A 115343-nucleotide genomic window follows, 5' to 3' on the forward strand; every position below is an offset into this window, starting at 1 on the left:
ATCTTGAATTGAATCAAGACGCCCTACACATTTGGTTTGTCTTACTTTGTTCAGTTTTCAAAGGTCTACTTGAATTGCCGTAGCAACTTTTATATCATATCAGAGTGATGTTCGAATGTCAACTCTTTTTTAAAAAAGTTTTTTTGATTTCGTTTGAGAAATCTTTCAGCAACTCATTTATAATATCGCATCGCTTGTTATTTGTCAAGAACTTTTTTGAAGTTTTTCTTGATGAAGTCAAGCTTCATAAGCAGTTCTTTTTAAACAACTTAGTTATCTTATCATGCCATAATGGACATGTCAACAACTTATTTAACGACTAATCAACAAAATTTTAATTGCTCTTGTTGAACAAATAATAATATACCAACTTAAAATTCTAAAGTCAATAATAAAAATACTGTTTTAACAACATTTATAACAAGTTCGATCATTATTTAATTCTGCTTTAAAATCATTCGTTTTTTACACTATTTTCACTTAATTTCATATTATATCTGAAATAATTGTTCAGTTTTTTTCTATTATGTTTGATTTACAGTGATTTCTTCTAAATTTTTTGTTAACAAAGTGTTGCTTTTATCTATTTCTGCTTTTTTTTGCTAGAATAATGGTAAACACACTTATTCTGGAGGATTCATTATATGAAAATTTTAATTGCAGATGACGACAAAGAAATTGTAGAGTTATTAAGTATCTATGTACACAATGAAGGTTACGAGGCAGTAAAAGCTTATGACGGAAAAGAGGCACTATCAAAAATTAGAACTATTCCCGATATTGAATTGCTTATTTTAGATATCATGATGCCCGAAATGGATGGTATGCAAGTTGTAAAAGAATTACGAAAAGAATCTCAAATTCCAATTATTATGTTAACAGCAAAAACAACTGATATGGATAAAATCAAAGGGTTAGTTGCTGGTGCAGATGACTACGTAACCAAACCATTTAATCCATTGGAAGTTATGGCGCGTGTAAAATCTTTATTACGTCGTACAAAAATGCAAATAACTGCTGAACAACCGGATGTATTAGAAGTAAATTCATTAATAATCAACAAAGACTCCCATGAAGTAAAAACAATTGACGGGAAAGAAATCCAATTAACTGCTTTAGAATTTGGCATTTTATATCTTTTAGCTAGTCACCCAAATCGTGTCTTTAGTGCGGATGAAATTTTTGAACGTGTTTGGAAACAAGAAAGTATTGTCTCAGCAAAAACAGTTATGGTTCACGTGAGCCATTTACGAGATAAGATTGAAGAAGCTACAGGTGGAGAAAAAGTAATTCAAACTGTTTGGGGGGTTGGATATAAAATTGACGCAAGATAAGAGCGTGGGAAAAGAGAAACGACGGCGTATCATTTTAACTTCCAAAGAAATCAGTGAACTTTTAGCAGAAGGAATTATCACAGTTATTCTTTTACTTCTATTAAATGTCGCTATTTTAGTAGTAATTAGTTCTGTCATCAACAGCTCTCCTTCTCTCACAAATGCAATTTGGGACTCAAAAAATATTTTTGCCCAGCGACTTGGCTCTGATCTTTTTTGGAATGGTAGGAATTTTATTATTCCGCTTTTCTTACTATTAGATGTAGCAGTTTTATATTGGCGCTTAATTCGGCGCTATCGACAAATGCAATTACGTCACATTATCAGTGAGCTACATTTCATTGCTAATGGTAATTATGATCATCGAATCCCTTTTGAACTTAGTGGTGATCTTAGTAGAGTTGTTACTAGTATCAATGGCTTAGTAGATAGTACGGTTGCTGCTATTGAGGATGAGCGAAAAATTGAAAAATCAAAAGACGAACTGATTACAAATGTGAGCCATGACATTCGTACACCCTTAACATCCATTATTGGTTACTTAGGTCTGATTGAAGATGGACAATATCATTCTCAAGAAGATCTTTTGAAGTACACACATACTGCTTATGTAAAGGCAAAACAAATGAAATCCTTAGTTGAAGACCTTTTTGAATATACAAAAGTGCGACAGCCAGCAGTGCCTGTTAACTTTTCAGCATTTGATTTGATTCAATTAATCGAGCAGCTTGCTGCTGACTTTGAGTTAGAAGCTGCAAAAAAAAATATTCAAATACTTGTTCAATCTAAAGAGTCTTCTCTGATTATGGATGGGGATACAGAAAAATTGGTCCGCGTCTTTAATAATTTAATTACAAATGCCCTGAAGTACGGTAAAGGAGCTACAAATATTATCATTGAAGTCGAACGTGTCGGAACAGAAGTTGTAGCAGTCGTTAAAAATAATGGGGCAATGATTCCAAAACAATCTCTTGATAATTTATTTGATCGTTTTTATCGTGTGGAAGAATCTCGATCACAAGCAACTGGCGGAACAGGACTTGGGCTAGCAATTGCTCAAAGTATTGTTGCATTACACGGTGGGTACATTTATGCAAAATCAGATCAAAGTTGGACTTCATTTATTATGCACCTACCTTTGAAAAAAAATAGTAAACTTCCTCAAGATGAAAAATAATCAGTTGACGAATATCTCATTTTTCGATATTCTTAAGTCAATTAGTGAATACTAAACACAGAACCCAGTACACTTTATTTTTTAACAGAGAGCTGATGGTCGCTGCAAATCAGCAAAAAATAATTTGGAAGTTCCAGTTCTATGATGTGTGCTTTTTGAAATAAGAAAAGCCGGTTAACAGCCGTTATCTGTAAACAAGAGCAGCAATTAAAGCTGAACTCGGGTGGTACCGCGAATACAAAACTATTTCGTCCCAAGATTTTTGGGAAGGAATAGTTTTTTTTATTTATAAAGGAGGAATTAATTAATGTTAGATGTAAAAATGATGCGTCAGAACTTTGACTCAGTCCAAGAAAAATTAATGACACGTGGCGTAAAAAAAGAAACTTTGGCTGAATTTATGGAATTAGATGAAAGTCGTCGTAATTTGCTTGTAAAAAGTGAAGAATTAAAAAAATATCGAAATGATGTTTCTGCAGAAATTGCACAACTAAAACGTAATAAAGAAGATGCTTCTGCAAAAATTTCAGAAATGAAAGAAGTTGGTGGCAACATCAAAGCCTTAGATACAGAAATTGCTGATGTTGATGAAAAACTTACTCAGATTGCTACTACTTTACCAAACTTGCCTAATGACTCAGTACCAATTGGAAAAGATGAAGACGATAACGTAGAAGTTCGTCGTTGGAGCAATCCCCGAAACTTTTCTTTTGAACCTAAACCACACTGGGAAATCGCAGAAAATCTTGATATTTTAGATTTTGAACGTGGCGCAAAAGTTTCAGGAAGCCGTTTTGTTTATTATAAAGGATTAGGTGCACGCCTAGAACGCGCCGTGTATAATTTTATGCTTGATCAACATATTTATGAACATGGTTATACTGAAATGATTACTCCTTACATTGTTAACAGTCGTGCAATGTTCGGGACAGGTCAATTTCCAAAATTTAAAGAAGATGTGTTCCAATTAGAAAATACCGATTTAACATTGATTCCTACTGCAGAGGTTCCTTTAACCAACTATTATAATGACGAAATTTTAGATGGAAAAGATTTACCAATTCGCTTTACCGCTCTTAGCCCTGCTTTCCGTTCAGAAGCTGGTAGTGCTGGTAGAGATACTCGTGGTCTGATTCGTTTGCACCAATTTAACAAAGTTGAAATGGTTAAATTTTCTGATGCTGAACATTCTTATGAAGAACTAGAAAAAATGACTAATGATGCTGAAGATATTTTGCAAAAATTAAACTTACCTTATCGTGTCGTTGCTTTGTCAACAGGTGACATGGGCTTCTCTGCTGCTAAAACGTATGATTTAGAGGTTTGGATTCCCGCGCAAGATACTTTCCGTGAAATTAGTTCATGTTCAAACTGTGAAGATTTCCAAGCACGTCGAGCAATGATTCGCTACCGTGATGAAGATGGAAAAATTCATTACACTCATACATTGAATGGATCTGGTTTAGCTGTTGGCCGTACAGTTGCAGCTATCTTAGAAAACTACCAAAATGAAGATGGCTCAGTAACTATTCCTGAAGCTTTAGTGCCATATATGGGTAATTTAAGAGTAATCAACTAAATTTACTTTCTAAAACAAAAAACTTCCACCAAAATCAATTATGATTTTGGTGGAAGTTTTTCTTTTATTTATGATTCAACTGAGTAGTTTGGTGCTTCTTTAGTGATTTGAACATCATGTGGATGTGATTCTTTTAGTCCACTGCCACTCATTTGGATGAATTGTGCATCATCTCGTAGTTGTTGTAAGTTTGCAGCTCCGACATAGCCCATTCCAGATTTTAATCCACCAATCATTTGGAAGATAATATCTGCTACGCTTCCTTTATAAGCTACACGTCCTTCAATACCTTCGGGAACTAATTTATTTGCTTCATTGATACTTCCTTGGAAATAACGATCTTTTGATCCTTTTTCCATCGCACCTAATGAGCCCATTCCACGATATGTTTTGAAACGACGACCTTGGAAAATTTCGAATTCACCTGGTGATTCATCTGTTCCGGCTAGCATACTACCTAACATAACTGCATGTCCTCCAGCAGCTAGTGCTTTAACAATGTCACCTGAATATTTGATTCCGCCATCGGCAATAATTGTTTTACCATACTGACGCGCAACAGAAGCTGCATCATAAATTGCTGTCAATTGAGGAACACCGACACCTGCAACAACACGGGTTGTACAAATCGAACCAGGTCCAATACCAACTTTAACAACATCAACACCAACATCATAAAGTGCTTTCGTTGCTTCAGCAGTTGCTACATTTCCAGCAATCAGTGTTGCTGCTGGGAAAGTTTCACGAATTTCTTTAATCTTGCGAATTACACCTGCACTGTGTCCATGAGCTGTATCAATAATGATTGCATCTACACCAGCAGTTAACAATGCATCAGCACGTTCAAAAGTATCGCTTGTTACGCCTACAGCAGCAGCAACTAATAAACGACCATGTTCATCTTTCGCAGCATTAGGAAATTCGATGACTTTTTCAATATCTTTGATAGTAATCAAGCCACTTAAACGACCATCTTCATCGACGATTGGTAATTTCTCAATTTTGTGTTTTTGTAAAATTTTCTCTGCATCTTTTAGAGAAGTTCCTTCTGGGGCAACAACTAAGTTATCCTTTGTCATCACATCGTCAATCGGAATATGATAATCTGTTACGAAACGCATATCACGGTTAGTAATGATTCCTACTAATTTTCTATTTTCCAAAGTTTCAACAATTGGAACACCACTAATTCGATATTTACTCATTAATTCTTCAGCATCAGCAACTAGATGTTGTGGTGTTAAAAAGAATGGGTCAATGATGACGCCACTTTCTGAACGTTTTACTTTGCGAACTTCTTCTGCTTGTTGGTCAATTGTCATGTTCTTATGAATAACACCTAGACCACCCTGACGAGCCATCGCAATTGCCATCTTACTATCAGTTACTGTATCCATGCTTGCGCTCATAATTGGAATATTTAACTTAATGTTTTTTGCTAGTTGTATGCTCATATCCACTTCGTTTGGTAACACGTGACTTTCTGCTGGTATCAATAAGACATCATCAAAAGTAAAACCTTTTTTCGTGAACTTTGTTTCCCAGTTGGACATTGTTAGTACCACTCCTCTAATTTAGTTTATCTATTAAAATAAGCGATTTTATCCTTTAAGTCAATAACTAAGAAGCAACTGCTGCTTTATTTCTCATAAAACAAAGATTTTATTTTGATTATTCTCATTGTTACGAAAGAAAATATAAAAAAAACAACGCACGAATAATTTCGTACGTTGCTTGCTAATTATCTTCTTGGAACAGATAGACTGCCCACGATTTCATATTTTTTCTTCAAGTAGTAACGTAGTGCTAATGCTGCTGCACCAATCACAATTACTACAATTGGATTTAACACTGGGTTAAGAACTGGTGGAAGTAACGTTGTCGCTGAGAATGCGATTACCCACACAAGTGTTGAACCACCTAAAATCAATAATGTTTTTAACATTCCTGGTTTCTTGCTTCTATCTGCACCTGGATATTCATACTGATAAATATATTTATACATCATATAAAATACCCAACCACCGATAGCTGATCCAAACAGAAGTGTTGAGATTCCATAAGCTGGAGCTGTTTCACGTGAAAAGAAACCTGTAATTGCAATCATGATACTCAATAAACCTAATAACAATAATGTATTATCTAACCACATCAAAACTGGTGTAGAAGATTTTTTAGGTGCTACTGGCTTACTAATAATTGATTCTGTTCGCTCAGAAACTGTTCCAAAAAGCTGACGTGCAGTTTTGCCGCCTTTTTGTTCTTTCACCAAGACAGGTAACATATCATGAAGCGCATTAACTTTCTCTGCCTCAGATAAGTTTGCTGCTTCTAAAGATTTTTTCAAATCAAAAATATACTGTTGGTTTCGCTTCGTTAATTGTGTTTCTAAATTATTATTTTCTTTCACCATTTCACGTAATTGCTCTGGTTCCATGATCTAGTAGTCCTCCTTAGCCGTTAGTTTGCTTAACGGTCGTCACAAAAAATATTTTAACATATTTTTAGCAAACTATGATAGCCCTTTTATACATTAAAACGGAACAACATAACGTCTCCATCTTGTACAATGTACTCTTTACCTTCTAAACGAACACGTCCAGCTTCTTTAGCTGCATGCATATTTCCATATTTATTCAAATCATCGAATGAAACTGTTTCTGCACGAATAAAGCCACGTTCAAAGTCCGTATGGATAATTCCAGCTGCTTGTGGTGCCTTGATTCCTTTTCTGAAAGTCCAAGCACGCACTTCTTGCTCACCTGCTGTGAAATAAGTTGCTAATCCAAGTAATCCGTAGGCTGCACGAATCAATTGATCTAAACCAGATTCTTCAATTCCTAAAGCTTCTAAAAATTCTGCTTTGTCTTCTTCATCTAGTTCAGCAATTTCTTCTTCTGCTCGGGCACAAACTACGATAACTTCAGCATTTTCTTCTGCTGCAAAATTGCGCACTTCTTGAACATAATGATTTGATTCTGCATCAGCAACATCATCTTCTGATACGTTCGCCACATATAAAATAGGTTTAGTTGTCAGTAAAAATAGACTCTTAACGATTTTTTGTTCTTCTTCCGTAAATTCGATTGAACGGGCAGAACGGCCTTCTTCTAAAACTGGTTTGATTTTATCCAACACAGCTAACTCTGCCACAGCTTCTTTGTCTTTTGTTTTTGCTACTTTAGCCACACGTGTATAACGTTTAGTAATTGATTCCAAATCAGCTAAAACCAACTCTAAGTTGATTGTATCAATGTCGCCTAAAGGATCTACACGACCTTCAACATGGGTGATGTTATCGTCATCAAAACAACGAACAACATGACAAATTGCATCTACTTGGCGAATATGGCTTAAAAATTTATTTCCTAATCCTTCACCTTTACTTGCGCCCTTAACGATACCGGCAATATCAGTAAATTCAAATGTCGTTGGTACAGTTTTTTTCGGTTGTACAAGTTCTGTTAAGCGTTGTAAACGCCAGTCTGGTACTTCAACCATTCCAATGTTTGGATCAATTGTTGCAAAAGGATAGTTCGCTGCTTCCGCTCCAGCTTTTGTAATTGCATTAAATAAAGTTGATTTTCCTACGTTGGGCAAGCCAACGATTCCAGCAGTCAATGCCATAAATTAATTCACTCTTTCTTTGCCTTTTTTTCAAGTATTTTTTTTAGTTTTTTTTCAAAATCGCGACGTGTCATCATCACGATATGGCCACAGTTCACACATTTAATTTTGATGTCTGCTCCCATACGAATGATTTCCCAACGATTTGTTTGACAAGCATGAGGTTTTTTCATTTCAACAATATCGCCTAAATCATACATAAAATAGCCTCCTGTTTCTACTCTTCATCAAATTGAATGTTAAGAATATCAAGAATTCTTGTTAAATCGTTTTGTGAAAGATACTCAATTTCAATTTTTCCTTTGCCATCTTTTTCTTGAATCGCAACACTCGTACCAAATTTATCCATCAAACGATCTTCGCTTTCACGAATGTAATAAGGTTTTTCTTTTGCCAAACGTGGGATTTTTTTCTTTTCTTTCCCATCATTTTGATTTAATTCAGACACTGTTTGTTCTAATTGACGAACAGTTAAGTTTTCAGATACTACACGATTAGCTAATTTCAAAATAAGATCTTTATTTTTTAGACCTAATAAGGTTCTAGCTTGTCCCATTGATAAACGGTGATCTTGAACCATTTCCTTCACTAGATCTGGTAAAGACAACAATCGTAAGTAGTTCGCAATGTAAGGACGACTTTTCCCTAAACGGCTGGCTACTTCTGCTTGTGTCAAATTCAAATTTTTCATCAGCATTTCGTAAGCTTCTGCTTCTTCTAAAGGATTTAAATCTTCTCGTTGCAAGTTTTCTAAAACAGCAACCTGCATCATTGCTTCTTCATTGAATTCTCGTACAATTGCTGGAATTGTTTCTTTTTCAGCTAATTTTGAAGCACGAAAACGTCGCTCACCAGCGATAATTTCATACCCTTTTACCGTAGATCTTCTAACAATAATTGGTTGAAACACACCCGATTGTTCAATTGAATTAGCTAGCTCCTGTAGAGATACTTCTTCAAACGTTTTTCGTGGTTGATAAGGATTAGGACGTAGCTCGTTCAAAGGTAATTGAATAACTGCTTCGTCTTTTACATCAACACTTTCTAAATTTTCTAAATCTTGAAATAGCGCGTTGATTCCTCGACCTAGGCCTTTATTTTTCTTCACGATCAACCACTTCCTTTGCCAATGCTTGATAAACTTCTGCTCCTCGAGAACGTGGATCGTAGTCAATAATTGGTAGACCATGACTTGGTGCTTCTGATAAACGAACATTTCTTGGAATAATCGTATCATAGACTTTTTCACGGAAATACTTACGAACTTCTTCAACAACTTCTGTCCCAAGGTTCGTTCTTGCATCATACATCGTTAATAAAACGCCAGCAATTTCTAAGTCGGGGTTAAAATGTTTTTGTACTAAACGAACGGTATTAAGTAATTGGCTTAAGCCTTCTAAAGCATAATACTCACACTGGACAGGTATTAAAATTGCATCACTAGCAGTAAACGAATTGATTGTTAAGTGGCCTAAAGAAGGCGGGCAATCAATCAAAATATAATCATATTGATTCTTTACTTCTGCTAAAGAACCTTTTAATCGAGATTCTCTAGCCATCATAGAAGTTAATTCAATTTCTGCTCCAGCTAATTGGAGAGTAGCAGGCACGATATTTAAATTTTCATGTTCTGTTACAATCGTTGCTTCTGCAATTGGCAATTCATTCACCAATACATCGTAAATATCTTGCTTAACATCCGGTTTTCGGACACCCACACCGCTAGTAGCATTTCCTTGCGCATCCATATCAACTAAGAGTACTTTTTTTCCTAGGCTAGCAAGACAAGCACCTAGATTAACTGTAGTTGTCGTTTTACCAACTCCACCTTTTTGGTTTGCAACAGATATAATTTGTGCCATCTCTTCTCCTCCTACTTAATGGGTTGCTTATTAGGCAATCCAGGTTTTCTTGGATATTTTTTTGGTGTGACTTTTTTCTTTTCTATAGTAAGAATATGACGTTGATCCGAAATTTTTGGCAGATCAACTGCTGTCTCCTTGATAAATTTACCACCCAAGATAGCAATTGCATGTTTTGCTTCAGTCAATTCTTCTTCACTTTTAGCAGCTTTTAATGCATAAAAATGACCACCTAACTTGACTAGTGGCATACATAATTCTGCCAATACGTTTAATCTAGCAACAGCCCTTGCAGTAACTAAGTCAAAAGATTCACGAAATTCTATGTTTTGCCCAAATGTTTCTGCGCGATCATGGTATAAAGAAGCACTAATACCTAATAAGTTAGTTAATTCTGTTAAGAAAGTAATTCGTTTATTTAATGAGTCAACAATTGTAATTTGTAGCTCTGGAAAAACAATTTTTAATGGAATACTTGGAAAGCCTGCGCCTGATCCAACATCACACAAAGAAAGCTTCTCGGTAAAGTCAACTTCAAAAGCCAGTGTCAGCGAATCATAAAAATGTTTCAAATACACTTCATTTTCATCTGTAATAGCTGTTAAATTCATTTTTTCATTCCACTCAACTAGTGTTTTAAAATACGTGGCAAATTGCTCCATCTGATGATCAGATAAATGAATTTGTTTTTCTGCTAATGCTTGGCGAAATTCTTCTGGTGTCATAATTAGTCCTTTCATTGTGAAACAGAAATTGTTTCACAGAATCTTCTCCTACTTTAACGCAATTTTCTTTTTCTTGCAATGCTTCCTTGGACAATCTTAAAAAAATTCGCACTAAAAAACGAACAAAAAAGAACTCGAGCAAGTATATAAATTATTACAGCTCAAGTTCTCTTTTTATTTTAAAAATTTATTGGGCAGATGCGTTAACTTTCGCAATCTTCCCTTGTTCGATATACACCATCAGAATACTCAAATCGGCAGGATTTACACCACTAATTCGACTCGCTTGCGCAATCGTTTCAGGTTGAATTTTTTGCAATTTTTGTTTTGCTTCTGTAGCTAAACCATTGATTGCTGCGTAGTCGATATTTTCTGGAATTTTTTTAGCTTCCATACGTTTTAATTTTTCAACTTTTTCCATGGCTTTTTTGATGTAACCTTCATATTTAATTTGAATTTCAACTTGTTCAATTTCTTTATGTGTCAGTGCATCATTTTCTGGAATAAATTTTAACAAATCTGCGTAAGAAATCTCTGGACGTTTCAAGAAATCACTTGCCAAGACACCATCTTTTAATGGTGCTGCTTCAATGCTACTCAAGAAAGCTTGGACTTCCTCTGTTGGCTTAATTCGAATGCTCATTAATCGTTTGATTTCTTGCTCAACCGCTACTTTCTTCGATAGGTAAGAATCATATTGTTCTTCTTTTACTAATCCAATTTGATGACCCATTTCAGTCAAACGTAAATCTGCATTGTCATGTCGTAAAATCAAACGATACTCGGCACGAGAAGTAAGTAAACGATAAGGTTCATTTGTTCCTTTTGTCACCAAATCATCAATCATCACACCAATATAGCCATCACTACGTTTAATTACGAAAGGATCTTTTTCTTGGACTTTTAATGATGCATTGATTCCAGCAATCAGACCTTGACCTGCCGCTTCCTCATACCCACTTGTTCCGTTTGTTTGACCAGCTGTATACAAGTTTTCAATTACTTTTGTTTCAAGTGTTGGACGTAATTGATGTGGCTCAATGACATCATACTCAATGGCATATCCCGTACGCATCATTTCCACTTTTTCCAAACCAGCAATTGAATGCAATACATCTACTTGAACATCTTCTGGTAACGATGTGGATAGCCCTTGGACGTATACTTCTTCTGTATTTAATCCTTCTGGCTCTAAAAACAATTGGTGACGTGGTTTATCAGCAAAGCGAACAATTTTATCTTCAATTGAAGGGCAGTAACGTGCGCCCACACCTTCAACAATTCCAGTAAACATCGGTGCACGATGTAAATTGTCACGAATAATTTGATGCGTTGATTCACCAGTGTAAGTTAACCAACAAGGCTCTTGATCAATTTTATATGCACTATCAGGTGTGCTAAAACTAAAATGATTAGGTTTTTCATCACCAGGTTGTTCTTCTGTGACTGAATAATCAATTGTACTTGATTTTACACGTGGTGGTGTTCCTGTTTTAAATCGTTCAATCTTAAACCCTAATTCCTTTAGATTATTGGCTAAACCTACTGATGGCTGTGAGTTATTTGGACCTGATGAATATTTTAATTCACCAATAATAATTTCACCACGAAGAGCTGTTCCAGCTGTGATAACAACAGCTTTCGCGCTATAACGTGCGCCTGTAGAGGTAACGACGCCACGACAAACACCATCTTCAACAATTATTTCTTCAACAATTCCTTGTCGTAGCGTCAAATTAGGTTCTTTTTCAATGGTATGTTTCATTTCTGAGGCATAGGCATGCTTGTCAGCTTGTGCGCGCAAAGCACGAACTGCAGGTCCTTTTCCGGTATTCAACATTCTCATTTGAATGTACGTTTTGTCAATATTTTTTCCCATTTCTCCGCCTAAAGCATCAATCTCACGAACAACCACTCCTTTAGCTGGTCCGCCTACTGATGGATTACAAGGCATAAATGCAACCATATCCAAATTAATTGTTAATAGCAATGTTTTCGATCCTAGTCTAGCCGAGGCTAACGCTGCTTCAGATCCAGCATGCCCTGCTCCAACAACGATGACATCATACGACTCTGCTTGATATTGATTCAAAAGATGTTCCTCCTCTATTTTCCTAAACAAAATTGACTAAATAACTGTGTTATCAATTCATCTTGGACACTATCTCCAACTACTTCTCCAAGATAGTCCCAACAACGTGTCATATCGATTTGAACTAAATCAACAGGCATACCAGCCTCTATTCCTGTGACCACTTCATCTAATGAAATAGCTGCTTTTTCTAATAATGCGATATGTCGCGTATTTGAAACATAAGTTGCATCTTTCTCGCCTGTTTTCCCACCGAAAAACAGTTCAGTAATAGCAAGTTCTAATTGATCCAAACCATCATTGTTTGTGACTGAAACTGGAAAAACAGGTTCATGATTAATAAATGTTGCTAGTTTATCTAGTTCAATTTTTGCGGGTAGATCAGTTTTATTTAAAAGAATGATTCTCTTTAATCCACTGGTTGCTTCTAATAATTGTTCATCTTCTGCTGTTAGAGCTTCACTTTGATTTAAAACTAATAAAATCAAATCAGATTCAGACAAAGCTTTTCTACTTCTTTCTACACCAATTCGTTCTACAACATCATCCGTCTCACGAATTCCAGCTGTATCAATCAATTTCAAAGGTACTCCCCGAACATTGACATATTCTTCAATCACATCACGTGTCGTTCCGGCAATATCAGTTACAATTGCTTTTTCTTCTCGCAATAAATGATTTAGCAAACTTGATTTCCCTACGTTAGGGCGTCCAATAATTGCTGTGCTTAGCCCTTCTCGTAAAACTTTTCCTTGTTTTGAAGTTGCCAATAGCTCTTCAATTTTTTGATGAACCATTTGCGCTTTTTCAAGTAATAATTTAGTTGTCATTTCTTCAACATCATCATATTCTGGATAATCAATATTGACTTCAACTTGTGCTAACGTTTCTAAAATTTCTTGGCGCAATGCACGAATTAATGAAGAAAGATTTCCATCTAATTGATTAATTGCTAGGTCCATTGCCTTATCTGTTTTTGCACGAATTAAATCCATGACAGCTTCTGCTTGTGACAAATCCACCCGTCCATTTAAAAATGCACGCTTTGTAAATTCTCCTGGCTCCGCTAGACGCGCACCCTCTCTAAGTAAAAGCTGAAGTACCTGATTGACTACAACAATCCCACCATGACAATTAATTTCAACCACATCTTCACGAGTAAAAGTTTTCGGTGCTAACATTACTGAGACCATCACTTCATCCACTAGATGATTATCTTTTGGATCAGCTATATGACCATAATGAATCGTGTGGCTAGGTACTTCGAGTAAAGTTTTTGTTCCACTACGATAAACTTTATTGGCAATTTGAACTGCATGGTCACCACTCAAGCGTACAATACTAATTGCACCTTCACCTGGTGGCGTTGAGATTGCTGCGATTGTGTCAAACTCCAAAGTAATTTCAGCCATTTTTTCACTTCTCCTTTAATTTTACGCACAAAAAAAGCGCCCACTCCACCCTTTACGTAAAAAGGTGAACTTAGCACTTTGACTGCTTGTTCTTGATTAAATTCTTGTCATAGACTATCACATTTCTAAAAATGAATCAAGTTCTTTTGATTGACTAGTCTCTAACCTTATTTTTAAGCAAAAAAGTACAAAGCAAATGCCTTGTACTTCTTTTTATCAAAGTTAGACTACTACGATCGTATACTTCGATAAGAATGATTTCTAGTAAAATATACTTGGTTTAAAAAATTTTGTCAATCTGATTTTATTTCTTCACACCATTTAGCCATAAAAAAATTATTTTAGTGTTCTTTTTTTTATTATCTTCTATATATAGAAACAAAAAAGGAAATGTCACAAGTCAACTGACTTCTGACATTTCCTTTTTGATTTTTATTTCACTTTAATAGAATCTTTTTGCTGGCTCAACAACTAAATATCGATAAGGTTCTTCACCTTCAGAGTGTGTTTTTACTCCGTCATTTTTACTTAGTGCTGCATGAATTTGTTTTCGCTCAAAAGCCGGCATTGGTTCTAAAAATACTGGCTGACCTGTACGAATGACTTTATCAGCTGTTCGCTCAGCTAAACGCTGAATAATTTCTTGGCGCTTTTCACGGTAGTTTCCTACATTAACAACAATTGATAATTTGTTTGTAGCCACCCGATGGATAAATACTTGTGCTAAATACTGCAAAGCATTCAGTGTCTTCCCATGTTTACCAATTAGAATTCCTTGTTTTTGTGTTTCTAAGTGAAAAACAACTAAGCTTGCTTCTCTCTCCATTTTTACCAGAGCAGGCGCGTCCAAATGTTTAGAAATTTCAGTAAGATAAAGTGCCAATTCCGTTAAAGCTGCTTCATCATCCAAGTCACTTAATTCTTGTTCTACTGAACTTTCTTCTGACTCTACTTCAAATTCATCAATCACTGTGATTTCTACAGGAGTTTCTTCTAGAACGTCTTCAACTGTTTCTTCCACTACTTCTGAAATAGTTTCACTAACAGAGGGCTCAATAGACACTTGAGCATCTTTACGGCCCATTCCAAGGAAACCTTTTTTTCCTTCGTCAAGTATCTCAAGTTCAACTTGATCTTTAGTCAAACCTAATTGATTCAAACCATTTTGAATAGCTTCATCTACTGTTGCAGCTTTATAAATCGGCATTAGCATTACCTCCCTTATTTTTTACGTTTTTTCTTAGGACTTGTGGCTTTTTTCAACGCTTTTTCTTTTTCACGAATCTTCATTGCTACTTCTTCACGTTCTTTACGGATCTTAAACGGATTATTAATCAACAATGTCTGAACAACTTGAAAGGCATTTGAAACTACCCAGTATAATGAAAGACCACTTGCTAAGTTAACACCCATAACTAAAATCATCACTGGCATAGCAAAACTCATAATTTTTGTTGTTGGGTTTGACTCAATTTGACTCATACTAGATAAGTAAGTACTTGCAAAAGTAAAAATTGCAGCTAAAATTGGCAAAATAAATGTTGGATCTGCTTCACCTAAATTAAGCCAAAGAAAATGTCCCTGTTTTAATTCTGGTACACGAGAAATTGATTGCCATAATGCCATCAAGATTGGCATTTGTACCAACAAAGGAAGACATCCAGCGTATGGATTTACACCATTTTCAGCGTAAAGCCGTTGTTGTTCTTCTCTCAATTTGCTTTGAGTCTCAGGATCTTTAGAAGAATATTTCTGTTGTAGCTCTTTTAATTTCGGTTGAACTTCTTGTGTTTTGCGCATACTTTTTGTTTGAAAATGCATTAATGGTAATAAAATTACCCGAATCACTAATGTAAATAGGATAATCCCGATTCCAGCATTCCCAAATGATAAGCCTTTAATCGCTTGAGCAAAATTATAAACAATGTATCGATCCCAAATTCCTGTACTTTGTGCACTCACTTCTCCAGTTCCACAACCAGACAAGATGACAACTAAACTAATTATGCCAGCCATCAAAAGTAAACGTTTGTATTTCTTCACGTACTCGTTACCTCTCTATCGATTATTTTTGCAAGCTTTAAGACATGGACTAAATTTGAGCGAATCTCATCGTAAGTCAGTCCTTTAACACTTGGTCTTGCAATTACAATAAAGTCTAATTCTGGATCGATTTCATCTTTAAAAGAATAAATCGCTGCACGAATCTTTCTTTTTACATCATTGCGGGAGACTGCATTTCCAACTTTTTTACCTACTGAAAGTCCTACTCTAAAATGAGGTTGGTCTTTTTTATCTAATCGGTAAACAACAAACTTACGGTTAGCAAAGGAAGCCCCTGTTTTAAAGACGGCTTGAAACTCTCGTTCTTTTTTTACTCGATACGCTTTTTTCATTAGTTTTCTTTCCTTTTCTATCTCTCACTTACGTGAACCATCATACCATATTTACTGTTATCAGTTCATCATTTCCCTAAAAAAGGGCATAAAAAAAACCACTGAAACCCCAGTGGCCTAAGCTGAAAGAACTTTTCTTCCTTTACGACGACGGCTTGCTAAAACACGACGTCCATTTTTAGTACTCATACGTTTACGGAATCCGTGAACTTTTTGACGTTTACGTTTATTTGGTTGGTATGTTCTTTTCATGTATTCCACCTCCAAAATTTCTTATCTAATTATAAACACAGACATACTTTGATAGTATACCGACTAGAATGCTGTTTTGTCAATATAAAATAATATTAACTCTCTTAAAACTTATCCACAACATTATTTTTTGCCGTGTGATTTTTTTGTGGAAAAAGTTATCAACAACAATTATCCACAATTTTTTTAGCCCATTTTTTACACAGAATAAACACATGTAAAAAAAGAAATCCACAGACTCTCTCTTTTCTGTGAATTGTTTATTCAATCGCTTATAAATATTAACTTTTTTATCCACAAGTGCTTGTTAAAAACTTTTTTATTAGCTGACTTATCCACCTGTTGATTACTCCTGTGGATAAACTTTTTCCTCTCTTGTGATTTTCTCTTTTTTTCTGACGTGGATTTTGTGGATAATACAAATAAATTTATTTTTTTCTTTTCTTTCTGTGGAAAACTATCTGAAAAAATGCTAAATTAGTACTAGTTATTCACTTTTTAATGAAGGAGGAAGCCTTATGGTATCCCTCGATGCTTTATGGAACGAATTAAAAACTACTTATCAAAGAGATTTATCTCCTGCGAGTTACAATACTTGGATTGAAACTGCAACACCTCGTTCATTAGACAATCATCAATTTGTCTTAGAGGTTCCAAGTAAGATTCACAAAGAATATTGGGAAAAAAATCTAGCTACAAAAATTGTTGAAGTTGGCTATATGCTGACTGAAGATGAAATTATTCCACGTTTTGTCACTGGGGATGAGCTTGAACAAGAAGAAATCATTACTGAAAAAATGGAGAAGCCCACCATGGCTGCGCCAATCAAAAAAGCCATGTTAAATCCTAAATATACTTTTGATACATTTGTCATTGGTAAAGGAAATCAAATGGCACATGCTGCAGCATTAGTTGTAGCAGAAGATCCTGGATCAATTTACAATCCACTTTTCTTTTATGGTGGTGTTGGTTTAGGGAAGACTCACTTGATGCATGCGATTGGTCACCAAATGCTGTTAAGCCAGCCAAATGCAAAAGTAAAATACGTAAGCAGTGAAACTTTTGCGAATGATTTTATCAATTCGATCCAAAATAAAACTGCCGAAGAATTTCGTCAAGAATACCGAAATGTTGATTTACTATTAGTAGATGACATTCAATTTTTTGCAGAAAAAGAGGCTACTCAGGAGGAATTTTTTCATACATTTAATGCACTTTACAACGAGGGCAAGCAGATTGTCTTAACAAGTGATCGTTTGCCCAATGAAATTCCAAAACTGCAAGAACGACTAGTTTCGCGCTTTGCTTGGGGACTTTCTGTCGATATTACACCTCCAGATCTTGAAACTAGAACAGCTATTTTACGTAAAAAAGCTGCTGCCGAACAATTAGAAATTCCAGATGACACTTTAAGTTATATCGCAGGCCAAATTGATTCAAATATTCGGGAACTTGAAGGTGCTTTGGTTCGAGTTCAAGCCTTCGCTGCAATTAATAGTGCAGATATTTCAACTAGCTTGGCCGCTGATGCTTTAAAAACGTTAAAATCTGGAAAAGGTCATTCTCAATTGACTATTTTACAAATCCAAGAAGAAGTTGCTAAGTATTATCATGTCCAGCTGAAAGATCTAAAAGGAAAGAAACGTGTCAAGTCTATCGTTGTCCCACGTCAAATTGCGATGTATCTTGCACGTGAACTCACAGATAGCTCATTACCAAAAATCGGTGCTGAATTTGGTGGGAAAGATCATACAACTGTCATCCATGCACATGAAAAAATCCAACATTTAATGGATTCCAGCATGAGCATGCAAAATGAAGTTTCAGAAATCAAAAATTTCTTACTTAATTAGCTTGTGGATAAAGATAAAAGTTTTACTTTTTTTATCCACAGTTTGTCCACAGCGATTTTTTCTACGGACTATTATGTTTTTAATAGTTTTCCACAAAATTAACATGCCCTATTACTTTTATTATTTTAATTAACTAATAATAAATTAACTACGCAAAAGGAGATTCATCATGAAAGTTACTTTAAATCGAGCTAGCTTTATGCAAGAGCTACAAACTGTTCAAAGAGCTATTTCAAGTAAGACGACCATCCCAATTTTAACTGGGGTCAAAATTACGTTAACTGATGAAGGTTTAACGTTAACAGGGAGCAATGCAGATATCTCAATTGAAACACTTTTATCTGTTGAAAATGAAAAGGCTCAAATGCAAATTGAATCTACAGGTTCAATTGTTTTACAAGCACGCTTTTTTAGCGAGATTATTCGTCGTTTACCGGAAGAAAACTTTACTTTAGAAGTTTTAGAAAACAAGCAGGTAGCAATTACTTCTGGTAAAGCCAACTTTACTGTTAATGGATTAGATGCAGATAATTACCCACATTTACCAGTTATCGAAAGCCACAACCAAATGAAATTACCTGTTCATGTATTAAATAAATTGATCAATGAAACAGTTTTTGCTGTTTCTCAACATGAAAGTCGCCCAATTTTAACTGGAGTACATTTAATTTTATCGGATGAATCATTATTAGCAGTTGCTACAGATTCACATCGCTTGAGCCAACGTGTTATTCCAGTAGATCAAACAGCTGACCATTTTGATATTGTTATTCCTGGTAAAAGTTTGACTGAACTTTCTCGCTCGTTAACCAATGAAGAAGAAATTGTTGAAATTAGTATCATGGAAAACCAAGTGCTTTTTAAAACTGAAACAATGTTCTTCTATTCTCGTTTACTAGAAGGAAATTATCCTGATACTAATCGTTTAATTCCATCAAGCTTTAATACGGAAGTTGAATTCTCAGTACCAAGCTTATTAGCTGCGATTGAACGTGCTTCATTGTTGTCTCACGAAGGCCGCAATAACATTGTTCGTTTATCAATTAATTCAGATTCAGTTGTGTTATACGGAAACTCGCCTGAAATTGGTAAAGTAGAAGAAAGCTTAAATTATACGGCTAGCAGTGGAGATCCATTAGAAATTTCATTTAATCCAGACTACATGAAAGCTGCTCTACGTGCATTTGGAGATATGAGTATCAAAGTTAAATTCATTTCAGCTATCCGTCCGTTCACATTAGAACCTGCTGAAGAAGGTGTTCAATTTATTCAGTTGATCACGCCGGTTCGGACAAATTAATCTTTTTTTCATCCTTTTGAAAAATACTTTGAAAAAAATCAAAAAAATAAATTTTGAAACAGAAGGCCCTAAAATCAATTTTAAGGCTTTCTGTTTCTTTTTATTCAAAAGACCTTTTTAGAATCAAATCTTCTTATATTTGAAAATATGTAGGAAAATTTGTTTTATTCCTCAAAAAAAGGTATAATAATGCTATGTTTAATAATGAAAATGAGGGATGGATATTGAAACAACAAGTCATTTTAGAAACAGAATTTATGACGTTGGGCCAAATGTTGAAAGAAACTACTGTTATTGGCAGTGGTGGCCAAGCAAAATGGTATTTAGCTGAAAATACTGTTTTAGTTGACGGTGAACCAGAAAACCGTCGAGGAAGAAAACTTTATCCCGGAATGATGATTGAAGTTCCAGATGTAGGAACTTTTTTTATGGTAAAAAAAGGAAAAGTGAATAATGAGGCTGAATAAGCTACACCTTAAAAATTATAGAAACTATGATGAATTGACTATGGATTTTTCCAAGAATTTGATTATTTTTTTAGGTGAAAATGCTCAAGGAAAGACGAATTTGTTAGAAAGTATTTATGTACTTGCTATGACACGAAGTCATCGTACAACTAGTGAACAAGAACTAATTGGCTGGGAACAAGAACAAGCACTTGTTCAAGGTGAAATTAGTAAAGGTTCTTCTAAACTTCCTTTAGAGATTTTATTATCTAAAAAAGGGCGTAAAACCAAGATTAATCATATTGAGCAAAAAAAATTAAGTAGTTATGTTGGGCAACTAAATGTCATTTTATTTGCACCAGAAGATTTATCATTAGTAAAAGGTAGTCCTCAAGTACGTCGAAAATTTTTAGATATGGAATTAGGTCAAATTAATCCTATTTATCTATATAATTTGGTTCAATATCAGTCAATTTTGAAACAACGAAATCAATATTTAAAGCAATTAAGCGAAAAAAAGCAGTCAGATTTGCTTTATCTAGATATTTTATCGGAACAATTAGCAGATTTTGGAAGTAAAGTGTTGAAAGCTAGAAGCCAGTTTATTAAAAAGTTAGAGTTTTGGGCTAATTCACTACATCAACAAATCACGCATCAAAAAGAGCACCTTAAAATTGAATATGTGACGACGCTTAATTCTTTGAAGAGCCAATCGCAAGAGCAAATTCAAAAACAATTTTTAGAAGAATTAGCAAAAAATCAAAAAAAGGATCTATTTCGAGGTACGACAACTGTAGGACCACATCGAGATGACCTTCATTTTTTTATCAATGAAAAAAATGTTCAAGTTTATGGGTCACAAGGACAACAGAGAACTACTGCTTTAAGTGTTAAATTGGCAGAAATCGATTTGATTAAAGAGGAAACAGGTGAGTATCCAATTTTGCTATTGGATGATGTGATGAGTGAACTAGATGATAATCGCCAATTACATTTGTTGGAGACAATCGAAGGGAAAGTCCAAACCTTTTTAACAACGACAACGCTTGATCATGTAAAAAATAAAATGACCGTTGAACCAGAAATATTTTATGTTCAACAGGGAAAAATAAAAGGAGACGAAACTGAATGACGGAAGAAAAAAGTTTAGTGGATCGCGCTAAAGAATATGATGCCAGTCAGATTCAAGTATTAGAAGGACTGGAAGCCGTTCGTAAACGTCCAGGGATGTACATTGGAACAACAAGTTCTGAGGGATTGCACCACTTAGTATGGGAAATCGTTGATAATTCAATCGATGAAGTATTAGCTGGGTTTGCTACTTCTATCCACGTTATTATTGAAAAAGATAATAGTATAACAGTAGTTGATGATGGTCGTGGTATTCCTGTTGATATCCAAGCTAAAACGGGACGTCCAGCTGTGGAAACAGTTTTTACTATCTTGCATGCCGGAGGTAAATTTGGCGGTGGTGGATATAAAGTATCAGGTGGTCTTCATGGTGTAGGATCTTCTGTTGTAAATGCGTTGTCTACGCTATTAGATGTAAAAGTTTATAAAGACGGAAATGTTTATTATCAAGAATACCGTCGAGGTGCTGTTGTCGATGATTTGAAAATTATTGATACAACCGATCGTCACGGAACAACAGTCCATTTTATTCCTGATCCAGAAATCTTCACTGAAACAACTGTTTTTGACTTTAATAAATTAGCAACGCGTATTAGAGAACTAGCTTTCTTAAACCGCGGAATGCATATTTCAATTGAAGATAAGCGTGAAGAAGAACCAGTTATTAAAGAATATCATTATGACGGCGGGATTAAGAGCTACGTTGAATTTTTAAATAGCAGTAAAAATGTTTTGTTCCCAGAACCAGTTTATTTGGAAGGTGAACAGCAAGATATAACAGTCGAAGTATCAATGCAGTATACAGATGGTTATCATTCAAACATTATGAGTTTTGCCAATAATATTCATACATATGAAGGTGGAACACATGAATCTGGATTTAAAACAGCACTGACACGCGTTGTTAATGACTATGCAAGAAAACAAAAATTGATGAAAGAAAATGACGACAATCTAACTGGAGAAGATGTTCGTGAAGGGTTAACAGCTGTTATTTCAATTAAACATCCAGATCCACAATTTGAAGGTCAAACGAAAACAAAATTAGGAAATTCTGAAGTTCGTACTGTAACTGATCGATTGTTCAGCGAACATTTCATGAAATTTTTACTTGAAAATCCAAGTGTTGGACGACAAATCGTTGATAAGGGATTACTTGCATCTAAAGCACGTTTAGCTGCTAAACGCGCACGTGAAGTTACTCGACGTAAAGGCGCACTAGAAATTAGTAATTTGCCAGGAAAATTAGCTGACTGTTCAAGTAATGATCCTGAAAAATGCGAACTATTTATCGTCGAAGGAGATTCTGCCGGAGGATCAGCAAAACAAGGACGTGATCGTCAATTTCAAGCTATTTTACCAATTCGTGGGAAAATTTTAAACGTTGAAAAAGCAAGTATGGATAAAATTTTAGCCAACGAAGAAATTCGTTCACTGTTTACAGCAATGGGAACAGGATTTGGAGCAGATTTTGACGTAGCAAAAGCACGTTATCATAAATTAGTTATTATGACCGATGCCGATGTTGATGGTGCTCATATCAGAACACTGCTATTAACATTGTTTTATCGTTACATGCGTCCAATCGTGGAGGCCGGCTATGTTTATATTGCACAGCCACCTTTGTATGGAGTAAAACAAGGAAAGAAAATCACTTATGTTCAACCAGGTAAAAACGCAGAAGAGGACTTGAAAAATGTTATTGCTTCCTTACCTGCATCGCCTAAACCAAACGTTCAGCGTTATAAAGGTCTAGGGGAAATGGATGATCATCAATTATGGGAAACAACCATGGATCCTGCTAATCGAATGATGGCTCGCGTAACTGTAGACGATGCAATTGCTGCAGACCAAATTTTTGAAATGCTGATGGGAGATCGCGTAGAACCTCGTCGTGCGTTCATTGAAGAAAATGCACATTACGTTAAAAACTTAGATATTTAATCATGAAGGAGGAAAAGAATTGTGAGTGAAAAATTTAGTGAAAACATCCATGATGTCAATCTAACCAATGAAATGAAAGACTCCTTCATCGATTATGCAATGAGTGTTATCGTAGCTCGTGCATTACCTGATGTTCGAGATGGATTGAAGCCAGTTCATCGTCGTATCTTGTACGGAATGAATGAATTAGGTGTTACACCAGATAAACCACATAAAAAATCAGCCAGAATTGTTGGGGATGTTATGGGTAAATACCATCCCCACGGTGATAGTGCTATTTATGAATCCATGGTTCGGATGGCTCAGCCATTCAGCTATCGCTATATGCTAGTTGACGGTCACGGAAACTTTGGCTCTGTGGACGGTGACGGAGCTGCCGCAATGCGTTACACGGAAGCCCGAATGAGTAAGATTGCTATGGAAATGCTAAGAGACATTAACAAAAATACAGTTGATTTCCAAAGTAACTATGATGATACGGAAAAGGAACCAGAAGTTCTTCCTGCTCGGTTCCCCAATCTTTTGGTCAATGGGACAACTGGTATTGCGGTAGGTATGGCAACGAACATCCCTCCACATAATTTATCAGAAGTTGTAGCGGCAATTGATTTGTTGATAGAAAATCCGGAAGTTACAACAAATGAGTTAATGGAAGTGTTACCTGGACCAGACTTCCCAACTGGCGGTCTAGTTATGGGTAAATCTGGAATACGCCGTGCCTATGAAACGGGTAAAGGATCAATTACTGTTCGAGCAAAAGTTGAAATCACTGAAATGCCGAATGGCAAAGAAAGAATTTTAGTCACAGAATTACCATACATGGTAAATAAAGCAAAACTAATTGAACGAATTTCTGAACTTCATCGTGATAAACGAATTGAAGGAATTACTGATTTACGGGATGAATCTTCTCGTGAAGGAATGCGTATTGTTATTGATATACGCCGTGATGCTAGTGCTTCTGTTATTTTAAATAACTTATATAAAATGACTTCATTGCAAAACTCGTTTGGATTTAATATGTTAGCAATTGAAAAAGGTGTTCCTAAAGTTTTAAGCTTGAAAGAAATTCTTGAAAACTATGTTGAACATCAGCGTGAAGTAATCACACGTCGTACAATTTTTGATAAAGAAAAAGCTGAAGCACGGGCACATATTTTAGAAGGTTTACGCATTGCGTTAGATCACATTGATGAAATTATTGCTATTATTCGTGGATCAAAATCTGATGATATTGCAAAAGCAACAATGATTGAACGATTTGCTTTGTCAGATCGTCAAGCACAAGCAATTTTAGATATGCGCCTTCGTAGACTAACTGGTTTAGAACGTGAAAAAATTGAAAATGAATATCAAGAATTATTAAAATTGATTGCAGATTTAACTGATATTTTGGCAAGACCTGAACGAATTACTGAAATTATCAAAACAGAACTTGCTGAGTTAAATCAACGGTTTGGTGATAAACGTCGGACAGAACTTTTAGTTGGTGAAGTCTTAAGCTTAGAAGATGAAGATTTAATCGAAGAAGAAGAAATCGTTATTACTTTGACAAATAATGGTTATATCAAACGTGTTGCTAATAATGAATTTAGAGCACAAAGACGTGGCGGACGTGGTGTACAAGGCATGGGTGTTCATAACGATGATTTTGTAAAAAATCTTGTTTCCTGTTCAACACACGACACATTATTATTCTTCACGAACAACGGAAAAGTATATCGTGCAAAAGGATATGAAATCCCAGAATATGGTAGAACTGCCAAGGGAATCCCCGTCATTAATTTACTTGGAATTGATTCTAGTGAAAAAATCCAAGCAATTATTGCTGTAACAGGGAAAGCAGAAGAAGGGCATTATCTATTCTTTACTACTCGTCTAGGAACTGTAAAACGGACAGCAGTGACCGCCTTTTCTAACATTAGAAGTAATGGCTTGATTGCCATTGGCTTAAAAGATGGTGATGAGTTAGTCAATGTCTTGTTAACAAATGGCGAATCGAATATTATCATTGGAACGCACAATGGTTACTCAGTTACATTCAAAGAAGAAGCTATCCGTGATATGGGGAGAACTGCTTCTGGTGTAAGGGGAATTCGTTTAAGAGAAGAAGACTATGTCATCGGCGCAGCTTTGATGACAGAAAATCATGAGGTTCTTGTAATTACAGAAAAAGGATATGGAAAACGTACAAAAGTATCTGAATATCCTGTAAAAGGTCGTGGTGGTAAAGGAATTAAAACGGCCAATATTACTGAGAAGAATGGTCCTTTAGCTGGATTAACGACTGTTACTGGTGAAGAAGATATTATGTTGATTACAGATAAAGGCGTCATTATTCGTTTTAATGTGTCAACTGTCTCTCAAACTGGTCGTTCAACATTAGGCGTTCGTTTAATGAAAATGGAAGTTGATACAAAAGTTGTAACAATGGCAGCAGTTGAACCTGAAGCGACTGAAGAAGTAACAGAAGTGAATTCAGAAATTGATGCAGAAGAAACAACAGAGGAATAAAAATTTTCTTTGAAACCAATCTATAATAAGAGTACCTTAAATTTTAAGGTGCTCTTATTTTTTTGTTGCGCAAAAGACGTAATGCGTGTATAATCAAAGATTGTGAGTAGTCTAATTATATTAGAAAACTCTCCTTGCTCTTGGAATAACAAGAGCCTAAAGTCCATAGGGAGGTGAAATCAATGGAAAATACGAAATATGAAATTATGTATATTATTCGTCCAAACATTGATGAAGAAGCAAAAACTGCTTTAATCGAACGTTTCGATACAATCTTAAAAGATAACGGAGCTGAAGTTATCGAATCTAAAGATTGGGAAAAACGCCGTTTAGCTTATGAAATTAACGGTTACCGTGAAGGTATCTATCACATCGTTAAAGTGTCTTCTCCATCAAATGCAAGTGCAATCAATGAATTTGATCGTCTTGCTAAAATCAACGACGATATCGTTCGTCACATGATTGTTAAAGAAGAAGCTTAATTTGTTTCACATGGAACAAAGGAAAACGATGAGAGGAGATGACTATTTTGATTAATAATGTTGTACTAGTTGGACGTCTGACTAAAGATCCGGATTTACGATACACATCAAACGGAACTGCAGTAGCAACGTTTACTCTGGCCGTAAATCGTAATTTTACAAACCAAAGTGGAAATCGAGAGGCTGACTTTATTAACTGCGTTATTTGGCGTAAATCAGCAGAAACAATGGCTAACTATGCACGTAAAGGTACACTTTTAGGTGTTACTGGTCGTATTCAAACACGTTCTTATGATAATCAACAAGGACAAAAAGTCTATGTTACAGAAGTAGTAGCTGATAACTTCCAATTATTGGAATCTCGTTCTGCATCAGAAAATCGTCAACAAAGTGGCGGTTTCCAAAGCTCAAACCAATCAACAAACACATTTGGTGGAAACAATAACTTTAATCAAACATCTCAATCATCCAACGGTATGCCTGATTTTGATCGTGACACAACTGATCCATTTGGTTCAAGTTCAACGATTGACATTTCAGATGATGATTTACCATTCTAAACGAATTGATAGGAGGGAAATAGAATGGCACAACAAAGAAGAGGCGGACGTAAACGTCGTAAAGTAGACTATATTGCTGCTAATCATATTGAATATATCGATTATAAAGATATCGAATTACTAAAAAGATTTATCTCAGAACGCGGTAAAATTTTGCCACGTCGTGTAACTGGTACAGGCGCTAAAAACCAACGTAAACTTACTGTTGCAATTAAACGTGCTCGTATTATGGGCTTACTACCTTTCGTTAGTGAAGACTAATAAATTGTAAAAAAAGAAGCAACAATCCCAAAGGATTGTTGCTTCTTTTTTATATAAAAGCAGAATTATAGTTTCTTTTTTTTGTTTAGGGAGCAGATATAGATGTTAGTCGCTTGTATTGACCAAAATATGGTAAAATTGAACTAATTATTAGTGGGAGGGAGAATATGGAAGATGAAAATTTAAACTTTACCCCCAGACCATTCTTCTTTTTTTTGTTTATTCTAATAGAAGTTTTGGTTATTCTAGTGTTTCCATTTCGATTAATTAGTGCATTAATTGTATTTATCATGAATGCACTTTGTTTCCGTTATTGGTTAAAGATGAGTCGATGGTTAGTTTTAAGAAACCGAGAGAAAATTCAACAAGCATCGACTGTGGCAGAAACTAATCTCGCATATGTTTCAGAGATTATGCCTGTAGGAGTAATCGCTTACCAACCAACGACACAAAAAATCGAATGGTTAAATCCTTTTGCTCTAGATATAAAAGATAAGAGTGCATTATCGGAAACTGAATTATTAGATGCCTTTTTTTCTGCTAAAGAAAAAAAGAAAAATCAATTATATTTAGCAGACAAAACCTTTCAGTTTGATCTAGATACGGTCAAAGGAGTTATCTACTTCAGTGATGTCACACAAAATCAATTATTAAAATTGCATCAAACAAATATACAGCCCGTAATCGGAATTTTATCAATTGATAACTATGCAGATGCAATTGATAAATTAGATGATAAAGAGATTTCTTATCTAAATTCATTTGTTACCACATTGATTTCTGATTGGATGGATGAATATCATATTTTTTATAAGAGAATAAATGCAGAGCGTTTCTTCTTTTTTGCACAAATGATTGATTTGAAAAAGATGATGGAAAAGAAATTTGACTTATTAGACCGGCTGAGAGCTGAAGCAGAAAAACAAAATTTACCGATTACGCTAAGTATGGGCGTTGCTTATGGGCAAAAAACGCTAGAAGAAATTGGCGACGAAGCACAGAATAATTTAGATATTGCTTTAGTTCGCGGGGGCGATCAAGTTGTTGTAAAAGAAGTCCAAGAAGGATCAAAACCAACTTACTATGGTGGTAAGTCAGCGAAAAATGTAAAAAGAACAAGAGTAAGATCTCGTGCAATGAGTACTGCGTTACGGAAAATATTTACAGAAACAAATGATGTGTTTATTATGGGCCATCGTTTTCCAGATATGGACGCTTTAGGTTCTGCTTTTGGTGTCAGTTGTTTGGCGCGCTTCAATCAGAAAAAAGCATACGTTGTGATTAATGAAGATGAAATTATTCCAGATGTTTCTAGGTGTTTAGAAGAAATTCACAAGCATCCAGAGCTAGAAGCTCAAATAATTTCGCCAGAGCGAGCGATGGAGATCAAACAAGACAATGACTTATTAGTTATGGTAGATTATCATAAACCATCATTATCAATCTCACAGAGCCTGTATGACCAATTTGATAAGATTGTGATCATTGACCATCATCGACGTGGAGAAGAATTTCCAAATAAACCATTATTAACTTACATTGAATCATCTGCGTCATCAGCCTCAGAATTGGTAACAGAATTGATTCAATATCAAAGTACGAGAACCAATAGACTTGATCGTTTTGAAGCAACACTTTTACTCGCTGGGATGACCGTAGACACGAATAGTTTTAATGTGAGAACTACGGCTCGAACATTTGATGTGGCAAGTTATTTGAGGTCTTGCGGAGCAGATGCGTCATTAGTACAATATTTATTAAGCTCTGATTTAGATACTTATTTAGAAATCAGCGATCTAATTGCTCACAGTGAGTATGTTACAAAAGATATTGTGGTAACAGCAGGAACAAATGAGAAAGAGTATAATAGTGTTATTGCCGCTAAAACAGCTGATACGTTGCTGTCAATGATTGATATTAATGCTGCCTTTGTTATCACTAAGCGAACAGATGGTTTGATCGGAATTAGCGCAAGAAGCAGTGGAACAATCAATGTCCAACTCATCATGGAGTCTTTAGGTGGTGGAGGTCATTTTACCAATGCAGCAACACAATTGGAAAATACAACAGTTGAAGAAACAAAAGAGCGGTTATTAGCAGCAATTCATGAGAATATAAATCAAATATATGACAAGGAGTAGGCCAAATGAAAGTAATTTTCTTGCAAGATGTAAAAGGAAAAGGCAAAAAAGGGGACGTCAAAGAAGTTCCAACTGGATATGCACAAAACTATCTATTGAAAAATAATTTAGCTAAGGAAGCTAATAAAGGTAGCATTAGTCAATTAGCTGGACAAAAAAAGGCACAAGAAAAGCATGAAGCCGAAATTTTAGCTGAAGCAAAAAAATTAAAAGATTTTCTTGAAAAAGAAGACACAGTTGTTGAAATTAAAGCAAAAGCTGGTGAAGACAGTCGTTTGTTTGGATCAATCCCATCAAAACAAATTGCAGAAGGATTGAACAAACAATATAAAGTAAAAATCGATAAACGAAAAATAGAATTGGAAACACCAATCAGAGCTTTAGGTTACACAAACGTACCAGTTAAGTTGCATCATGATGTAACTGCGACGATTAAAGTACATGTTGTGCAAGAATAAGAGTACAAAGAGATTGTGACGCAAAACGTTTAACTCTGACAAATAGTGAGGAGTTGTTTTGGAACACTGTTTATTCGGAAAAAGGAGGTATGACAAGATTTTTGTCACACCTCTTTTCTTATGCGGTGTACATTTCAGTTATTTTCTTGTAAAATGAAGCAACCGAAGACAAGGAGCGATAAGTATGAGTGAAGTGTGGCAGGATCGAATTCCACCGCAAAATATTGAAGCGGAACAAGCAGTCTTAGGCTCTGTTTTTCTTGATGCAGAAACGATCATTGATGCCATGGAATACATAGAGCCAAAAGATTTTTATCGTCGTGGTCATCAAATTATTTTTGAAACAATGATTGAGTTGAATGATCGAAATGAAGCGATAGATGTTGTAACTGTGAAGGATCGATTAGAGCAAGGAAATCTTTTAGAAGATGCTGGGGGATTAAGTTACCTCTCAGAACTTGCTTTGGCGGTCCCTACAGCTGCAAATGTGGCTTACTATGCCAAAATTGTTGAAGAAAAATCTTTGTTGCGAAATTTAATTCAAACAGCAACTGGAATTGTAACTAAGGGCTTTGAACAAGGTGAAGAAGTTCAGTCGATTTTGGACGACGCAGAACGAAGTATCTTAGAAGTATCTGAAAAAAGAAATCGTAGTGGTTTTTTATCAATTGCTGAAGTTTTGAACTCCACAATTGAAAATATTGATCAGCTAGCACAAAATAATGAAGAAATTACCGGGTTACCGACAGGGTATCAAGGGTTAGATAAAATGACTGCAGGTTTTCAAGCAGAAGAATTAATTATCATTGCCGCTCGTCCAGCGGTAGGTAAAACAGCTTTTGCTCTGAACATTGCTCAAAATGTTGGAACAAAAACAGATCGTGCTGTAGCAATTTTTAGTTTAGAAATGGGTGCGGAATCATTAGTAAATCGTATGCTTTGTGCAGAAGGATCCATTGAGGCTAGTCATTTACGAACAGGTCAATTATCAGAGGAAGAGTGGTCAAACTTAATTGTTGCTATGGGAAGTTTATCACGAGCCAATATTTATATTGATGATACTCCTGGTATCAAGATTTCTGAAATTCGTGCGAAATGTAGAAAACTAGCACAAGAAAAAGGAAATTTAGGATTGATTTTGATTGATTACTTACAATTGATTGAAGGGAGTGGGCGAGAAAATCGTCAACAAGAAGTGTCTGATATTTCGCGTCAGTTGAAAAAATTGGCAAAAGAGTTAAAAGTACCTGTAATTGCGTTATCCCAACTTTCACGTGGTGTAGAACAGAGACAAGACAAACGTCCAGTTCTTAGTGATATTCGGGAATCTGGATCTATTGAGCAAGATGCCGATATCGTAGCGTTCTTATATCGTGATGATTATTATGATCGTGAAAGCGGAGAAGACGGAGAAGCGACAGAACCACAAAATGATAATGTAATCGAAGTAATCATTGAGAAAAACCGGAGTGGTGCACGTGGGACTGTTGAGTTACTATTTATTAAAGAATATAATAAGTTTTCTTCACTTTCACCGAGGGAAGAATTCTAATAAATTTTTTTGAAAAAAGTTTGTTTTTATTGTGTAGACAGTAAAGCCAAGCTTTTTTTATTATGGAAATTTTTTAAATAATTTGCAAAACGTTCGTAAATAAACCGTTTTTACAAAAAAAAATAAAATATCATTCGAATTTTGTTTGAATATATAGGCATAACTTGGTACAATAGTTCAGGATCAAATAATATAAAATGAGGTGTTCGAATGTCATCTGTAGTAGTAGTAGGTACACAATGGGGCGATGAAGGGAAAGGAAAAATCACTGACTTTCTTAGTGAGAACGCAGAAGTAATCGCACGTTACCAAGGTGGCGATAATGCAGGACACACAATTAAATTTAGTGGTGTTACGTATAAACTGCATTTAATTCCTTCTGGGATTTTTTACAAAGATAAAATCAGTGTGATTGGGAATGGTGTTGTTGTTAATCCTAAATCTTTAGTAAAAGAGCTTGCCTATCTACACGAAAAAGATATTACGACGGACAATTTAAGAATTTCTGACCGTGCACATGTCATCTTGCCATATCACATTAAATTGGATCAATTGCAAGAAGATGCTAAAGGTGAGAATAAAATTGGAACAACGATCAAAGGAATCGGACCTGCATATATGGACAAAGCAGCACGTGTAGGGATTCGAATTGCAGATTTATTAGATAAAGAAATTTTTGAAGAACGTTTACGCATGAATTTGGAAGACAAAAACCGTCAATTTGTTAAAATGTTTGACTCTGAGCCAATTTCATTTGATGAGATTTTTGAAGAATACTATGAATATGGGCAACAAATTAAACAATATGTGACAGACACTTCAGTCATTTTAAATGATGCGTTAGATGCTGGAAAGCGTGTGTTATTCGAAGGTGCACAAGGAGTTATGTTGGATATTGATCAAGGAACTTATCCGTTTGTTACTTCATCTAATCCAGTTGCTGGAGGCGTAACAATTGGTAGTGGTGTTGGCCCATCTAAAATCAACAAAGTGGTTGGTGTATGTAAAGCTTATACTTCACGTGTAGGTGATGGTCCTTTCCCAACTGAATTATTTGATGAAACTGGTGAACAAATTCGTAAAATCGGTCGCGAATATGGTACAACAACTGGTCGACCACGTCGTGTTGGTTGGTTCGATACGGTTGTTATGCGTCATTCAAAACGTGTATCGGGGATTACGAACCTTTCACTTAACTCTATTGATGTGTTAAGTGGCTTAGACACAGTAAAAATCTGTACAGCTTATGAGTTAGATGGAGAGTTAATCTATCATTACCCAGCTAGCTTGAAAGAATTAAAACGTTGCAAGCCTGTATATGAAGAATTACCAGGCTGGTCTGAAGATATTACAAGTTGTAAAACATTGGCAGAATTACCAGAAAATGCTCGTAATTATGTGAGACGTATCTCAGAGCTTGTAGGCGTGCGTATTTCTACTTTCTCAGTTGGACCAGATAGAAACCAAACAAACATCTTAGAAAGCGTATGGGCGCAAATCTAGGACGTTTCAGCCCACATAGATAACTGAATCAGGACATTTCTTTTAGAAGTGAGTTATCATCTTGGGGAAACTTTTTAATAAAAAACAGCTGAAACTTGAAGTAACCTTGAATTTATTCATGTTGCTTCAAGTTTTTTTGTAAATACTGGCCATAAATTCCTTTTGATTGCAAGACGTTTGTTATAATGTAGTAGTTAGGCGGGTTAAGAATAAAAAGGAGTTGAATAATGTGTATCAAATAGTGACTGATTCTTGTTGTGATTTACCTTATCAGGTATTAGAAGAAATAAATGTCGATTTTTTATCAATGAAGATTCAGCTAAATGGCGAAGAATTAATTGACGACTTAGGAAAAACTTTTGATTATGAAAAATATATGAATGAATTAAAAGGCGAAGCAATGCCAACAACTTCTCAAATAAATGTGGGGGGCTATTTAGAATTTTTCCGATCATATGTTGAAAAAAAGATTCCTGTCCTTTATGTTGCTTTTTCTAGCTCAATGAGTGGCTCTTATAGTAGTGCAATGCAAGCTGTTGAGTTATTGAAGGAAGAGTATGAAAATCCAGAAATTTATGTTTTTGATACGAAAGCAGCTAGTGTTGGCGAAGGACTGTTGGTTTTAGCGGCAGCTCGATTAAAAGAAGAAGGCAAGCCACTTGAAGAAGTTTTAGAGTGGTTGAATAATAATTATTTAAAAGTGCGTTCTTGGGTAACTGTCGATGATTTAAAACATCTTGAGCGTGGGGGAAGAATTTCTAAGACAAGTGCGACCTTAGGAAGCATTCTAAGTGTAAAACCGATCATTACCGTTGATGAAGCTGGACGTTTAACAAATGTTGACAAAGTTCGTGGAAGAAATAAATCCATTCAAAAAATTGTTGATGAAACGATCCAATCAATCGTAGCGCCTCTTGAACAAACCATTTATATTGCATACGCTGGTGATTTAGAAAGTGCCGAAAAAGCTAAGAAACAATTAGAAGAAAAAATCCAAGTAAAAAACATTGTACTTTACCCCTTAGGGCCAACGATTGCTAGCCATACTGGTTATGGTTGTATTGCTATCTTTTCAATGGGAACGAGTCGTTAATCAATATCAATAATCCATAACAAAAAAGCGTAGGACGGTTAAGTTGTCTCTACGCTTTTTGTGTTTATTTTATGAGAACAATGCATCCATGCTTTTCTTAATATCAGGATTTTCTAAAAACTCATCGTAGGTTGTATCTGCACGATCAATTACACCTTTATCAGAAACAGCAATGATGCGGTTTGCTAGTGTTTGAATGAATTGGTGGTCATGGGAAGCAAATAGGATAGAACCAGTGAAAGCCATCAATCCATCGTTTAAAGCAGTAATTGATTCTAAATCTAAATGATTTGTCGGGTCGTCGAGTACTAAGACATTCGCTTTTGAAAGCATCATTTTTGAAAGCATACAACGAACTTTTTCACCACCAGATAAAACGTTAACTGGTTTTAGGACTTCTTCTCCAGAAAAGAGCATTCGACCTAAGAAACTTCTCAAGAATGTATTGTCATCTTCTTCTTTGCTTGCATACTGACGTAACCAGTCAAGAATCGTTAAGTCATTATTGAATTCTTTTGTAGTATCTTTTGCTAAATAAGAATGACTTGTTGTAACACCCCAGCGAACAGTACCAGTATCAGGCTTGATTTCACCCATGATTACTTTAAATAAGGTAGTGGTTGTAATATCATTATCTGCTATGAAAGCAACTTTATCTTCTTTATTCAAAGTAAATGATATATCTTTTAAGATTTGCTTACCATCAATGGTTACACTCACATTATCTACTTGTAAAAGATCATTTCCAATTTCACGTTCAGGTTTAAATCCAACAAATGGATAGCGTCTTGAAGATGGTTGAATATCATCTAAAGTAATTTTTTCTAACATTTTTTTACGTGAAGTTGCTTGTTTTGATTTTGAAGCATTTGCACTGAAACGCGCAATAAATTCTTGTAGCTCTTTGATCTGTTCTTCTTTTTTTGCATTTGCATTTGCTTGGAGTTTTGTTGCAAGTTGGCTAGATTCTAACCAAAAATCATAGTTACCGACGTAAAGTTTGATTTTGCCGAAGTCTAAATCTGCCATGTGTGTACAAACTTTGTTTAAGAAGTGGCGGTCATGGGATACTACGATTACAGTATTTTCAAATTCAATTAAAAATTCTTCTAACCAATTGATTGATTGGATATCCAGCCCATTGGTAGGTTCGTCAAGTAGTAATACATCAGGTTTACCAAAAAGTGTTTGCGCTAGTAAAACTTTGACTTTTTGACCAGCCGTTAATTCACTCATTGATTGATGATGTAATTCTTCAGGGATATTTAATCCTTGCAATAAAACTGCTGCTTCGGGTTCAGCTTCCCAACCATTTAGCTCAGCAAACTCTCCCTCTAATTCTGCGGCACGAATACCGTCAGCATCGGAAAAGTCTTCTTTCATATATAAAGCATCTTTTTCTTTCATTACTTCATATAATCGTTTATGACCCATAATAACAGTTTCTAAAACAGTATATTCTTCATAATCAAAATGATTTTGTTTCAATACTGCCATACGTTCATCAGGGCCTAAAGTAACGTTCCCAGTTGACGGTTGTAAATCTCCAGATAAAACTTTAAGGAAAGTTGATTTACCTGCTCCATTTGCACCAATCAATCCATAACAATTTCCGGGAGTGAATTTAATATTAACGTCATCAAATAGTTTGCGATCTGAAAAGTGCAAACTTACATCATTTACAGTAATCAATTTTTTTCCTCACTTATATCTATAGTAGTTTTGACGAATTTGAGTCTTATAGAATTATAAAGGGGAAAGGTAAAAGTTTCAAGGTAATACCAATTTTAATTGTGTTTCACGTGGAACGTAAAAAAATTGATCAAAAATTTTTTTGTCAGATAGACAGCATAAATTTTGACGTATATCGAAAGAGTGTTTAGTATTAGTTATGTAAATAAAAGAAAGAAGGTATGAAAATGAATGAAAATAGAAGATCGGTTGATTGGGGCTCCTTGCTGTTAGGGGTTTTGTTTGTGATTGTATCGCTATTATCATTTCAAGATCCTGTCGGAAATTTAGTGGCTATTGTTATGGTGTTTGCAGTGTTTGCTTTTTTAAAGGGAATTTTTGAAATTATTGGACGTAATCGATTGAAAGAGTTAACTGGTTATAAAGCAAAAATGCCTTTAGTAGTTGGGATTATTGATATTTTAATTGGGATTTTTTTCCTGTTTAATGTAAATGCAGGTGTGATGGCTTTACCATTTGTATTTGCTGTTTGGTTCATCATTGATTCGATATTTGCTTTATTTGTTACTGATTTGGCAAAAAATATTAGTACAGGATATTATTGGTTTACAGTTATTATCAATATTTTAGGAATCTTCTTAGGAATTGTGTTACTATTTAACCCAATTTCTTCAGCATTGACTTTGAGTTTTTTAGTTGGTTTTTACTTCATGATGTTTGGAATCACTCATATTGTTTATGCATTTAGATAATAAATGAAAAAAATAGCGTATGCTTTTTGAGCATACGCTATTTTTTATAGTTTTATAGATTTTCGTAAATTTCATGAAGGACGGGCATGTCGTGTACTTCGTATTTTTGTTTAAAACTTTCAATTTCTTCAGCTGAATAGAGACGAGGATCCAAATGTAAATCTTCAACTGGTAGTGGACGTTTGTCTGAAATTTTGACATCAATGACGACTGGACGAGTTGATTTTGCTGCAGCATCAAATGCAGGGCGCAATTGTGAAAATTCAGTGATTGTGAAACCATCAGCACCTAGCGCTTCCCCTACTTTTCCGAAGTCAGCACCTTCCAAAAAGACACCAAATTTATTTTGTTCAGAATCTTCTTGCTCAGCTTCGATAAAACCAAAGGATTCATTTGAAAAAACAACATTGATAATAGGTAATTGATATTTTACTTGAGTAATAATATCTTGCATGACCATTGCAAAGCCACCATCACCACTAAGTGTAAAAACTTGTTGTTCAGGATAACTTAATTTTGCAGCAAGCCCGGCCGGAACAGCGTAACCCATCGTGGCAAACCAACCAGATGTTGTATGTTTTTGTTGACCATTTAAATCTAATAAACGAATAGATTGGATTGTGGTATTACCAACATCTGTTACAAAAATAGCTGATTCTTCTGCAATACGATTGATTTCATTGTACACAGCTTCGGGACGGATTGGCTTATCAGCTTTAGTTGCGAACGATTGAAGCCAATTTACCCAATTTTCTTTATTTTTTTGGTTAGCAAGCAACCAGTTATCTGAAGGTCGTGCTTCTCCAAGTTCAACCAACGTTTGCAATGTTGTGACGGCATCACCTAAAATGGCTAGCGAAGTTTGGTGCCGACGACCAAATTTTGAAGCATCAATGTCTACTTGGACAAATTTTGCATCAGGATTAAAGAAGTATTGGGCGAAAGGAAAATCACTTCCTACGAAGAAAATTAAATCTGCTTCAGCCAAAGCTTCGTTTGCAGGCTTGGTAGCAACACGACCAGCAAAACCAAGAAAATTAGGATAGCTATCTGGAACAATACCTTTTCCTAAAACAGAAGAAACAACAGGCATTGAAAAATGTTCTGAGAAAGCTTTGATCTGTTCAAATCCTCCACGAGTTCCTTGCCCAATATAAAGCACAGGCTTTTTCGCTTCGCTGATGTATGGTAAAGCTTTGATTACTTCATCTTTTTTTGGTAATAAAACATTATTTTGATAGGTGGAGGCTGTACTGAATTCTTGTTCTTCAATAGTTGCATAACCAAAATCAACAGGAATAGTTACCACAGCTACACCATTGTATTTGTAAGCAGCTTTAATTGCTTCATCAGCTACATGAGGGAGACTTTCTGGTGTCATTACTGTTCGGTTATAAACACTAACATCAGCAAACATAGGGTTTTCATTTAATTCTTGGAAAGCATTATAATTCATTGCACTTGAAGCGACTTGTCCAAGAAAGGCGACTACTGGTACATGATCCATTTGTGCGTCGTACAGCCCGTTGATTAAGTGTGTTGCCCCAGGACCAGCTGAGCCAAATACAGCCCCAACTTTACCAGTTAGTTTAGCGTCAGCTGCAGCTGCTAGTGCACCTACCTCTTCGTGACGAACTTGAATATATTTAATAGAGTGTTTTTCTTGATATAAAGCATCCATGATGGAATTAAAGGAACCACCAGGGATACCATAGATATGATCAATGCCCCAACTTTCTAAAACTTTGACCATAGCTACGCCTGAATTAATTGTTGACATATGATGTATCACTCCTTTTGCTTTGTTAGACACAGTATAACTCTTTCTTTGTTTTGTCCCAACTAATTCGTTTTTTCACATAATAAGTCGTGATAGGTGTCGAAAAACTCTTTTTTTTAGTATGATGAATAAGTAAATGAGAAAGGAGAAATCAATGGTTACCTGGTTATTAGGATTGGATTCATGGCAACAAGCATTAGTCGGAACAGGATTCACTTATTTTATGACAGCGCTAGGCGCAGCACTTGTATTTTTCTTTAAAGAGATTAAGAAAGAGTTATTGAATTTGATGTTGGGATTTGCTTCGGGGATAATGATTGCTGCTAGTTTTTGGTCATTGTTAGATCCAGCAATTTCAAAAGCAGAAGAAAATGGCGACATTGCCTGGTTGGTCGTAAGTATTGGATTTGGTTTAGGTGGCGTTTTTCTTTACATAGCAGATAAGACGTTGCCTCACATGCACTTTGGTCCAAAACATGAAGTAGAAGGGTTTCAAACACATTTGAAACGAACAATTTTATTGGTTTTTTCGATTACACTACACAATATTCCAGAGGGATTGGCAGTAGGGGTGGCATTTGGCGCAGCAGCCAATGCTAGTGATCCTAAGGCAGCAACGTTGGCGGCCATTTCGGTTGCTTTAGGAATAGGTATTCAAAACTTCCCCGAAGGTGCAGCAGTATCGATTCCATTGAGACAAGAAGGATTAAGTCGAAGAAAAGCGTTCTGGTATGGGCAGGCTTCAGGTGTGGTTGAACCAATAGCAGGTGTGCTAGGTGCACTGCTTGTAACGAAAGTATCACTATTGTTGCCTTATGCATTGGCTTTTGCCGCAGGCGCGATGATTTACGTTGTTGTAGAAGAGTTAATTCCAGAGGCACAACAAACATTATCAAGCAGACGACACTTTGCTGTATTTGGTGTCATGCTTGGATTTATGATTATGATGATTTTAGATGTAGCATTAGGATAAAATGAATGTAACGGCAGTTTTGCTCAAAGAAAACAACCAGAGAAAATTTTTCTCTGGTTGTTTTCTGTTAAACAATGAATCATAAAATTGCAGCATTTTTAGTGATTGCTCGAAAGGGTCCTGTAAGCTATAGCCAGTTTTTTCGTGCAATAACTAGTAGTATCGTCTATTGTTACCGGACGTTCCTGTAATCAATCGAACTAGCCAAATAGCAATAGCCAATGGGATAAGTAATTTGATTGCAAACCACAAGAATCCGCTTAATAAACCAACAAAAAGACTGATGATAGAGCTAGCGATGATTAGAAAAAGAATTAACAAGAATACTTTTCCAAGTATATTTTTTTGTCCCATGAACTATTCCCTCATTTCATATGTTTTTTTCTATATAGAAAGTTTAACAAATTTTTACTTTTTTCACGTCCAACTAAAGACTGATTATTTCATCAGACTTCAGATGATTATCTTTTGCTTTTTTTGAATGTTTCCATATAAAATAAGCGAAAGGAGAGAAAATTATGACAAAGAATCGTTTAGAAGCATTTACAGATGCAGTTATTGCAATTATTATGACCATCTTAGTTTTAGAATTACATCAGCCTGGTTCGGATACGTGGTCGGCGTTGATTGGACTCGAACATAAAATTTTAATTTATGTTATCAGTTTCTTTACACTGGTTATTTATTGGAATAACCACCATCATTTGTTTTTAGTGGTCAAAAAAATCAACGGACAGGTATTGTGGCGAAATAGTATCTTTATTTTTTCTTTATCGTTATTCCCTTTTGCGACTGCTTGGATCAGTGAATACATAAATAGTCTCGTGCCTGAGCTTATTTATGGTTTAGTCACATTGTTTGCTAATGTTACCTATTATTTTTTAGCGAGAGAACTTGCTAAAGTAAATAAAAAAGAAAGCATCGTGAAAGAACTGTTGATTGACTATCGGAAATCTTATCTATCTATTGGACTGAATATTTTAGGGTTATTATTGGGGTGGTTAGTCGCTCCTATTGCAGTTTTGATCGTGAATGTATTGATATTATTGATGTGGATTATTCCAATAAAAAAAGTGGAACAGTATTTTCGATGAAAAGAAAGGTGTGGGACAATAGTCTTACACCTTTCTTTTGTGGATTAAATAAAAGAACCAGAGTTTTCCACAGTGGATAACTCTGGAAGAATGACAAAATTCAGAAGTAAATATGCGTTATTTGTAAATGATTGAATAACGTTTCTTTACAGCATACAAGTGATAGACAGTTGGCAACAAGAGAATAAATAAGGGGATATATCAGTATCTCACATACCGTTGGGGGGTATTTAGATTAAGGATTAAACTAAGGTACTAAACACTAGAAAGGCTTAGTTGAAAGGGTACCAGGCTAGTAGAGAGGGGGGAACTGTTTTCTTATATTGAGATAGATGAGTTACAATAAACAAAAAGGAAGAAAATAATGAATAATTTACGTAAATTACGATTAGAACACCAATTAACCATTCGAGAGTTAGCTGATATTTTAGTTTGTGACTTCTCTTTGTATTCAAAATATGAGCGTGATGAGCGGAGTATTCCGATTAAATATTTGGTCATATTATCAGATTTTTATGATACGAATAGTGATTTTTTACTGGGACGAACAGATTATCCTAAAAAACTTCCATCGTCTAAAGAACCATCTGAATATGATCGTACATAGAATTATTGATAAAATATAGCCAACCAAAATTTGATATATCAAATTTTGGTTGGAGACGAGATAAGAAGAAAGTCAAAAATAGATAAAACAAAATAGTAGTTTGATTTTTTATTTTTCATCAAATAGTGGAGAATTTTTATTAGATGTGTTGTTCCATGAATGTTAAGTGGTGTAGAAATGACTTATAGTGGAAGTAAGTAATGATTCAACTGTTCGCTGAGTCAAAAAAGTGAGCGCAACAAAGCGTACATTGCCAAACTATTCTTCAAGGAGTACATTGATAGTAGAAATAGGAAAGAAAATAAAAGAATTAAGACAATCAAAAGAAATGACGCAAAAAGAATTAGCAGAAATCTTGAATGTTACACCTCAAGCAAGTATCTAAGTTGGAGCAAAACGTTAAGTAATCCGTATCTTCAAATACGTTTAAGACTTAGTCGTTAGATGTTTCCGTTACTGATACTTCAAGTAATACTAAGCAGACACTTTTTGATTCTCTTTTTTCAAAAATGAAAAGGGGTAAGCAGATGGGAAATTCTCAAAACACGAATATAGAGCAAGTTTCAACTGATACAAAAGTCCTGATTTTTGATTTAAGTGGTAGTTTTATGAGTGATAAAGGCTTGTTACAGACACAAATTTTGAATAGTAAATTACAGTCACTAATGAATAAAAGTGGAAAAAAAGTCATAGTAGACACCTATGAATCTAGTCAAATAAATAAGTACGGAGAACAAGCAGATGTTATTCTATTGACACCGTCATTTAGTTTTGCGCAAAAAGACATTGAAAAACAATTTCCTAAAATTCCTGTGATTGAAATATCAAAGAGAGACTATGGTTTGCTGAATATTGAAAATATTTATCAAGAGATTCTCAACGTAGTTAAATAGAAAACAACTAAGTAAAAGAAAAGGCAGCCTTTGAGTAAACGACTCAGAGGCTGCTCTTTTTGCGAATGGTTAGATCAGAGATGCAATATAATAAATAGTAAATTTACTAAAAGATAAATGACAAGCAGTGCTCTGCTTAACACCGTTTCTCTCTTTTTTTTGATTTTTAAGTGGTAGTAGGTTCCAAATGTCATCAGACAAATAAGAAACATTAGATACTTCGTTAGTAACATAAAATTACAACTTTTTGATTGGACTTTGAGTCGTTGTCTTTAAATTAGCAATTGGGAACTCATCGGTAAGAGTAATTCGGATTCCTCCTTTAGCTGAGCCAACACTAATCCATTTTTTCCTATCATTGTTACCATCTCTAAATCTTGATGCTAGAATGGTAGCTCCTACTAGTCCAATAAGAGCCCCCGCAGGTCCACCAGCAAGGGCACCACCTAATGTGCCATTTACTTGTAATAATGTTGCACTCGCACCTAGATTATCACGTAAACTTACCATAGCTGTTTTATTAGAAGCGAAAGCATTGTATCCACCGGAGAAAAATACTTCTGAAAAGGAGGTTCTACCATTGATATATACAGTAGGTTCTGCATTATCATATTTATTGATTAAATAAAGAAGTTGATCTCTAGTCAAATCGAGTGTACCAGACTGGCGTAGTTGACTAGCCCGTAGATTATTAAACTCTTGCTCAAATCCAATCCATTGTTTATTCGATTCTCTAGTTATTGAATAGCTGTCTATGCTAGTTTCTGTTGCATATGTAGTAGTAATAGGTGACAAAATTATTGATGAAAAACTGAAACACATACCCATTGTAATTATCATTTTTTTCATTTAAACGTCCCTCGTTCTTTAACAACTAATTTTATGCTGATAAATAGGCCCAATTATCTACCAAGTTTGGTGGTGTTCTTTTTTATTATTAACTAAAAAAATGTTTATTTCATCCGTAAAAAATGTATCTTTTTTTCTCTATTTACGTATGCCATGTATTGAAGCGTAATAAAATATGACGTATTAAATGATTCTAAGGGGAGGGATGGGCAGCGAGACTAACTAATTTTTTGAACCACATTTTTGAAAAAGTGCACTGAGAGAAAAAGAGATATTGAGGTGTAAATAATGAAAGTAATTTTATTTGATGATCAAGAGTTATTTTCAAAAGGAGTAGAGGAAGTTCTTACACAAGAAGTCGCTAGTTTTCGTACATTTCCCACTTCTAGTAATATTATAGCCACAGTACATAGAGAGAACCCAGATGTTGTTTTGATGGACATCCATATGGAAGGAAAGGATGGATTTGAAGAAGGAAAGAAGCTAGTAGAATCAAATTCAGAATCGAAAGTGGTTTTTTTAACAGAGTATCCATTTAATCAATGCTATGAAGAAATGATTAGTATTGGTGCAGCTGCTGTTATTTCTAAAAGAAGTTCCAAAGAAGATTTTATTACAAAATTAAGGCTAGTTATAAAAGGGAACAGGATTTTTCCCAAGAAAGAACTTATGGTGGAAAGCTTAACTGCTAAAGAAAACAAAATCTTACAAATGATTACGGATGGCAAGACGCAAAAAGAAGTCGCTATTCAGTTGTACATGAGTCAAAGGACAATATCCACGCATATGCAACATATCTTAAATAAATTAGGTGTTCATTCTACCGTGTCAGCAGTTGTTAAAGCGCTTGAGCTAGGTGTTGTGAAAATTAAATCAGAAAAAAATCAGTAATAGTATTTTACCATCCATTTTTGTTGTTACTTTTAAATATTTTTGAGAACCTAAATTCGAATAACAAATCTGATATACTAACATATGGAAGCGGAAACAAATTATTGCTATAACTCAAAAGGGACTGATTTTATGAAGAAAGTTTTTTCTCGCGTATTTATTAAAGACACTGCTGGGGATTTTTTAATAATTAGAGATAGAGCAGATGTTTGGAATTTTCCAGGTGGTAAAAAAGAAATTGGCGAAACCACAATGGAATGTGCTATCCGTGAAGTATATGAGGAAACTGCCTTACGAATTTCTCAAGTAGAAGAAGTTTATCAAGCGGACTTCCTTTTTGAAGGAGTGGAATGGGAAGGACATTTCTATTTTGCTCATCAGGTTTTGGGGCGTCCAACATTAAATGAGCCTAATAAAATTAAAGGTGTACAATTTATTTCTGAGCTAAGTTCCGTTGAATTTTCTCCTAGTTTAGCTTCGTTATTTCGATGGCTTTCTAAACAAGATGATTTAAAGACAGAACATACAATTTGGTGTTAAAAAAGACGCAGTTACTTTATGTTTAACTTTTTAAGGATGTTATCCTCCTGACTGCATAGTCAGGTTTTTTTATTTTTATAGCAAATAAGTCACTCTATTTTTATCTTAGAAGGAAAGATGGTACGCTTGTTTTACTCGATAGAAGGCAAGGAGGAGCGACATGTTTTTAGCAATAAACGAAATCAGGTATTCAAAGTTAAGATATGCTTTGGTAATTGGAGTTATGTTTTTGATTGCTTATCTAGTATTTTTTTTAACAGGATTAGCATATGGATTAGCTCAGGACAATCGGACAGCAATAGATAATTGGCAAGCAGACGATATATTATTAGCAGATGAAGCTAATAATAATTTAAATATGTCGATGATTCCATTAACGAAATTTGAGGAGGTCAAGGCAGAAGAAAAGGCCTACCTAACACAGACTGCGGGTGTGATACAGAAAGAAAAAGGGAAAGAAAAAATTGATGTTACTTTTTTTGGAATTAATCAAGATCAATTTTTAGCTCCAAAAATCAGTGATGGGAGAATGTTCCATTCCGATGATGAAACAGTTGCGGATAGTAGTGTAAAAGAGCAGTATGAGCTGAGTTTAGGTGACACAGTTCAACTTGCGGGCAGTGATAAAAAATTAAAAATTGTAGGATTCACGAAGAATGCAAAGTTTAGCGTTGCCCCAGTTTTGTATACAACAGTGGGTGCTTATCAAGAAATTCGTTTTGAAACACAGGGCAGTCAAACTAGTGAAAAAACGAGAGTCAATGCGATTGTTACGAGAGGAAACGTAAGTAAAATTCCAGATGATCTAAAAAAAATAAGTATTAAGACATTCATAAATGATTTGCCTGGATATAGCGCACAAGTCCTAACTTTTGGCTTTATGATTGGCTTTTTAATTGTGATTGCTGCTATTGTGATTGGGATCTTTATCTATGTTTTGACTATGCAAAAAGCGGATGTTTTTGGTGTCATGAAAGCACAAGGAATTTCTAGTCGATACATTGCTAATTCAGTGATTGTTCAGACTTTTTTACTTGCAATTATCGGGGTGGCAACGGGATTAGTGGGAACGTTGGGGACAAGTTTACTGTTACCTGAAGCTGTGCCATTTCAAGTAAATCTTCTGTTCTTTTTAAGTATCAGTATTTTGATGATTGTGATAGCAGTTTTGGGTGCTTTGTTCTCTGTCAGAACAATTGTGAAAATTGATCCATTAAAAGCTATCGGATAGGAGAAAATAATGAAAGCAATTGAATTTAAACAAGTAAAAAAATCATTTAAAGATGGTGATTCTGTTATTGAGGCTTTAAAGGAAACGAATTTTTCAGTTGAAAAAGGAGAATTTGTGGCAATTATTGGCCCTTCTGGTTCTGGCAAAAGTACACTCTTAACAATTGCTGGGGGGCTACAGGCTCCTTCTGCTGGGCAAGTGCTGATTAACGATCGACCTTTTAGTGAAGAAAAAGAAAAGCAACGTGCAGCTTTACGCTTTAAAGAAATTGGATTTATCTTGCAGGCATCTAATTTGGTTCCTTTTTTAACTGTAAAAAAACAATTAAAATTGGTCGATAAAGTTAGTAAAGAAAACCGACTAGATAATGGGATTAAGTTGTTAGAACAGTTAGGCGTAGGTAAGTTGCTTGATAAATATCCTGAAGAATTATCAGGAGGAGAGCGTCAGCGTGTAGCAATTGCACGTGCATTGTACCATGACCCAATAATTATTTTGGCAGATGAACCAACAGCAAGTCTTGACTCAGAGAAAGCTTATGAAGTAGTAAAAATATTAGCTGAAGAAACCAAAGAAAAACAAAAAGCAACGATTATGGTGACTCATGATACTCGTTTGATTGAACATTGTGATCGCGTGTTGGTGATGAAAGATGGTCAACTAACAGAGCAGAAGGAGTAATTAATTCCCGAATGCTAACAAAAGCTTGTTTTTAAAATAGAAAGAGCCTAGGAATCATTTTTCCTAGGCTCTTTCTATTTTTTAGTTACGAAGAGAGATCTGTTGAGTAAATTTCAGCAAAATAACGTACATACGCATAAAATAGGGAAGGCTACTTGGTATTTATTATTATTTATACAATTGAAATTCTCGAACAAAAGATACGCTCAACTCTTCAAATTTTTTAACGCCAACCCAAATCAGGGGCGACATCTTTTACAATGGATTCAAGCAAATGAACGTTGTATTCAACTCCCAGAGTGTTTGGAATAGTTACAAGAACAGTATCCGCTTCTTTGATTGCTTCGTCTTCCGCTAATTCTTTTACGATTTGATCTGGCTCGCCAGCAAACGTTTTACCAAAAATTGTTGGATTTTGATGATAAGCTAAGAAACCAACTTGATCGTATTTAGAATCATCATTTCCACCAAATAAACGACGATCTAAGTCACTTGTAATTGGCTGAATGGAACGAGTAACGAGCGTTCTTGGTTCAAAATCATGACCCGCTTCTTTCCAAGCTTCTTTGTATGCACGTAGTTGTTTTGCTTGTTGAACGTGGAAAGGTTCATTTGATTCGTTATTAACAAGTGTTGATGATTGAAGATTCATTCCGTGTTTAGCCGCCCAAATGGCTGTTTCTTGTGAGCCTGCTCCCCACCAAATCCGTTTTTCTAAACCTTCTGAATAAGGTTCAATACGCAATTTTCCTGGTGCTTGTGGGAACATTGGCATTGGATTTGGTTCAGCAAAACGTTCACCTTTCAATAACTCTAAAAATTCAAGTGTTCGTTCACGTGTAACTTCTTTGATTTCTTCTTCGCTGTAATCATAACCAAAGTATTTCCAACCATCGAGAACTTGTTCAGGTGAACCACGACCGACGCCTAATTGCACTCGTCCTTGGGTAATGATATCTGTTAATCCAGCATTTTCTGCCATGTAGTAAGGATTTTCGTAACGCATGTCGATTAATCCTGTTCCAATCTCAATTTTACTTGTTTGTGCACCAATTGCAGAAAGTAGTGGGAATGGTGAGCCAATTTGTGGTGCAAAATGATGGACGCGGAACCAAGCACCATCAATGCCGAGTTTTTCTGCTTCGACAGCTAGCTCAATTGATTGTAGATAAGCATCTTGAGCGGTTTTTACTAAAGAACCTTGATCCATCCAATGACCGAAACTTAAAAAGCCAATGTTTTTCATAATTGAAATCCTCCTTAACCTTGAATAATTTCACTTACTTTTAATAAGTTAAATTTATTCTACTACTTTTTATTTTAAAAGGCGAATAATTGTTCCGGCTGTGATTCTCAAATGAAAAGAAGCGATTCTCCCTAGTATTTACTTTACAGTGAAAAAGGAAAAAGTCAGCCTTTAATTAGCTGACTTTTGATAATCTATAGTAAAAAATAAAAGTAAGAAATTTATTTGATTTTTTTAGCAGAAACCAGTAGCATCATTGGACGTCTTAATTCATCTTTCATTCCGGGAACACTATCCAATAAATGTTTGTCTGGTATTGGTTCTACAATTGCGGTAATGCTCAATCCATGTTTGATTAATGTATTTAAATAAGTTGTCAGTGTTTTATGGTATTTGGTGACAGTTTCTCCCAAAAATACTGCTTTACGCTGATTTTCCAGAAAATAATTGTCAACAGGCCAATGATCAGGTGTCCCATCTTCGTTATAGATCCAGTCTTGATTCCCATATGCGGTAAAAACAGGGTGTTCTACCGAAAATATGAACTCACCATTTACACGAAGAAAAGAAGAAATTTTTGAGCAAATTCGATCAAAATCAGGGGTATAGTGAAGTGCCAATGAACTGATAATGATGTCGAAACTTTCAGGTTTAAAATCTAAGTCTTCCATTGCAATCTGTTGATACTCAATATTGGCAAGGTGTGTTCGTTCGCGTGCCTCAGCTAACATTTTTGTTGAAATATCTGTCCCAATTACTGTGTCTGCACCGCGTTCTGCCGCGTAGATACAGTGCCAACCAAAACCACAGCCAATATCTAAAACAGTTTTCCCTTGAAAGTCTGGCAGCATTTTTTTTAATTCATGCCATTCGCCAGCAGCACTGAGTCCAGCTACGGATCTTGGAAAATGGCTGTATTTATCAAAAAAGCGATTATTATCGTAAATGTTTTCTTTCAATTATGTTCACTCCTAAAATGTAATCAATTGTTGTGTGCTTGCTGTAATTAATCTTCACCCATTCATGCCAAAGGCTCATAATTTTTTTACAATGATAAGGGGTCCTTTTTTACGAATATTTTAAGTAAGCTTACAATAGCAGCGACATTTAGTCCAGAATTTTCAAAATGAATGTTTGTTTTTCCAAACTGTTTTTATATAGAAAAAGCGGTTTGTTCAATTTTTTCTATTAGCAAGTTTTGCTGTTGCAGAATCCTCAAATAATTATATAAAGATTGAATTACCAGAGCTTAGTAAAAGATGTTAAAAATCAATTTCAGAAATAAAAGAAGCAACTGTGATAAAAGTATGATTATAAAAAAATAAAGAGCCAACAAACATTGATTTAACAATGTTTGTTGGCTCTTTTTAATTATTCCCACTCTGTTTTAAGGGTATGGCATATAAGCGAAAATGCTGTAATATCAAGGATTTTGGAAACGTATAAAATCGAATAAATTATATTTAAAAAAATAAAAAGTGCAATAAAAGTGCAGTATTTGCACCTAAGCAGACCTGATTAAATTCGAAATGGAATTCTAAACTCAATATTCATTTAAATGATAGACGTTCATAATGAGCGTCTATTTTTTATGCTTTGAAAGGTTGTGATACTAACAAATTTTTAAATGAATAAAGTAAGCCAAAAATATTTTATGTGAGAAAGGAACGATACACTTATGGAATTAAAATATGTCATTCCCAATATGGAAAAAACATTTGGTCAATTAGAATATGCTGGTGAAGGGAATATTGAACAACGTCGAGTCAATGGCAGACCAACTATTCTCTCTCGTAGCTACAATTTATACTCAACGATTCAACGAGCAGATGATATTGTTGTCATTCTTCCCTCCGAAGCTGGCGAGAAACATTTTGAATCCGACGAAAAAGTCAGACTCATCAACCCACGTATTACCGCAGAAGGTTATAAAATTGGCAATAGAGGATTTACCAATTACATTATGCACGCAGACGATATGGTGAAAGCTTAAGAAAGGAAAGGTGAAAAAATATGAGATTAGCAGAAGGTATTGTGATTGAAAAAGACCAGACATTTGGCACATTGAAATTTTCCGCTTTACGTCGTGAGGTTCGTATTCAAAATGAAGATGGTTCGGTTTCCGAAGAAATTAAAGAACGTACCTATGACTTAAAATCAAAAGGACAAGGACGCATGATACAAGTCAGTATCCCCGCTTCTGTTCCTTTGAAAGAATTTGACTACAACGCAGAAGTGGAATTAATCAATCCTGTGGCAGATACCGTAGCGACGGCTACTTTTCGAGGGGCAGACGTTGATTGGTACGTGAAAGCAGACGATCTTGTATTAAAAGGACAGACAAAACCTCATCAGAAATATAAAAAAGAAGCGTCCGAAAGTGAAAAATAGGTGTTGCTTATGACAAACACACCATTGATTTTGAAAGAAATTCCGAAAGATGAAGCCATTTCTTTTATTCGGCAATACCATTATTCAAAGATACTCCCTAGATTGTGTAAATACTTTCTAGGGATTTTTTCAGAAGAAAAATTATTAGGCGTTGTGGAATTAGGCTGGGGTACGCAACCCCTACAAACCATACGCAAACTCTTTCCCGACAGTTCCCTTCAAACCACAGATTATTTAGAAATTGGAAAGATGTGTTTTCTTCCAGAAATGAATCAAACCAATTATTTTGGCAGTCAAGCTCTTTCAGCTCTAATTAAGTGGTTGAAAGAACATACGGACTGTCATTTTTTATATACATTGGCAGATGGAATTGAGGGAAAATGTGGCTATGTCTATCAAGCGTCCAACTTCTTTTACTGCGGGTATTTCAAGACAAGTGTCTATCGTGATAAACAGTCATGGGAAAAGATACACCCTCGAAGTGCTCGCCTTTTATTAGAGGAAAATGCTCGTTTTGAACAGGTAGAGAAAAAGCATTGGCTTTCCCAGGCATTTTGCGAATACAAAGGGATTGAGAAAATCAATGGACGCATGTTTCGCTATCTCTATCCGTTGACAAAAGAAGCGAAAAAACTGTTAGGACACACGCTCTATCGACGTCATTATTATCCGAAAGAAAAAGATTTACGCTTTGAAAAGCGAATCGCTTATCGGAAATATGAAGCCATTTCTCAACCAACTTTTGATAAACAGGCTCGTATCTACAATACACAATTATTTTGATAGATGGAAAGGAGGATTTTTATGCCATTGCTTCATGACAGAGGAAAGCGAATCAAAGCCAACGATAAGGACTTGGTCTATCATTTTGTGCTGATTTCATTGCTGATAGTTTTTCTAGTCGTTCTACTCCCTTTTCATTGGAGAACGTTACAATCGGTGAATTGGCAAACAGTTCAGTTAGATACATTTTTCTATCAACTGCATACGCCATACTTTTGGAGCAGTATTCTCACTGCTTTTTTTGTATGCGGACTCATCAGCTGGCTCTATTATCACTATCGCATAGATTCTATAAAACAGTTAGAGCACCGTCAAAAGTTAGCTCGTATGATTTTAGAAAACCATTGGTATGAAGCCGAAGAAACTCAATCAGAGGGATTCTTTAAAGACTTATCCAGCAAGAAAACCAAACAACGAATCCGCCATTTTCCTAAAATGTATTACCGAATGAAAGATGGACTGATCCATATTCATGTAGAAATCACTTTAGGGAAATATCAAGATCAGCTCTTGCACTTAGAAAACAAACTAGAAACAGGCTTGTATTGTGAATTAGTGGAAAAAACGTTGAAAGATTCTTATGTAGAGTATGTTCTACTTTATGACACCATTGGCAATCGAATTGGCATTGAAGATGTGGTAGCTCAAGATGGACGTGTCAAATTGATGGAATCGGTCTATTGGGAGTTTGATTCTCTCCCTCACATGTTAATTGCTGGGGGCACGGGTAGTGGAAAATCCTATTTTATTCTCACATTGATTGAATCTCTCCTGCATACAAATGCGAAGCTTTATATTCTCGACCCTAAAAATGCTGATTTGGCAGACTTAGGAGCGGTCATAGATAATGTCTATTACCGTAAAGACGATATGCTGGCATGTATTAGTCAATTTTACGACGATATGATTGCCCGTAGTGAAACCATGAAGCAACACCCGAACTACAAAACAGGAGAAAATTATGCGTATCTTGGTCTACCTGCGAACTTCCTGATTTTTGATGAATATGTGGCGATGATGGATATGTTAGGTCGTGATAGTGCACAAGTTATGAATAAACTCAAACAAATTGTTATGCTCGGACGACAAGCAGGCTTCTTTTTAATTCTTGCCTGTCAGCGTCCAGACGCAAAATATTTTAGTGATGGTATTCGAGATAACTTTAACTTCCGTGTGGCTTTGGGTCGTATGTCTGAAATGGGCTTCGGTATGATGTTTGGAAGCGATACACAAAAACAATTTTTCTTAAAACCCATCAAGGGAAGAGGTTATGTGGATACAGGAAAAAGTGTGATTAGTGAGTTTTATACACCCCTTGTACCAAAAAGGTATGATTTCTTAGGAGAAATAGGAAAAGTCATTCAAAAAAAGCAATCTGAGCCTGTACCGCACGAAGTGAAAGGTACAGGTTCAGACTTGCTTTGATTGGTGTGGCGTTAGCCACGCCAATCCTTTAGCCCCCTCTACCTAACAGGGGGGCACAAATACAACTGAAAACAGGCAATTCTCATCAACCAATGTTGATGGTACAAGGAATTGCGGAAAATAGGAAAGATGTAAACTCAAGGGTCATAGTTTACATCTTTTTTAGATTGGAGGTTTGCGAATGGAAAACGAAAAAATTTGGATTAAGGAATTGAAAGAAAAGCGACTGGCTTATGGCGTTTCTCAAAATAAACTGGCGGTTGCTTCTCATATTACCAGACCTTACCTATCGGATATTGAAACAGGCAAGGCAGTCCCTACTCAACAGGTGAAAGAAGATTTACTGAACGCTTTGGAACGCTTCAATCCCGATAACCCATTGGAGATGTTATTCGACTATGTACGGATTCGATTCCCTACCAATGATGTGTCTCAAATTATCGGTGAGGTTTTACGCTTGAATATGGATTATATGCTACACGAAGACTTTGGCTATTATTCTTATCCCGAACACTATCGTTTCGGTGATATTGTTGTCCTAGTCTCTCATGATGTAAGTAAAGGGGTTTTATTAGAACTGAAAGGAAAAGGCTGTCGGCAATTTGAAAACTTTCTATTGGCTCAACATCGGAGCTGGTATGGTTTCTTTCAAGATTGCATGGAACATAAAGGTATTTTCAAACGCTTGGATTTAGCCATCAACGATAAAACAGGGATTTTGAATATTCCAGAATTGGCAAAGAAATGTAAACAGGAAGAATGTATTTCCGTCTTTCGGAGCTTTAAAAATTATCGCAGTGGTGAATTGGTTCACCGTGATGAAAAACCAGACATGGGAAACACCCTTTATATTGGCTCATTAAAAAGCGAAGTCTATTTCTGTATATATGAGAAAGATTATGAGCAATACGTGAAAAATGATATTGCCTTAGAAGACGCAGAAATAAAGAATCGCTTTGAAATTCGTTTGAAAAACGACAGAGCCACTCAAGCCATGAAAGATTTGTTGGAACATCAAAATGCAGAAAAAACAGCGTTTGAGATTATCAATCGTTATATTCGCTTTGCCGATAAGGACGAAACCAAGCGACGGAGTGATTGGCAAACCAATGAACGCTGGGAATGGTTTATCGGCAAAAATCGTGGAGCATTACGCCTAACCATACAGCCAGAACCTTATTCTTTTGAACGAACATTGAACTGGTTACATCATCAAGTCGCCCCTACATTAAAAGTCGCAAGCATTTTAGATATTCTCAACGGTACAACCATTATTTCCACCATGATTCATGAAGCCAAACTGACAGAAAAACATGAGAAATTAATTGAACAACAACATCTAGGCATGGAGGATTTGATTACATGAGCCTCTTAACAGAAGAATTAAAGAAGTTAGGGTTTCAAGCGTATATACAAAATACAGGGAAATATACGTCTCTCATTATTGAGGGAAAACGGCAAGCTGGTGATACCATCTATACCTATGATTTTTACAAAGTGAGCTTTTATAAGAATTATACCAGTCGAATAACTGTTTATGGAGAGCATTTAACTCCTTTTCAATTATTAAAGCGTGTAAAAAGCTATATCTACTATCGAGAAAAATATCTTAAGGAAAGGAGGACAATCACATGAATTTTGGGCAGAATTTGTACAACTGGTTCTTGGATAATGCACAGTCATTGGTATTGTTAGCGATTGTCGTCATTGGACTGTTTTTAGGTTTTAAACGAGAATTTTCAAAACTTATTGGCTTTTTGATTATTGCTTTAATCGCCGTCGGACTTGTGTTCAATGCAGCTGGCGTGAAAGATGTGTTATTAAACTTATTTAACCGAATCATTGGTGCTTAACAGATATTTTTCATGATAAAATAGGAAGTATATATTTTGTTATGAAAGGATCCATGAATATGTTTACAAATGATCAATTTAAATCTCTTTTAATTAAAACATTAGAAAGAAAGAGCTCTTCAAATTATTATGAAGGAGGTAACGAGATTGTTTCTAAAATGAAAATATCAGAGGTAACTTTAGATGAGACTAACGAGTTTACTTATTATAAAGGATACAAAAGGGATTGGAATACGCTTTGCACCTATCTTAAAATAAGAGCTCCTTTTGATGATTTAGACTTTTTTGAAAGTCATAAAGATTTGCTTACCCAGACAGCAAGCTCCATATATGATAAACAAGGTGATAATGTATTAGTGGATACTATTTTAGTACCACTTCCAGAGAATTACGAAGTAATTAACTTTAGTCAGTTGAAAATTAGTGATGTGATTTCACAAGCTATTGAAGACGCTGAGTCTTTCATGAGTAATGGTGAATATCAACGTGCCTTTGACAGAGTTCACACTGCTTTTCATGGATATTTAATTGAAATACTAAAAAAATATGAAATTACAGTTCCTAGAGACGAAAATCTATCTAAATTATATAGTAGGATACAACAATTAATTGAAAAAGAAATTCAACCTACTGAACTTGCTGATATAGTGAAGACAACGATAAGGTCATCAAATGGAATGATTAGCTCTCTTAATGAAGCAAGAAATAGGCATTCACTTGCACATCCTAATACAAATATTATTGGAAAGAGAGAAGCAAAACTAATAATAGGTATTTCAAGTACAGTTACAGATTATATTAGCGGATACCTTGATAAGTAGCGTCATTAACTGATTGCTACTTTTTTTTTGACTATATTTTATAAAAAGGATGTGATAAGAATTGGAATTGAAAGTCTATGTGGCAAATTTGGGACGGTATAATGAAGGTGAATTAGTTGGATCATGGTTTACTCCACCAATTGATGAGGAAGAAATGGCAGAAAGAATCGGTTTAAATGAGAACTACGAAGAATACGCCATACATGATTTTGAGCTTCCTTTTGATGTGGACGAATACACGCCAATTAGTGAAATCAACCGTCTATGTGAAGCCATTCAAGAAATCGAAGGTACACCTATTTATAATGAACTCAAAGAAATTCAAGGCATGTGGTTTAGTAGCTTGGAAGAATTACTGGAAAACAAAGAGAATATTCATTGTTATAGTGAATGTGATTCTATGGAAGATGTCGCCCGTTATTATGTGGAAGAAACAGGACAACTTGGTGAAGTACCTTCTAATTTACAAAATTATATTGATTATCAAGCTTTGGGACGTGATATGGAAATAGAGGGAAATTATCTTATCACCTCTCATGGAGTATTTGAGTATTCTAATTAACATGGATTACTCTAAACTAGCAATACTGCTATAATAATTTTATACGTTCTGAATTAAGGAGGATTGTTCAATTGGTAATAATAGATGTTTATGGGAAAATAACAAAAATAAAATTGTCAGATAAATTGAAACTATATATATCTAATGTTTCTGATGACTGGAAGGAAAGCATTATAGAAGACATGTTACAAGAAATTCGACAACAAAAAGTTGACATGGCAGATAATTTGAAAAGGTATGGTAAAACATTTCAAACAGAATATTCTATATCTTATTTGAAAGAAATCGTTCACGCCAATGTTGAAGACTATACAAAATATAATTTAGATTCTATTGAGTCATGTCTTCAATGCCTTGTTGATAATATGATATGTCTATTCTTTGACTATGAATATCAGGATATGCCTTTTTTTGATTGGACAAGCAATTGCTTTGATGGTCGTTTTTGTGAAGAGGATTACGCTGAAAAAGTGATGTATTTTAGTAACTTTGTAAATCATGATATACAAAATGGTATTCATATGAACTGCATTTATACAAGTAATATGAATCCTAAAGAGCATACTAGGATATTATCAAATCTAAGTTTTAGAATTGATTCAAACTTTAAAGGGTGCAGGACTACAGACGACTACATTACGGAACTTAAAAAAATGGGCAACCGAATTGATTCTATACTAAAATCGGAAAACGATTATTACAAATTAGATTATATTATGAACGGGATATATAGTGATAATAGTTATAATCAAAATCATTATTTAAAGACTTTTACTTTGTTAGAACTTGTATTATTAAAACCAAATCAGAATACAAATGAAATTGACAAATTACTAATACCTTATCTTGATAAGAAATATGGAGAGGTTTCGAGTGAAGTAGCAAAATTATTAAGACAAATGAGAAATAAAATCGGACATGGTGATTTCAAAGGTTTTAACGAAAAAGCAGAAAAATTCGCTCAAAAATTTATGAAACACTTTCATTTTGACTATACAGAATACAGTAGATTAAATTGGGTATTACTTCATACCTGCTGTCTTTTAGATGATTTACTCAGAATAACTATTTTTCAACAATTAAAAGTCACAAAATAATTATTATTTTATAGAGCAATCACCTATTTTGATTGCTCTTTTTCTATTTTTACGGAAAGGACGTGAAGACATGAAAAAAATAAGAAGTTACACCAGTATTTGGTCAGTAGAAAAAGTGATTTATGCAATTAATGATTTACAACTCCCTTTTCCCATAACCTTTACACAAATGACATGGTTTATCGTTTCTTTGTTTGTCGTTATAATCTTTGGCAGTTTACCACCACTTTCCTTGATTGACGGAGCACTACTCAAATACTTAGGGATTCCCGTTGTCCTCACTTGGTTCATGTGTCAAAAAACCTTTGACGGGAAGAAACCCTATGGATTTTTAAAATCTATTATTACCTATGCTCTACGCCCTAAAATAACCTATGCTGGCAAACAAATACGATTAAATAAAGAAAAAATGAATGAATCAATCACGATTGTAAGGAGTGAACAATTAAATGGCACACCCCATTAAATATATCGAAGATAATCTCGTATTTAATCATGATGGCGAAGTATTTGCTTATTATGAATTAATTCCCTATAATTACAGTTTTTTAAGTTCCGATGAAAAAGTTCAAGTTCATGATAATTTCCGTCAATTGATTGCCCAAAATCGTGATGGTAAGATTCATGCCCTGCAACTAGCAACCGAATCAAGTATTCGAGCGACACAGGAACAATCGAAAAAAGAAATCACTGGACGATTAAAAGAGATAGCTTACGAAAAAATAGATGAACAGACCGAAGCGTTAGTTTCTATGATTGGTGACAATCAAGTGGACTATCGCTTTTTTATTGGTTTTAAACTCTTGCTGAATGAACAGGAAGTATCGGTCAAAAATATTGGCAAAGACATTCAAAAAGCATTTGCGGAATTCTTTCATGGCGTGAATCACAAGTTGATGGGCGATTTTGTTTCTATGCCTATGTCAGAAATCGAACGCTTTTCTAAAATGGAACAGTTATTAGAAAGTAAATTATCCAGACGCTTTCACATTCGCCCATTGGGGAAAGATGATTTTGGGTATATCATTGCCCACCTTTACGGTCAAACAGGGATTCCTTTTGATGACTACGACTACCATTTACCCAAACGATATGAAGATAAAAAAGTGTTGGTAAAGAAATACGATATTATTAAACCCACTCGCTGTTTAATCGAAGAAAAGCAACGCTACTTACGGATGGAACAGGAAGATACTACCACTTATGTGGCGTATTTTACGATTAACAGTATCGTCGGCGAATTGGATTTCCCCAATAGTGAGATTTTTTATTACCAGCAACAACAGTTCACTTTCCCGATTGATACCAGCATGAATGTTGAAATTGTTGCTAATAAAAAAGCTCTGTCTACCGTTCGCAACAAAAAGAAAGAATTGAAAGACTTGGATAGTCACGCATGGGAAAGCGACAATGAAACCAGTACCAATGTGGTGGACGCTTTAGAATCTGTCGACGAATTAGAAACCAACCTAGACCAAACCAAAGAATCCATGTACAAACTAAGCTATGTGGTACGGGTATCGGCAAAAAATCTGGACGAGTTGAAACAACGTTGTGATGAAGTAAAAGATTTTTATGATGATTTGTCTATCAAATTAGTACGACCTTTTGGCGATATGCTAGGCTTGCATAATGAATTTATTCCCTCAAGCAAGCGATATATCAATGACTATATTCAATATGTCACGTCGGATTTTTTGGCTGGTCTTGGTTTCGGAGCTACACAAATGCTTGGTGAAAATTCTGGTATTTACGTCGGTTACAATCTCGATACAGGCAGAAATATTTATCTCCAACCCAGCCTTGCAAGTCAAGGAATTAAAGGCTCTGTGACGAATGCGTTAGCGTCTGCTTTTATTGGTTCATTAGGTGGCGGAAAATCATTCTCTAACAATATGCTGGTCTATTATTCGGTACTCTTTGGCGGACAGGCAATCATTGTAGACCCAAAAGCTGAACGTGGCAAATGGAAAGAAACCTTACCTGATATTGCCCATGAAATCAATATCGTTAATCTCACGAGTGAGAACGACAATAAAGGGTTACTTGACCCTTATGTGATCTTAAAACTCCCGAAAGATTCAGAAAGCCTAGCCATTGATATTCTCACGTTCTTAACAGGCATTTCCAGCCGAGATAGCGAGAAGTTTCCTGTCCTGCGTAAAGCGATTCGGAGTGTCACTCAAAGCGAACAACGAGGGTTGTTATTGGTGATTGATGAATTGCGAAAAGAAGATACACCCATCAGCAATAGTATTGCTGACCATATCGAAAGCTTTGTCGATTATGATTTTGCCCATCTGTTATTCAGTGATGGCAATGTCACCCAATCCATTAGCTTGGAAAAACAACTCAATATTATTCAAGTGGCAGATTTGGTCTTACCCGATTCCAATAGCTCTTTTGAAGAATACACCACCATGGAATTATTAAGTGTGGCAATGCTGATTGTCATTAGTACCTTTGCTTTAGACTTTATCCACTCTGACCGTTCCATTTTTAAAATTGTTGACCTTGATGAAGCTTGGAGTTTTTTACAAGTGGCACAAGGAAAAGCTCTATCTATGCGTTTAGTTCGGGCAGGGCGTGCCATGAATGCAGGGGTCTATTTCGTTACTCAAAACGCCGACGATTTACTAGATGAAAAGATGAAGAATAATATTGGCTTGAAATTCGCCTTTCGTTCCACTGACCTAGTGGAAATCAAAAAGACCTTAGAATTTTTTGGCGTGGACAAGGAAGATGAAAACAATCAGAAACGCTTACGTGAATTAGAAAATGGACAATGTTTAGTTTCAGACATCTATGGTCGTGTAGGGGTTATGCAGTTTCACCCGATTTTTGAAGAGTTGCTTCATGCCTTTGATACCAGACCGCCTGTGCGAAATGAGGGGGAAAAATGACACAAAAACAAAAGAAATTTCTTCACTATAGTTGGATAACGCTCCTTTGTGTGGGCGTTATTTTACTTTTATTAGGCACGCTGGGCAATGCAGTACAAGCAACAGGCTTAGTTGATGAAACCATTGATACAAGCAACGAGTATTCCAAGTATGGTTTAAATCATTATCAGCTTGATTATTATGTGGACAATAGCTGGGGCTGGCTGCCGTGGAATTGGAGTGACGGCATAGGGCAATCAGTGATGTATGGACTGTATGCCATTACCAATTTCATTTGGACGATTTCTCTTTATCTTTCCAACGCCACAGGCTATTTGGTCAAAGAAGCCTACGCCTTGGATTTCATTAGTCAAACGTCTCAAGCGATTGGTGAGAACATGCAGACCATTGCAGGGATTACACCGAATGGCTTTTCCAGTTCGGGTTTTTATGTCGGCTTCCTTCTTCTTTTTATTCTGATTGTTGGAATCTACGTTGCCTATACAGGACTGGTGAAACGAGAAACGACCAAAGCTATACGAGCTGTGTTAAATTTTGTGGTGGTGTTTATTCTATCAGCTTCCTTTATTGCGTATGCTCCCGATTATATTGCGAAAATCAATGATTTTTCCAAAGATGTGAGCACTGCCAGTTTAGATATTGGGACAAAGATTGTCCTTCCCGATACGGATAGTCAAGGCAAAGACAGTGTGGATATGATACGTGATAGCCTATTTTCTGTTCAAGTCAAGCAACCGTGGTTATTACTTCAATATGGCTCAACCGATATAGAAACCTTAGGTGAAGACCGTGTGGAAAAGTTATTGGCTACCAGTCCAGATACAAACAATGGTGAAGATAGAGAAAATGTAGTGATTGAAGAAATTGAAGATCATGACAATACCTATTTAACACTCCCGAAGACCATTTCCCGATTAGGAACGGTCTTCTTTTTGTTTGTATTCAATATTGGTATCTCGATTTTTGTTTTCCTTCTAACAGGAATCATGATTTTTTCGCAAGTGCTATTTATTATTTTCGCTATGTTTTTGCCAATCAGTTTCCTATTAAGTATGTTGCCGAGTTTTGATGGCATGGGCAGGCATGCCATTACCAAGTTATTTAATGTGATTATGACAAGGGCTGGTATTACCTTGATTATTACCGTTGCCTTTAGTATTTCCACTATGCTTTATTCGCTGTCAGCAAGTTCTCCCTTTTTCATGATTATGTTTTTACAAATTGTGACCTTTGCAGGGATTTATTTTAAACTGGGCGATTTAATGAGCCTATTCTCTTTACAAAGCAACGACTCTCAAAACATGGGCAGACAAGTGTTTCGCAGACCTCGTCAAATGATGAATCGACAAACCAGAAGATTTCAACGCAGTATGAGTAAGATTTTTCGTGGAAAAGCAGGGTCAACGAAGCAAAAGACAATGACAACAAAGCAGAATCAAACCAATAAAGCTAACCATACTCGTCAAAATGAACGGACTACACCAAAGAAAGAAACAGCACTTTCCAATGTGAAAAAGCAACAAGGCGGTATCGGGCAACGATTAGGTGAAAAGACAGCCCATGTATTGGACACGAAAAATCGTCTAGTCAATAAAAGAAAGCAGGCTAAACAACAGATACAGGCGACACCAACCCATGTCAAATATGCCCTTCATCAAGGAAAAGAGAATGTCACTCATAATGTAACAGACTTTAAACAATCTATGGCAGATACCAAAGCTCAACGCAAACAACAGCGTATGAACCAGCAGGAGCAAAAACGAAAGAACATTGCTCAAAAGCGTTTGGAGCTGGATAAAGCAAAAGAAAAAAGACGAAAAGAAAACCCATCATCTCCTGTTCAGAATAACCAGCAGCATGTTCGCAAGCGTCAGCAAACCGTCACGCCTGTTTTGTCACAAAACACTAAACGTGAAAATCATCAGCGACCATTGAAAAAAGAGCAAAAACAAAAGACACCACCGAAGCAATTCAATCAGAGGAAGCTAAATAAAAGAACGGATAAGCGAGGACAACAAACATGAAGCTAAAAATAACAGTGATTTGTAGTGTGGTCTTCTCTCTCTTCTTTTTTCTCTTATTATTCCTAGTCATTTTCTTTGCAGATGATACGGACAGTGGCGAAAACAACAAGGATTCTTCTATTTCACAAGGCGGTGTGACCGTTTCACCAGAAGTGTTGGCACACCGTCCGTTGATTGAAAAATATGGTAAGGAATATGGGATTGAAGACTATGTTTCTTATATCTTAGCCATTATGCAAGTGGAATCGGGCGGTACAGCAGAAGATGTTATGCAAAGTTCCGAATCTTTGGGTTTACCGCCCAACAGTTTGAGTACCGAAGAGTCCATCAAACAAGGGGTTAAATATTTCAGTGAATTATTAACCAGTGCAGAACAACAAGGAGTGGATATAGATTCTGTTATCCAATCTTATAATTATGGCGGTGGCTTTTTAAATTATGTGAGGAGTCATGGGAAAAAATATACCTATGAATTAGCCGAACAGTTTTCTAAAGAGAAGTCGGGTGGTCAAAAAGCAGACTATCCCAATCCCATAGCCATACCTGTGAATGGTGGTTGGCGATATAACTATGGAAATCAGTTTTATGTTCAGTTGGTTTCACAATACCTAACCGACACTTCCCCAACAGAATTTGATGATGAAACCGTGCAAGTCATTATGGACGAAGCCTTGAAATACGAAGGGTTTCCCTATGTCTTTGGAGGGGCGTCGCCTACCACCTCTTTTGATTGTAGTGGCTTAATACAATGGGTGTATGACAAAGCTGGCATTTCTCTCCCTCGTGTCGCCCAAGATCAGTATGACGCTACGCAAGAAATCTCTATGGAAGAAGCCCAAGCAGGCGACCTTATCTTCTTTCATTCAACCTATAATGCAGGCACATATGTGACTCATGTGGCGATATATTTAGAGGGAAATCGCTTTTATCATGCAGGCGACCCAATCGGTTATGGCGACTTAAGCAGTCGTTATTGGCAAGACCATCTGATTGGGGCTAGACGTGTTATTCATAACTAAGAAAGGAATGAATCAAATGATTATAAAAATCGAGCGAAAAGAAAAGAAGGAGAAACCAAAGAAATCTAAAAAACCGAGCAAGCAAAGAAAAGTTCCGATGATTAAAGTTGGCACGCATAAGAAATTAACCTTTGTTTTATGGGTTTTATTGATTGGTAGTGTCGGATTTGGAATCTATAAAAATTTTACTGCCATTGACACTCATACTGTCCGTGAAACAGAAATCATTAAACAGCAGATTGTCGATACCAACCAAGTAGAAAGTTTTGTGAAATCCTTTGCGAAAGACTACTTTTCGTGGCAACAATCCCAAGAAGCCATTGATAAACGAAATGAAAAATTGACCCATTATTTGACGGAAGAATTGCAGGTATTAAATGAAGAAATGATTCGTAAGGATATTCCTACTAGTTCTAGTGTGAACGATATACAGGTGTGGCAGGTTTCTCAAGTGAATGAGAACACCTTTGAGGTACTGTTTTCTGTTGAACAAGTTATTACCGAAGACAAAGACAAGGAAACTATATCGTCTAGCTTTCATGTGGTTGTCCATATAGATGAATCAGATAATATGGTTATTATCAAAAATCCGACAATGAGTAAGAAACCTCAAAAATCGGACTACCAACCCAAACAGCTAGAAAGTGACCATACAGTAGATACAGAAACGATGGACGAAATCACTAGCTTTTTAGAAACGTTCTTCCAGCTCTATCCTACCGCCACAGAAAAAGAATTGACTTACTATGTAAGTAATCATGTGTTACCTATGATTAACAAGGAATATGTTTTCGAGGAATTGGTGAATCCTATCTTTACCAGAAAAGATAACCAAGTAATCGTGAATGTCGCTGTGAAATATTTAGATCAAGAAACAAAGGCAACCCAAATCTCGCAATTTGAGTTGATATTAGAAAAACAAGATAATTGGAAGATTGTAAAATAACAAATATTGGTACATGATTACAGATACTTTGTAATCATGTACTCTTTTTGATAAAAAATTGGAGATTCCTTTACAAATATGCTCTTACGTGCTATTATTTAAGTGACTATTTAAAAGGAGTTAATAAATATGCGGCAAGGTATTCTTAAATAAACTGTCAATTTGATAGCGGGAACAAATAATTAGATGTCCTTTTTTAGGAGGGCTTAGTTTTTTGTACCCAGTTTAAGAATACCTTTATCATGTGATTCTAAAGTATCCAGAGAATATCTGTATGCTTTGTATACCTATGGTTATGCATAAAAATCCCAGTGATAAAAGTATTTATCACTGGGATTTTTATGCCCTTTTGGGTTTTTGAATGGAGGAAAATCACATGAAAATTATTAATATTGGAGTTTTAGCTCATGTTGATGCAGGAAAAACTACCTTAACAGAAAGCTTATTATATAACAGTGGAGCGATTACAGAATTAGGAAGCGTGGACAAAGGTACAACGAGGACGGATAATACGCTTTTAGAACGTCAGAGAGGAATTACAATTCAGACAGGAATAACCTCTTTTCAGTGGGAAAATACGAAGGTGAACATCATAGACACGCCAGGACATATGGATTTCTTAGCAGAAGTATATCGTTCATTATCAGTTTTAGATGGGGCAATTCTACTGATTTCTGCAAAAGATGGCGTACAAGCACAAACTCGTATATTATTTCATGCACTTAGGAAAATGGGGATTCCCACAATCTTTTTTATCAATAAGATTGACCAAAATGGAATTGATTTATCAACGGTTTATCAGGATATTAAAGAGAAACTTTCTGCCGAAATTGTAATCAAACAGAAGGTAGAACTGTATCCTAATATGTGTGTGACGAACTTTACCGAATCTGAACAATGGGATACGGTAATAGAGGGAAACGATGACCTTTTAGAGAAATATATGTCCGGTAAATCATTAGAAGCATTGGAACTCGAACAAGAGGAAAGCATAAGATTTCAGAATTGTTCTCTGTTCCCTCTTTATCATGGAAGTGCAAAAAGTAATATAGGGATTGATAACCTTATAGAAGTTATTACTAATAAATTTTATTCATCAACACATCGAGGTCCGTCTGAACTTTGCGGAAATGTTTTCAAAATTGAATATACAAAAAAAAGACAACGTCTTGCATATATACGCCTTTATAGTGGAGTACTACATTTACGAGATTCGGTTAGAGTATCAGAAAAAGAAAAAATAAAAGTTACAGAAATGTATACTTCAATAAATGGTGAATTATGTAAGATTGATAGAGCTTATTCTGGAGAAATTGTTATTTTGCAAAATGAGTTTTTGAAGTTAAATAGTGTTCTTGGAGATACAAAACTATTGCCACAGAGAAAAAAGATTGAAAATCCGCACCCTCTACTACAAACAACTGTTGAACCGAGTAAACCTGAACAGAGAGAAATGTTGCTTGATGCCCTTTTGGAAATCTCAGATAGTGATCCGCTTCTACGATATTACGTGGATTCTACGACACATGAAATTATACTTTCTTTCTTAGGGAAAGTACAAATGGAAGTGATTAGTGCACTGTTGCAAGAAAAGTATCATGTGGAGATAGAACTAAAAGAGCCTACAGTCATTTATATGGAGAGACCGTTAAAAAATGCAGAATATACCATTCACATCGAAGTGCCGCCAAATCCTTTCTGGGCTTCCATTGGTTTATCTGTATCACCGCTTCCGTTGGGAAGTGGAATGCAGTATGAGAGCTCGGTTTCTCTTGGATACTTAAATCAATCATTTCAAAATGCAGTTATGGAAGGGATACGCTATGGTTGCGAACAAGGATTATATGGTTGGAATGTGACGGATTGTAAAATCTGTTTTAAGTACGGTTTATACTATAGCCCTGTTAGTACTCCAGCAGATTTTCGGATGCTTACTCCTATTGTACTGGAGCAAGCCTTTAGAAAAGCTGGAACAGAATTGTTAGAGCCATATCTTAGTTTTAAAGTTTATGCACCACAGGAATATCTTTCACGGGCATATAACGATGCTCCCAAATATTGTGCAAATATCGTAAATACTCAACTGAAAAATAATGAGGTCATTATTATTGGAGAAATTCCTGCTCGATGTATTCAAGATTATCGCAATGATTTAACTTTTTTTACAAATGGGCTTAGTGTTTGTTTAGCAGAGCTAAAAGGATATCAGGTTACCACTGGCGAACCTGTTTGCCAGACCCGTCGTCTAAATAGTCGGATAGATAAAGTAAGATATATGTTCAATAAAATAACTTAGTGCGTTTTATGTTGTTATATAAATATGGTTTCTTATTAAATAAGATGAAATATTCTTTAATATAGATTTGAATTAAAGTGGAAAGGAGGAGATTGTTATTATAAACTACAAGTGGATATTGTGTCCTATTTGTGGAAATAAAACAAGACTACGAATACGAGTGGATACTATACTTAAAAATTTCCCTTTATACTGCCCCAAATGTAAGAACGAAACTTTAATTAATGTTCAAAAAATGAATATAATAACAATCAAAGAGCCAGACGCCAAGACGCAGAGCCGATAATTTGAGAAATGAAACTCTCATCTTATCGGCTCTTTTTGTTTATCTGAATTTTACTGACTAGCCTTCAATATTTCTTGCTTCATTGATACCTTTTGCTAGTGCTTCCATTAAGGATAGTTCTTTGTCTGTAAAGCTATCCATGTATTTTTCTATCTGTAGCCTTCGAGTGCTTTTTATCAAATTATCTGTAGGTAAGAAAAATTCATCAATAGACACATGGAGTAATGATACAAGATCATAAAGCACCTGTGTACTTGGGTGTTGCCCTTTATTTTCTATATTTGTTAAATAACGTGGGTCAATTTCAATGATTGTTCCTACTTGTTCACGGGTGAGACCACGTTTTATTCGAGCCTCTTTAATCGCTAGACCAACGGCTCTAAAATCGTATTTATCTTCTTTTTTACGCATAATAAACCACCTCTATACATTTTACTGTTCCTATCCAAGTGGAAACAGGTATAGAAAAACGTGTTATGTAGTTTGTGAGTTCTTTTAAGAGCGCTATTATGCTTATGAATGTGATAAATCCAATCTCAAATAGAAAGGTCGCTGATTTTATTTACCCATACAACTATATAAAATTTAGTTATGCTGCTAAAAAGTAGATAAAATTGGCGACTGAATGGAGGTCACAGTCGCCATGAAAAAGATACGTCACTATCTAATTCTCTTAATTAGGTTCTTATCAAAAAAACTTACCCACCTACACTAGATAAATATGACCATCAATGTGGTTTTACAAATCGTATAGACAGAACAATTGAAGCACATGAACAGAGAAAACAATCTGTTTATGTGTTTTTTTGGCTACTTCGTGAATATCTTTTAAGATTTTTCTTCACTTATGCAACAAATCCCCCTTTCGTGTCGGGACTTAGTATGAAGGGAGATAAAGAAGTACATGCCACTCCCTTTCACGACAGAAAGGGGGTGAAAAACATGAAACCATCTTCTTTTCAAGAAACCATAGAAAATCAGTTTGACTATATCTGCAAACAAGCCATTGAAGATGAACGGAAAGATTATTTCAAACATCTAAGCAGACTGTCCAAAAAAGAAGTTTCATTTTCTGAAATAGATAACTACCTTGTCACCTCTTTTTCTACGGTTGATACGTATGTCACTGATTTTCAACTATTCACATTGTATGGATTAAGAATCAATGTTGAAAGTGATTTGTTAAGCGAAGCCTTACGCCACCTTCCAGAGAACAAGCGGAACATCATTTTACTTCATTATTTTATGGATATGAGTGATGTGGAAATTGCAGAATTACTAAATGTAAATCGTTCAACAGTTTATCGTCATCGAATAAGTGGACTAGCCATGATTAAAGAATTCATGAAGGAGTGTAAAGAATGAAAACAGCCTATCCAAGGGTTCCCTTCCCCCTCATTGTAAAGGCGACAGATGGCGACGTGGAAGCAATTAATCAGATTGTTAAACATTATCGAGGGTATACCTCAAAACGTTCTTTGCGTCGCATGACAGACGAATATGGCAATTCTCATATGGTTATTGATGAAACCCTACGTGGCAGAATGGAAACAAAACTCATCACCAAGATTTTAGCGTTCGAAATTAAATAATCTCATTTTTTCGTGGAAGCGTGTTGAACCGTTCCACGCTTCCCGATTTGGGAGGTTTGTTATTCCATCAAAGCCTACTGTATGTTCAGTATGTTTTGATAGGCTAACAAGCCAAACGTTCTTTGACAATTGAATAAAGCCAATCGAATACGTTTCGATAAGAAAAGAGCCAACGAACTAACACGCCATGATCTATGAAGATAGCGAGCGATTCATGTTAAAACTTCGTAAACAATCTTTAGCAGGATTGTTGCCATGACTTTCTTATCGTGATAATGATACTCCCGTATAGCCACAGTCCGAGCGTTAGTAGCGTCGCAGACAATGGGTACGGCTACATGAAAATCATGCAGGGGTGAAATGCCCGTGAGCTTTGCTAGAGCTGTTCGATTGCTGGGATATTCTTCTCTTGTCAATGTATTATCATAAAAATATTTGATATAATTATAGGTGAATATTGGAGTTTTCCTAGCCTATAATGGGAAAGGAGTAATAATGATAACGGTCACAAAAAAAGATTTAGTTGAGCTAGGATATGGAACTTCTTTTTCAGCAGACATCATAAAAAAAGCAAAAGAATTGATGATTACAAAAGGGCATACCTACTATCAATCTCGAAAGTTAGATAGAGTCCCTCGTGAAGCTGTTGAAGAAATTCTAGGAATTCGGTTTTCAAATGAAAACAGGTCTGAGTAGTTTTTGCACAGTAAGGAGTAAAAACTATGGTTAAAGACCCAATAAAAAAAGCAAAGAATGGAACCTATTATTTTCGTGCAAATCTAGGTTATGATTCTAAAGGAAAAAAAATTCAAAAATATCGTAGTGGATTCACTACTAAAAAAGAAGCAAGAGAAGAATATTCAAAACTACTACTGATGAAACCAGAAGAATTAAGTGAGAATAAGGATAAAATGACGTTTAATCATTATATCTTTGAAATTTTTCTTCCATGGTATAAGACACAGGTAAAGCTCAGAACATATGAAAATCGCTTACCAACTATTAAGAAACATTTCTCTTATTTTGATAAAATGGCTGTTTCCGATATTGAGCCTATTGATGTGCAAAATTGGCAACTAAAATTATCAAAGAAATGTAAGTCTTCTTATGTGAGAGCTGTTCAAGGACTATTTTCAGTTGCTATGGATCGAGCAATTGTCCTTGGGATAACCACCACAAATCCATCTAAGATTATTGGCAATGTGAAAAAGCAAAAGTCTAAAATTGAATTTTGGACAAAAGAAGAATTTGAAAAAGTAATCTCTCTAATTTATAAAGAAGATTACTATCAACACTTTTTATTTATCTCTCTGTGGTTTTTATTTATGACTGGAATGCGAATTGGTGAAGCTACTGCCATTCAATGGGAAGATATTGATTTTGACTCTGGAGTACTAACCATCAACAAAACACTTTATTACAAGAATCAATCGGATTATAGATTTGTTGAACCAAAAACAAAGGCGAGTGTTCGTCATATTGTATTAGATGAATGTACTCTAAATTATCTATCCGAATGGAAGAAAGCACAACAAAATCTAATTCAGACAGACTTTGTAATGAGCTATAACGGTATTCCTACCCAAAAACATACGCTAGCACATGCTATTGAACGCTATGCTAAGCTGGCTAGTATTCATCGAATCAGAATTCATGGTTTACGGCATTCGCATGCTTCCTTGTTAATCAGTATGGGAGAAAACCCACTCATCATTAAAGACCGTTTAGGACATGAAGATATTGAGACGACTTTAGGAACGTATGGACATCTTTATCCTAACAGTAATTTTGAGGTAGCTAACAAATTAAATGGAGCCATTTCCTTTAAAGAAGCAAAACAAAATTATGATACTTCACCAAAGAATCAATTTACTGTAGACTACTTGCGAAACAAAGAAATGAAAAAAGTGCAATAAAAGTGCAGTAAAAAAATAAGAAGAGCCAGAAACCCTTGATAAACAAGGATTTCTGGCTCTCCTACAACTACTCCCACTCCACAGTTGCAGGTGGCTTAGAAGTAATATCGTACACGATGCGGTTTACGTGTGCGACTTCATTTACGATGCGAACAGAGATTTTTTGCAAGACATCCCAAGGAATACGAGCAAAGTCAGCTGTCATTCCATCAATCGAAGTAACTGCACGGATACCGACTGTGTAATCATACGTACGGCCATCACCCATAACACCAACTGAACGAATGCCAGGTAAGACAGTAAAGTATTGCCAGATGTCACGATCAAGACCAGCTGCTGCGATTTCTTCACGCAAGATAGCATCTGATTCACGAACGATTTCTAATTTGTCTTCGCTGATTTCACCTAAGACACGGATACCAAGACCAGGTCCAGGGAATGGTTGACGCCAAACGATTGAGTCAGGCATTCCAAGTTGAGTTCCTAATTCACGTACTTCGTCTTTGAAGAGTGTATTTAAAGGTTCGATTAATTCGAATTGCATATCTTCAGGTAGTCCACCAACATTATGGTGAGATTTGATTGTTTGAGCTGTTTCAGTACCACTTTCGATAACGTCTGTATAAAGTGTTCCTTGTGCCAAGAAAGAAATACCTTCTTCGCCAGCTAATTTTGTTGCTTCATCATCAAAAACATAAACAAATTCATTACCAATGATTTTGCGCTTTTGTTCAGGATCAGAAACACCTTTTAGTTTGTTTAAGAAACGATCACGTGCATCTACTTTGATGATGTTTAGGCCGAATTTTCCACCTAAGCTTTCCATTACTTGATCTGCTTCATTTTTGCGTAACAAACCATGGTCAACAAAAATTGATGTTAATTGGTCGCCAATCGCTTTTTGTAAAAGGACACCAACAACACTTGAGTCAACTCCGCCAGAAAGGCCAAGCAAGACTTTTTTGTCGCCAACTTGTTCACGGATTTTTTCAACTTGCATATCAATGAAGCTATCCATTGACCAGTTACCTTGGCAATGGCAGACATCGAAGGCAAAGTGACGTAATAATTCGATTCCGTATTCAGAATGACGTACTTCAGCATGGAATTGGATACCATAAAAGTTACGTGTAGTATCTTGAATAGAAGCGATAGGACAGTCTTTGCTTGTACCGACAACTTCAAAACCTTCAGGAACTTTCGTTACTAAGTCGCCATGACTCATCCAAACCGTTTGTTCTTTTGGTGTATCAGTGAATAACACCGCATCATCTGTTGTAACTTCCAATAAGGCTTTTCCGTATTCACGGTTTTTAGCAGGTTCAACTTTCCCACCAAGATTGTACGTAATCAACTGCATTCCGTAACAAATTCCTAATACAGGTATACCTAAATTGAAAATCTCAGGATCAATACTAAAAGCACCTTCGTCATAAACACTGTTTGGTCCACCAGAAAGGATAATTCCTTTTGGATTCATAGCTTTAACTTCTTCTGCAGTAATTCGGTGGCTCAATAATTCAGAAAAGACCCCTAAATCACGGATGCGTCGTGTAATCAATTGATTATACTGGCTACCATAATCTAACACGATAATCTTTTCAACGTTCGTCATATCGGCAACGTTTGTCACATTTATTACCCCTATCCATTTAAATTTATCTCAAAATAGTTTTACTATTTTAAAATGCTAATATTTGCGCATGAAAATCGAATCGATGATATGATTTTCAGTTTTATGGAGAATTATATCTGCTCTACCACGTGTAGGCAAGATATATTCCTCTAAATTTTTCAAATTCACATTTTTCCAGACTTCTTTGGCCATTTGAAAGGCGTCTTCACGATCACCGATTGCAAAACGATAATAATAATTCTCAGGATTTTGAAAAGCTGTGTCTAACAGCGCAGCAAAACGATCGAGATACCATTTTTCAATCAAATCAGGTTCGGCATCAACAAAAACAGAAAAATCAAAAAAGTCACTAACGTAAATTTGTTGGTTAGCTGGGAGTTGTAAGGTATTGATTCCTTCAACGATTAAAATATCTGGTTGCTGGATCACTTCATACTCGTCGGGAATAATATCATAAACATCATGAGAGTAGATAGGAACTTTCAACTCGTCTTTTCCAGACTTCACTTGATTTAAAAAATCAATGAGCATTTCCATGTCATAGCTTTCAGGAAATCCTTTGCGATCCATGATTCCTTTTTCACGCAAGACCTTATTAGGATACAAAAAACCATCAGTCGTAATCAATTGAACGTTTCGTCGTTTTAGCGTACGAGACAAGATTGTTTGCAACAAACGTGCAGTTGTACTTTTTCCAACAGCAACGCTCCCCGCAATTCCAATAATGAAAGGCGACACAGGTACATATTTATGGAGAAAGAGTCCTTTACTTAATGATAAAGATTCAAATTCTTTCATATAAAGATGAATGAGGTGCGTTAAAGGAACATAAATATCTTGAACATCTTGCATCGAGATTCGATCATTCAAGCTTTTGATGCTGTCTAATTCCGCTTGTGTCAGTGGTGCTTGTCCATTACGATAAAATTCTTGCCATTCTTCCCTTGCAATACGATAGTAGTTCATTGGGTCGTTCATAATAGCCTCCTGCGTTCTCTCCCGTCAATGGATTTATTCTAACATAAAATAGTGCTAAACCCTACCTCTTATAAAGGGAATGAGAAGACTTTTTCACGAATTTGAAAACATGGCTTTATCCAATAGGTTCGATTTGCTAAAATCAAAGAAAGAAACGAGTTAAATGAACTGATTTTGAATGGATAGTACTTGTTTGTTTTTGAAGAAAAAGGTAGACTATGTGCAGCATAATAGAAGAAGGATGGAAAAGATGACAGATCATTATTATACAGAGCGTCCCAATGTTGCCCATGACTTTGAGCAATGGTCGTTTGAGTTAAAAGGAAAATTATTTCACTTTGTGACAGATGCCGGGGTATTTTCACGTGAAACGGTAGACTATGGTTCGCGTGTGTTAATCGACGCATTTGATTGGGAAGAAATTCCAGCTGAAGGAAACGTGTTAGATGTTGGCTGTGGTTATGGACCAATTGGGTTAGCCATTGCGTATGCTAGCCAACGTACGATTGAAATGATTGACATTAATTTACGCGCAGTGGAATTAGCACAAGGAAATGCGAAGCGTAATCAACTGGCGAACGTAGACATTCATCAATCAAATATTTACGAAGATGTGCATCAAGAAAAGTACGCAGCGATTATTAGCAATCCGCCTATTCGTGCTGGAAAAAAAGTTGTTCACGAAATTTTGACAGGCGCCTATCCACTTCTAGAAACAGGTGGCACGTTGACAATTGTCATTCAGAAAAAACAGGGCGCACCAAGTGCACAAAAGAAAATGGAAGAAACTTTTGGCAACGCAACAATCGTTACCAAAGACAAAGGTTATTACATTATTAAAAGTGTAAAAGAATAAGTTTGGCCATCAATTTTTATTGCAATAGATATTCGAGTGTGGAATATCTATTGCAATTTTTTTGTTTGCAAAATTATTTTCATTTTAAGAAAGTGCTATCAATTAACTATTTTTTTAGAAAAGGTTTTGTTACACTGATTAAAAGTTCAAGTTGAGGGGGAGAAAAAGTGAAGTTAACAATTAGAGATATTGCTGAGATGGCTGGTGTATCAGTTACAACTGTTTCGCAAATTTTGAATAATAAAGGAAGTCGCTTTAGTGACAAAACTAGAAAAAAAGTTTTGAACATTGTTAATGAACATCATTATAAGCCAGATTATTTTGCTTCAAATGTAATCAACCGTCATTCAAAAACAATTGGAATGATTGTTCCAGATGTAACAGACTTTTTTTTCTCAAAACTAATTGAAGGTGTCGAAAGCTATTTAAATCCACTTGGGTATGTAATTATGTTGTGTAATTCAAGACACAAGCAAGAAAATGAAATCAAATATTTACGTGAATTAGCGCATCGTTCAGTCGATGGGATTTTATTAGCTACACCAAACGTTTTACCAGAGGCTTATGCTTTAGACAGTGGATTTTATAAAAATATGCCGATTATCTTGATTGATCGTGGTTTAAATCGTCGAGATAGTGGCCGCTTAATTGTTAAAGAATATGAGGGAGCGTATCAAGCTGTTTCATTATTTATCAAAGAAGGGCACACAAAAATTGGCATGTTAAAGGAAACAACTGGCTACTATCAACTAGAAGAACGGTTTAATGGCTATCGACATGCACTAAAAGATCATGGAATATCGTTTAATGGGAAATTCGTTGAGCATGGCGAACTAACGGTTCAAGGTGGATATGACGCAACTAAAAAATTATTGGAACACAAAGATATCACAGCGATTTTTTGTGGAAATGATGCAATGGCAATCGGTTGTTATCAAGCTATTCATGAAATGGGTAAAAAAATTCCGGATGATATTTCTGTCATCGGTTTTGATGGATTAAAATTATCTGAGTACATGATTCCACAATTAACGACGGTGCGACAACCTAGTTTTGATATTGGATTTTATGCGGCTCGTTTTCTAATCGATACGATTGAATTCCCTCAACGCAAAGTTCCGAACAAAGTCTTCGAGACAAAATTAATTATTCGTGAGAGCGTAAAAGCATTGACAAATGGCTAAGTGGGCGGTATATTGCTTATGTAAGTGTTTACAAATGCAGGGCAAAGCCTTTTGCATTTTTAGTAAACCAGTTTACTAAAGTGGTTTACCTTTTATAAAAATAATGTATAATACCGAATGAAGGCTAGGAGGATCAAGCGATGCGAATGGTAGATTTGATTGAAAAAAAGAGGGATGGAAAAACCTTAACAAAGAATGAGATTGATTACATAATTACTAATTATACAAACAATCAAATTCCAGATTATCAGCTCAGCGCATTATTGATGGCAATCTTTTATCAAGATATGACTGATGAAGAAATTACAAACATGACTTTAGCAATGGCAAATTCTGGTGATGTGATCGACTTGACTTCATTGAATGGTATTAAAGTAGATAAACATTCTACGGGTGGAGTTGGAGATACAACTACTTTGATCTTAGCACCGTTAGTTGCAAGTGTGGGTGTGACTGTGGCGAAAATGTCAGGACGTGGGCTTGGTTATACTGGCGGAACGTTAGACAAATTAGAAGCAATTCCTGGATTTAAAATTGAACTTTCAGATGAAGAATTCATTCGAATTGTTAATGAAAGTCAAGTTGCTGTTATTGGACAATCAGGGAATTTAGCCCCAGCGGATAAAAAGCTCTACGCTTTACGTGACGTAACGGCGACTGTAGATTCAATTCCTTTAATTGCCAGCTCAATTATGAGTAAGAAAATTGCAGCTGGTGCGGATGCAATTGTTCTAGATGTAACAACTGGTGACGGTGCCTTCATGAAAAACATTGAGGATGCGAGACGCCTCGCAAAAACAATGACAAGTATTGGCAAACTTGCTAATCGTCAAACGATTGCCGTAATTTCTGATATGTCCGAGCCATTAGGTGAGGCAATCGGTAACAGTTTAGAAGTAGTTGAGGCAATTGAAACATTGCAAGGGAATGGTCCAGAAGACTTAATCGAAATGTGTTACGTATTGGGTAGTCAAATGGTTGTTTTAGCTAAGAAAGCTGACTCTGTAGAAGAGGCTCGTGTAATGCTACAAGAAGCGTTAACTTCAGGTAAAGCCTTAGAAAAATTCAAGGAAATGATTCAAAACCAAGGCGGAGATATTCGCGTGGTTGAAAAACCAGAACTGCTTCTGACAGCACGATATCAAGTAGAACTTCCCGCAAAATCTGCTGGGTTAGTTTCTAAAATCGTTGCTAACGAATTGGGTATCGCGGCGATGATGCTGGGTGCCGGTCGTAAAACGAAAGAAGATGCGATTGATCACGCAGTTGGTTTGAAATTGCATAAAAAAATTGGCGATTCAGTACAAGAAGGCGAATCTTTATTAACTATCTATAGTAATACAGAAGATCTTTCTCAAGTTGTCGAATTATTATATCAAAACATTGAAATCAGTGATTCAGCTAAAAAACCAATTTTAGTACACGATATTATTACTGAGTAGGAAGGAAGAAAAAAATGGAATTAAATCGAATGATTGACCACACAATTTTAAAGGCAGATGCGACAGAGGAAGATGTGTTACGCATCATTGAAGAAGCAAAAAAATATCATTTTTATTCTGTATGTATCAATCCAACTTGGGTTTCATTAGCAAAAGAACAGTTAAAAGGTGAACCTGTTGCAGTCTGTACAGTAATCGGCTTTCCTTTAGGAGCAAATACTTCTGCTGTTAAAGCCTATGAAACGACAGATGCAATCAATAATGGTGCTGACGAAGTGGATATGGTCATCAATATTGGTGCATTGAAATCAAAACAGTTCAATAAAGTTCAACAAGATATTGAGGCAGTAGTCGAAGCGGCAAAAGATCGCGCACTTGTTAAAGTAATTATTGAGACAGCACTGTTAACAAATGAAGAAATCGTCAAAGCTTGTGAACTTGCAAAAATTGCAGGAGCAGACTTTGTTAAGACATCGACTGGGTTTTCAACTGGTGGCGCTAAAGTAGAAGATATACGTTTAATGCGCGCAACTGTTGGTCCTGAAATGGGCGTGAAAGCTTCTGGTGGTATCCACAATGAAGAAGAAGCTGTAGCAATGGTTGAAGCAGGAGCAACACGAATTGGTACGAGTGCTGGAGTTGCTATTATCTCTGGCTCAGTTGGCGAAGGATACTAAAATGAGTGAAGTGGCAAAACAAGAATGGATTGATATTGCTGTAGCAGCATTGGAAAAAGCATATGTCCCATATTCACATTTCCCAGTTGGTGCGTGTTTAGTAACAGATACAGAAAAGACGTATCAAGGCGTAAATATTGAGAATGCTTCTTTTGGATTAACCAATTGTGCTGAACGAACAGCATTTTTTAAAGCTGTGTCAGAAGGCGAAAAACACTTTTCTCATTTGGTTATTGCTGGTCACACGCCAGAACCAATTTCACCATGTGGGGCTTGTCGACAAGTAATGGCAGAATTTTGCTCACCAGAAATGCCAGTCACGTTGGTTGGCGATGATGGTGTGACAAAGACAATGACGGTTAGAGAACTACTACCGTATGCATTCACAGAAAAAGATTTATAACCTATGTTCATTCAGTCAGCTGACTGTTGAAAAAACAATTATTTTAGGGGGCTTTACAGAAATGAAAAAAGCAAAATTATTTGGTTTGGGTGCCGTAGCATTAACAGCTGGATTACTTCTAACTGCATGTGGCAATGGCAATAGCGGAACAGATTCAACTGATGGTGGAAGTGGAAGCTCATCAGCAGGAACAACTGCAGCATTAATCACAGATACAGGCGGTGTCGACGACCGTTCATTCAACCAGTCAGCTTGGGAAGGTCTAGAAGCTTGGGGTAAAGAACACAAGCTTTCACGTGGAAACGATGGCTACCAGTATTTCCAATCTTCAAATGAATCAGATTATATTCCAAATATCGACCAAGCTTTAACAGCAGGATTCCAAACAATCTTTGGAATTGGGTATAAATTACAACCTGCCATTAAAGAACAAGCAACAAATAATCCTGAAACAAACTTTGTTATTATCGATGATGTTATTGATGGCTTAGACAACGTAGTTTCTGCAACATTTAAAGACAACGAAGCTTCTTACTTAGCAGGGATCGCTGCAGCTTACACAACTGAAACAAATGTTGTTGGTTTCATTGGCGGAGTAAAAGGTGAAGTTATCGACCGTTTTGATGCTGGGTTTACAGCCGGTGTTGAAGCAGGGGCGAAAGAATTAGGTAAAAAAATTGACGTGAAAAACCAATATGCTGGTGATTTCTCTGCACCAGACAAAGGTCGTTCAATTGCACAAGGTATGTACGCACAAAATGCAGACATTATCTTCCATGCTTCAGGCGGAACTGGTAATGGTGTATTCCAAGAAGCAAAATCATTAAATGAATCTGGCGACAAAAAAGTTTGGGTAATCGGTGTTGACCGTGACCAATCAGACGAAGGCGGCTACACATTAAACGGCGAAGATAAAAACTTCACATTAACATCTACACTTAAAGGTGTGGGCACTGTTGTTGAAGACTTAGCTCAAAAATCTGCAGATGGTGACTTCCCTGGTGGAGAACATACTGTTTATGGCTTGAAAGAAGACGGTGTTGGCTTAACAAAAGGTCAACTTTCTGATGAAGCACAAAAAGCAGTTGATGCTGCTAAAGAAAAAATCATTGCAGGCGATGTAAAAGTTCCTGAAGTTCCAGAAAGCAAATAATAATTTTTCTATAGCCTTGTTAGACAACTGTTTGACAGGGCTATGGTTCAATTTTAGTAGTTGTTTGTTTATTCAAGTGGTCAAAATTTGACTGTTTGAATAAGGGAACACCCCCTGAAGTGAATTTACTTCAATTTGCGAGGACGGATTTCCGATAGTCAGAAATCTTTACTCATCGTTGCCCTAGATAGAAATCGTTAGGATGTGAAAAATGTGGTTCAAGAAAATATTGTCATCGAAATGCGGAATATTACCAAGCAGTTTGGAACATTCAAAGCAAATGACAACATCAATTTGCAAGTAAAAGCTGGGGAGATCCATGCGTTACTTGGAGAAAACGGTGCTGGCAAGTCAACATTAATGAACGTTTTATCTGGCCTTTTAGAACCAACATCAGGAGAAATTTTGATGCATGGGAAAAAGGTTCAAATCACAAGCCCAACTAAAGCCAACCAATTAGGGATTGGAATGGTTCACCAACATTTTATGTTAGTTGATGCGTTCACTGTTACTGAAAACATAATTTTAGGTAGCGAGCCAAGTCGGATGGGAATTGTTGATCGCAAAAAAGCACGTGAAGAAATTCAAAAAGTATCAGAACAATATGGACTGTCAGTTAATCCAGATGCTTACGTTCGTGATATTTCTGTTGGAATGGAACAACGTGTCGAGATTTTAAAAACACTTTATCGTGGTGCAGATGTCTTGATTTTTGATGAACCAACAGCTGTTTTGACACCACAAGAAATTGATGAACTAATTTTGATTATGAAAGAATTAGTTAAAGAAGGTAAATCTATTATTTTGATTACCCATAAATTAGATGAGATTAAAGCCGTAGCTGATCGCTGTACAGTTATCAGACGAGGTCAAGGAATTGGAACTGTCAATGTAAAAGATGTTAGTTCACAGCAACTTGCTGATATGATGGTTGGCCGAACGGTTTCATTTAAAACGGATAAAAAAGAAGCTCGCCCTCAAGAAGTTGTCCTAGCGATTGAAGATTTAGTTGTAAATGAAAATCGTGGATTAGAAGCAGTAAAAAGCTTAAATCTAGAAGTTCGTGCAGGAGAAGTTTTAGGAATTGCAGGAATTGATGGCAATGGTCAATCTGAGTTGATTCAAGCATTAACTGGTTTGCGAAAAGTTGAAAGTGGAAGTATTCGCTTAAAGGGTGAAGAAATTAGTAATAAACGTCCAAGAAAAATTACGGAGTCTGGCGTCGGCCATGTCCCAGAAGATCGCCATAAATATGGTTTAGTTCTAGACATGACGTTATCTGAAAATATTGCTCTTCAAACATATTACCAATCTCCTTATAGCAAAGTTGGACTATTAAATTATTCAGTTATCAATGAACATGCGAGAGAATTGATTGATGAGTATGATGTTCGTACGACGAATGAATTAGTTCCAGCTAAGGCGCTATCTGGTGGGAATCAACAAAAAGCAATTATTGCACGCGAAATTGATCGCGACCCAGATTTATTGATTGTTGCGAATCCAACACGTGGACTAGATGTAGGAGCCATTGAATTTATCCATAAACGTTTGATCGAACAACGAGATAAGTTCAAAGCAGTATTGTTAGTTAGTTTCGAATTAGAAGAAATTTTAAATGTGTCTGATCGAATTGCTGTGCTTCACCAAGGTAAAATCGTTGGGGTTGTTGATCCAAAAGAAACATCTGAAAATGAATTAGGTCTATTAATGGCGGGCTATTCTTTAGAAGAAGCAAGAAAAGAGTTAGAAAAGGCGGGTGGCGCACATGAATGATCGTAGCGAAAAACTCCGTAATTTACTTGTACCTATTTTTTCAGTAATTTTAGGATTAATTTTAGGTGCATTATTAATGGCAGCTTTTGGATATAATCCAATTCAAGGATACTCTTCTATGTTGGAAGCTGCGCTAGGTTCACAACGAAGTATTGGTGAAACTTTACGACAAGCAACACCGCTCATTTTTACAGCGTTAGGATTTTCAGTGGCGAATTCAGCGGGTTTCTTTAATATCGGGCTTTCTGGACAAGCGCTATGTGGCTGGATTGTTAGTGTGTGGTTTGCGTTGGCCTTTCCAGATCTGCCGAAGGTGATTTTGCTTCCAGCTTGTGTCATCTTAGGTGCTTTGGCAGGGGCGATGGCTGCGGCAATTCCCGGATTATTACGCGCGTTCTTTGGAACCAGTGAAGTAATCGTCACAATTATGATGAATTATATTTTATTGTATTTAAGCACTTATGCTTTACATGATGTGATGCCAGAAAGTTATCGTTCAAGTTTAGACTCATCCAATTTAATTAGTCAAAATGCTTCATTAAGAGTTCCTTGGTTAACCCAAATGTTTGGCGGTTCTCGGGTAAACGCTGGTTTGTTCTTAGCTCTAATTGCTTTGTTCCTTGTGTGGTTACTTATGAAAAAGACAACTTTGGGATATGAAATTCGTTCAGTTGGTCTAAATCCTTTTGCGTCAGAATATGCAGGAATGAGTAGCAAACGAACAATTGTTTTATCAATGGTTATTTCTGGTACACTTGCAGGATTAGGGGGCGTTGTTGAAGGTTTGGGAACGTACCAAAACTTTTTTGTTCAAACAACTTCTTTAGCAATTGGCTTTGACGGAATGGCAGTATCTTTACTGGGCTCTGGTTCAGCAATTGGTGTGTTGTTGTCAGCAATTTTATTCAGTATTTTAAAAATCGGTGGTTTGGGAATGCAAACAGGTGCCGGTGTGCCATTTGAAATCGTGAATGTATCAATTGCATTGATTATCTTCTTTATTGGTATTAACTTCTTAATCCGTTTTATTATGGCAAAATTTTTCCAAGGTAAAAAACAAGTAGCTGTAGTTGAAACAATTGAATCTAAATCAACGCATCAAGATCAAGAAGGAGGGAATTTATAATGACAGCTGTAGAATTGATTGCTTTAATCCTTACGTCAACATTAGTTTATTCCACACCTTTGATTTTGACATCGTTAGGTGGAACATTTTCTGAACGAAGCGGAATCGTTAACGTTGGTTTAGAAGGAATTATGGTAATGGGCGCTTTCAGCTCAATCGTATTCAATTTAACGATGAGTCCATCTTTAGGCGCGATGACACCTTGGATTGCCATTCTAGTTGGTGGGATAGTTGGTGTTTTATTTTCATTACTTCATGCAGTGGCAACAGTTAGTCTTCGTGCAGACCACATTATTAGTGGTACGGTAATCAACTTGATGGCACCTGCGTTAGGTGTGTTCTTAGTTAAAGCGTGGTATGGAAAAGGACAAACAGATAATATCACACGAAACTTAGGTTATTTCTCATTTCCTGGGTTATCAAAAATTCCTGTGATTGGTCCAATTTTCTTTAAAAATACATTCTTACCAGCCTATTGTGCTATTTTAATTGCTGTAATTGCTTGGTTTGTCATTTTTAAAACAAGATTTGGTTTACGTCTGCGTTCTGTCGGAGAAAATCCACAAGCTGCAGATACTTTAGGCATCAATGTTTATGCGATGCGTTATTCAGGCGTTTTGCTTTCAGGTTTATTAGGCGGTATGGGTGGTGCAGTATTTGCTCAATCAATCTCAGGTAATTTCTCTGCGGGAACGATTGTTGGCCAAGGTTTCATTTCGATGGCAGCAATGATTTTTGGTAAGTGGAATCCTTTGGGTGTAATGGGTGCATCATTATTCTTTGGTTTTGCACAAAGTTTGAGTATTATAGGAGCACAGCTTCCAGTGATTTCTTCCATTCCACCAGTGTTATTACAAATTGCACCTTACTTGTTAACAATTATCGTCTTAGTTGTTTTCTTAGGACAAGCATCTGGTCCGAAAGCAAATGGGAAGAACTATATCAAATCCAAATAATTTTTAGTTAATAAAAAGGGTGGGACTATGGGAAGTGTTTCTTCGTCTCGCCTTTTTTGTTTAGTTTAAAGTAGAAAAGATGAAAAGAAAGAAGGAATCGAAATGTTTAAACGCGTACACTTAATTGTAATGGATTCAGTCGGAATTGGTGAAGCACCTGATGCAGACAAATTTAATGATGTTGGATCAGATACGCTAGGTCATATTGCAAAAGAAGCAGGTTTAACAATTCCTCACTTAGAAAACTTAGGCTTAGGTGCAATTCGCCCATTAGAAGGCGTAAAGACTGTAACAGATCATCAAGGCTATGCAACAAAATTAGAAGAAGTTTCTGTTGGTAAAGATACGATGACAGGTCACTGGGAAATTATGGGCTTGAATATCAAGACACCATTTCGGGTATTTCCCAATGGATTTCCTGATGAATTATTACAACAAATTGAAGAATTCTCTGGACGAAAAATTGTTTGTAACAAACCTTATAGCGGAACAGCTGTAATTGATGATTATGGTGAACATCAAATGAAGACAGGTGACTTGATTGTTTATACGTCTGCAGATCCTGTTTTGCAAATTGCTGCACATGAAGAAATTATTCCTTTGGAAGAGTTGTATCGTATTTGCCAATTTGTTCGTGATATTACGAAAGATGATCCATACATGATTGGAAGAATTATCGCACGTCCTTATATTGGAGAACCAGGAAACTTCACTCGAACAAGTAACCGTCATGACTATGCTCTTGATCCATTTGGACATACAGTTTTAGACTCATTAAAAGAAGCTGGTAAAGATGTGATTGCTGTTGGCAAAATTAATGACATCTTCAACGGCCAAGGAATCACTCAATCTGTCCGTACTAAAAGTAATATGGATGGTGTAGATCAACTATTAAATGTGATGAAGCAGGATTTCAACGGACTAAGCTTTACTAATTTAGTAGACTTTGATGCTTTATTTGGTCATCGTCGTGATGTTGTTGGTTACGCACATGCAATTGAAGAATTTGATTTACGCATTCCGGAGTTACTTGATGCAATGAATGATGATGATTTATTGTTGATCACAGCAGACCACGGAAATGATCCAACATTCCCAGGAACAGATCATACGCGTGAATATGTACCATTATTGGCTTATAGTAAAAAAATGAATGAACAAGGAAGCTTACCACAAGGGTACTATGCAGATATCTCAGCAACGATTGCTGAAAACTTTGAAGTACCAGCAACTGAAAATGGTGAAAGCTTCTTGAAATTGCTGAAATAATAGTTACTAAAAACCATAACTTAGGAGAAAAAGAATGAAAAAATTAAGCGAAATGTTACAAGAAACAACTCAATTCATCCTTGATCAAGGAGTAAAAGAAATTGAATTTGGTATGATTCTTGGCTCAGGTCTTGGTGAGTTGGCAGATGAAATTGAAGATGCAATTAAGATTCCATATGACAAAATTCCTTTCTTCCCAGTTTCAACAGTTGTTGGACATGCGGGACAACTAGTTTACGGTACATTATCAGGCAAAAAAGTCTTAGCAATGCAAGGACGTTTTCATTTTTATGAAGGGCATTCCATGCAAACAGTTACTTATCCAGTCCGAGTAATGGGCGCTCTTGGTGCACATTCAGTGATCGTAACAAATGCTTGCGGTGGCGTAAATGAATCTTTTGTACCAGGTGATTTGATGCTGATCAGTGATCATATTAATTTTACAGGCACTAATCCGTTGATTGGACCAAATGAAGATGAAATCGGCCCACGTTTCCCGGATATGAGTCAAGCTTACACACCTGCGTATCGAGAATCTGCAAAAGAAGTTGCTAACAAGTTAGGGTTAGACTTAAAAGAAGGTGTCTACATGGGTTATTCAGGTCCAACTTATGAAACGCCAGCAGAAATTAAAATGTCACGTGTCATGGGTGCTGATGCAGTCGGAATGTCGACTGTACCGGAAGTAATCGTTGCGGCACATGGTGGATTAAAGGTGTTGGGTATTTCTTGTATCACAAACTTAGCGGCAGGAATGCAAGCAAATTTAAACCACGAAGAAGTAGTGGAAACAACGGAACGTGTTAAACAATCATTTAAAGCTTTAGTGAAAGAAACCCTAGCAGTATTATAAAAAGAGTAGTAGTTGAAAATGAAGGAGAGATAAACTAAATGAGTGTTCATATCGAAGCAAAACAAGGCGAAATTGCTGATAAGATTTTACTTCCAGGAGACCCACTACGTGCAAAATATATTGCAGAAACTTTTTTAGAAAATCCGGTTTGTTATAATCAAGTTCGTGGAATGTTAGGTTATACAGGAGAATATAAAGGTGAGCGTGTTTCTGTACAAGGTACAGGGATGGGGATGCCTTCAGCGACTATTTATGCGCATGAACTAATTAATTCTTATGGCGTGAAAAAATTGATTCGCGTTGGGACTTGTGGTGCGTTATCAAAAGATGTTCATGTGAGAGATTTAGTGATTGCTCAAGGTGCAGCAACAAGTTCATCTATGATTGAAAAGAATTTTCATCAATTCCATTTTCCACCAATTGGTGATTTCGATTTACTATTAAAAGCTTACGAATTTGCTAAAGGAAAAGGGTACACGACTCATGTAGGAAATGTTTTGTCAGAAGATACCTTTTATAAAGATGATTTAACTGAAACACTAAAGCTAGCTGAACTTGGCGTTTTGGGTGTTGAGATGGAAGCTGCAGCACTTTACTATTTGGGTGCAAAATATAAAGTGCAAACGTTAGGAATTATGACAGTTAGTGATCATTTGATTACGGGAGAAGAAACAACGGCACAAGAACGTCAAACAACGTTTAATGAAATGATTGAAGTCGGTTTAGAGACAGCAATCGCAAAATAATTGTAGAAAAAGCTTGGAACGACTATTATTAATGTTGGTTCCAGGCTTTTTTAATAGGTAAGGAGGAAAAGAAAAATGGAAAACTTTCGCTTTGATGTAGCAACAGATATTCGTTTTGGTAAAGATCGTTGGGACGAATTACCAGAGGTCTTAAATCAGTTTGGAAAAAATATTTTACTTGTTTATGGTGGAGGAAGTATTAAAAAAAATGGTGTTTATCAAAATATTATGAGTCGTCTGCAAGAACATGATTTCAATGTGACAGAACTAAGTGGGGTAGAACCAAATCCTCGTATTGAAACAGTTAGAAAAGGGATTGCTCTTTGTCATGAAAATCAAATTGATGTAATTCTTCCAGTCGGCGGAGGTTCAACAATTGATTGCGCTAAAGTGATTGGTGCTGGCGTTTTCTATGAGGGAGATCCATGGGATTTAGTCATCAAAAAAGCAAACGTCGGGAAAGTATTACCATTAGTAACAGTTTTAACACTTGCGGCAACCGGAAGCGAAATGAATCGAGGAGCGGTCATTTCAAATCCCAAAACAAATCAAAAACTAGGTCTAGGTGGTTGGGAAATGTTACCCAAAGTTTCATTTCTTGATCCAACAACGACATTCACTGTACCAAAGAATCAAACGGCGGCAGGCTCAGCAGATATTTTCAGTCATCTAACTGAAAATTATTTTAAGCGGACCGCTGGAACAGATATTCAAGATTTCGTTGCAGAAGGAATTTTTAGAACAGTCATTAAAAATTGCCCAATTGCATTGAAGTATCCAGATGATTATGATGCACGAGCAAACTTAATGTGGGCTAGTACCTTAGCTCTAAATGGATTAACTGGTAATGGAAAGACGGGTGCGTGGTCCTGCCATCCAATTGAACATGAATTAAGTGCATTTTATGATATTACGCATGGCGTTGGCTTGGCTATTTTGACGCCACGCTGGATGAATTATGCATTGAATGAAGAAACTGAAGAAAAATTTGCACAATTTGCTCGTAACGTGTGGGGAATTCAAGAGTCAGTAAATCATCTTGCTGCAAAAGAAGGAATTCAAAAAACATATGATTACTTTAAAGCATGCGGCATACCTATGACTTTGCCTGAGGTAGGGATTGATGAAACCAAATTTTCTTTGATGGCAGAACAAGCTGTTAAGCACAGTCAAATTGCTACAGATGCGTATGTTCCATTGGATGAACAAGCAGTCGAAAAAATTTTGCGCGAGTGTTTGACAGAATCTAATTATTTATAAGTAAAAAAGGAGTGGCGATTTTATCGCCACTCCTTTTTTTGCTTATAATCAATGAAAATTATAAGTAGTATTTTTTAGCAACAGTTAGATCATCATTCAATTCATAAACAAGTGGTTGACCTGTTGGAATTTCAAGATCCATAATGTCTTCGTCAGAGATTCCTTCGATATGTTTTGCTAAAGCGCGTAATGAGTTACCATGTGCAGCTACTAAAACAGTTTTGTCGTCTAGTAATGCTGGAGCAATATGATCTTGCCAGAATGGTAAAGCACGTTCCAAAGTAACTTTTAAGTTTTCGCCACCAGGAATATCGCGTTTGTCTAACATAGCGTAACGACGTTCATTTGCAGCTGAACCTTCGTCAGTTTCGTCCAATAATGGAGGAAGAGTGTCGTAAGAACGGCGCCAAATATGAACTTGTTCATCACCATATTTTTCAGCAGTTTCTTTTTTGTTCAAGCCTTGTAATTTACCATAATGACGTTCGTTTAAGCGCCATGATTTTACTTGAGGTACCCAAAGTTGATCTGAGTATTCTAAGATAAGGTTACAAGTTTTGATGGCACGAGTTAAAACAGAAGTGTAAGCAATATCAAATTCGATTCCAGCTTCTTTGATTTTGCGTCCGCCTTCTTTTGCTTCTTCGATACCTTCTGGTGCTAAGTTTACATCAGCCCAACCAGTAAATTGGTTTAAAGCGTTCCATTCACTAAGACCGTGACGAGAAAAAACTAATTTTGGCATGTTGTGTGCTCCTTTTTAAAATGTATTTATTTCTGAAAATTTCAGTTCTTGTTTATTGTACAATTTTTTTGAAAAGATTTCCATTGAAAATGATAGAAGATTGAATTCAGATACACAAAAAAATAAGTAATCTTCGGAAAGATTACTTATTTTTAATTAATTATATAATTGCTCAATATCTTTTTCTGGAAGATTTATATATTTATAGCAAGTTCCAACTGAAACACCACATTTTGATGAAATAAATTGAATTGTTTCTTTCTTCTCATAATAAAGGCGACGAATTTTTTTGATGGTTTTGGCATCAATTTTAGGACGGCCGCCAATTTTCCCTTTTTTACGTGCTTCATTCAAGCCAATTAAAGTGCGTTCTTTAATCAATGAGCATTCCATCGTAGCTAGACCTTCCATTAATTGAAAGTAAACCTTGCCCATTGGTTTACGAGTATCGATTTCTTCAGCGATACTTACTAAATGGAGCCCACGATCGTTAAAAAGTTTTGTAAATTCCGTTAACTGTCTTGTTGATTTGCCAAGACGATGAAGTTGGCAAATGACAAGAGTATCTCCTTGTTGCATTTGTTCAATGACGGATTGTAATTTGATCATTGTCTCAGCATCTTTTGCTTCGTACGTTTCATGGAAAATTTCCTGACAACCAAAGGTAGATAGTTGTTCAACCTGAGTTGTTAAATCAACATCGTTTATGGTTGTGCGTGCATAACCAATAATTTTCATGATGATTCCTTTCTAGCGGTGAATTTTAAACAGAATACAATAGTAAAAATTTAGCATAAAGCCCACTAAAAAGATAGTATTTTAGTGGATTTTATCTAGAAGCTTTATCTGAAAATACTATGCTTTAGGGGCATGTGGTGTATCCAAAATTTTCACACCATTTTCGGATCCGACAACTACTTTTGAAACAAGATTCAAGAATAAGCCATGCTCAACAACACCAACGAGATTATCTAAGTAGTCAGCAAGTATTTCTGGTTGTTCAATAGTTTGAAGGTGTAAATCAATAATGAAATGACCACTATCAGTTTTAAGTGTTTCACCATCAGCTGTTTTTCGTAAAACTGGATGAAAATCTTTTGCTTCAAATAGACGTAATAGTTGTTGCGAACCATAAGGGATAACTTCAACAGGAAGAGGGAAATCACCAAGGTTTTCGACTAATTTTGATTCATCAACGATCCAAATCGTTTCTTTTGAATAAGTAGCAACGATTTTTTCGAATAGTAAGGCTGCACCTCCACCTTTAATCCCTTGGAAATCAGTACTAATTTCATCTGCGCCATCAATTGTTAAGTCAACCTCAACAACATCATCAATACTCTTTAATGGAATGCCAAGTTTCTCAGCTTGTTCTTTCGTAGCGTTTGATGTTGTTACACCTATGATATTTAAGCCTTCTTCTCGCATACGACGACCAAGTTCTTCTACCATATAGTAAGCAGTAGATCCTGTTCCAAGACCAACGATCATACCATCTTTGACAAATTTTGCGGCTTCGATACCAGCTTGTTGTTTTAGATTCATGTTTGCTTTTCCCCTTTTTTGAGTTTGAGCTTTCCTGCTTATTTTAGCGTTTATTTTAGTAAAAAGATACCTTTCTTTGGTACCAATTTGAATGATTTTCAAAAAAAATATGGAACAAGTTGACATGGGTTTTCATTCGTGCTATTCTAACGAAGGTGCTTTATCTACAGGTCTCTGTAAAGAGACGTGCTGACTGTTTATCAAAGCATATTTGATAAAGATGCAGACATTGCATTTATTTTTTATCGCAAAAAAAGAACCACCTGGATGTGTGGAACTAGATGCGAATGAGGGAAGGAGGAAACAAGGAATGCCTACAATTAACCAATTAGTACGTAAACCTCGTAAATCAAAGGTGGAAAAATCAAATTCACCTGCTTTGAACAAAGGATATAACAGCTTTAAGAAAACTCAAACTAACGTGAACTCTCCTCAAAAACGTGGGGTAGCAACTCGTGTGGGAACTATGACACCTAAAAAACCGAACTCAGCTTTGCGTAAATATGCTCGTGTTCGTTTGTCAAACTTGATTGAAGTTACTGCTTATATCCCAGGGATTGGTCATAATTTACAAGAACATAGCGTTGTATTATTACGCGGTGGACGTGTAAAAGACTTACCAGGGGTACGTTACCACATCGTTCGTGGTGCACTAGATACTGCTGGTGTTAACGATCGTAAACAAAGCCGTTCTAAATACGGTACTAAGAAACCTAAAGCTTAATTTTAATTAATTAGCCAAACAAACAATTAAACTTTACTTCTATATAAAAGGAGTAAATACTAAGAACTATATTTCGGAAGGAGGAGTTACGGATGCCACGTAAAGGTCCTGTTGCAAAACGTGATGTTTTACCAGATCCTATTTATAACTCAAAATTAGTAACTCGCTTAATCAACCGTGTAATGGTTGATGGAAAACGCGGGATTGCAGCTAACATTATCTATAATGCCTTTGATTTAATCAAAGAATCTACAGGTAACGATCCATTAGAAGTGTTTGAACAAGCAATGAAAAATGTAATGCCTGTTCTTGAAGTTAAAGCACGTCGTGTTGGGGGTTCAAACTATCAAGTACCAGTTGAAGTTCGCCCTGAACGTCGTACAACTCTAGGTCTTCGTTGGGTAGTAAACTACGCTCGCTTGCGCGGTGAACACACAATGGAAGAACGTCTAGCTAAAGAAATCATGGACGCTGCAAACAACACAGGTGCTTCTGTTAAAAAACGTGAAGACACTCATAAAATGGCAGATGCTAACCGTGCGTTTGCTCACTACCGCTGGTAAGATTCTCTCTGTTTGGTCGGCTTTGTGCCGACCTCAGAAGATATCCTTATTTTTAGCAACTAGATAGTAAAGAGAGGAGAAACAAGGAGAATGACCAGAGAATTTTCTTTAGATAATACTCGTAATATCGGTATCATGGCCCATATTGATGCTGGTAAAACAACTGCTACTGAACGTATCTTGTACTATACTGGTAAAATCCATAAAATTGGTGAAACTCATGAAGGAGCTTCACAAATGGACTGGATGGAACAAGAACAAGAACGTGGAATTACGATCACTTCTGCTGCAACAACTGCACAATGGAAGGGTCACCGAATCAACATCATCGACACACCAGGACACGTAGACTTCACTGTTGAAGTTGAACGTTCATTGCGTGTACTTGATGGTGCTGTTACAGTCCTTGATGCACAATCAGGTGTAGAACCTCAAACTGAAACAGTTTGGCGTCAAGCTACAACTTATGGTGTACCTCGTATTGTATTTGCAAACAAAATGGATAAAATTGGTGCTGATTTCTTATACTCAGTATCAACTTTACATGACCGCTTGCAAGCAAATGCTCACCCAATTCAATTACCAATTGGTGCTGAAGATGACTTCACAGGAATTATTGACCTTGTAACAATGAAGGCTGAAATCTATACAAATGATTTAGGTACTGAAATTGAAGAACGAGAAATTCCAGAAGAATATCGTGAATTAGCTGAAGAATGGCGTGAAAAATTGGTTGAAGCAGTTGCTGAAACTGATGAAGAACTTACTTTAAAATACTTAGAAGGTGAAGAAATCACTGAAGCTGAGTTAAAAGAAGGTATTCGTCGCGCAACACTTGGCGTAGACTTCTACCCAGTATTATGTGGTTCAGCATTTAAGAACAAAGGGGTTCAATTATTATTGGACGCTGTTCTTGACTACTTACCATCACCATTAGATATTCCTGCTATTAAAGGGATTGATCCTAAAACTGACGAAGAAGTTTTACGTCCTGCAGACGATGAAGCTCCTTTCTCAGCATTAGCATTTAAAGTTATGACTGACCCATTCGTAGGTCGTCTAACTTTCTTCCGTGTGTACTCTGGTGTCTTGAAATCAGGTTCATACGTACAAAATGCAACAAAAGGCAAACGCGAACGTGTTGGTCGTATCTTACAGATGCATGCTAACTCACGTTCAGAAATCTCTGAAGTTTACGCTGGAGATATCGCTGCTGCTGTTGGTTTGAAAGATACAACAACTGGGGACACTCTTTGTGATGAAAAGAATTTAGTAATTCTTGAATCAATGGAATTCCCAGAACCAGTTATCCAAGTCGCTATTGAACCTAAATCAAAAGCTGACCAAGATAAAATGGGTGTTGCTCTTCAAAAACTATCTGAAGAAGATCCTACTTTCCGCGCTGAAACAAACGTGGAAACAGGCGAAACTATTATCGCTGGTATGGGTGAACTTCACTTAGACATTATCGTAGACCGTATGCGTCGCGAATTTAAAGTTGAAGCTAACGTAGGTGCTCCTCAAGTATCTTACCGTGAAACTTTCCGTTCTGGCACTCAAGCCGAAGGTAAGTTTGTACGTCAGTCTGGTGGTAAAGGTCAATACGGTCACGTATGGGTTGAATTTACTCCAAACGAAGAAGGCGGCGGCTTTGAATTTGAAAATGCAATCGTTGGTGGGGTTGTTCCTCGTGAATATATCCCAGCTGTTGAAACAGGTTTGAAAGATGCTATGGAAAATGGTGTCTTAGCTGGATATCCATTAGTTGATATCAAAGCAAAACTTTACGATGGTTCATACCATGATGTCGATTCAAATGAAACTGCCTTCCGTGTTGCTGCTTCTATGGCATTGCGTGCGGCAGCTAAGAAAGCTAATCCAGTTATCCTTGAACCAATCATGGGTGTTGAAGTAGTTATTCCAGAAGATTACTTAGGTGATGTTATGGGACACGTTACTGCACGTCGTGGTCGCGTTGAAGGTATGGAAGCTCGCGCTGGCGGACAACAAGTTGTTCGTGCTATGGTCCCTCTTGCTGAAATGTTTGGTTATGCTACAACTCTTCGTTCAGCTACTCAAGGTCGTGGTACATTTACTATGACATTTGATCACTACGAAGATGTACCGAAATCAGTTCAAGAAGAAATCATTAAGAAAAACGGCGGAAAAGCTGAATAATTTCTTAAAAACTTGATAATCACGTAAAGAGATTATCTAAAGAGACTATATTTTTAATATAGTTTCGTGTAAAATAGCTATCGATGATATGGGCATGTGATGTACGTTTAGTACATCATGTTCCTATCAGATAAATAAAAAATTATATTGTATTTTGGGAGGACATTTTAAAATGGCAAAAGAAAAATTTGACCGTTCTAAACCACACGTTAACATTGGTACTATTGGCCACGTTGACCATGGTAAAACTACATTAACAGCTGCAATCACAACTGTACTATCTAAGAAAAACGGCGGCCAAGCTATGGCTTACGATCAAATCGATGGTGCTCCAGAAGAACGCGAACGCGGAATCACTATTTCAACAGCTCACGTTGAGTATGAAACTGACGCACGTCACTACGCTCACGTTGACTGCCCAGGACACGCGGACTACGTTAAAAACATGATTACTGGTGCTGCTCAAATGGATGGAGCTATCTTAGTAGTTTCTGCTGCTGATGGCCCTATGCCTCAAACTCGTGAACACATCCTATTGTCACGTCAAGTTGGTGTTCCTTACATCGTTGTATTCTTGAACAAAGTTGACATGGTTGACGACGAAGAATTATTAGAATTAGTTGAAATGGAAGTTCGTGACTTATTAACAGAATACGAATTCCCTGGTGATGATGTTCCTGTTGTTGCTGGTTCAGCTTTAAAAGCTCTAGAAGGCGACGCTTCATACGAAGAAAAAATCCTTGAATTAATGGCTGCAGTTGACGAATATATCCCAACTCCAGAACGTGAAAACGACAAACCATTCATGATGCCAGTTGAAGATGTATTCTCAATTACTGGTCGTGGTACTGTTGCAACTGGTCGTGTTGAACGTGGACAAGTTCGCGTTGGGGACGAAGTTGAAGTTGTTGGTATTGCTGAAGAAACTTCAAAAACAACTGTAACTGGTGTTGAAATGTTCCGTAAATTATTGGATTACGCTGAAGCAGGCGATAACATTGGTGCATTATTACGTGGTGTTTCACGTGACGATATCCAACGTGGTCAAGTTTTAGCTAAACCAGGTACAATTACACCTCATACAAAATTCTCTGCAGAAGTATATGTGTTGACTAAAGAAGAAGGTGGACGTCATACTCCATTCTTCACTAACTACCGTCCACAATTCTACTTCCGTACAACAGACGTAACTGGTGTTGTTGAATTACCAGAAGGAACTGAAATGGTTATGCCTGGCGACAACGTAACTATGGAAGTTGAATTAATTCACCCAATCGCTATCGAAAACGGTACTAAATTCTCAATCCGTGAAGGCGGACGTACAGTTGGTGCCGGTGTCGTTACTGAAATCAAAGCTTAATTTTTTAAGCCTAATTAATGCAACATTATATTCGGACCTAAAAGCTCGAAACAATCATTATTTAGTGATTGTTTCGAGCTTTTTCTTTTCTTTATGAAAAAATATGAAAATAAATTGAATTTCCAAAGAAAAAGCCTTGCGTTGTGTGTTTGAATATACTATAATTACAAAGGTGCGTTTACCTTGGTGAATTGCACAGGCGGAATCAATTTGATTCTTGCCGGCTAAGAAACGAGAGGTTGCGACACGCCCGGACGCTTTGCCACGAACGAGCGTGACGGAAATTTTCGTGGAGCTATGTCTACTTTTCAAAATAGGCGAAGGAGGGAACAAGATGGCAAAACAAAAAATTCGTATCCGTTTAAAAGCGTATGAACACCGTATTTTAGATCAATCAGCGGATAAAATTGTAGAAACTGCAAAAAGAACTGGAGCTAGTGTATCTGGTCCAATTCCATTACCAACAGAACGTAGTCTTTACACTGTTATTCGTGCGACTCATAAATACAAAGATTCTCGCGAACAATTCGAAATGCGTACTCACAAACGTCTAATTGACATTGTGAACCCAACACCAAAAACTGTTGATGCTTTGATGAAGCTAGACTTACCATCTGGTGTAAACATCGAAATCAAACTATAAAAAAACTAAATTAATGGAGGTGTACTCATGACCAAAGGAATCTTAGGGAAAAAAGTGGGAATGACACAAATCTTCACTGAATCTGGTGAATTAATTCCAGTAACTGTTGTAGAAGCTACTCCAAACGTAGTACTACAAGTGAAAACAATGGAAACTGATGGCTACGAAGCTATTCAAGTTGGTTACCAAGATATGCGTGAAGTTTTATCAAACAAACCTGCGAAAGGTCATGTTGCAAAAGCAAACACGGCTCCTAAGCGCTTCATTCGTGAATTCAAAAATGTTGAGCTAGGAGAATATGAAGTAGGAAAAGAAGTTACAGTAGATGTTTTCCAAGCAGGAGACATTATTGATGTAACAGGTACTACGAAAGGTAAAGGATTCCAAGGGGTTATCAAACGTCACGGCCAAAGCCGCGGACCAATGGCTCACGGTTCTCGTTACCATCGTCGTCCTGGGTCAATGGGTCCAGTTGCACCTAACCGTGTATTCAAAAATAAACGTCTTGCTGGCCGTATGGGTGGCAACCGCGTGACAATCCAAAACTTGGAAGTTGTACGCGTTGATGCAGAAAGAAACGTAATCTTAATTAAAGGAAACGTTCCTGGAGCTAAAAAATCACTAATCACTATCAAATCAGCTGTGAAAGCTAAATAATAGTAGGAAGAAAGGAGGAACTAAGGAATGCCGAATGTAGCATTATTCAAACAAGATGGTAGCCAAAACGGTGAAATCACACTTAACGAAGAAATTTTCGGAATCGAACCTAATGAAAGTGTTGTTTACGATGCAATCGTTATGCAACGTGCTTCATTAAGACAAGGAACACATGCGGTTAAAAATCGTAGTGCTGTTCGCGGCGGTGGACGTAAACCATGGCGTCAAAAAGGAACAGGTCGTGCTCGTCAAGGATCTATCCGCTCACCACAATGGCGTGGAGGTGGCGTAGTTTTCGGACCAACACCACGTTCTTACAGCTACAAACTTCCTAAAAAAGTTCGTCGTTTAGCAATGAAATCTGTTTTATCAGAAAAAGTTGCTTCAAATAACTTGGTTGTTGTTGACGCATTAAGCTTTGACGCACCAAAAACAAAAGAATTTAAAGAAGTTCTTGCTAACTTATCTGTAGACGCTAAAGTATTAGTAGTTTTAGAAACTGGCAATGAGTTCGCTGCTTTATCTGCACGTAACTTATCAAACGTTTCTGTAGTAACTTCTGATAATGTTAGTGTTCTAGACGTTGTTTCTAACGTGAAAGTATTAGCAACACAAACTGCTCTTACTCAAATTGAGGAGGTGCTTGCATAATGAACTTACTAGACGTAATTAAACGCCCAGTGATCACTGAAAAATCTATGCTTGCTATGGATGATAAAAAGTATACTTTCGAAGTTGACACTCGCGTAAACAAAACTTTAGTAAAACAAGCGGTTGAAGCTGCTTTTGACGTTAAAGTCAAAAACGTGAACATCGTGAACGTTCGTGCGAAATTCAAGCGTATGGGCAAACATGCGGGATACACTAAAAAACGTCGCAAAGCGATTGTTACATTAACAGAAGATTCAAAAGAAATTCAATTATTCGAAGCTGCTGAATAAGCACTATCTTGAAAACTTATTATAAATAGGAGGGAAAAACGTGGCGATTAAAAAGTACAAACCTACCTCAAATGGTCGTCGTAACATGACAGGTTCTGATTTTGCTGAAATCACAACATCAACACCTGAAAAAACATTGTTACAACCATTGAAAAACCATGCTGGTCGTAATAACAACGGTCGCATCACTGTACGTCATCAAGGCGGCGGACACAAACGTCAATACCGCGTAATCGACTTCAAACGTAACAAAGATAACGTTGTTGCTACTGTTCAAACGATCGAATATGATCCAAACCGTTCAGCAAATATCGCGTTAGTACACTACGAAGATGGAGTGAAAGCTTACATCTTAGCACCAAAAGGACTACAAGTTGGAATGAAACTTGTTTCAGGTCCAGATGCAGATATCAAAGTTGGGAATGCTCTTCCTTTAGCAAACATTCCAGTTGGTACTGTTATCCATAACATCGAAATGAAACCTGGTAAAGGTGGACAATTGATTCGTTCTGCTGGTACAAGTGCTCAAGTACTTGGTAAAGAAGGCAAATACGTATTGATCCGCTTAAACTCTGGTGAAGTTCGTATGATTTTAGCTGCATGCCGTGCAACAATCGGTTCTGTAGGTAATGAACAACATGAACTTATTAACATCGGTAAAGCTGGACGCTCTCGTTGGATGCGTAAACGCCCAACAGTACGTGGTAGCGTAATGAACCCTAACGATCACCCACACGGTGGTGGTGAAGGTAAAGCTCCGATCGGACGTAAAGCACCAGTTTCTCCTTGGGGTCAACCAGCTCTTGGTTACAAAACTCGTAACAAGAAAGCCCAATCAGACAAACTTATCGTACGTCGTCGCAAGACTAAATAATTTCTTTGACCATGTGTCGCACATTTTGAGAGGAGGTTCACCATGGGTCGTAGTTTAAAGAAGGGACCTTTCGTCGATGAGCATTTAATGAAAAAAGTTGAAGCTCAAGCGGGGGTTGAAAAGAAAAAAGTTATCAAAACTTGGTCACGTCGATCAACAGTATTCCCAAGTTTTGTTGGATATACCATCGCAGTTTATGATGGACGTAAACATGTACCAGTTTACATCCAAGAAGACATGGTAGGACACAAATTAGGTGAATTTGCACCAACAAGAACTTATCGTGGCCACGCTGCAGACGATAAGAAAACTAAACGCTAATTTGAGGGGAGGATAAATCCAAATGGCAGAACAAATCACATCAGCTAAAGCAACTGCAAAAACAGTTCGCACTTCACCTCGAAAAGCCCGTTTAGTAATTGACCTTATCAGAGGTAAAAGTGTTGCGGATGCAATTTCAATTTTGAAATTCACACCGAACAAATCTGCTGGAATCATCGAGAAAGTCTTGATGTCAGCAGTTGCAAATGCAGAAAATAATTTTGACTTAGACGTTGAAAATTTAGTAGTATCTGAAGCTTTTATTAACGAAGGACCAACAATGAAACGTTTCCGTCCACGTGCAAAAGGGTCAGCTTCTCCAATCAACAAACGTACAAGTCATATTACAGTAGTCGTATCAGAAAAATAAGGAGGGATAATCAGTGGGTCAAAAAGTACATCCAATTGGAATGCGTGTAGGCATCATCCGCGACTGGGATGCTAAATGGTATGCTGAAAAAGAGTATGCTGAATTCTTACACGAAGATCTAAGAATCCGTAAATTTATTTCAACTAAACTTGCTGATGCCGCTGTGTCAACTGTTGAAATCGAACGTGCTGCAAATCGCGTAAATATTTCAATCCACACAGCTAAGCCAGGTATGGTTATTGGTAAAGGCGGTTCTGAAGTTGAAAGCCTAAGAAAAGAATTAAACAAATTAACTGGTAAAAGAATTCACATCAACATCGTGGAAATCAAAAAACCAGATTTAGATGCTAAATTAGTGGGCGAAGGAATTGCACGTCAATTAGAAAACCGTGTAGCTTTCCGTCGTGCACAAAAACAAGCTATCCAACGTTCAATGCGCGCAGGCGCTAAAGGAATCAAGACTCAAGTATCTGGACGCTTAAACGGTGCTGATATTGCACGTTCAGAAGGATACTCAGAAGGAACTGTTCCTCTTCATACATTGCGTGCGGATATCGATTATGCATGGGAAGAAGCAGATACAACATACGGAAAACTAGGAGTTAAAGTGTGGATCTATCGTGGAGAAGTTCTTCCAACTAAAAAAAACACTGAGAAAGGAGGGAAATAATCATGTTAGTACCTAAACGTGTAAAACACCGTCGTGAATTCCGCGGAAAAATGCGTGGTGAAGCTAAAGGTGGTAAAGAAATCGCATTTGGTGAATATGGCTTACAAGCTGTTGATTCACATTGGATTACAAACCGACAAATCGAAGCTTCTCGTATCGCAATGACTCGTTACATGAAACGTGGTGGGAAAGTATGGATTAAAATTTTCCCTCACAAATCTTATACTGCCAAAGCAATTGGGGTACGTATGGGTTCTGGTAAAGGGGCACCTGAAGGATGGGTTGCACCAGTAAAACGTGGTAAAATCATGTTTGAAATTGCAGGCGTTCCTGAAGAAGTAGCTCGTGAAGCGTTACGTCTAGCTTCTCACAAATTACCAATGAAAACTAAGATCGTAAAACGTGAGGAAATGGGTGGTGAATCGAATGAAGGTTAAAGAAATCAGAGAATTAACCACTGCCGAAATGCTTGATCAAGAAAAACAATTGAAAGAAGAATTGTTTAATCTTAGATTCCAATTAGCAACAGGTCAATTAGAAAACACTGCACGTATTAAAGAAGTACGTAAATCGATTGCACGCATCAAAACTGTATTGCGTGAACAAGCTAAGTAATTACGGAAGGAGGCCATTAAGCGTATGACTGAAGAAAGAAATCAACGCAAGGTTTATCAAGGTCGTGTAGTTTCAGACAAAATGGATAAAACAATTACCGTTGCTGTCGAAACTAAGAAAAATCACCCTATCTATGGCAAACGCATGAACTATTCTAAGAAATACAAAGTGCATGATGAAAACAACACTGCCAAAGTTGGAGATATCGTGAGAATTATGGAAACTCGTCCATTATCAGCTACAAAACGTTTCCGTTTACTAGAAGTAGTCGAAGAAGCAGTTATTATCTAATAACACGAGATTTTCCTATATAGATTGAATGCAAAATCTGAAAGGAGGATACACAACGTGATCCAAGCAGAAAGTCGTTTAAAAGTCGCTGACAATTCAGGCGCACGTGAAATTTTGACGATCAAAGTCCTTGGTGGATCTGGTCGTAAAACTGCTAATATCGGTGATGTTATCGTTGCTACGGTTAAACAAGCAACGCCAGGTGGGGTTGTCAAAAAAGGTGACGTCGTTAAAGCCGTTATCGTTCGAACAAAATCAGGAGCTCGTCGTACAGACGGTTCATACATTAAGTTTGATGAAAATGCTGCAGTGATTATTCGTGATGATAAAAGCCCTCGTGGAACACGTATCTTTGGGCCAGTTGCACGTGAACTACGTGAAAACAACTTCATGAAGATCGTTTCACTAGCACCAGAAGTTTTATAATCTTGAGACACTTATCAAAGGAGGTGCGAAACAGTTATGTTTGTTAAAAAAGGCGATAAAGTTAAAGTTATCACTGGAAAAGACAAAAATAAAGAAGGCGTTGTATTAGCAGCGTTTCCTAAAAAAGATAAAGTCATTGTCGAAGGTGTGAATATTGTCAAAAAACACCAAAAACCTTCTCAGGCTGCTCCTCAAGGTGGTATTGTTGAGATGGAAGCTCCAGTTCATGTTTCTAACGTGATGGTGATCGACTCTACTGGTGTAGCTGGCCGAGTTGGCTACAAAGAAGTAGATGGCAAAAAAGTCCGTGTTTCTAAAAAAACCGGTGAAGTTCTAGATAAATAATAATTTTAAGGAAGGAGGGTCTTACTGAATGAACCGCCTAAAAGAAAAATATCTTAAAGAAATTACTCCATCATTGATGGAAAAATTCGACTATAGCTCTGTTATGCAAACACCTAAAGTTGAAAAAATCGTCATCAACATGGGTGTTGGTGATGCGGTATCAAACGCTAAAAACTTAGACAAAGCAGTTGAAGAATTAACTTTAATCACTGGACAAAAACCAATGATTACTAAAGCTAAAAAATCAATCGCTGGATTCCGTTTACGTGAAGGAATGCCAATTGGTGCAAAAGTTACTTTGCGCGGAGAAAGAATGTATGAATTCTTAGACAAATTGGTTTCAGTTTCACTACCACGTGTACGTGACTTCCATGGTGTAAGTAAAAAAGCCTTTGACGGTCGTGGAAACTATACTTTAGGTATTAAAGAACAATTGATCTTCCCAGAAGTAGATTATGATTTAGTAGATAAAGTACGCGGTATGGACATCGTTATTGTAACAACAGCTAACTCAGATGAAGAATCTCGTGAGTTGTTAACACAATTAGGTATGCCATTCCAAAAATAATTAAAGGAGGCGAACTACGTGGCTAAAAAATCAATGATTGCTAAAAACAAACGTCCTGCAAAACATTCAACACAAGCTTATACTCGTTGCGAACGTTGCGGACGTCCACATTCAGTTTATCGTAAGTTCCATCTTTGCCGTATTTGCTTCCGCGAACTTGCCTATAAAGGTCAAATTCCCGGCGTGAAGAAAGCTAGCTGGTAAAAAGTAAATTCGCATAAGAAGGAGGTAATTAGTTCAATGGTCATGACAGATCCAATTGCAGATTTTCTAACTCGTATCCGTAATGCAAACATGGTTAAACATGAGTCTTTAGAAGTACCTGCATCAAAAATCAAACGTGACATCGCTGAAATCTTGAAACGTGAAGGTTTCGTCCGTGATGTTGAATATATCGAAGATGACAAACAAGGCGTAATCCGTGTTTTCCTAAAATTTGGTAAAAACGGTGAACGTGTTATCACAAACTTAAAACGTATTTCTAAACCAGGATTGCGTGCTTATGTCAAAGCTGACGAAGTACCAAAAGTATTGAATGGTTTAGGTATCGCAATTATTTCGACTTCTGACGGTGTTATCACTGACAAAGAAGCTCGTGAAAAAAATGTCGGCGGCGAAGTTATCGCTTACGTATGGTAATTAAGTAGAATCTACAAGGAGGTGTCTTTAAGTGAGCCGTATCGGAAATAAAATCGTAGTCATTCCTGCAGGAGTAACTGTTACTCAAGATGGAAATGATATTACAGTTAAAGGACCTAAAGGTGAATTAACACGTACTTTTTCTTCAGATATTACTATGAATATTGAAGGAAACGAAGTTACTTTCACTCGTCCAAACGACAGTAAAGAAATGAAAACAATCCACGGAACAACTCGTGCTAACTTCAACAACATGGTTGTCGGTGTTAGTGAAGGTTTCCAAAAAGCATTAGAACTTATCGGGGTTGGGTACCGTGCACAATTACAAGGTTCAAAACTTGTATTGAACGTTGGTTACTCTCATCCAGTAGAAATTACACCACCAGCTGGTGTTACAGTTGAAGTTCCTGCCAATACACAAGTGATTGTTAAAGGTGCGAACAAAGAAGCAGTTGGCGAATTAGCTGCGAACATTCGTGGTACTCGTCCTCCAGAACCTTATAAAGGTAAAGGTATTCGCTATGTTGGTGAATATGTACGCCGTAAAGAAGGTAAAACTGGTAAATAATCGTAATTTATTTAAATTACGATTCGCGGCTTAATGGCTAGCATTATTAAAGAGGTGACAATTGTGATTACAAAACCAGATAAGAATAAAACACGTCAAAAGAGACATCGTCGTGTACGTAATAATATCTCTGGTACTGCTGAGCGCCCACGCTTGAACGTTTTCCGTTCTAACAAAAACATCTACGCGCAATTAATTGATGACGTAGCGGGTGTGACGCTAGCAAGTGCCTCTACCTTGGATAAAGAAATTTCAGGTGGAACAAAAACAGAAACAGCTACTGCTGTGGGTAAATTAGTTGCTGAACGCGCAGCTGAAAAAGGCATTAAAGTAGTAGTCTTTGACCGTGGTGGATACCTTTACCATGGCCGTGTGCAAGCTTTAGCTGAAGCTGCTCGCGAAAATGGACTAGAATTTTAGAAGAAGGAGGAATACCATTCATGGTTTACATTGATCCAAAACATTTGGAATTAGAAGACCGCGTTGTTGCAATCAACCGTGTAACAAAAGTTGTTAAAGGTGGACGTCGTCTACGTTTTGCTGCTTTAGTTGTTGTCGGTGACAAAAACGGACACGTAGGTTTCGGTACTGGTAAAGCTCAAGAAGTACCAGAAGCAATCCGTAAAGCAATTGAAGATGCGAAGAAAAACTTAGTTGAAGTACCAATGGTCGGTTCAACAATCCCACACGAAGTTATCGGTACTTTTAGTGGTGGTAGAATCCTAATGAAACCTGCTGTAGAAGGTTCTGGGGTTGCTGCTGGTGGACCAGTTCGTGCCGTATTAGAGTTAGCAGGGGTAGCTGATATCACTTCTAAATCATTAGGCTCAAATACACCTATCAACGTTGTTCGTGCAACTGTTGAAGGTTTGAAACAATTGAAACGTGCTGAAGAAGTTGCAGAACTTCGTGGCAAATCAGTTGAAGAAATTATCGGATAAGGAGGACAAAAATAATGGCTGAATTAAAAGTTACTTTAAAACGCAGTATTATCGGACGTCCTCAAAACCAACGTGACACTGTCAAAGCGTTGGGTCTTACAAAGATTAACAGTTCAGTGGTTAAGCCTTCTAATGAAGCTATTAAAGGTATGATCAATACTGTTTCTCACCTAGTGGACGTTGAAGAAGTCTAATAATTAAGAACTAGATTATTTAAGGAGGTGCCAAACCTATGAAACTTCATGAATTAAAACCTGCAGAGGGTTCACGCCAAGTACGTAATCGTGTTGGTCGTGGTACTTCATCTGGTAACGGAAAAACTTCTGGACGCGGACAAAAAGGTCAAAAAGCTCGTTCAGGCGGTGGTGTACGTTTAGGATTCGAAGGTGGACAAACTCCATTATTCCGTCGTTTACCAAAACGCGGTTTTACTAACGTAAATCGTAAAGAATATGCTGTCATCAACTTAGATGTTTTGAACCGTTTTGAAGATGGTGCAGAAGTAACACCTGTTGCTTTAGTTGAAGCTGGAATCGTTAAAAACGAAAAAGCTGGAATTAAAGTATTAGCTAACGGTGAATTAACTAAAAAATTAACTGTTAAAGCAGCTAAATTCTCGAAAGCAGCTCAAGACGCTATTGAAGCGGCTGGTGGTTCAATCGAGGTGATCTAATGTTTAAACTATTAAAAGATGCTTTTAAAGTAAGAGACATTCGATCTAAAATTTTCTTTACTGTATTTGTACTATTTGTTTTCCGTCTGGGTGCCCACATTACGGTACCAGGCGTGAATGCTAGTACATTACAAAATCTTTCTTCTTTACCATTTTTCAACATGTTGAACTTGGTAAGTGGTAGTGCAATGCAAAACTTTTCTATTTTCTCAATGGGGGTTTCACCATACATTACTGCTTCAATCGTCATTCAATTATTACAAATGGACATTGTTCCTCGTTTTGTTGAGTGGTCGAAACAAGGAGAAGTCGGTCGTAAGAAATTAAATCAAGCAACTCGCTATTTAACATTAGTTTTGGCTTTTGTTCAATCAGTAGGGATTACCGCTGGATTTAATCAATATGCTCAATTAGGTTTTGTAAGCAATCCAAACGTGTCTACATATGTAACGATTGGTTTAATTTTAACTGCCGGTACAATGTTTGTTACATGGTTAGGGGAGCAAATTACAGAAAAAGGAATTGGGAACGGCGTATCAATGATTATTTTCGCAGGGATCATTTCTCGATTGCCTGATAGTATCAAAGAAATTTATGAAGATTATTTTGTAAATATTGATTCTTCTGATATTTGGAAATCTGCAATTTTTATTGCCGTTTTACTTGTCGCGGTTTTATTGATCGTGACATTTGTAACATTTTTCCAACAAGCTGAACGCAAGATTCCAATTCAATATACGAAACGTGTGGCAGGTGCGCCAACAAGTAGTTATTTGCCATTAAAAGTAAATGCAGCTGGTGTTATTCCAGTTATTTTTGCTAGTTCGTTTATTGCAACCCCTAATGCTGTTTTACAAGCTTTAAGTGGTAGATTTGGGTCTGAAAATTGGTATAAAATCATGATGCAAATTTTCAACTATAATACGGTGCCTGGTGCAACAATTTATACTGTTTTGATTATTGCATTTACATTTTTCTACGCTTTTGTTCAAGTTAACCCTGAGAAATTAGCGGAAAACTTACAAAAACAAGGAAGTTATATACCTAGCGTGCGCCCTGGTAAGGGGACTGAGGAGTATGTCTCAAGCTTATTAATGCGATTAAGCACAGTTGGTGCAATCTTCCTTGGACTTGTGGCTTTATTACCAATTATCGCTCAGATGATTTGGGATTTACCACAATCTATTGGGTTAGGTGGTACAAGCTTACTGATTGTCATTGGTGTAGCTTTAGAAACTGCGAAACAGTTAGAAGGCTTAATGCTGAAACGCAAGTATGTTGGCTTTATCGAATAAGTAAGAAAGCGTGTTGAGGTTTCTCCTCAACACACGTTCTCACATTTATTAGGAGGGAAAGCAATGAACCTCATTTTAATGGGGCTACCAGGTGCGGGTAAAGGAACACAAGCTGAGAAGATTATTGATGCTTATGGTATTCCTCATATCTCAACTGGAGACATGTTTCGTGCGGCTATCCAAAATGAAACAGCTCTAGGCTTGGAAGCAAAGTCTTATATGGATAAAGGTGCATTAGTTCCTGATGAAGTAACAAATGGAATCGTGAAAGAGCGCCTAGCAGAATCTGATACAGAGAAAGGCTTCTTATTAGATGGCTTTCCTCGTACAATTGAGCAGGCTGAAGCTCTGGATGCAATGCTAAAAGATTTAAATAAAAAAATTGATGCTGTCATTGATATCCATGTTGGTGAAGAAGTTTTGGTTGAGCGATTAGCTGGCCGTTTCATCTGCAGCAATTGTGGAGCAACTTATCACAAAATTTTCAATCCTACAAAAGTTGAAGATACATGTGATCGTTGTGGGGGGCATGAATTCTATCAAAGAGAAGATGATAAACCTGAGACGGTTAAAAATCGTCTGGCTATCAACATCAAAAATAGTGAACCAATCCTTGCTTTTTACAAAGAACATGGTTTGCTTCATACTATTGATGGTGATCGTGAAATCGATGCTGTATTTACTGATGTACAAAAAATCATTGAAAAATAGCATGATTGCCCGTAGCCAACTTGCTTTATGCAGTTACTCTTGTAAAGTTCAATAAATTATGATAGAATATGTCAGTCCGACTTCTAGAGATTTCTCTAGATGATCCATTTTGAGAATTTTGAGGTGGGAACTGCAGTTTCCGCCATTTTATCGTGTGAAAATGCGAAACAAGTACAAGGAGGTACTGTGCGTGGCAAAAGAAGATATGATTGAAGTCGAAGGTACAGTCGTCGAAACTTTGCCGAATGCAATGTTTAAAGTTGAACTAGAAAACGGACACCAAGTTCTTGCTACTGTTTCAGGTAAAATTCGTATGCATTACATCCGTATCTTACCTGGTGACAAAGTAACGGTTGAATTGTCTCCATACGATTTAAGCCGTGGCCGTATCACTTATCGCTTTAAATAATTGTACTCCGTAAAACTACAGGAGGTATTATCATGAAAGTAAGACCATCAGTAAAACCAATGTGTGAACATTGTAAAGTAATTCGTCGTAAAGGACGCGTTATGGTGATTTGCCCAGCAAATCCAAAACATAAACAACGTCAAGGATAATTGGAGGTGTAACAAGTATGGCTCGTATTGCAGGAGTAGATATTCCTCGTGATAAACGTGTAGTAGTTTCACTTACTTATATCTATGGTATTGGTAACACTACTGCTCAAAAAATCTTGGCTGATGCTGGTGTATCTGAAGATGTTCGTGTTCGTGATTTAACGAATGAACAAACAGATGCTATCCGTGCTGAAGTTGATAAATTAAAAGTTGAAGGTGATCTTCGTCGTGAAGTGAACTTAAACATCAAACGTTTGATGGAAATCGGTTCATACCGTGGTATCCGTCACCGCCGTGGTTTGCCAGTTCGTGGACAAAACACAAAAAACAATGCACGTACTCGTAAAGGTCCAGCTCGTTCTATCGCTGGCAAGAAAAAATAATTCTTAAGTGAAGGAGGTTAGAACTTCATGGCAGCAAAAAAAGTGAATCGTAAACGCCGTGTGAAAAAGAATGTAGAAGCAGGGATTGCACATATCCACTCTACTTTCAACAACACAATCATCATGATCACTGATACTCACGGAAATGCATTAGCGTGGTCATCAGCTGGTTCATTAGGTTTCAAAGGAAGCAAAAAATCAACTCCTTTTGCCGCTCAAATGGCAGCAGAAACTGCTACTAAAGCAGCAATGGAACACGGATTAAAAACTGTTGAAGTAACAGTTAAAGGACCTGGTTCTGGACGTGAAGCAGCAATTCGTTCATTACAAGCAACAGGTTTAGAAGTGACTGCAATTCGTGACGTGACCCCAGTTCCTCATAATGGTGCCCGCCCTCCAAAACGCCGTCGTGTTTAATGAGTGCCGCTCATTTTGAGTTTCTATAGTAACGTCATTGAACAAGACACTTTTCGTTTTGAAAGGGGTAAAGATAAGAATGATTGAGTTCGAAAAACCAAGAATCGCAAAAATTGATGAAGAAAAAGATTATGGCAAGTTCATCGTTGAACCTCTTGAAAGAGGGTATGGGACTACTTTAGGGAATTCCCTACGTCGTATTTTATTATCTTCTTTGCCAGGTGCTGCCATCACTAATATTCAAATCGATGGTGTACTGCATGAATTCTCTACTATTAAAGGTGTTAGAGAAGACGTCACTCAAATCATCTTGAACATTAAAGGCTTAGCGCTTAAAATGTATGGCCAAGAAGAAAAAACCCTTGAAATCGATATTACCGGACCTGCTACAGTAACTGCTGGCGATATTATCGTTGATAGTGATGTAGAGATTCTGAACAAAGATATGTATATCTGTAGTGTCTCTGAAGGAGCTACGTTCCATGCTCGCTTAACTGTGAAACCTGGACGTGGTTATGTTCAAGCAGATGAAAATAAAAAAGAAGATATGCCAATCGGTGTTCTTCCAGTCGATTCAATCTACACACCAGTTCGTCGTGTAAACTATCAAGTAGAAAACACACGTGTTGGACATCGTGAAGATTTTGATAAATTGACGATGGAGATTTGGACAGATGGTTCAATTGAACCATTGGAAGCAATGAGTTTATCTGCAAAAATCATGACTGAACATCTAGATATTTTTGTGAATTTAACTGATGAAGCAAAAAATGCTGAAATCATGGTCGAAAAAGAAGAGACACAAAAAGAAAAAATGTTGGAAATGACAATTGAAGAATTAGACTTATCTGTTCGCTCTTATAATTGTTTGAAACGTGCAGGAATTAATACTGTACAAGAACTTACGAATAAATCTGAGCCAGAAATGATCAAAGTCCGTAATTTGGGCCGTAAATCATTGGAAGAAGTTAAGGCAAAATTGCATGACTTAGGTTTAGGTTTACGTAAAGAAGATTAAAACCTTTTACGAAGGAGGGAAACCAACGTGAGTTATCGTAAACTAGGACGCACATCTAGTCAACGTAAAGCGATGTTGCGTGATTTAACAACTGATTTATTAATCAACGAACGTATTGTGACAACTGAAGCTCGTGCGAAAGAAGTTCGCTCAACTGCAGAAAAAATGATCACTTTAGGTAAGCGTGGAGATTTGCATGCTCGTCGTCAAGCGGCTACTTTTGTACGTAATGAAGTTGCTAGCGTGCGCGAAGAAAACGAAGACATCGTTATTGAATCAGCTTTACAAAAATTATTCAATGACATTGCACCTCGTTATGCAGAACGTCAAGGTGGCTACACTCGTATCTTGAAAACAGAACCAAGACGCGGTGATGGTGCACCAATGGTTATCTTAGAACTTGTCTAAAATCACACTAATAACATCACTTTATAGATGATTCTTTTAGAGTGTTATGATGTTGGAGCTTTGCTCCGAGTCTAGCTCAGCGCTACTCCCCAAGTTTTTAGCTTGGGGAGTATGCACTCATCATAAAGTGTTTTTTTGTACCTTTAATTAACTGTCTTGACAGGTTCTATTGAAGGTACAAAAAAACATTTTATTCAAACAATAAATAATTGAAAATTTAGTTTTTTTTTGATAGTGTTAGAAAGAACTTTAGGATGAAGAAGGAGTAAGCATGGAGCCAATTATTGATTTGAAAAATATAAATTACACATATCAGCCTGATGACCTTCGACCAGCGTTAAAAGATGTTTCTTTTACAATTAACAAAGGAGAATGGGTTGCAATTATTGGGCACAATGGTTCTGGAAAATCAACTCTTGCTAAAACGATTAATGGTTTGATTTTACCAGAGTCTGGTACAGTAGCAGTAGAACAGCAAACACTTAATGAAGAAAATATTTGGACGATTCGACAAATGGTTGGGATGGTATTTCAAAATCCAGATAATCAATTTGTTGGTTCAACTGTGGAAGATGATGTTGCTTTTGGATTGGAAAATCAAGGTATTCCTCGTGAAGAAATGCTCGTACGTGTAAAAGATGCATTAGAAAAAGTTCGTATGAGTGAGTTTGCAACTCGAGAACCTGCTCGCTTGTCTGGTGGACAAAAACAACGGGTAGCAATTGCTGGCGTAGTTGCTTTACGACCAGATATTATTATTTTAGATGAAGCAACTAGTATGCTTGATCCTGAAGGTCGAGAAGAAGTTATTTCAACTATCAAAAAAATTAAAGAAGAAAGCCAATTAACTGTCATTTCTATTACGCATGATATTGATGAAGCTGCAAATGCGAATCGTATTTTAGTAATGCGTGAAGGTGAACTAGTTGGCGAAGGAACACCAGAAGAAATTTTTTCTGCCGGTCCAGATTTGATTCGTCTAGGACTAGACTTACCATTCCCTGAAAAATTAAAAAGTGCGTTAAAAGTGCGTGGAATCACTGTTCCTGATGAATACATGACGGAAGAAAGGATGGTGGATTGGTTATGGACATCCATTTTGAAAAAGTAAGTTTTACTTATCAACCCAATACACCATTTGAACAAAGAGCATTATTTGACATTGATCTGTTAATCAAAGAAGGAAGTTATACTGCGTTAGTTGGGCACACAGGCAGTGGAAAGTCGACATTATTACAACACTTGAATGCTTTGGTTAAACCAACGAGTGGTTCTGTACAAATTGGTGATCGAAAAATAACTCCTGAAACGGATAACAAGAATCTAAAACCAATTCGTAAAAAAGTGGGAATTGTATTCCAGTTTCCAGAAGCACAATTATTTGAAGAAACAGTTGCTAGAGATATCGCATTTGGACCAAAAAACTTTGGTGTAGGTGAAGAAGAAGCGTTAGAAATTGCTAAGGCATCCTTAATTCAAGTTGGTTTAGATGAAACATACTTGAATCGCTCACCTTTTGAACTTTCTGGTGGACAAATGCGTCGAGTTGCCATTGCAGGAGTTCTTGCAATGAAACCTGAAGTGTTGGTTTTGGATGAGCCTACTGCGGGTTTGGATCCTCAAGGAAGAAAAGAAATGATGGAGATGTTTTGGCAACTTCATAAGGAACAAAATATTACTATTGTATTAGTCACTCATTTAATGGATGATGTGGCTAACTATGCAGACTTTGTTTATGTTTTGGAAAAAGGGAAAATCGTTAAAAGTGGTGAACCAAGGAAAGTCTTTCAAGATTTAAATTGGTTAAAAGAAAAACAACTGGGTGTGCCTACTGCAACGGAATTTTCAGAGCTATTGAGTGAAAAAGGAATTGAAATGGCTAAGCTACCTTTAACAGCTGAGGAATTAGCGGATGAAATTGTACGCTTGTCTGGAGGAAATGCTCATGATGAATAAATTGATTTTTGGGCGGTATATGCCAGGTGATTCATTCATTCACAGATTAGATCCTCGAGCAAAGTTATTAGCTAGTTTTTATTTTATTGGGATCATCTTTTTAGCAAATAATTGGCAAACATATCTTTTGTTGGCATTGTTTACTTTATTTGCTGTTTCATTATCAAAAGTGGATATGAAATTTTTCATCCGTGGTATTCGCCCATTGATTTGGTTAATTTTATTTACTGTTGCACTACAAGTTTTATTTACAAGCGGAGGCGAAGTTTATTGGCACTGGGGAATTTTTAATATCACTCAGTTTGGTGTATTGAATGGACTCTTTATTTTTTGCCGATTTGTTTTGATTATTTTTATGTCAACATTACTTACTTTGACAACTCCACCGTTAGAATTATCTGATGCAATTGAATATTTATTGCGTCCGCTAAAAGTTGTTCGTTTTCCAGTCCATGAAATCTCGCTGATGTTATCCATTGCATTGCGTTTTGTTCCAACATTAATGGATGAGACGGAAAAAATTATGAATGCGCAACGCGCACGTGGTGTTGATTTCGGCGAAGGTAGCTTAGTTCAAAAAATGAAGGCAATTATTCCTTTATTGATTCCTTTATTTGTAAGTAGCTTTAATCGAGCGGAAGATTTAGCAACTGCTATGGAAGCTCGAGGTTATCAAGGGGGCGAAGGACGCACGAAGTATCGAGTGCTTCATTGGCACAATCAAGATACTCTGGTTATGATCGCCTTTGGTTTATTAACAGTTATTTTAGTATTTTTACGTGGTTGATAAAAATCAGTAAATTAATTATTATATGAAAAAAGAGAGGCGCCGTGACGATGTCACAGCCTCTTTTTTATGGGAAGATAAGGAGAGAAAAAATGGTACGTTACAAAGCAATCATTGCGTACGATGGTACAAATTTTCATGGTTTTCAAAAGCAACCAAATGGTCGAACTGTTCAAGAAGAGTTGGAGAAAACATTAAAAAAAATGGCAAATGGACAAAGCATTACAGTTTTTGGTTCTGGTCGAACGGATTCTGGTGTTCATGCAGTTGGACAAGTTATTCACTTTGATTATCCGCAAGAACGACCTTTAGAACGTATGCGATTTGCTCTAGATACTCAATCGCCAGAAGATATTGCAGTTAAGAAAGTGGAAATTGTTCCCGAAGATTTTCATGCACGTTATATGGTTCATGAAAAAACGTATCAATTTCGAGTAGATATTGGTAAACCAAGAAGCCCGTTTCGTCGACATTACGCGAGTTACTATCCTTATCCATTAGACTTGGAGAAGATTGAACGAGCTTTGCCAGATTTAATTGGAACGCATGACTTCACTTCATTTTGTGCTGCAGGAAGTTCCATTGAAGATAAAACGCGGACGATTTATGAAGCAACAATGCAAGTAAATGATGCAGGAGACGAACTGCTATTTACATTTAGAGGGAACGGATTTCTGTACAAAATGATTCGTATTTTGGTAGGTACATTATTGAAAATTGGAAATGGTCGAATACCAGAAGATGCAATTCCAGAAATTATTGCAAAAAAAAATCGCAATTTAGCAGGTCCAACGGCACATCCAGAGGGCTTGTACTTGTACGAAGTGAAATATGAATAAATAGTATTACACTTCGTTAAACAGTTAATAGTACACTAAAAAGCACACCAAACAACTTTGTTTGGTGTGCTTTTTTTGTCTAAATGATTTATTTAAGAGAATCTGTGCCATCTAAAATTCTTTTTCGAGCTAAAAGATAAGAATAAAGAGCAAAGAGTAAGATACAAATTACGAATAACATACTTCCGAGCTTAAATCCTTTTGGCAAGTAGCTAAAAGTAATCGTATGTTTGCCTTTTGGAACTTTGACCATTACAAAAGCATTTTGGAAACTTTCAATAGCGACAGCCTTTCCGTCAACTTTTGCTTGCCAACCTTCATCATAAGGAATTGTTGTTACAAGCATGGCGTCTTGGTCTGAATTAACTGTGCCCGTGGCTTTACGACCTGAAGTGGTTAAATCGACACCTTTATTTTTAATCTGATTCATCGCAGCTTGATAGGCAATAAGATTTAGTCCAACCACTTCTGGTTCTATGAAGCTGACTTCTTTTGTTCCATAAAAACTAGCTGTAAAAGTTACTGTAGTATCAGTAGGGTAGTAACCTAGATCGTAATATTGACCAGAAATATTGATTTGTGTTTGTCTTGAAGTTCCATTTACCGTAATAGTTGCGCTCGAACTTTCTAACTGAGCGTAGTTCGTTGGGAATAAACTTAAGTAAGCTTGTGTATTTGCAGGAACTTGAACTTCCCAAGTTAATTCTTTTGCTTGGTTACTGGTTATTTCAGAGTAAGTGACACCAGTTGTTGTATTTGTGATTTTCGTATTCGTTTGTTTTTTCAACGTAGGCTTATAGAAAGAGTAATAATCTTCTTGTAAACCAGAAAGTTCATTGATTAAGTTTGTTTGACTTGTTAAATTATCAGTTGCTGGTTGCTCGACGTCATCAATTGTCAATGGAGCAGTGAAAGCAAGCGGTAGAGCATTAATATTTTCATAGAGTGTGTAATCACCACTTTGTCCAACTTGATTGAAGCCGTATTTGCTAAATGTATTTTCGTTTTTGCTGATGTTATATTTAATACCAGTAAACCCATCCATTAGCAATGTATTATTTGCATAGCGAATATTTAGATTGGTACCGCGTGAACGAAAGCCAAGTCGATCAAGATAAGAAGAAGAGTTACGATTACGGATGGAAGAAAACATACTGATACCACTATATCCATAGTTTAATGAATCATTGGCAGAAACAGGATCTAAATTTTCTAATCGATAAAATGTATCGGATTCTTTTTTCGTTTTTGTTACTAGCTCTTGGATGTTTGGATAAGGATCTGTAAATAAACTGCGTGAAGCATAGTTCCAATCGTCTAAAATACCATGAATCATGCTGTTCGTATTGACTATCGCCTCAGAAGACATTAGAAGTAATAATAAAATACTTAACTGTTTCATAGGGATTTTTTTGAGTTGGAAAAATCCAACAGCAATAGCATAAAGAACTAAAAAGACAACTGTTAAAATAAAGGACGTTGTCGTTACATAAGTGTAACTTTCAGCTGGCTTAAGCGCCCAAGAAATTGAGAAAATAGCAGCTAAGATAAGTGTGATGCCGACAAAAAGTCCGTGATCGTTCTGTTCCAATTTTTCCCAACCATAACCGGCAAGCAAAATGACCAGAAAAGAAAACAAGTAGGCGTAACGGAATAAGAACATATTCGGTGCATGCATACCATGCCAGAATAGATTTAATGGAACTAGATAAAAACTTGCGATTAAAATTATGAACAAACTTCCAAACAAAAGTTTATTTTTTAATTGGATTTTTCGACTAACAAAGTAAAAAATACAAAGAACTAGTGGAAATAATCCCGCGTAGACAAATGGAATTGATCCATATTTCGTTGTGTCATAGACGCCAATCATGTTTTTCATTGCTAGATCTAAGAAAGAAGTTGCTTCTGTTTTTAAAGCAGTTATTTGGCTCAGCTCTTCACCATTAGATCGTAAATCAAGTATAGCAGGTAAGATGATGATCATTGATGCCCCACCAGCTAATAACGAAGTAATTCCATAAGGTAGAATGGTTTTCTTGTATTTGGACCAGTTGGTAAAAAGTCTCGCAAAGAAATAAAGAAAAGAAAAGACACCAATCATGAAGCCCATATAAAAGCTAGACAAAAATAGTAATAAGTAACTAACAAATAAGACAAGCGGTTTTTTTAAATCCATCACACGATGAATACCTAAGATGATTAATGGTAGGTATACGAAGGCATCTAACCACATAATGATTTCTGAGTGCGCGGTGACAAAAGAAATCAACGCATAGCTGATACTTAACGCCACTTGCCCCCAGCGTGGGATTTTAAAAGTTCTTCCTAAAAACCAAAAAGCTAAACCAGCACTGGCTACTTTGATTAAGGTTAAAAAGTAAAGTGCATCAGGCATGTATTGATTTGGAAAAAAGAAAACTAAGGGTGTAAAAATACCTCCAAGATAGTAGGAGATCAAGGATAAGTAATTTAAACCTAATGAAGCGTTCCACGTGTAGAAAATACTTTGTTTTCCAAAAAGCATATTGCGGAAGCTGGCATGGAAATTCGAAAATTGTGAGAATGCATCACTCGCTAAAATACTTCTGCTACTACCAGGATAAATTCCAATACTTAAATAAATAAGTGCCAGAATAATTAGTGGAATGAAAAAGCTAGCAGCCATGTATGGCCAATTTTCTTTGAAGAATAGTTTATAATTTTTTTTCATTTTATTTTTCACCAAATTTCTATGAAGTTGTTTTAAGTTTATCATACTCAGGTTTTTCTCCACCAAAAATGAGCCTAATTTTCATTAAAAAATAAAAAAATGAAATAAATAACGATGGTAAGTTTAAAAAACCTAGGAATTTACGATTTGTTAAAAAATAAACAAATCAATATTTTAGTTAATTTTACAAGCTTTTTGCTATTGACAGCGTTTGTATATAAGCGTATATTTTAGTTGTAAAAAAAACATATATTACTCGCTTGCATTAGAGGCAAGTGGCACATAAAAAAGAACTTAGAACAGCTATCTCAATGGATAATTGCTCTAAGTTCTTTTTCTTTTGGAAAAATGTGTTTTAGCTGAATGATATCAGGTCGATTAACCAAAAGACGAAAAATAAATTTTCTACTTTTTAGCTGAATCATATATGTAAGAACGGTTTAAGAGGTTGTGCTTAAAGCACAACTTCTTTTTTGAGGAATCAATAATAATCTTGGACATAAATCCAAGAAAAAAACCGTTCATACGATGAACGGTTCGCAGTCCTGATTCAATTAAACGCGTTCAACTTTTCCTGATTTCAAAGCACGAGTTGACACCCAAACTTTTTTAGGTTTACCGTCGATCATAACGCGAACTTTTTGTAAGTTAGGTTTAACAGTACGTTTTGTTGAGTTCATAGCGTGTGAACGGTTGTTTCCACTTGAAGTCTTGCGACCTGTAAAGTAACAAACTTTAGCCATGTAAATTTCCTCCTTTGCCTTGATATTGGAGCAATAGAATAATTAAGCTCATACCAAACTAACTTATCATATAAGAAGGCAATTTGCAAGCATATTTATCGAGTTATAATTGACATTTCCGCATAATAATTGTAAATTATACAGGGTTGCTAATAAACATTTTGAGGGTTTTAAGGTACTTTGAAAGTAACTGCCTTTTATTTCACGTTATGCTATGATAAAATATTATAGAAGAAAAATGGGCTATTTGTGCCCGTTAAGGAGGCTTATTCATGGCTGTAAAAATTCAAACTTCAGCTGGAACCATTGAAATTACCAATGATGTGATTGCAACAGTTGTTGGTGGCGCTGCAACGGACGTTTTTGGTGTTGTTGGTATGGCCAGCAAAAATCAAATTAAAGATAATATTACTGAGATTTTGCGCAAAGAAAACTATTCTCGTGGAGTAGTTGTTCGTCAAGAAGAAAATGGTATTGCAGTTGATGTATATACAATTATTAGTTATGGAACAAAAATTTCTGAGGTTTCACGTAATGTTCAGGAAAAAGTAAAATACAACTTAGAGGCATTATTAGGTGTAACAGCCAATTCAGTTAATGTCTTTGTACAAGGTGTTCGTGTACTGCCAGACTAGGCAGGAGACTTGCTAGTAACTCAGCAGTCGATCTGAAGGAGGATTATCCAGGTGAGTGTAACAGAAATCAGTGCAAGCCAGTTCCAAGAAATGGTTCAGGCCGGTGCGAATCGTCTGCAAGCAAATGCAGAATATGTCAATTCATTAAATGTCTTTCCAGTACCAGATGGAGATACTGGAACAAATATGAACTTATCAATGACTAGTGGCGCAAAAGCCGTAGTCGACTCAACTTCTGAAAAAGTTGGCGAATTAGCCGCTGTGCTTTCTAAAGGACTTCTTATGGGAGCTCGAGGAAACTCAGGAGTTATTTTGTCTCAACTATTTCGTGGGTTTTCAAAACAAATCCCAGAAGTAGAAACATTGAATGCAACAAACTTAGCAGCAGCTTTCACACATGGGGTCGAAACTGCTTATAAAGCAGTAATGAAACCAGTTGAAGGAACGATTTTAACTGTTGCCAGAGAAGCAGCCAAAGCAGGTGAAAAGAAAGCAAAATCTACGGATGACGTAATCGAAGTAATGACTGCTGTTGTTAAAGGTGGGAAACGCGCATTAGCGAAAACACCTGATTTATTACCTGTATTAAAAGAAGTTGGAGTAGTAGATAGTGGCGGTCAAGGTTTGTTATTTGTATATGAAGGTTTCTTGAGTGCATTAAATGGTGAATTCCAAGTCGATGACATCTATGAACCATCTCCTGCAGAAATGGATGAAATGGTTAATGCAGAACATCACCGTAGTGTACAAGGACAATTGGCAACGGAAGATATCCATTTTGGTTATTGTACAGAAATCATGGTTAAAATTGGCGAAGGTCCAACTGTTGATAGCCAGTTTGATTATGAAGGCTTCCGTAACTACTTGGACGGACTTGGTGATTCATTATTAGTTGTAAATGATGATGAAATCATCAAAGTGCACGTTCATACAGAACATCCAGGTGAAGTAATGAATTATGGTCAAAAATTCGGTTCATTGATTAAAGTAAAAGTGGATAACATGCGTCTACAACACGAAACAATTTTAGAACATGATGAAGATGTTCAAGAATTTACAGAAGAAAAAGTA

127 protein-coding genes, 1 pseudogene and 1 other annotated feature (1 of these 129 running past the window's edge) are annotated in these 115343 nt (G+C 36.4%); of the genes and pseudogenes, 101 read left to right on the forward strand and 27 right to left on the reverse strand.

Going from position 1 to position 115343, the window contains the following annotated elements:
- The first annotated feature begins 644 nt into the window (after nt 1–644).
- The 3 genes from AB3I20_RS07525 (at nt 645) to serS (ending at nt 4090) form a co-directional block, all read left to right on the forward strand.
- Nucleotides 645–1334 (forward strand): response regulator transcription factor, encoded by a 690-nt coding sequence (locus AB3I20_RS07525; protein ID WP_067483692.1) that lies wholly within the window; start codon nt 645–647, stop codon nt 1332–1334.
- Nucleotides 1321–2511 (forward strand): cell wall metabolism sensor histidine kinase WalK, encoded by a 1191-nt coding sequence (locus AB3I20_RS07530; protein WP_067483690.1) that lies wholly within the window; start codon nt 1321–1323, stop codon nt 2509–2511. The genes AB3I20_RS07525 and AB3I20_RS07530 overlap by 14 nt, the downstream gene beginning before the upstream one ends.
- A 44-nt stretch (nt 2512–2555) precedes the next feature.
- Nucleotides 2556–2770 (forward strand) — a binding site (T-box leader).
- A gap of 48 nt (nt 2771–2818) precedes the next feature.
- Complete coding sequence (gene serS, locus AB3I20_RS07535; RefSeq protein WP_067483688.1) at nt 2819–4090, forward strand: serine--tRNA ligase; 1272 nt, start codon at nt 2819–2821, stop codon at nt 4088–4090.
- Nucleotides 4091–4158: 68 nt separating this feature from the next.
- Here serS and guaB read toward each other — a convergent pair whose 3' ends face one another.
- The 13 genes from guaB to rpmH all read right to left on the reverse strand — a co-directional run bounded on the left by guaB (nt 4159) and on the right by rpmH (nt 16456).
- The gene (gene guaB / locus AB3I20_RS07540) at nt 4159–5643 is read right to left on the reverse strand and encodes an IMP dehydrogenase (protein ID WP_067483686.1); all 1485 of its coding nucleotides are present in this window, start codon (nt 5641–5643) and stop codon (nt 4159–4161) included.
- A gap of 188 nt (nt 5644–5831) precedes the next feature.
- The gene (locus AB3I20_RS07545; RefSeq protein ID WP_218658012.1) at nt 5832–6527 is read right to left on the reverse strand and encodes a DUF1129 domain-containing protein; all 696 of its coding nucleotides are present in this window, start codon (nt 6525–6527) and stop codon (nt 5832–5834) included.
- A gap of 89 nt (nt 6528–6616) precedes the next feature.
- The gene (ychF, locus tag AB3I20_RS07550; RefSeq protein ID WP_067483682.1) at nt 6617–7717 is read right to left on the reverse strand and encodes a redox-regulated ATPase YchF; all 1101 of its coding nucleotides are present in this window, start codon (nt 7715–7717) and stop codon (nt 6617–6619) included.
- A gap of 8 nt (nt 7718–7725) precedes the next feature.
- Nucleotides 7726–7917 carry a DUF951 domain-containing protein gene (locus AB3I20_RS07555; RefSeq protein ID WP_067483680.1) on the reverse strand — a complete coding sequence of 64 codons (192 nt, stop codon included), beginning with the start codon at nt 7915–7917 and terminating at the stop codon, nt 7726–7728.
- A gap of 17 nt (nt 7918–7934) precedes the next feature.
- Entirely contained in the window at nt 7935–8825 is an 891-nt protein-coding gene (locus AB3I20_RS07560) for a ParB/RepB/Spo0J family partition protein (protein WP_067483678.1), read from the reverse strand.
- Nucleotides 8812–9579, reverse strand: coding sequence for a ParA family protein (locus tag AB3I20_RS07565; protein WP_067483676.1), 768 nt, complete (start codon nt 9577–9579; stop codon nt 8812–8814). Before AB3I20_RS07565 ends, AB3I20_RS07560 begins: the two co-directional genes overlap by 14 nt.
- Before the next feature lie 11 nt (nt 9580–9590).
- Entirely contained in the window at nt 9591–10304 is a 714-nt protein-coding gene (gene rsmG / locus AB3I20_RS07570; RefSeq protein WP_075491813.1) for a 16S rRNA (guanine(527)-N(7))-methyltransferase RsmG, read from the reverse strand.
- 187 nt (nt 10305–10491) lie between these two features.
- Nucleotides 10492–12396: a tRNA uridine-5-carboxymethylaminomethyl(34) synthesis enzyme MnmG gene (gene mnmG, locus AB3I20_RS07575; RefSeq protein ID WP_368027147.1), complete on the reverse strand. Its 1905-nt coding sequence runs from the start codon at nt 12394–12396 to the stop codon at nt 10492–10494.
- 14 nt (nt 12397–12410) lie between these two features.
- Nucleotides 12411–13808 (reverse strand): tRNA uridine-5-carboxymethylaminomethyl(34) synthesis GTPase MnmE, encoded by a 1398-nt coding sequence (gene mnmE / locus AB3I20_RS07580; RefSeq protein WP_067483672.1) that lies wholly within the window; start codon nt 13806–13808, stop codon nt 12411–12413.
- 442 nt (nt 13809–14250) lie between these two features.
- Nucleotides 14251–15015 (reverse strand): RNA-binding cell elongation regulator Jag/EloR, encoded by a 765-nt coding sequence (jag, locus tag AB3I20_RS07585; RefSeq protein WP_067483670.1) that lies wholly within the window; start codon nt 15013–15015, stop codon nt 14251–14253.
- Nucleotides 15016–15029: 14 nt separating this feature from the next.
- The gene (locus AB3I20_RS07590) at nt 15030–15851 is read right to left on the reverse strand and encodes a YidC/Oxa1 family membrane protein insertase (protein WP_067483668.1); all 822 of its coding nucleotides are present in this window, start codon (nt 15849–15851) and stop codon (nt 15030–15032) included.
- Entirely contained in the window at nt 15848–16204 is a 357-nt protein-coding gene (gene rnpA / locus AB3I20_RS07595; RefSeq protein WP_067483666.1) for a ribonuclease P protein component, read from the reverse strand. Before rnpA ends, AB3I20_RS07590 begins: the two co-directional genes overlap by 4 nt.
- A gap of 117 nt (nt 16205–16321) precedes the next feature.
- Complete coding sequence (rpmH, locus tag AB3I20_RS07600) at nt 16322–16456, reverse strand: 50S ribosomal protein L34 (RefSeq protein WP_002293121.1); 135 nt, start codon at nt 16454–16456, stop codon at nt 16322–16324.
- A gap of 518 nt (nt 16457–16974) precedes the next feature.
- On the opposite strand from rpmH, the gene dnaA reads away from it, so the two are divergent.
- From dnaA to AB3I20_RS07670, 14 genes are all read left to right on the forward strand, one after another.
- Nucleotides 16975–18309: a chromosomal replication initiator protein DnaA gene (gene dnaA / locus AB3I20_RS07605; protein WP_067483664.1), complete on the forward strand. Its 1335-nt coding sequence runs from the start codon at nt 16975–16977 to the stop codon at nt 18307–18309.
- Nucleotides 18310–18478: 169 nt separating this feature from the next.
- Nucleotides 18479–19609, forward strand: coding sequence for a DNA polymerase III subunit beta (gene dnaN, locus AB3I20_RS07610; protein WP_067483663.1), 1131 nt, complete (start codon nt 18479–18481; stop codon nt 19607–19609).
- Between the two features lie 224 nt (nt 19610–19833).
- Entirely contained in the window at nt 19834–20076 is a 243-nt protein-coding gene (gene yaaA / locus AB3I20_RS07615; RefSeq protein WP_067483660.1) for a S4 domain-containing protein YaaA, read from the forward strand.
- Nucleotides 20063–21187, forward strand: a complete 1125-nt coding sequence (gene recF, locus AB3I20_RS07620) for a DNA replication/repair protein RecF (RefSeq protein ID WP_368027148.1) — start codon at nt 20063–20065, stop codon at nt 21185–21187. The genes yaaA and recF overlap by 14 nt, the downstream gene beginning before the upstream one ends.
- Nucleotides 21184–23130, forward strand: a complete 1947-nt coding sequence (gene gyrB / locus AB3I20_RS07625; protein WP_067483656.1) for a DNA topoisomerase (ATP-hydrolyzing) subunit B — start codon at nt 21184–21186, stop codon at nt 23128–23130. The genes recF and gyrB overlap by 4 nt, the downstream gene beginning before the upstream one ends.
- 21 nt (nt 23131–23151) lie before the next feature.
- Nucleotides 23152–25644, forward strand: a complete 2493-nt coding sequence (gyrA, locus tag AB3I20_RS07630) for a DNA gyrase subunit A (protein WP_071869225.1) — start codon at nt 23152–23154, stop codon at nt 25642–25644.
- 182 nt (nt 25645–25826) lie between these two features.
- The gene (rpsF, locus tag AB3I20_RS07635) at nt 25827–26126 is read left to right on the forward strand and encodes a 30S ribosomal protein S6 (protein ID WP_067483652.1); all 300 of its coding nucleotides are present in this window, start codon (nt 25827–25829) and stop codon (nt 26124–26126) included.
- Between the two features lie 47 nt (nt 26127–26173).
- The gene (gene ssb, locus AB3I20_RS07640) at nt 26174–26686 is read left to right on the forward strand and encodes a single-stranded DNA-binding protein (RefSeq protein WP_067483650.1); all 513 of its coding nucleotides are present in this window, start codon (nt 26174–26176) and stop codon (nt 26684–26686) included.
- Nucleotides 26687–26710: 24 nt separating this feature from the next.
- Nucleotides 26711–26947, forward strand: a complete 237-nt coding sequence (rpsR, locus tag AB3I20_RS07645; protein ID WP_016623165.1) for a 30S ribosomal protein S18 — start codon at nt 26711–26713, stop codon at nt 26945–26947.
- Nucleotides 26948–27114: 167 nt separating this feature from the next.
- Complete coding sequence (locus tag AB3I20_RS07650) at nt 27115–29088, forward strand: DHH family phosphoesterase (protein ID WP_067483648.1); 1974 nt, start codon at nt 27115–27117, stop codon at nt 29086–29088.
- Nucleotides 29089–29093: 5 nt separating this feature from the next.
- Nucleotides 29094–29546 (forward strand): 50S ribosomal protein L9, encoded by a 453-nt coding sequence (rplI, locus tag AB3I20_RS07655; RefSeq protein ID WP_067483646.1) that lies wholly within the window; start codon nt 29094–29096, stop codon nt 29544–29546.
- A 184-nt stretch (nt 29547–29730) separates the two neighbouring features.
- Nucleotides 29731–31098, forward strand: a complete 1368-nt coding sequence (gene dnaB, locus AB3I20_RS07660) for a replicative DNA helicase (RefSeq protein WP_075491787.1) — start codon at nt 29731–29733, stop codon at nt 31096–31098.
- A gap of 210 nt (nt 31099–31308) precedes the next feature.
- Nucleotides 31309–32601 carry an adenylosuccinate synthase gene (locus AB3I20_RS07665; RefSeq protein ID WP_067483642.1) on the forward strand — a complete coding sequence of 431 codons (1293 nt, stop codon included), beginning with the start codon at nt 31309–31311 and terminating at the stop codon, nt 32599–32601.
- Nucleotides 32602–32830: 229 nt separating this feature from the next.
- Nucleotides 32831–33694: a DegV family protein gene (locus AB3I20_RS07670; protein ID WP_067483640.1), complete on the forward strand. Its 864-nt coding sequence runs from the start codon at nt 32831–32833 to the stop codon at nt 33692–33694.
- Nucleotides 33695–33763: 69 nt separating this feature from the next.
- Here AB3I20_RS07670 and AB3I20_RS07675 read toward each other — a convergent pair whose 3' ends face one another.
- On the reverse strand, nt 33764–35386 hold the full coding sequence (locus tag AB3I20_RS07675) for an ABC-F family ATP-binding cassette domain-containing protein (RefSeq protein ID WP_071869223.1): 1623 nt from the start codon (nt 35384–35386) through the stop codon (nt 33764–33766).
- A 227-nt stretch (nt 35387–35613) separates the two neighbouring features.
- On the opposite strand from AB3I20_RS07675, the gene AB3I20_RS07680 reads away from it, so the two are divergent.
- Nucleotides 35614–36138: an HdeD family acid-resistance protein gene (locus AB3I20_RS07680; RefSeq protein WP_067483636.1), complete on the forward strand. Its 525-nt coding sequence runs from the start codon at nt 35614–35616 to the stop codon at nt 36136–36138.
- A 52-nt stretch (nt 36139–36190) separates the two neighbouring features.
- Here AB3I20_RS07680 and spxB read toward each other — a convergent pair whose 3' ends face one another.
- Nucleotides 36191–37918, reverse strand: coding sequence for a pyruvate oxidase (spxB, locus tag AB3I20_RS07685; protein ID WP_071869222.1), 1728 nt, complete (start codon nt 37916–37918; stop codon nt 36191–36193).
- A gap of 154 nt (nt 37919–38072) precedes the next feature.
- Here spxB and AB3I20_RS07690 point away from each other — a divergent pair, with 154 nt between their 5' ends.
- Nucleotides 38073–38891 carry a ZIP family metal transporter gene (locus tag AB3I20_RS07690; protein ID WP_067483631.1) on the forward strand — a complete coding sequence of 273 codons (819 nt, stop codon included), beginning with the start codon at nt 38073–38075 and terminating at the stop codon, nt 38889–38891.
- Nucleotides 38892–39044: 153 nt separating this feature from the next.
- Here AB3I20_RS07690 and AB3I20_RS07695 read toward each other — a convergent pair whose 3' ends face one another.
- The gene (locus tag AB3I20_RS07695) at nt 39045–39245 is read right to left on the reverse strand and encodes a hypothetical protein (protein ID WP_067483629.1); all 201 of its coding nucleotides are present in this window, start codon (nt 39243–39245) and stop codon (nt 39045–39047) included.
- 164 nt (nt 39246–39409) lie between these two features.
- Here AB3I20_RS07695 and AB3I20_RS07700 point away from each other — a divergent pair, with 164 nt between their 5' ends.
- The 4 genes from AB3I20_RS07700 to AB3I20_RS07715 all read left to right on the forward strand — a co-directional run bounded on the left by AB3I20_RS07700 (nt 39410) and on the right by AB3I20_RS07715 (nt 41485).
- Nucleotides 39410–39985, forward strand: coding sequence for a TMEM175 family protein (locus AB3I20_RS07700; RefSeq protein ID WP_067483626.1), 576 nt, complete (start codon nt 39410–39412; stop codon nt 39983–39985).
- Between the two features lie 364 nt (nt 39986–40349).
- The gene (locus AB3I20_RS07705) at nt 40350–40592 is read left to right on the forward strand and encodes a helix-turn-helix domain-containing protein (protein WP_067483624.1); all 243 of its coding nucleotides are present in this window, start codon (nt 40350–40352) and stop codon (nt 40590–40592) included.
- Between the two features lie 277 nt (nt 40593–40869).
- The gene (locus AB3I20_RS07710) at nt 40870–40977 is read left to right on the forward strand and encodes a helix-turn-helix transcriptional regulator (protein WP_244897455.1); all 108 of its coding nucleotides are present in this window, start codon (nt 40870–40872) and stop codon (nt 40975–40977) included.
- Between the two features lie 142 nt (nt 40978–41119).
- Nucleotides 41120–41485 carry a hypothetical protein gene (locus tag AB3I20_RS07715; protein WP_271026981.1) on the forward strand — a complete coding sequence of 122 codons (366 nt, stop codon included), beginning with the start codon at nt 41120–41122 and terminating at the stop codon, nt 41483–41485.
- A 237-nt stretch (nt 41486–41722) separates the two neighbouring features.
- Here AB3I20_RS07715 and AB3I20_RS07720 read toward each other — a convergent pair whose 3' ends face one another.
- A complete protein-coding gene (locus AB3I20_RS07720; RefSeq protein WP_368027149.1) occupies nt 41723–42334 on the reverse strand; it encodes a hypothetical protein in 612 nt (203 codons plus the stop codon).
- A gap of 288 nt (nt 42335–42622) precedes the next feature.
- Between AB3I20_RS07720 and AB3I20_RS07725 the strand changes: the two genes are divergently transcribed.
- The 4 genes from AB3I20_RS07725 (at nt 42623) to AB3I20_RS07740 (ending at nt 45677) form a co-directional block, all read left to right on the forward strand.
- Nucleotides 42623–43225, forward strand: a complete 603-nt coding sequence (locus AB3I20_RS07725; protein WP_368027150.1) for a response regulator — start codon at nt 42623–42625, stop codon at nt 43223–43225.
- A gap of 132 nt (nt 43226–43357) precedes the next feature.
- Nucleotides 43358–43765 carry an NUDIX hydrolase gene (locus AB3I20_RS07730; RefSeq protein WP_270346016.1) on the forward strand — a complete coding sequence of 136 codons (408 nt, stop codon included), beginning with the start codon at nt 43358–43360 and terminating at the stop codon, nt 43763–43765.
- 160 nt (nt 43766–43925) lie between these two features.
- Entirely contained in the window at nt 43926–44996 is a 1071-nt protein-coding gene (locus tag AB3I20_RS07735) for an ABC transporter permease (RefSeq protein ID WP_067483614.1), read from the forward strand.
- 9 nt (nt 44997–45005) lie between these two features.
- Nucleotides 45006–45677, forward strand: coding sequence for an ABC transporter ATP-binding protein (locus AB3I20_RS07740; protein WP_368027151.1), 672 nt, complete (start codon nt 45006–45008; stop codon nt 45675–45677).
- 223 nt (nt 45678–45900) lie between these two features.
- Here the strand turns inward: AB3I20_RS07740 and AB3I20_RS07745 are convergent, their stop codons facing one another.
- Both AB3I20_RS07745 and AB3I20_RS07750 read right to left on the reverse strand, forming a co-directional pair.
- Nucleotides 45901–46923: an LLM class flavin-dependent oxidoreductase gene (locus AB3I20_RS07745; protein ID WP_067483610.1), complete on the reverse strand. Its 1023-nt coding sequence runs from the start codon at nt 46921–46923 to the stop codon at nt 45901–45903.
- Nucleotides 46924–47144: 221 nt separating this feature from the next.
- Nucleotides 47145–47882, reverse strand: coding sequence for a bifunctional 2-polyprenyl-6-hydroxyphenol methylase/3-demethylubiquinol 3-O-methyltransferase UbiG (locus tag AB3I20_RS07750; RefSeq protein ID WP_270346018.1), 738 nt, complete (start codon nt 47880–47882; stop codon nt 47145–47147).
- A 719-nt stretch (nt 47883–48601) separates the two neighbouring features.
- On the opposite strand from AB3I20_RS07750, the gene AB3I20_RS07755 reads away from it, so the two are divergent.
- The 18 genes and pseudogenes from AB3I20_RS07755 (at nt 48602) to AB3I20_RS07840 (ending at nt 65329) form a co-directional block, all read left to right on the forward strand.
- Nucleotides 48602–48916 carry a YdcP family protein gene (locus tag AB3I20_RS07755; protein ID WP_000421280.1) on the forward strand — a complete coding sequence of 105 codons (315 nt, stop codon included), beginning with the start codon at nt 48602–48604 and terminating at the stop codon, nt 48914–48916.
- Nucleotides 48917–48936: 20 nt separating this feature from the next.
- Nucleotides 48937–49314, forward strand: coding sequence for a YdcP family protein (locus AB3I20_RS07760; protein WP_001234189.1), 378 nt, complete (start codon nt 48937–48939; stop codon nt 49312–49314).
- A gap of 9 nt (nt 49315–49323) precedes the next feature.
- Nucleotides 49324–50097, forward strand: coding sequence for a hypothetical protein (locus AB3I20_RS07765; protein ID WP_000185760.1), 774 nt, complete (start codon nt 49324–49326; stop codon nt 50095–50097).
- Nucleotides 50098–50118: 21 nt separating this feature from the next.
- On the forward strand, nt 50119–51522 hold the full coding sequence (locus AB3I20_RS07770) for an FtsK/SpoIIIE domain-containing protein (protein ID WP_001130247.1): 1404 nt from the start codon (nt 50119–50121) through the stop codon (nt 51520–51522).
- Nucleotides 51523–51703: 181 nt separating this feature from the next.
- The gene (mobT, locus tag AB3I20_RS07775; RefSeq protein WP_000426691.1) at nt 51704–52888 is read left to right on the forward strand and encodes a MobT family relaxase; all 1185 of its coding nucleotides are present in this window, start codon (nt 51704–51706) and stop codon (nt 52886–52888) included.
- Nucleotides 52885–53157, forward strand: coding sequence for a hypothetical protein (locus AB3I20_RS07780; protein ID WP_000055367.1), 273 nt, complete (start codon nt 52885–52887; stop codon nt 53155–53157). The genes mobT and AB3I20_RS07780 overlap by 4 nt, the downstream gene beginning before the upstream one ends.
- Nucleotides 53154–53375, forward strand: a complete 222-nt coding sequence (locus AB3I20_RS07785) for a hypothetical protein (protein WP_001009054.1) — start codon at nt 53154–53156, stop codon at nt 53373–53375. Before AB3I20_RS07780 ends, AB3I20_RS07785 begins: the two co-directional genes overlap by 4 nt.
- Nucleotides 53376–53416: 41 nt before the next feature.
- Entirely contained in the window at nt 53417–54196 is a 780-nt protein-coding gene (locus AB3I20_RS07790; protein WP_000678782.1) for an abortive infection family protein, read from the forward strand.
- A 61-nt stretch (nt 54197–54257) separates the two neighbouring features.
- Nucleotides 54258–54758 (forward strand): antirestriction protein ArdA, encoded by a 501-nt coding sequence (locus AB3I20_RS07795; protein WP_000421245.1) that lies wholly within the window; start codon nt 54258–54260, stop codon nt 54756–54758.
- A 71-nt stretch (nt 54759–54829) separates the two neighbouring features.
- On the forward strand, nt 54830–55855 hold the full coding sequence (locus AB3I20_RS07800) for a hypothetical protein (protein WP_000234705.1): 1026 nt from the start codon (nt 54830–54832) through the stop codon (nt 55853–55855).
- 70 nt (nt 55856–55925) lie between these two features.
- Nucleotides 55926–56321, forward strand: a complete 396-nt coding sequence (locus AB3I20_RS07805; protein WP_000723886.1) for a conjugal transfer protein — start codon at nt 55926–55928, stop codon at nt 56319–56321.
- A complete protein-coding gene (locus AB3I20_RS07810; RefSeq protein WP_000941001.1) occupies nt 56305–58758 on the forward strand; it encodes an ATP-binding protein in 2454 nt (817 codons plus the stop codon). The genes AB3I20_RS07805 and AB3I20_RS07810 overlap by 17 nt, the downstream gene beginning before the upstream one ends.
- Nucleotides 58755–60782, forward strand: coding sequence for a CD3337/EF1877 family mobilome membrane protein (locus tag AB3I20_RS07815; protein WP_000192390.1), 2028 nt, complete (start codon nt 58755–58757; stop codon nt 60780–60782). Before AB3I20_RS07810 ends, AB3I20_RS07815 begins: the two co-directional genes overlap by 4 nt.
- The gene (locus AB3I20_RS07820) at nt 60779–61801 is read left to right on the forward strand and encodes a bifunctional lytic transglycosylase/C40 family peptidase (RefSeq protein WP_000768374.1); all 1023 of its coding nucleotides are present in this window, start codon (nt 60779–60781) and stop codon (nt 61799–61801) included. Before AB3I20_RS07815 ends, AB3I20_RS07820 begins: the two co-directional genes overlap by 4 nt.
- 16 nt (nt 61802–61817) lie before the next feature.
- Nucleotides 61818–62747, forward strand: coding sequence for a conjugal transfer protein (locus tag AB3I20_RS07825; RefSeq protein ID WP_000584387.1), 930 nt, complete (start codon nt 61818–61820; stop codon nt 62745–62747).
- Nucleotides 62748–63060: 313 nt separating this feature from the next.
- Nucleotides 63061–63108 (forward strand): annotated as a pseudogene (locus tag AB3I20_RS07830) (hypothetical protein); the annotation flags it as partial.
- A gap of 15 nt (nt 63109–63123) precedes the next feature.
- Nucleotides 63124–65043, forward strand: a complete 1920-nt coding sequence (gene tet(M) / locus AB3I20_RS07835) for a tetracycline resistance ribosomal protection protein Tet(M) (RefSeq protein ID WP_000691737.1) — start codon at nt 63124–63126, stop codon at nt 65041–65043.
- 97 nt (nt 65044–65140) lie between these two features.
- Nucleotides 65141–65329, forward strand: a complete 189-nt coding sequence (locus AB3I20_RS07840) for a cysteine-rich KTR domain-containing protein (protein WP_032506803.1) — start codon at nt 65141–65143, stop codon at nt 65327–65329.
- Nucleotides 65330–65386: 57 nt separating this feature from the next.
- On the opposite strand, the gene AB3I20_RS07845 is transcribed toward AB3I20_RS07840, so the two are convergent.
- Nucleotides 65387–65740 carry a helix-turn-helix transcriptional regulator gene (locus AB3I20_RS07845; protein ID WP_001227349.1) on the reverse strand — a complete coding sequence of 118 codons (354 nt, stop codon included), beginning with the start codon at nt 65738–65740 and terminating at the stop codon, nt 65387–65389.
- A 531-nt stretch (nt 65741–66271) separates the two neighbouring features.
- Here AB3I20_RS07845 and AB3I20_RS07850 point away from each other — a divergent pair.
- From AB3I20_RS07850 to AB3I20_RS07865, 4 genes are all read left to right on the forward strand, one after another.
- Nucleotides 66272–66694: an RNA polymerase sigma factor gene (locus AB3I20_RS07850; RefSeq protein ID WP_000804878.1), complete on the forward strand. Its 423-nt coding sequence runs from the start codon at nt 66272–66274 to the stop codon at nt 66692–66694.
- The gene (locus tag AB3I20_RS07855) at nt 66691–66921 is read left to right on the forward strand and encodes a helix-turn-helix domain-containing protein (protein WP_000845144.1); all 231 of its coding nucleotides are present in this window, start codon (nt 66691–66693) and stop codon (nt 66919–66921) included. The genes AB3I20_RS07850 and AB3I20_RS07855 overlap by 4 nt, the downstream gene beginning before the upstream one ends.
- A 495-nt stretch (nt 66922–67416) precedes the next feature.
- The gene (locus tag AB3I20_RS07860; protein ID WP_000633909.1) at nt 67417–67617 is read left to right on the forward strand and encodes a DUF3173 domain-containing protein; all 201 of its coding nucleotides are present in this window, start codon (nt 67417–67419) and stop codon (nt 67615–67617) included.
- Between the two features lie 26 nt (nt 67618–67643).
- Nucleotides 67644–68837: a site-specific integrase gene (locus AB3I20_RS07865; RefSeq protein ID WP_000237798.1), complete on the forward strand. Its 1194-nt coding sequence runs from the start codon at nt 67644–67646 to the stop codon at nt 68835–68837.
- Between the two features lie 67 nt (nt 68838–68904).
- Here the strand turns inward: AB3I20_RS07865 and guaA are convergent, their stop codons facing one another.
- The gene (gene guaA / locus AB3I20_RS07870) at nt 68905–70470 is read right to left on the reverse strand and encodes a glutamine-hydrolyzing GMP synthase (RefSeq protein ID WP_270346033.1); all 1566 of its coding nucleotides are present in this window, start codon (nt 70468–70470) and stop codon (nt 68905–68907) included.
- Nucleotides 70471–70527: 57 nt separating this feature from the next.
- Nucleotides 70528–71451 (reverse strand): type I pantothenate kinase, encoded by a 924-nt coding sequence (coaA, locus tag AB3I20_RS07875; RefSeq protein WP_067483584.1) that lies wholly within the window; start codon nt 71449–71451, stop codon nt 70528–70530.
- Between the two features lie 250 nt (nt 71452–71701).
- Between coaA and AB3I20_RS07880 the strand changes: the two genes are divergently transcribed.
- The 13 genes from AB3I20_RS07880 to AB3I20_RS07940 all read left to right on the forward strand — a co-directional run bounded on the left by AB3I20_RS07880 (nt 71702) and on the right by AB3I20_RS07940 (nt 85152).
- Nucleotides 71702–72307 (forward strand): class I SAM-dependent methyltransferase, encoded by a 606-nt coding sequence (locus AB3I20_RS07880; protein WP_271026978.1) that lies wholly within the window; start codon nt 71702–71704, stop codon nt 72305–72307.
- A 167-nt stretch (nt 72308–72474) separates the two neighbouring features.
- Nucleotides 72475–73491, forward strand: a complete 1017-nt coding sequence (locus tag AB3I20_RS07885) for a substrate-binding domain-containing protein (RefSeq protein WP_311797957.1) — start codon at nt 72475–72477, stop codon at nt 73489–73491.
- Nucleotides 73492–73631: 140 nt separating this feature from the next.
- On the forward strand, nt 73632–74933 hold the full coding sequence (locus AB3I20_RS07890; protein WP_071868760.1) for a pyrimidine-nucleoside phosphorylase: 1302 nt from the start codon (nt 73632–73634) through the stop codon (nt 74931–74933).
- Between the two features lie 14 nt (nt 74934–74947).
- Nucleotides 74948–75610 (forward strand): deoxyribose-phosphate aldolase, encoded by a 663-nt coding sequence (deoC, locus tag AB3I20_RS07895; protein WP_071868759.1) that lies wholly within the window; start codon nt 74948–74950, stop codon nt 75608–75610.
- A 1-nt stretch (nt 75611) separates the two neighbouring features.
- A complete protein-coding gene (locus tag AB3I20_RS07900) occupies nt 75612–76013 on the forward strand; it encodes a cytidine deaminase (RefSeq protein ID WP_368027152.1) in 402 nt (133 codons plus the stop codon).
- A gap of 61 nt (nt 76014–76074) precedes the next feature.
- Entirely contained in the window at nt 76075–77166 is a 1092-nt protein-coding gene (locus AB3I20_RS07905; protein ID WP_067483707.1) for a BMP family protein, read from the forward strand.
- 213 nt (nt 77167–77379) lie between these two features.
- Nucleotides 77380–78942 (forward strand): ABC transporter ATP-binding protein, encoded by a 1563-nt coding sequence (locus AB3I20_RS07910; RefSeq protein WP_270607867.1) that lies wholly within the window; start codon nt 77380–77382, stop codon nt 78940–78942.
- On the forward strand, nt 78935–80068 hold the full coding sequence (locus AB3I20_RS07915) for an ABC transporter permease (protein ID WP_067483573.1): 1134 nt from the start codon (nt 78935–78937) through the stop codon (nt 80066–80068). The genes AB3I20_RS07910 and AB3I20_RS07915 overlap by 8 nt, the downstream gene beginning before the upstream one ends.
- The gene (locus AB3I20_RS07920) at nt 80068–81024 is read left to right on the forward strand and encodes an ABC transporter permease (protein WP_067483571.1); all 957 of its coding nucleotides are present in this window, start codon (nt 80068–80070) and stop codon (nt 81022–81024) included. Before AB3I20_RS07915 ends, AB3I20_RS07920 begins: the two co-directional genes overlap by 1 nt.
- A gap of 102 nt (nt 81025–81126) precedes the next feature.
- Nucleotides 81127–82293, forward strand: a complete 1167-nt coding sequence (gene deoB, locus AB3I20_RS07925; protein ID WP_067483569.1) for a phosphopentomutase — start codon at nt 81127–81129, stop codon at nt 82291–82293.
- 34 nt (nt 82294–82327) lie between these two features.
- Nucleotides 82328–83146: a purine-nucleoside phosphorylase gene (locus AB3I20_RS07930; RefSeq protein ID WP_067483566.1), complete on the forward strand. Its 819-nt coding sequence runs from the start codon at nt 82328–82330 to the stop codon at nt 83144–83146.
- 38 nt (nt 83147–83184) lie between these two features.
- A complete protein-coding gene (deoD, locus tag AB3I20_RS07935; protein WP_067483564.1) occupies nt 83185–83892 on the forward strand; it encodes a purine-nucleoside phosphorylase in 708 nt (235 codons plus the stop codon).
- A 75-nt stretch (nt 83893–83967) separates the two neighbouring features.
- Nucleotides 83968–85152: an iron-containing alcohol dehydrogenase gene (locus AB3I20_RS07940; protein WP_271026976.1), complete on the forward strand. Its 1185-nt coding sequence runs from the start codon at nt 83968–83970 to the stop codon at nt 85150–85152.
- Nucleotides 85153–85210: 58 nt separating this feature from the next.
- Here the strand turns inward: AB3I20_RS07940 and gpmA are convergent, their stop codons facing one another.
- From gpmA to rpiA, 3 genes are all read right to left on the reverse strand, one after another.
- Complete coding sequence (gene gpmA, locus AB3I20_RS07945) at nt 85211–85897, reverse strand: 2,3-diphosphoglycerate-dependent phosphoglycerate mutase (protein ID WP_067483560.1); 687 nt, start codon at nt 85895–85897, stop codon at nt 85211–85213.
- A gap of 156 nt (nt 85898–86053) precedes the next feature.
- On the reverse strand, nt 86054–86635 hold the full coding sequence (locus AB3I20_RS07950; RefSeq protein ID WP_067483558.1) for a recombinase family protein: 582 nt from the start codon (nt 86633–86635) through the stop codon (nt 86054–86056).
- 117 nt (nt 86636–86752) lie between these two features.
- Nucleotides 86753–87442, reverse strand: coding sequence for a ribose-5-phosphate isomerase RpiA (gene rpiA / locus AB3I20_RS07955; RefSeq protein WP_270346035.1), 690 nt, complete (start codon nt 87440–87442; stop codon nt 86753–86755).
- A gap of 310 nt (nt 87443–87752) precedes the next feature.
- Between rpiA and rpsL the strand changes: the two genes are divergently transcribed.
- The 37 genes from rpsL (at nt 87753) to truA (ending at nt 110181) form a co-directional block, all read left to right on the forward strand.
- Nucleotides 87753–88166 carry a 30S ribosomal protein S12 gene (gene rpsL, locus AB3I20_RS07960; protein WP_002294318.1) on the forward strand — a complete coding sequence of 138 codons (414 nt, stop codon included), beginning with the start codon at nt 87753–87755 and terminating at the stop codon, nt 88164–88166.
- A gap of 92 nt (nt 88167–88258) precedes the next feature.
- Entirely contained in the window at nt 88259–88729 is a 471-nt protein-coding gene (gene rpsG, locus AB3I20_RS07965) for a 30S ribosomal protein S7 (protein ID WP_067483554.1), read from the forward strand.
- Nucleotides 88730–88819: 90 nt separating this feature from the next.
- Nucleotides 88820–90907, forward strand: a complete 2088-nt coding sequence (fusA, locus tag AB3I20_RS07970) for an elongation factor G (RefSeq protein WP_067483552.1) — start codon at nt 88820–88822, stop codon at nt 90905–90907.
- A 172-nt stretch (nt 90908–91079) separates the two neighbouring features.
- Nucleotides 91080–92267 (forward strand): elongation factor Tu, encoded by a 1188-nt coding sequence (gene tuf / locus AB3I20_RS07975; protein WP_067483550.1) that lies wholly within the window; start codon nt 91080–91082, stop codon nt 92265–92267.
- 334 nt (nt 92268–92601) lie between these two features.
- Nucleotides 92602–92910, forward strand: a complete 309-nt coding sequence (rpsJ, locus tag AB3I20_RS07980) for a 30S ribosomal protein S10 (RefSeq protein ID WP_005880808.1) — start codon at nt 92602–92604, stop codon at nt 92908–92910.
- 27 nt (nt 92911–92937) lie between these two features.
- On the forward strand, nt 92938–93567 hold the full coding sequence (gene rplC / locus AB3I20_RS07985) for a 50S ribosomal protein L3 (RefSeq protein WP_067483548.1): 630 nt from the start codon (nt 92938–92940) through the stop codon (nt 93565–93567).
- 27 nt (nt 93568–93594) lie between these two features.
- Nucleotides 93595–94218 (forward strand): 50S ribosomal protein L4, encoded by a 624-nt coding sequence (gene rplD / locus AB3I20_RS07990; protein WP_067483547.1) that lies wholly within the window; start codon nt 93595–93597, stop codon nt 94216–94218.
- Nucleotides 94218–94508 (forward strand): 50S ribosomal protein L23, encoded by a 291-nt coding sequence (gene rplW, locus AB3I20_RS07995; RefSeq protein ID WP_067483546.1) that lies wholly within the window; start codon nt 94218–94220, stop codon nt 94506–94508. Before rplD ends, rplW begins: the two co-directional genes overlap by 1 nt.
- 40 nt (nt 94509–94548) lie before the next feature.
- Nucleotides 94549–95382, forward strand: a complete 834-nt coding sequence (gene rplB, locus AB3I20_RS08000; RefSeq protein ID WP_067483545.1) for a 50S ribosomal protein L2 — start codon at nt 94549–94551, stop codon at nt 95380–95382.
- A gap of 42 nt (nt 95383–95424) precedes the next feature.
- Nucleotides 95425–95703: a 30S ribosomal protein S19 gene (rpsS, locus tag AB3I20_RS08005; RefSeq protein WP_002288655.1), complete on the forward strand. Its 279-nt coding sequence runs from the start codon at nt 95425–95427 to the stop codon at nt 95701–95703.
- Between the two features lie 22 nt (nt 95704–95725).
- Nucleotides 95726–96073: a 50S ribosomal protein L22 gene (rplV, locus tag AB3I20_RS08010; RefSeq protein WP_067483544.1), complete on the forward strand. Its 348-nt coding sequence runs from the start codon at nt 95726–95728 to the stop codon at nt 96071–96073.
- Nucleotides 96074–96086: 13 nt separating this feature from the next.
- On the forward strand, nt 96087–96743 hold the full coding sequence (gene rpsC / locus AB3I20_RS08015; protein WP_368027153.1) for a 30S ribosomal protein S3: 657 nt from the start codon (nt 96087–96089) through the stop codon (nt 96741–96743).
- Nucleotides 96744–96745: 2 nt separating this feature from the next.
- Nucleotides 96746–97180, forward strand: coding sequence for a 50S ribosomal protein L16 (rplP, locus tag AB3I20_RS08020; protein WP_067483541.1), 435 nt, complete (start codon nt 96746–96748; stop codon nt 97178–97180).
- A complete protein-coding gene (gene rpmC / locus AB3I20_RS08025; RefSeq protein WP_002288664.1) occupies nt 97170–97358 on the forward strand; it encodes a 50S ribosomal protein L29 in 189 nt (62 codons plus the stop codon). The genes rplP and rpmC overlap by 11 nt, the downstream gene beginning before the upstream one ends.
- Before the next feature lie 24 nt (nt 97359–97382).
- Nucleotides 97383–97649 (forward strand): 30S ribosomal protein S17, encoded by a 267-nt coding sequence (gene rpsQ, locus AB3I20_RS08030; RefSeq protein ID WP_067483538.1) that lies wholly within the window; start codon nt 97383–97385, stop codon nt 97647–97649.
- A gap of 57 nt (nt 97650–97706) precedes the next feature.
- Complete coding sequence (rplN, locus tag AB3I20_RS08035; protein WP_002288669.1) at nt 97707–98075, forward strand: 50S ribosomal protein L14; 369 nt, start codon at nt 97707–97709, stop codon at nt 98073–98075.
- 36 nt (nt 98076–98111) lie between these two features.
- On the forward strand, nt 98112–98420 hold the full coding sequence (rplX, locus tag AB3I20_RS08040) for a 50S ribosomal protein L24 (RefSeq protein WP_067483536.1): 309 nt from the start codon (nt 98112–98114) through the stop codon (nt 98418–98420).
- Between the two features lie 28 nt (nt 98421–98448).
- Nucleotides 98449–98988 carry a 50S ribosomal protein L5 gene (gene rplE / locus AB3I20_RS08045; RefSeq protein WP_067483534.1) on the forward strand — a complete coding sequence of 180 codons (540 nt, stop codon included), beginning with the start codon at nt 98449–98451 and terminating at the stop codon, nt 98986–98988.
- Nucleotides 98989–99006: 18 nt separating this feature from the next.
- Nucleotides 99007–99192, forward strand: a complete 186-nt coding sequence (locus AB3I20_RS08050) for a type Z 30S ribosomal protein S14 (RefSeq protein WP_002356214.1) — start codon at nt 99007–99009, stop codon at nt 99190–99192.
- A gap of 36 nt (nt 99193–99228) precedes the next feature.
- Nucleotides 99229–99627 carry a 30S ribosomal protein S8 gene (rpsH, locus tag AB3I20_RS08055; RefSeq protein ID WP_067483532.1) on the forward strand — a complete coding sequence of 133 codons (399 nt, stop codon included), beginning with the start codon at nt 99229–99231 and terminating at the stop codon, nt 99625–99627.
- 31 nt (nt 99628–99658) lie between these two features.
- On the forward strand, nt 99659–100195 hold the full coding sequence (gene rplF, locus AB3I20_RS08060) for a 50S ribosomal protein L6 (RefSeq protein WP_067483530.1): 537 nt from the start codon (nt 99659–99661) through the stop codon (nt 100193–100195).
- A 63-nt stretch (nt 100196–100258) separates the two neighbouring features.
- Complete coding sequence (gene rplR, locus AB3I20_RS08065; RefSeq protein WP_075491300.1) at nt 100259–100615, forward strand: 50S ribosomal protein L18; 357 nt, start codon at nt 100259–100261, stop codon at nt 100613–100615.
- A 20-nt stretch (nt 100616–100635) separates the two neighbouring features.
- Entirely contained in the window at nt 100636–101136 is a 501-nt protein-coding gene (gene rpsE, locus AB3I20_RS08070; RefSeq protein WP_067483528.1) for a 30S ribosomal protein S5, read from the forward strand.
- A 14-nt stretch (nt 101137–101150) separates the two neighbouring features.
- Nucleotides 101151–101330, forward strand: coding sequence for a 50S ribosomal protein L30 (gene rpmD / locus AB3I20_RS08075; RefSeq protein ID WP_002290455.1), 180 nt, complete (start codon nt 101151–101153; stop codon nt 101328–101330).
- Between the two features lie 38 nt (nt 101331–101368).
- Nucleotides 101369–101809, forward strand: coding sequence for a 50S ribosomal protein L15 (gene rplO / locus AB3I20_RS08080; protein ID WP_067483526.1), 441 nt, complete (start codon nt 101369–101371; stop codon nt 101807–101809).
- Nucleotides 101809–103104: a preprotein translocase subunit SecY gene (gene secY / locus AB3I20_RS08085; RefSeq protein ID WP_067483524.1), complete on the forward strand. Its 1296-nt coding sequence runs from the start codon at nt 101809–101811 to the stop codon at nt 103102–103104. Before rplO ends, secY begins: the two co-directional genes overlap by 1 nt.
- A gap of 63 nt (nt 103105–103167) precedes the next feature.
- Nucleotides 103168–103815: an adenylate kinase gene (locus AB3I20_RS08090; protein ID WP_067483522.1), complete on the forward strand. Its 648-nt coding sequence runs from the start codon at nt 103168–103170 to the stop codon at nt 103813–103815.
- A 190-nt stretch (nt 103816–104005) separates the two neighbouring features.
- Nucleotides 104006–104224 carry a translation initiation factor IF-1 gene (infA, locus tag AB3I20_RS08095; protein WP_010767960.1) on the forward strand — a complete coding sequence of 73 codons (219 nt, stop codon included), beginning with the start codon at nt 104006–104008 and terminating at the stop codon, nt 104222–104224.
- Nucleotides 104225–104256: 32 nt separating this feature from the next.
- Complete coding sequence (gene rpmJ, locus AB3I20_RS08100) at nt 104257–104373, forward strand: 50S ribosomal protein L36 (RefSeq protein WP_002288710.1); 117 nt, start codon at nt 104257–104259, stop codon at nt 104371–104373.
- Between the two features lie 17 nt (nt 104374–104390).
- Nucleotides 104391–104756, forward strand: a complete 366-nt coding sequence (gene rpsM / locus AB3I20_RS08105) for a 30S ribosomal protein S13 (RefSeq protein WP_067483520.1) — start codon at nt 104391–104393, stop codon at nt 104754–104756.
- A gap of 27 nt (nt 104757–104783) precedes the next feature.
- The gene (gene rpsK, locus AB3I20_RS08110) at nt 104784–105173 is read left to right on the forward strand and encodes a 30S ribosomal protein S11 (protein WP_067483518.1); all 390 of its coding nucleotides are present in this window, start codon (nt 104784–104786) and stop codon (nt 105171–105173) included.
- Nucleotides 105174–105252: 79 nt separating this feature from the next.
- Nucleotides 105253–106191 carry a DNA-directed RNA polymerase subunit alpha gene (locus tag AB3I20_RS08115; protein ID WP_002288715.1) on the forward strand — a complete coding sequence of 313 codons (939 nt, stop codon included), beginning with the start codon at nt 105253–105255 and terminating at the stop codon, nt 106189–106191.
- Between the two features lie 27 nt (nt 106192–106218).
- Nucleotides 106219–106599 (forward strand): 50S ribosomal protein L17, encoded by a 381-nt coding sequence (rplQ, locus tag AB3I20_RS08120; RefSeq protein ID WP_067483516.1) that lies wholly within the window; start codon nt 106219–106221, stop codon nt 106597–106599.
- Nucleotides 106600–106870: 271 nt separating this feature from the next.
- Nucleotides 106871–107710, forward strand: a complete 840-nt coding sequence (locus AB3I20_RS08125; RefSeq protein ID WP_071868758.1) for an energy-coupling factor ABC transporter ATP-binding protein — start codon at nt 106871–106873, stop codon at nt 107708–107710.
- Nucleotides 107686–108555, forward strand: a complete 870-nt coding sequence (locus AB3I20_RS08130; RefSeq protein WP_071868757.1) for an energy-coupling factor ABC transporter ATP-binding protein — start codon at nt 107686–107688, stop codon at nt 108553–108555. Before AB3I20_RS08125 ends, AB3I20_RS08130 begins: the two co-directional genes overlap by 25 nt.
- Nucleotides 108545–109342 (forward strand): energy-coupling factor transporter transmembrane protein EcfT, encoded by a 798-nt coding sequence (locus tag AB3I20_RS08135; RefSeq protein ID WP_071868756.1) that lies wholly within the window; start codon nt 108545–108547, stop codon nt 109340–109342. Before AB3I20_RS08130 ends, AB3I20_RS08135 begins: the two co-directional genes overlap by 11 nt.
- A 92-nt stretch (nt 109343–109434) precedes the next feature.
- Nucleotides 109435–110181, forward strand: a complete 747-nt coding sequence (gene truA, locus AB3I20_RS08140) for a tRNA pseudouridine(38-40) synthase TruA (protein WP_368027154.1) — start codon at nt 109435–109437, stop codon at nt 110179–110181.
- 88 nt (nt 110182–110269) lie between these two features.
- On the opposite strand, the gene AB3I20_RS08145 is transcribed toward truA, so the two are convergent.
- Both AB3I20_RS08145 and rpmB read right to left on the reverse strand, forming a co-directional pair.
- On the reverse strand, nt 110270–112894 hold the full coding sequence (locus tag AB3I20_RS08145) for a YfhO family protein (protein ID WP_368027155.1): 2625 nt from the start codon (nt 112892–112894) through the stop codon (nt 110270–110272).
- Nucleotides 112895–113448: 554 nt separating this feature from the next.
- Nucleotides 113449–113637 (reverse strand): 50S ribosomal protein L28, encoded by a 189-nt coding sequence (gene rpmB, locus AB3I20_RS08150; protein WP_067483507.1) that lies wholly within the window; start codon nt 113635–113637, stop codon nt 113449–113451.
- A gap of 272 nt (nt 113638–113909) precedes the next feature.
- Between rpmB and AB3I20_RS08155 the strand changes: the two genes are divergently transcribed.
- Both AB3I20_RS08155 and AB3I20_RS08160 read left to right on the forward strand, forming a co-directional pair.
- Nucleotides 113910–114272, forward strand: coding sequence for an Asp23/Gls24 family envelope stress response protein (locus tag AB3I20_RS08155; protein ID WP_067483505.1), 363 nt, complete (start codon nt 113910–113912; stop codon nt 114270–114272).
- A 51-nt stretch (nt 114273–114323) separates the two neighbouring features.
- Nucleotides 114324–115343, forward strand: partial view of a DAK2 domain-containing protein gene (locus tag AB3I20_RS08160; protein ID WP_067483503.1) — the 5' portion only. It continues 660 nt past the right edge of the window; the window shows 1020 of its 1680 coding nt (coding positions 1–1020); its start codon is at nt 114324–114326; the stop codon falls past the right edge of the window.

Source organism: Enterococcus sp. C50, from assembly GCF_040887505.1.
GTDB classification, from domain to species: domain Bacteria; phylum Bacillota; class Bacilli; order Lactobacillales; family Enterococcaceae; genus Enterococcus_B; species Enterococcus_B thailandicus.

Bases quoted from the DNA above. Each gene is read 5' to 3' on its own strand.
- AB3I20_RS07525 (WP_067483692.1), top strand. From the start codon at position 645: ATGAAAATTTTAATTGCAGATGACGACAAAGAAATTGTAGAGTTATTA.
- serS (WP_067483688.1), top strand. From the start codon at position 2,819: ATGTTAGATGTAAAAATGATGCGTCAGAACTTTGACTCAGTCCAAGAA.
- guaB (WP_067483686.1), bottom strand. From the start codon at position 5,643: ATGTCCAACTGGGAAACAAAGTTCACGAAAAAAGGTTTTACTTTTGAT.
- AB3I20_RS07545 (WP_218658012.1), bottom strand. From the start codon at position 6,527: ATGGAACCAGAGCAATTACGTGAAATGGTGAAAGAAAATAATAATTTA.
- ychF (WP_067483682.1), bottom strand. From the start codon at position 7,717: ATGGCATTGACTGCTGGAATCGTTGGCTTGCCCAACGTAGGAAAATCA.
- AB3I20_RS07555 (WP_067483680.1), bottom strand. From the start codon at position 7,917: ATGTATGATTTAGGCGATATTGTTGAAATGAAAAAACCTCATGCTTGT.
- AB3I20_RS07565 (WP_067483676.1), bottom strand. From the start codon at position 9,579: ATGGCACAAATTATATCTGTTGCAAACCAAAAAGGTGGAGTTGGTAAA.
- rsmG (WP_075491813.1), bottom strand. From the start codon at position 10,304: ATGACACCAGAAGAATTTCGCCAAGCATTAGCAGAAAAACAAATTCAT.
- mnmE (WP_067483672.1), bottom strand. From the start codon at position 13,808: ATGGCTGAAATTACTTTGGAGTTTGACACAATCGCAGCAATCTCAACG.
- jag (WP_067483670.1), bottom strand. From the start codon at position 15,015: ATGCCGATTTATAAAGCTGCAACAGTAGATGAAGCTATTCAAAATGGT.
- rnpA (WP_067483666.1), bottom strand. From the start codon at position 16,204: ATGAAAAAAGCGTATCGAGTAAAAAAAGAACGAGAGTTTCAAGCCGTC.
- rpmH (WP_002293121.1), bottom strand. From the start codon at position 16,456: ATGAAAAGAACATACCAACCAAATAAACGTAAACGTCAAAAAGTTCAC.
- dnaA (WP_067483664.1), top strand. From the start codon at position 16,975: ATGGTATCCCTCGATGCTTTATGGAACGAATTAAAAACTACTTATCAA.
- dnaN (WP_067483663.1), top strand. From the start codon at position 18,479: ATGAAAGTTACTTTAAATCGAGCTAGCTTTATGCAAGAGCTACAAACT.
- recF (WP_368027148.1), top strand. From the start codon at position 20,063: ATGAGGCTGAATAAGCTACACCTTAAAAATTATAGAAACTATGATGAA.
- gyrB (WP_067483656.1), top strand. From the start codon at position 21,184: ATGACGGAAGAAAAAAGTTTAGTGGATCGCGCTAAAGAATATGATGCC.
- rpsF (WP_067483652.1), top strand. From the start codon at position 25,827: ATGGAAAATACGAAATATGAAATTATGTATATTATTCGTCCAAACATT.
- rpsR (WP_016623165.1), top strand. From the start codon at position 26,711: ATGGCACAACAAAGAAGAGGCGGACGTAAACGTCGTAAAGTAGACTAT.
- AB3I20_RS07650 (WP_067483648.1), top strand. From the start codon at position 27,115: ATGGAAGATGAAAATTTAAACTTTACCCCCAGACCATTCTTCTTTTTT.
- rplI (WP_067483646.1), top strand. From the start codon at position 29,094: ATGAAAGTAATTTTCTTGCAAGATGTAAAAGGAAAAGGCAAAAAAGGG.
- dnaB (WP_075491787.1), top strand. From the start codon at position 29,731: ATGAGTGAAGTGTGGCAGGATCGAATTCCACCGCAAAATATTGAAGCG.
- AB3I20_RS07665 (WP_067483642.1), top strand. From the start codon at position 31,309: ATGTCATCTGTAGTAGTAGTAGGTACACAATGGGGCGATGAAGGGAAA.
- AB3I20_RS07680 (WP_067483636.1), top strand. From the start codon at position 35,614: ATGAATGAAAATAGAAGATCGGTTGATTGGGGCTCCTTGCTGTTAGGG.
- spxB (WP_071869222.1), bottom strand. From the start codon at position 37,918: ATGTCAACAATTAATTCAGGCGTAGCTATGGTCAAAGTTTTAGAAAGT.
- AB3I20_RS07690 (WP_067483631.1), top strand. From the start codon at position 38,073: ATGGTTACCTGGTTATTAGGATTGGATTCATGGCAACAAGCATTAGTC.
- AB3I20_RS07695 (WP_067483629.1), bottom strand. From the start codon at position 39,245: ATGGGACAAAAAAATATACTTGGAAAAGTATTCTTGTTAATTCTTTTT.
- AB3I20_RS07700 (WP_067483626.1), top strand. From the start codon at position 39,410: ATGACAAAGAATCGTTTAGAAGCATTTACAGATGCAGTTATTGCAATT.
- AB3I20_RS07705 (WP_067483624.1), top strand. From the start codon at position 40,350: ATGAATAATTTACGTAAATTACGATTAGAACACCAATTAACCATTCGA.
- AB3I20_RS07715 (WP_271026981.1), top strand. From the start codon at position 41,120: ATGGGAAATTCTCAAAACACGAATATAGAGCAAGTTTCAACTGATACA.
- AB3I20_RS07720 (WP_368027149.1), bottom strand. From the start codon at position 42,334: ATGAAAAAAATGATAATTACAATGGGTATGTGTTTCAGTTTTTCATCA.
- AB3I20_RS07725 (WP_368027150.1), top strand. From the start codon at position 42,623: ATGAAAGTAATTTTATTTGATGATCAAGAGTTATTTTCAAAAGGAGTA.
- AB3I20_RS07730 (WP_270346016.1), top strand. From the start codon at position 43,358: ATGAAGAAAGTTTTTTCTCGCGTATTTATTAAAGACACTGCTGGGGAT.
- AB3I20_RS07735 (WP_067483614.1), top strand. From the start codon at position 43,926: ATGTTTTTAGCAATAAACGAAATCAGGTATTCAAAGTTAAGATATGCT.
- AB3I20_RS07740 (WP_368027151.1), top strand. From the start codon at position 45,006: ATGAAAGCAATTGAATTTAAACAAGTAAAAAAATCATTTAAAGATGGT.
- AB3I20_RS07745 (WP_067483610.1), bottom strand. From the start codon at position 46,923: ATGAAAAACATTGGCTTTTTAAGTTTCGGTCATTGGATGGATCAAGGT.
- AB3I20_RS07755 (WP_000421280.1), top strand. From the start codon at position 48,602: ATGGAATTAAAATATGTCATTCCCAATATGGAAAAAACATTTGGTCAA.
- AB3I20_RS07760 (WP_001234189.1), top strand. From the start codon at position 48,937: ATGAGATTAGCAGAAGGTATTGTGATTGAAAAAGACCAGACATTTGGC.
- AB3I20_RS07765 (WP_000185760.1), top strand. From the start codon at position 49,324: ATGACAAACACACCATTGATTTTGAAAGAAATTCCGAAAGATGAAGCC.
- AB3I20_RS07770 (WP_001130247.1), top strand. From the start codon at position 50,119: ATGCCATTGCTTCATGACAGAGGAAAGCGAATCAAAGCCAACGATAAG.
- mobT (WP_000426691.1), top strand. From the start codon at position 51,704: ATGGAAAACGAAAAAATTTGGATTAAGGAATTGAAAGAAAAGCGACTG.
- AB3I20_RS07780 (WP_000055367.1), top strand. From the start codon at position 52,885: ATGAGCCTCTTAACAGAAGAATTAAAGAAGTTAGGGTTTCAAGCGTAT.
- AB3I20_RS07785 (WP_001009054.1), top strand. From the start codon at position 53,154: ATGAATTTTGGGCAGAATTTGTACAACTGGTTCTTGGATAATGCACAG.
- AB3I20_RS07790 (WP_000678782.1), top strand. From the start codon at position 53,417: ATGAAAGGATCCATGAATATGTTTACAAATGATCAATTTAAATCTCTT.
- AB3I20_RS07805 (WP_000723886.1), top strand. From the start codon at position 55,926: ATGAAAAAAATAAGAAGTTACACCAGTATTTGGTCAGTAGAAAAAGTG.
- AB3I20_RS07810 (WP_000941001.1), top strand. From the start codon at position 56,305: ATGGCACACCCCATTAAATATATCGAAGATAATCTCGTATTTAATCAT.
- AB3I20_RS07815 (WP_000192390.1), top strand. From the start codon at position 58,755: ATGACACAAAAACAAAAGAAATTTCTTCACTATAGTTGGATAACGCTC.
- AB3I20_RS07820 (WP_000768374.1), top strand. From the start codon at position 60,779: ATGAAGCTAAAAATAACAGTGATTTGTAGTGTGGTCTTCTCTCTCTTC.
- AB3I20_RS07825 (WP_000584387.1), top strand. From the start codon at position 61,818: ATGATTATAAAAATCGAGCGAAAAGAAAAGAAGGAGAAACCAAAGAAA.
- AB3I20_RS07845 (WP_001227349.1), bottom strand. From the start codon at position 65,740: ATGCGTAAAAAAGAAGATAAATACGATTTTAGAGCCGTTGGTCTAGCG.
- AB3I20_RS07850 (WP_000804878.1), top strand. From the start codon at position 66,272: ATGAAACCATCTTCTTTTCAAGAAACCATAGAAAATCAGTTTGACTAT.
- AB3I20_RS07855 (WP_000845144.1), top strand. From the start codon at position 66,691: ATGAAAACAGCCTATCCAAGGGTTCCCTTCCCCCTCATTGTAAAGGCG.
- AB3I20_RS07860 (WP_000633909.1), top strand. From the start codon at position 67,417: ATGATAACGGTCACAAAAAAAGATTTAGTTGAGCTAGGATATGGAACT.
- AB3I20_RS07865 (WP_000237798.1), top strand. From the start codon at position 67,644: ATGGTTAAAGACCCAATAAAAAAAGCAAAGAATGGAACCTATTATTTT.
- coaA (WP_067483584.1), bottom strand. From the start codon at position 71,451: ATGAACGACCCAATGAACTACTATCGTATTGCAAGGGAAGAATGGCAA.
- AB3I20_RS07880 (WP_271026978.1), top strand. From the start codon at position 71,702: ATGACAGATCATTATTATACAGAGCGTCCCAATGTTGCCCATGACTTT.
- AB3I20_RS07890 (WP_071868760.1), top strand. From the start codon at position 73,632: ATGCGAATGGTAGATTTGATTGAAAAAAAGAGGGATGGAAAAACCTTA.
- deoC (WP_071868759.1), top strand. From the start codon at position 74,948: ATGGAATTAAATCGAATGATTGACCACACAATTTTAAAGGCAGATGCG.
- AB3I20_RS07900 (WP_368027152.1), top strand. From the start codon at position 75,612: ATGAGTGAAGTGGCAAAACAAGAATGGATTGATATTGCTGTAGCAGCA.
- AB3I20_RS07905 (WP_067483707.1), top strand. From the start codon at position 76,075: ATGAAAAAAGCAAAATTATTTGGTTTGGGTGCCGTAGCATTAACAGCT.
- AB3I20_RS07915 (WP_067483573.1), top strand. From the start codon at position 78,935: ATGAATGATCGTAGCGAAAAACTCCGTAATTTACTTGTACCTATTTTT.
- AB3I20_RS07920 (WP_067483571.1), top strand. From the start codon at position 80,068: ATGACAGCTGTAGAATTGATTGCTTTAATCCTTACGTCAACATTAGTT.
- deoB (WP_067483569.1), top strand. From the start codon at position 81,127: ATGTTTAAACGCGTACACTTAATTGTAATGGATTCAGTCGGAATTGGT.
- AB3I20_RS07930 (WP_067483566.1), top strand. From the start codon at position 82,328: ATGAAAAAATTAAGCGAAATGTTACAAGAAACAACTCAATTCATCCTT.
- deoD (WP_067483564.1), top strand. From the start codon at position 83,185: ATGAGTGTTCATATCGAAGCAAAACAAGGCGAAATTGCTGATAAGATT.
- AB3I20_RS07940 (WP_271026976.1), top strand. From the start codon at position 83,968: ATGGAAAACTTTCGCTTTGATGTAGCAACAGATATTCGTTTTGGTAAA.
- gpmA (WP_067483560.1), bottom strand. From the start codon at position 85,897: ATGCCAAAATTAGTTTTTTCTCGTCACGGTCTTAGTGAATGGAACGCT.
- AB3I20_RS07950 (WP_067483558.1), bottom strand. From the start codon at position 86,635: ATGAAAATTATTGGTTATGCACGCACAACCATAAACGATGTTGATTTA.
- rpiA (WP_270346035.1), bottom strand. From the start codon at position 87,442: ATGAATCTAAAACAACAAGCTGGTATCGAAGCCGCAAAATTTGTCAAA.
- rpsL (WP_002294318.1), top strand. From the start codon at position 87,753: ATGCCTACAATTAACCAATTAGTACGTAAACCTCGTAAATCAAAGGTG.
- rpsG (WP_067483554.1), top strand. From the start codon at position 88,259: ATGCCACGTAAAGGTCCTGTTGCAAAACGTGATGTTTTACCAGATCCT.
- fusA (WP_067483552.1), top strand. From the start codon at position 88,820: ATGACCAGAGAATTTTCTTTAGATAATACTCGTAATATCGGTATCATG.
- tuf (WP_067483550.1), top strand. From the start codon at position 91,080: ATGGCAAAAGAAAAATTTGACCGTTCTAAACCACACGTTAACATTGGT.
- rpsJ (WP_005880808.1), top strand. From the start codon at position 92,602: ATGGCAAAACAAAAAATTCGTATCCGTTTAAAAGCGTATGAACACCGT.
- rplC (WP_067483548.1), top strand. From the start codon at position 92,938: ATGACCAAAGGAATCTTAGGGAAAAAAGTGGGAATGACACAAATCTTC.
- rplD (WP_067483547.1), top strand. From the start codon at position 93,595: ATGCCGAATGTAGCATTATTCAAACAAGATGGTAGCCAAAACGGTGAA.
- rplW (WP_067483546.1), top strand. From the start codon at position 94,218: ATGAACTTACTAGACGTAATTAAACGCCCAGTGATCACTGAAAAATCT.
- rpsS (WP_002288655.1), top strand. From the start codon at position 95,425: ATGGGTCGTAGTTTAAAGAAGGGACCTTTCGTCGATGAGCATTTAATG.
- rplV (WP_067483544.1), top strand. From the start codon at position 95,726: ATGGCAGAACAAATCACATCAGCTAAAGCAACTGCAAAAACAGTTCGC.
- rplP (WP_067483541.1), top strand. From the start codon at position 96,746: ATGTTAGTACCTAAACGTGTAAAACACCGTCGTGAATTCCGCGGAAAA.
- rpmC (WP_002288664.1), top strand. From the start codon at position 97,170: ATGAAGGTTAAAGAAATCAGAGAATTAACCACTGCCGAAATGCTTGAT.
- rpsQ (WP_067483538.1), top strand. From the start codon at position 97,383: ATGACTGAAGAAAGAAATCAACGCAAGGTTTATCAAGGTCGTGTAGTT.
- rplX (WP_067483536.1), top strand. From the start codon at position 98,112: ATGTTTGTTAAAAAAGGCGATAAAGTTAAAGTTATCACTGGAAAAGAC.
- rplE (WP_067483534.1), top strand. From the start codon at position 98,449: ATGAACCGCCTAAAAGAAAAATATCTTAAAGAAATTACTCCATCATTG.
- rpsH (WP_067483532.1), top strand. From the start codon at position 99,229: ATGGTCATGACAGATCCAATTGCAGATTTTCTAACTCGTATCCGTAAT.
- rpsE (WP_067483528.1), top strand. From the start codon at position 100,636: ATGGTTTACATTGATCCAAAACATTTGGAATTAGAAGACCGCGTTGTT.
- rpmD (WP_002290455.1), top strand. From the start codon at position 101,151: ATGGCTGAATTAAAAGTTACTTTAAAACGCAGTATTATCGGACGTCCT.
- rplO (WP_067483526.1), top strand. From the start codon at position 101,369: ATGAAACTTCATGAATTAAAACCTGCAGAGGGTTCACGCCAAGTACGT.
- secY (WP_067483524.1), top strand. From the start codon at position 101,809: ATGTTTAAACTATTAAAAGATGCTTTTAAAGTAAGAGACATTCGATCT.
- AB3I20_RS08090 (WP_067483522.1), top strand. From the start codon at position 103,168: ATGAACCTCATTTTAATGGGGCTACCAGGTGCGGGTAAAGGAACACAA.
- rpmJ (WP_002288710.1), top strand. From the start codon at position 104,257: ATGAAAGTAAGACCATCAGTAAAACCAATGTGTGAACATTGTAAAGTA.
- rpsM (WP_067483520.1), top strand. From the start codon at position 104,391: ATGGCTCGTATTGCAGGAGTAGATATTCCTCGTGATAAACGTGTAGTA.
- rpsK (WP_067483518.1), top strand. From the start codon at position 104,784: ATGGCAGCAAAAAAAGTGAATCGTAAACGCCGTGTGAAAAAGAATGTA.
- AB3I20_RS08115 (WP_002288715.1), top strand. From the start codon at position 105,253: ATGATTGAGTTCGAAAAACCAAGAATCGCAAAAATTGATGAAGAAAAA.
- AB3I20_RS08125 (WP_071868758.1), top strand. From the start codon at position 106,871: ATGGAGCCAATTATTGATTTGAAAAATATAAATTACACATATCAGCCT.
- AB3I20_RS08130 (WP_071868757.1), top strand. From the start codon at position 107,686: ATGGACATCCATTTTGAAAAAGTAAGTTTTACTTATCAACCCAATACA.
- AB3I20_RS08135 (WP_071868756.1), top strand. From the start codon at position 108,545: ATGATGAATAAATTGATTTTTGGGCGGTATATGCCAGGTGATTCATTC.
- truA (WP_368027154.1), top strand. From the start codon at position 109,435: ATGGTACGTTACAAAGCAATCATTGCGTACGATGGTACAAATTTTCAT.
- AB3I20_RS08145 (WP_368027155.1), bottom strand. From the start codon at position 112,894: ATGAAAAAAAATTATAAACTATTCTTCAAAGAAAATTGGCCATACATG.
- rpmB (WP_067483507.1), bottom strand. From the start codon at position 113,637: ATGGCTAAAGTTTGTTACTTTACAGGTCGCAAGACTTCAAGTGGAAAC.
- AB3I20_RS08155 (WP_067483505.1), top strand. From the start codon at position 113,910: ATGGCTGTAAAAATTCAAACTTCAGCTGGAACCATTGAAATTACCAAT.